A 114,143-nucleotide genomic window follows, 5' to 3' on the forward strand; every position below is an offset into this window, starting at 1 on the left:
CGCCCCCCCCGCCGCACCCGCGCCCGACGTACTCGGCCTCGCCCACCTCCGGACCCCCGCTCCCGGCCCGGCCGCCGGCCCGCCCCCCGAGCCCCCGCCTCAGCCGCCCGAGCCGCCCCCGGCCTCGCCCCCGCCGCCCGGACCGGTGGCTGCCGCCGCGCCGTCCGGGGTCTTCCGGCCCGGCCTGACCGGCACCTTCCGGCAGCCGACCAGCATCCGCCCGCTGGCCGCGCGCACCGCCGTCCGCATCGGCCGCGCCCCCGGCAACGACCTCGTCATCGACGACCTCGTCGTCTCCCGGCGGCACGCCGAGCTGCGCGCCCTCGCCGACGGCACCTACGAGATCGTCGACCTCGGCAGCCACAACGGCACCTACCTCAACGGAGCCCCCGTCGAGCGCACCGCAGCCCTCACCGAGGGCGACATCGTCGGCATCGGCCACTCCGTCTTCTGCCTCGTGGGCGACCAGCTCCAGGAGTACGTGGACACCGGCGAGGTCTCCCTCGACGTCCAGGACCTGACCGTCGCCGTCGACCACGGCCGCAAGACCCTCCTCGACCGCGTCTCCTTCCCCGTCGGCGCCAAATGCCTGCTCGCCGTCGTAGGGCCCAGCGGAGCGGGCAAGTCCACCCTCCTCGGCGCCCTCACAGGACTGCGGCCCGCCGACCACGGCACCGTCCTCTACGACGGCCGCGACCTGTACCGCGACTACGCCGAACTGCGCAGCCGCATCGGGCTCGTCCCGCAGGACGACATCCTGCACGCCCAGCTCACCGTCCGCCGCGCCCTCACCTACGCGGCCGAACTGCGCTTCCCGCAGGACACCGCCCCGGCCGAACGCCGGGCCAGGGTGGACGAGGTGATCGGGGAACTCGGCCTCCAGCAGCGCGCCGACCAGCCCATCCACAGCCTCTCCGGCGGCCAGCGCAAACGCGTCTCGGTCGCCCTGGAGCTGCTGACCAAGCCCTCCCTGCTGTTCCTCGACGAGCCCACCTCCGGCCTCGACCCCGGTATGGACCGCTCGGTGATGCACATGCTGCGCGGCCTCGCGGACGACGGCCGCACCGTCATCGTGGTCACCCATAGCGTGCTCAGCCTGGACGTCTGCGACCGGCTGCTGGTCCTCGCCCCGGGCGGGCGCATCGCCTGGTTCGGGCCGCCCGGCGAAACCCTCGACTACTTCGGCTTCGACCAGTGGCCCGAAGCGTTCGAGGCCTTCGAGAACCAGCAGGACCGCGACTGGGCGGGGGAGTACGCCGCCTCGCCGCAGCACCGCAAGTACGCCGACAGCTCCGGACGCCGGCCGGGCGCCGACGGCGACCGCGCCCAGCCGGCCGGCTTCGCCGAAGCGCCGCCCAAGGCCCAGAGCTGGGGCTCCCAGCTGTCCACCCTGGTCCGCCGGTACGCGGCCGCGCTCAGCGCCGACAGGACCTTCCTCGTCATCATGATCGCGCTGCCGTTCGTCATGGGAGCCATGGCCCGCGCCCTGGCCGGCAGCGCCCTCACCCAGGAGACGGCCATCAACGCCCTGCTCATCCTGTGCGTCGGCGGAGTGCTGACCGGGGCGGCCAACGCCGTGCGCGAGCTGGTCAAGGAGAGAACGATCTACCAGCGCGAACGCGCCGTCGGTCTGTCGCGCTCTGCCTACCTGATGTCCAAGGTGGTGGTCCTCGGCGCCGTCACCGTCGCCCAGGCCGTGGTGCTGACCCTCGTCGGCCTGTTCGGCGTGAAACTCGGCGCCCCCGGCGGCCAGGGGGTCTTCCTGCCGCCCCTGGCCGAGATCACCCTCGTCGTCGCCCTGCTCTCCTTCACCGCGATGATGCTCGGCCTGTTGGTGTCCGCACTGGTCACCAAGGAGGAGGTCACCATGCCGCTGCTGGTCCTCCTCGCCATCGTTCAGGTGGTCTTCTGCGGGGCCCTCCTCCAGCTGGACGGGGTCCCGGTGGTCGAACAGCTCGCCTGGCTCGTCCCCTCGCGGTGGGCGCTCGGCGCCATGGCCGGCACCATCGACCTGGGCGCCCTGGTGCCGGGCACCCTCACCGACGACCCGCTCTTCGCGCACAGCGCCGGGGTGTGGCTGCTGAACGTGGGGATGCTGGTGGCGCTGGCCGTGCTGTTCGGGGTGCTGGTCGCCCGACTGCTGCGCCGGCACGAGCCCGCGATCATGCGGAAGTAGGCCCGATGAGCAGCAGCCCGGTGGCACCCGGCGGCGCGGCGGCGGACTTCCGCCCCACCCATGTCGTCCCCCAGGAGGGCCTGCCCGCCTGGGAGGGCCCCGACGTCTCCCGGCCGACCGCACCCCTGGACCCCTTCCTGCCGGTCCAGCTGCTGTCCCGGCGCGGGGAGTGGGCGCAGATCCTGTGCTCCAACGGCTGGTCGGCCTGGGTGGACGGGCGGCTGCTGGTCGCCGTTCCGCAGCCGCCTCCCACGGCCCAGGGGCGGCCCCCCGCACGGACCGAGGACCCCGGGCCGCTGCTCGCGCGCAGCGCCGACGCACTGGAACGCTACCGGCGGGCCGCCGCCGAACACGCCGCGGGCCGCACCGACGCCGAGGCCTTCCGGCGTTCCGTACGGGGGCTGCGGGCCGGGATCGTGCTCGACGGGGAGTCCGTCTGGCTGTACGACGACACCGGCGGGCGCTGGCTGTACGGCGACGGGACCCGCCTGACGACCTACGCGGTCGCCACCGGCCCAGGCGCCGGCACCGGCCCCGGCTCCGCACCGGCGGCGGCTCCGCGGCCCGAGGCAGCCGAGGACCCCGTGGAGGTCCAGCTCGACGTGCTGCCCGAGGCGGCCACCGGACACGCCCCCACCCGGATCGCGGACGGGCCCGGATCCGGGCCCGGGGAGCGGTGATGGCCGCCCAGCCCGCCGGGGGCCGCCCCTCCGCCCTGCTCGGGCAGAAGATCGCCGGGTACCTGGTGGAGGCCGAGATCGGACGCGGCGGCATGGCCGTCGTCTACCGGGCCCGGGACCTGCGCCTCGACCGGACGGTGGCGCTGAAGCTGCTGGCACCCGAACTCGCCCGGAACGACACCTTCAGGAAGCGGTTCGCCCACGAGTCGAAGGTGGCCGCGGCCATCGACCACCCGCACATCGTCCCCGTCTTCGAGGCGGGCGAGACCGAAGACCTGCTGTACATCGCCATGCGGTACGTCGCGGGGCAGGACCTGCGGGCGATGCTGGACCGGACCGGTCCCCTCCCGGTGGCGACCGCCGCCCGGATCGCGGGCCAGGTGGCCTCCGCGCTCGACGCGGCGCACGACCACGACCTCGTCCACCGGGACGTGAAACCGGGCAACATCCTCGTCGCACAGGGCACGGACAGCGAACACCCCGAGCACGTCTACCTCACGGACTTCGGACTGACGAAGAAATCGCTGTCCCTCACCGGTTTCACGAGCGTCGGACAGTTCGTGGGCACCCTGGACTACGTGGCCCCGGAGCAGATCTCCGGGAAGCCGGTGGACGGCCGGTGCGACGTGTACAGCCTGGGATGCGTCGTCTACGAGATGCTCGCGGGCGGCCCGCCGTTCCAGCGGGACGACGACATGGCCCTGCTCTGGGCCCATCAGTACGATCCGCCCGCCCCGCCGAGCAGCCGCCGGCCCGGTCTGCCGCCGGAGGTGGACGAGGTGCTCGCGAAGGCGCTGGCCAAGTCCCCGGAGGAGCGGTGGGACAACTGCCTGGCCTTCACCGGGGCGCTGCGCCGGGCGGGGGCGGGGGTGGCGGACCGCGGCGGCGTCGCACATCCGCCGACGCGGATCGCACAACTCCCGGCCGACTTCGCACCGCCTCCTCCGCCGCCGCGCTGGGCGATGCCGGTGTTCCGCAGGTAGCGCCGCGGCTCCGCTGCGCCGGGCTCCGTCCCGGACCCGCACCTCGGGAGGGGCCGGGTTCGGCCCTGGCGGGACCCGGCTTCGGTGGGGTCGGGGAGCGGGGCCCCTCCGGGGTGTCTCCTCGGCTCGCGCACCGAGCCCCGTCGGACACGTTCGGCCCAGGTTGCGCGCTCGTCCTGCGGGGACACCCCGCAGCGTCCCCACTCCCCTCCGCCCAGGCCCTGCCCTCCAGGGCCTGGGCGGAGGCGCGGGGTCCGGGGCACCGTCCAATGGCGCCGCAGACGGCCACGGCCGCACCGCCGGGTCCCGCAGGGGTCAGCGGGGAGGCGGTCCGGTCGGTTCGTCGACGCGGCCCCCGCGGTGCACCGGGCGGGCCAGGAGCGCGCCGAGGAAGCCCGCCACGGCGCCCCAGAGCAGCGCGAGGCCCACGGTGCGCCACAGGACCGGGCTGAGCTCGACCGTTGCGCCGAGCCCGTCCACGGCCCCGATGCCCAGCAGCGAGAGCCCGAACCGTGCCTGGACCTGCGCCAGCAGGCACACCGCCAGGGTGCCGAGGCCCATCGCCAGGCCCAGGTGGAGCGCGTGCTGCACGGCCCGTACGTGGGCGGGGGAGCGTACGGCGGCCAGTACGCCCGCGCCCAGCAGCAGGACCGCGGCCACCGGCACCAGCCACCACGCCCGGGCGTCCCGTTCCGCGAGCGAGGCCACGTCGACCGTGGAGAGGTCGGCGCCGCGCAGCACCTGGTCCAGCAACTGCGGCATCGGCAGCCCGAACGGCCCCTCCACCTTGCCCTCCCAGGCGCCGCCGAAGCCGAGCGTGAGCGCGAGCCAGGCGAGGTTGGGCAGCCCGAGCAGCAGCACGGCCAGCGTCCGCGCGCCGTGGCCCTGGGTCGCCGCCACCACCAGGCCGACGCCGAGCCCGAGGACGACGTACGCGAGCAGCAGCGCCACCGTGGCGAAGGCGGCGGGGCGCAGCGCGGCGTGGAAGCGGACGAGGCGGGCCGGGAGCGGTGCCCGGCGGGAGACGAGCAGGGCGATCAGCAACAGACCGAGGATCCACAGCAGTCCGAACAGGAGCGTGGCGGGCAGTGCGGTCTTGAAGCCCACGGTCGGGGCGGAGTCGAGCAGCTCGCCGATCTCCCCGACGGGCGAGTCGCCGGTGTCGATGCCGAAGTCCTGGCGGGCGAAGAGCCCCACGGCGGTGAGCGCGATGAGCCACAGCAGGACCAGGGGGACGGTCCGGGAGAGGAGTTCACCCGGACGGGTCACCGCCCGGTTGTGGAGGGGGTGCAGGAAGCAGAGGCCGGCCACGAGGGCCCCGGCCAGGCTCACCGAGAGGGGTATGGCCGACAGGCTCGCATCGGCTTCCGCCAGGAAGCCGGCCCCGCCCGTCACCTCCACCGAGCCGCCGGCGGCCATCACCACCACGGCGGCCACCACGTGCGGGAACGCGCCGTCGGGCAGGTCGCCCGCACCGGCACAGGCCAGCCCGGCCGCCGCGACCGCCGTCATCACCGCGAAGGCCGCGACGACGGTCAGGAGGGCGTCACGCCAGGCCTTCCGGGATCCCCCGGGCGAGGGTGCTGTCGGCGTTCGGCTCACCCTGCAACGGTAGGCACCCCCGGCTTGCGGGCACCACCCGGACGGCGCACACAATGGTCCGCAGGAGTGCAAGAAATCCGGATATTTCCGTGCACCAGCGGCGGAAGGTCGGAACGTCCACAGGGGACCGGAACTCCTCCGTCTGGGAAGAAGAGCCCGTGACCACGCACCCCGAGCAGCAGCAGCCGCCGCCGTCCGAACGCCCCACGAGCCCGCCTTCCGGTCCGCCGTCCGGCCTTCCCCCCGGCCCTCCCCCCAGTTCTCCTTCCGGCCCTCCCTCGGGGCCGCTTTCGGGCGGGCAGGACGGGCCACCGGCCGCACCGCCGCCACCGGCCCCGCCAGGCGGTCCCGGCGGACCTCCCGGAGGGGACGCGGCGGGCCGGGGGCCCTGGTGGCGGTCCGTGCCCCGGCTGGCCACCGCACTGGTCGCGCTGGCCGCGGTGGTGGCCCTGGCCGTGGTGCTGACCCGGCCCAGCGGCACCTCCGACAAGGCCCGCGGGGAGGTGTTCCTCCAGCCCGCCGCCGATGCCGGGCCCGACCCGTTCACCGTGTCCACCGCATCGGACAGGGCCACCCCGCCACCACCCCCGTCACCGCCGCCCACCGCGAGCGCCACGACGGGCCCGACGCCCGCCCCCACGGCCACCCGCAGCGTGAGCGGCGCCTCGCCGGGCCTGTACGGGGGCACCAAGTCCCTCGGGAGCTGCGACGTCGAGAAGCAGATCAAGGTGCTGTCCGCGCAGCCCGTCAAGAACGAGGCCTTCGCCTCCGCCCTGGACATCCGGCCCGCCGCAGTGCCCGGTTACCTCCGCTCGCTGACCCCGGTGCAGCTGCGCTGGGACACCCGGGTCACGAACCACGGCTTCCGCGACGGCCGGGCCACCCCGTACCAGGCGGTGCTCCAGTCCGGTACCGCCGTACTGGTGGACGACCGCGGCGTACCGCGGGTGCGCTGCGCGTGCGGGAACCCGCTCCGGGTGGCAGTGCCGCTGAAGGCCGACCCGAAGCGGACCGGGCAGCCGTGGAGCTCGTACCAGCCGTCGCGGGTCGTGGTCATCGCGCCCTCGGTGACCATCGTCAACAAGTTCGTCATCTACGACCACCAGGACCGGCGCTGGTACCAGCGCGACCGCGGGGACCACCACGGCGACCACGACAAGCCGGTGCCGCCGCCGGTCGTCCCGCCCCTGCCGCCCAGCCCGCCGCCGGACACCAGCACCGGGCCCTCCGGTGAGGACCCCGGTACCGACACCTCCCCGGGCACGCCCACGGACGGCGGAACCGACACCGACACCGGTACGCCCACCGAGACGGACCGCCGGCGGGACCTGGACTCGGGCACCCCCAGTGACCCGGGCACGCCCACCGACACGACAACACCCCAGGACCGGGACCGGGACCCGGACTCGGGCACGCCGTCCGACCCGGGTACGCCGTCCGACGCGGACAAGTCCTCCGGCACGCCCACGGACACCGCCACGGCCACGGTCACGGCGACCGTCTCGGGCAGCGGCACCGGTACGGCCACCGGTTCGGCCGGAACGCGGTGATGCCGCTCGGCGCCCTGCGGGGCGGAGCGGCACCACGGTGTCGGCGTACGGGACACGAGCGGTTCAGCGGTTGCCGCCGCCGGTGCGGCAGAACTTGTTGAAGGCGCTGGTGGAGCCTGCGAGGAAGGCCCTGTCGAAGGCGTCCTGCACGGCTTGGTCCTGCTGTGCGGTCAGGCCGGGGTGTTCGTTGAAGTCCTTGTGGGGCTTCTTGTGGGTGTTGGACCTGCAGTTCTCCTGAGCGGCGGCCTTGCCCGCCTTGACGCCCTCGTTGAAGCCCTGGATGCGGGCCTCCCGCAGGGCCTTCACGGTCGCGTCCTTGTCGGAACCGACCGCGGTGCACCTGATCAGCGGGCCCTTCTGCGACTCGACGAGGTACTCGCCGGGGGGCAGGCCGGACTGGGTGAAGACCCCGTTCAGCCCGTCCAGATTCCCCAGGCCCACGGCGTTCCCGCTGCTGCCGCGCAGAGCGGCTCCGCCGGTGCCGATGAAGGCGGTCCCGGTCACGGTCACCGTCTTGCCGTCGTCCGAGGGTTTGACGGTGCACGTGCCGGCCGTCACGGCCGACGGGGCGGTGGCCTGGGCGAAGGAGGCCGAACCCAGCGCGAGGGCCGCGGCGAGCGCCGGGCACAGGACGGCCAGTCGGGTACGGGTGTTCATGAGCGACACCGGCTTCCGTGTTTCAGTTGCCCCCGCCGCCGGTGCGGCAGAACTTCTCGAAGGCGCTGGTGGATCCGGCGAGGAAGGCCTTGTCGAAGGCGTCCTCGACGGCCTGGTCCTGTGCGGTCAGGCTGGGGTGCTTGTTGGGCTTCTTGTGGGTGTTGCTCTGGCAGTTCTCCTGGGCGGCGGCCTTGCCCGCCTTGACACCGGCGTTGAAGCCCTCGACACGCGCCTTCTTGATCGCGTCCGAGTTCGCTTCCTTGTCGGCCTTGACCACCGTGCAGTTCTTGAATCCGCCCTTCGCGGGCAGGATCGTGAAGTCGGTGCTCTTCTGGAACCGCTTGACGGAGAAGGACCCGTCGGGCTGGACGCCCTCCAGCGCGCTGACGCCCTCACCGCCGTCGATCTTCAGGGGCATGTCGTCGGGCGCCCATCCGGAGCCGCTGATGGTGATGCTGAGGCCGTTGTCGGCCGGCTTCACGGTGCAGGTGCCGATGCCCGGGGCGGCGGACGCCGCCGGAGCCAGGGCCGCCAGGCTCCCGGCCACGAACGTGCAGGTGATCAGAGAAGTGACTGTGGTGCGACGACTGCGCCGGTTCATGGTGGTGTTCCTCCCTCATGTGGGTGCGGAGGGAGAGGACGAGGAGAGACGGCCGTGGGCGGACGCGCAGAGGCGCGACATCGTCACGGGCGCATCGCGGCGCCGGGAGCGAACGGGCCGGCGTGCGGAACCGCGTCCCGGGACTCTCCCTCCGGCCGCCGAACGGGCGGCGGTCTGGGCTGATCCTTGAGCTGATCGGAAGGCGCCCGTCTTTTTCATCCTCCCCCGTCCCGGCCGGGGTGTCGACCGGGACGGAACACCGTCACGATCCGGGCGGAACCGCCATCACGTTATGCGTGTTGGCGTTGTTGACCGTGTTCGTGTCGCCCGTCGCGGTGATGGTGGCGTGGATGGCCCCGGGGCCGTTCCTGGCGACCGTGGCGAGAACGGGGATCTGGTTCTTGGCGCCCTTCGCCAGCGTGCCGCCGGTGCAGCGGTAGCCGGTGGTACCCGTGGCGGCGCACTGGAAGCCGTTGAAGGTGCCGGACTCCGGGGGGCGCCGTACGGCGAGCGAGCCCGAGGTCTGGACCTGGATGACGACGCCCTTGGCTTCGCCGCCGGCGTTCGAGTAACTGACCCAGTAATTGCGGTTCGTGCCCGTGGGCGGGTTGGCCTCGCCGGTGATGCCGCCGATGGAGACGTCGACCGGGGCATTGGCGGACCCGGCCCCTTCGGAGCATATTTCGTTGGAGTCGGTGGTCGTGCCGAACGGGGTCCCGAGGATGTCTCCTTTTTCTTCGTCCCCCCTGATCGAGGTCTCGATCACGGCGCAGTAGGCGACGCCCGCTTTGATACCCGCGTTCACCGTCTTGACGACCGTCCTGTTCACGCTCGGTACCTCGCCGGCCACGACGACCCGCCGGACCTCACCGGCGCCGCCCTGCGGACGCAGGACGAGCGTGTGTTTCGAGTCCAGCGTGTCGGTGTCCCGGAAGGAGACGGTCACGTCGGGTGCGTCCAACTGCAGGCTGCCCAGCGTCGCGGCCGAGGCCGGTGTTGCGAGACCGATCGCCAGTCCGCACGCCATCCCGGTGCCGATCGACGCCCGGTACATCCACCGGAGGCGCGTCTTGCCTGTCATGGGGATCCCCCATCTCAGTCGAAGTGGGATGATCCAATTGTCCGCTCGTGTCCGGGCCCCGGCAATCGCTGGCGGGCCGGGGACCGCCTACGTACGCCGTATCCCGCGCTCCGCGAGCGCATCGCCCGCCAGGCCCACCGCGATCCCGAGCGCGACCATGACGCCGTAGCCGTAGAGCTCGTAGCCGTCGGGGACGAGGAAGCGGACGAAGCCCATGAAGTGGATCCAGTCGACCCACTCGTGCAGCAGGCCGCTCACGCCACCCACGACGAGGACGAAGGCGAGCAGCTCGGACAGGGTCTGGAGCCCGGATTTCGGACGGCTGGAGGTCATGCTCCGACCGTAGGCGGGCGGGGCGGGGCGCCGGATCGGCCTTTGGGTGGCCGGGGGCGGTACTTAAGTATCCGGTTCGACGCGCAAGGACCGCTCGCGGCCGGGGCCCGCGTAGATTTGCGGGACATGCGCCACATCCACCGCACCCGCCGGGACTGGGCGGCAGACCTGGGCCTGCTCCTCTTCGCCGCCTGTTTCGCGGCCGTCAGTTCGCAGTCCATCCCGGTGCCCGACACCCTCGGCCCCGCCTGGCGGGCCGCCGACCAGGCGGCCGGCGGGCTGGCCTGCGCGGCGGTGCTGCTGCGCAGGCGCTGGCCCGTGCAACTGGCCGTGGTGCTGCTGCTGGCGGGCAGCCAGGCGCACTACCTGACCGGCCCGGCCCTGGTGGCGGTGTTCACGGTGGCCGCGAGCAGGCCGTGGCGGGTCACGGCCTGGGTGGCGGCGCTGGCCTTCGCCCCGCTGCCCGTCTTCCTGTGGCAGCTCCCGGAAACGTCCGAGGACCGTGCGGGCGCGGCGCTGACCTACTTCGCCCTGATGGCCGGAGCCATCGGCTGGGGGCTGTTCCGCAGGTCCCGGCAGCAGCTCATCGCCTCCCTGCGCGAACGGGCCGAACTGGCCGAGGCGGACGCCGAGTCGCGCGCCGGACGGGCCCGGCTGGAGGTCCGCGAGGAGATCGCCCGCGAGATGCACGACGTGCTCGGGCACCGGCTCTCGCTGCTGAGCGTGCACGCGGGCGCCCTGGAGTACAACCCCGGTGCTCCGCAGGAGGAGATCGCCCGGGCCGCCGGGGTGATCCGGGAGAGCGCCCACCTCGCCCTCCACGACCTGCGCGAGGTTGTCGGCGTGCTGCGGGCGGACACGGCGGCCGGGCAGGACCACGACCGGCCGCAGCCCGAACTGGCCGACCTGGAAAGGCTGGTGGCCGAGGCCCGGGCGGCCGGCGGGAGGATCGAGCTGACGGTGCCGACCGGCGGTTCCGTGCCCCCGGCCCTGACCGGGCGCACGGCGTACCGGATCGTGCAGGAGGCGCTGACGAACGTACGCAAGCACGCGCCCGGCTCCGCCGTCACCGTACGGGTGGCCGGGGCGCCGGGGGAGCGGCTGACCCTGGAGGTCACCAACACCCGCCCGCCCGGACCCGGTCCGGCCGGGGGAGAGGGCGAGGGCAAGGGCGAGGGCGAGGGCGGCGGGCAGGGGCTGATCGGCCTGGCCGAACGGGCTCGGCTCGCGGGCGGCGAACTGACCTCCGGCCCGGCCGACGGCGGGTTCCGGGTGCACGCCTGGCTACCCTGGCAGAGCTGAGGAGGGAGGCTCCGGTGATCCGTGTCCTGCTGGTCGACGACGACGCGATCGTCCGGGCCGGTCTGCGCCTGATGCTGGGCGGCGCCCCGGACATCGAGCTCGTCGCCGAGGCCGCAGACGGGGCCGAGGTGCCGGCCCTGGTGGCCGCGCACGGACCCGACCTGGTGCTGATGGACATCCGGATGCCGGGCGTCGACGGACTGGCGGCCACCGAGGCCCTGCGGGGACGGCCCGCCGCGCCCGAGGTCCTGGTCCTGACCACCTTCCACACCGACGCACACGTCCTGCGGGCCCTGCGCGCGGGCGCCGCCGGGTTCCTCCTCAAGGACACCCCGCCGCAGGAGATCGTGACGGCGATCCGCACGGTCGCGGCGGGGGACCCGGTGCTGTCCCCCGCGGTCACCCGCCGGCTCATCGACCAGGTGGCGGGCAGTACCGGACAGGACACCCGCGAGGCCGCCGCCCGCGCGCGGCTGGCGGCGCTGGCCGGGCGCGAACGGGAGGTGGCCCTGGCGGTCGGGCGCGGCCTGTCCAATGCGGAGATCGCCAAGGAGCTGCACCTGGCGCTGCCGACGGTGAAGACCCACGTGTCCCGGATCCTCACCCGCCTCGACCTCAACAACCGGGTCCAGATCGCCCTGCTCGTCCACGACGCGAACCCGCCGCGCACCTTCTAGCACCGTGACCCGAAGGGTCCACCGGGCCGTGACGCCCGGCACGGCACCCCGCGGCGTCGGCGGACCGGGACCATGCCGGTACGGTCCGGTCCGGTCCGGTGCGAGCCGCGGTCCGCCGCGTTGCCATACAGCGCACCGGACGCCACGGCCCGGCAGCCCCCTCCGGCCACGGCACCGGGCGCGCCGTTCGTGGACCGGCCGGCGTCGTCCCCGTACGGCGCACCGCACGGAGGCGGCCCGCGGCTCGTACGCCGCCCGCCGGACTCGCGCGGTCCGACCACGCCGGGAGGCGCCGCCCGGGCGGCGCGGCCCCCGCGGAGACAGGCCCGCCCGGGGCGCGCGCCCGTGAAGACCGCCCCGGACCGGGCCCGGCTCCGGCCGCGGGCCAGGCAGGGGCGCGGGCCCGGAGGCCGTCCCCCGGGGCGCGGGCCCGCCCGTGGGGACACCGGCGGGCGGGAGTGAGACCCTGGCTGCATGGCCCAGAGGGGATCGGACCCCGCGGTCGACTGGCCCGCGCGCCCGGACACGAGCCTCGCGCTCAATCGCATGGGCACCTTCGACTGGGACCTCGACAGCGGCCGGATGCACCTGGATCCCACCGCCCTCGAGGTCCTCGACCTGCGCCCCGGCGAGTTCGACGGAACCCTCGCCGGACTGCGGGCGCGCCTGGGGCCCGCCGAGGAGGCCCGGCTCGACGCCCGGGTCGCGCAGGCCCTCAAGTCCGGCCAGAGCCACTACGGGGCCTACGTCAGGACCCTGGCGCGCACGCGCCCCCCGTCCTGGCTGCACGTCCAGGGCCACGTCCTGCGGGACCCGCACGGACGCCCGTACCGCATCATCGGGATCATCCGGGACGCCGCCCACGACCCGGGCGATCCCGGAGCCGACGGGAACCAGGAGGACGACCGCCGCCGCATGACCGGCGTCGTCGAGCGGACCACCGCCATCCTCGCCCACGCCCGCACCGTCAACGACGTCACCGACGTCCTCAAGGACCCCGAGGCCCTCGGGCACCTCGGCGCCGTCAGCGTGATGCTGGGCATCGTCGACGGCGGCCGCATCCACCTCGTCGCGGAAGGACAGCTGGGCTCGTACGTCCCCGAGATCGAGTACACGCGGATCGACGCCCGGTTCCCGATGAGCGTGGCCGTACGCACCATGCAGCCGGTCTTCCTCGGCTCGCGGGAGGAGTTCCAGTTCGGCTACCCGCAACTGTGGCCGTACATCGAGCCGCTGTCCGTCCGCAGCGGGGTCTACCTGCCGCTGATCGCCCAGGGCCGGCCCATCGGCGCGCTCGGGCTGCTCTACCGGCGCGACGGGGACTTCACCGCCGAGGAGCGCAACCTGCTCATGGCCCTCGGCAGCGGCATCGCGCAGAGCCTCCAGCGGGCCATGCTCTTCGAGCAGGAGCACGATCTGGCGGAGGGGCTCCAGCGGGCGATGCTGCCGCGCCGGATCCCGGCCGTGCCGGGCGCGCTGATCGCCGTACGGTACCGGTCCGCCCGGGTCGGGCGGGACATCGGCGGCGACTGGTACGACGTGGTCCCGCTCGGCGACGGACGGGTCGGGGTGATGATCGGCGACGTCGAGGGCCACGACACGGACGCGGCGGCCGTCATGGGCCAGTTGCGGATCGTGCTGCGCGCGTACGTCCTCGAAGGGCACACGCCCGGTACGGCGATGGAACGGGCCTCGGCCTTCCTGCGCGAGCTGGAGACGGAACGCTTCGCCACCTGCACGTACGCCGAGGTGGACCTCACCACCGGGATGCTCCGCATGGTCCGCGCCGGCCACCTCGACCCCGTCGTACGGCGCGGCGACGGATCCTGCCACCGGATCCAGGTGGCGGGCGGACTGCCGTTGGGGCTGTCCCCGCGGGACCGGCCGGGGACCGGCTCCGGCTACCCCGTCACCAGCCTCGAACTGCACCCCGGCGACACCCTCCTGCTGTGCACGGACGGCTTGATCGAACGGCCGGGCGCCGACAGCGACACGGGCATGGGGGAGTTCATGGACGCGGTCCGCGCGGGCCCCGTCGACGTCGAGGAACTCGCCGACGTGCTGTGCGACCTCGTCGGGGACTCGGGCGGCGGGGACGACATGGCCCTGCTCCTGCTGCGCCGCCGGGGCACGCCGACCGCCCGCGGCGGCGGCCCGCTGCACCACCGGCTGGACCCCGGCGACCCGGACGCCCCGGCCGCGGCCCGTCACCTGATCCGCGCGGCCGTCGCCGCCTGGGGTGCGGCGGACCGGGTCGACGAGATCGAGCTGGCCGCCGACGAACTGATGACCAACGCCCTGGTGCACACCGAAGGCGGAGGCGCGGTCAGCCTGAGGCTGACCGCGGAGGGCCGGATCCGCATCGAGGTCGAGGACACCAGCAGCGCGCTGCCGCAACGGCGCGAGGCGGGCGACTGGGCGGTGTCGGGGCGCGGGCTGCTGCTGGTGGACCAGCTCGCGGACGACTGGGGCGTGGAACCCCGGGGCGGCGGGAAGCGCGTGTGGTGCGAATTCGCCGCCCCCGCCCCCGCCCCCGCTCCGGCGTCCGCTGCCACGACCGCCACCGGGCTCCACCCGGACACGGCGCAACCGGCCGGAGCCCACTGACCCGCCGTTTGCTCGGCCCTGACGGCACGTCACGGCCCCGGTACCGGCCACGCGGACGGCGCGCGGGAAAACCCTGTGCGGCGGCGGCCCCGGTCGCGCTAGCGTGACCTGCATGAACGTCACCGGCTCACACACCACCGCGACCGCGCGAGCGACCAGCTCGCCGGTTGCCGCCGCCTGACCTTCCCCACCACCGGCGACCGGAAACGGTCCGTCGGTGGTGCCGTGGCGTAACCGTCCCCGGCCGGACGACTGAACGGGCCGTTCTCCGGTGCCTCCCCCGCTTCACGCGAAGGAGTCATCCCATGCAGACGGAACACCTGGCCAGGACGTTCGTCGAGTACTTCGAGGAGCGCGGCCACCGCCGGATCCCCGGCTCGACGCTGCTGCCGCCGCCCGGCGACCCCGTGCTCTTCACCACCTCCGGCATGCACCCGCTCACGCCCCACCTCCAGGGCCGCCCCCATCCGCTGGGCAGGCGGCTGGTCAACGTACAGCGCTGTCTGCGCACCACGGACCTGGAGGAGGTCGGCGACGCCACGCACCTCACGGTCTTCGAGATGCTCGGCACCTGGTCGCTGGGCGACTACGAAGGCCCGCTCAGCCTCGACTGGGCCTACGGGCTGCTCACCGAGGGGCTCGGCATCGATCCCGGCCTGCTGCACGCCACCGCCTACGCCGGCGACGGCCGGACCGGTCCGGACACCGCTTCCCTTCGGGTCTGGGAGGACCACGGCGTCCCCGTCGAACTCACCGTGGAGGACAACTGGTGGTCCAACGGGCCCGTCGGACCGTGCGGTCCCGACTCGGAGGTGTTCCTGTGGAGCGGTGACGGCCCGCCCGAGTCGACACCCACGCGCGACGACCGCTGGGTGGAGGTGTGGAACCACGTGACGATGAGCCACCGCCGGCTCGACGACGGCTCCCTCGTGCCCCTTCCCCAGCGCAACGTCGACACCGGACTCGGCCTTGAGCGGCTGGCCTCACTGCTCCAGGGCGAGCCGTCCGTCTTCGACTGCGACGTCTTCGACCCCTGGCGCCGTCTCGTACCGGCCCTGTGGCCCCTGGAGGAAAGGCCGTTGCGCCTGGTCTGCGACCACCTGCGCTCGGCCGTCGTGGTGCTCGGTGACGGCGTCCGGCCGGCCAGTACCGGACGCGGCTACGTGCTGCGCCGCCTGGTGCGACGGGTGCTCACCGTGCTGTGGCGGGACGACCCCTCGCGCGGCCTCGGGGACCTGCCGGACGAACTGTTCCGGCACACCCTGGACCACTTCCGGCAGGACATGAGCCCGGCCGGCGTGCTCCAGGTGCTGATCGAGGAGGAACGCCGGTTCCGCAGGCTCCTGGAGCGCGGCCGGCAGGTGCTCGCCCGGCCGCGCTTCCGGGGCCCGCTGACCGAGGAGGACTTCCACCACCTCCACGACACCCACGGTCTGCCGCGCGAGCTGGTCACGACCCTGCGTCAGGAGTGAGGAAGGACGGGGCGCCCGGACGGGACCGGGGCCGGGCCTGCGGCCGCGGCGTACGGTCCCTGTGCGGCCCTGGTGTTCTGCAGGGCCGTCAGCTTGCGCACGAAGACCACGGCGAACACGGCCGCGACGATCGTGGCCAGGTCGGAGACGATCCCGAAGGCGTAGGCGTTCAGCACCTCCTCGGTGCTCTTCGACGTCAGGTACAGCCTGCCGGCGATCCGGTCGAGGATCGCCGAAGCCACCCACACCAGCCACCACGTCGTGACCGGAGCGGCCGAGAGGGTGCGGTGGGAGCCGTCGGGACCCAACGGGGTGCTGGCCCACCAGGTCTGCTTCGCCGTGCGGTAGGGCAGGACGAAGTTCGCCAGGGGGATGAACCAGCCGCCGATGGCCCAGCCGCGGCTCTGCGTGAAGATGTCGGGGCGGAATATATCCCCGTTGCAGCGCACGCGGTGGAACCAGATGATGAAGACGACCGCGGTGGCGAGCAGGGACATGACCTGCACCGCGCCGATGAGGCCGTTGAGCATGTCCACCGAGGCGAGCGCGCTGTCCGGTTCCGACCAGGGATCCTCACTGAGGTCCTGCAGCGCCGAGTAGCTGTACGCACTGCCGGCGACCGAGACGAGGTTGACGACGGCCCCGACGGACAGCAGGACGGTCGCCGCGGCCGCCAGGCCCTGGGGTGAGCGCAGGATGCCGCGGGGCTGCGGCGGGCCGGGCTGCGGCGCTGCGGTCCAGTCCGGCCGTCCCGGCAGCACCGGCTGCCCGGGCGAGGGCGCGTACGGCCCCGGCTGGACGGCGTCCGGCCCGGGGCCGGGGTGCTGGGGCGGCGGGGCGGCTGGGCCGGGGTGGTCGAAGGACATGACGAAGTTCCCCCCACGGGACGTGTGACCTGCACTTGAGGCCCGCTGGTACGCGCGGGCCCGGCCGAACATATGCCAGTCAGGTGGCCGAATCCAAGCAGTTCTCCGAGCGGCCGCGGCCGGCTGAACGCACGGTCGCGAGCGGGCCGACGTCCCTGCGACCGCGGCCCGTGCCCGATCCCGCCCGGGTGGTGCCCCTCCGTCCGCCCGCCCTTCGGGCGGCCGACGCTCCCAGAGACGACCTAGAGACGGACGAGGGTGACCTCGGTGGCCTTCACGCTGGTCCACACCTCGGCGCCGTCGACGATGCCCAGTTCGGCGGCGGCCTCCGGGGTGATCTCCGCGACGAGGTCGGGGGCCCGGCCGGAGGCGACCAGGACGCGCAGCCTGCTGCCGACCGCGGTGATCTCCCGCACGGTGCCCGGCCACACGTTGCGCGGGCTGCCGCCCGGGCGCGTGCGGTGGAGGGACACCGCCTCCGGGGCGATGATCGCGAGCGCCTCGGCCCCCTCGGGCAGGGCCTCGGCGACCACCAGGCGGCCCCCTTCCGCGAGGGCGAGGCCGTCGGCCGATGCGGTGCCCGGCCAGGCGTTGCGTCCCAGCATCCGGGCCACCCACGGTGAGCGGGGATGGCGGGTCACCTCGGCGGGCGGCGCGTCCTGCAGGGTGCGCCCGTCGGCGAGTACGAGGACCCGGTCGGCCAGCGACACCGCCTCGACGGGATCGTGGGTGACGATGAGGCAGACCCCGCCGAAGTCGGCCAGGTGCGTGCGCAGGGTGTGCCGGACGCGTGCCCGGGTGGTCTGGTCGAGGGCGGCGAGAGGTTCATCGAGCAGGAGCAGCCGGGGGCGGGCGGCCAGGGCCCGGGCCAGGGCCACGCGCTGGGCCTGGCCGCCGGACAGCTGGGCGGGCTTGCGGTGGGCGAGGTGACCGACGCCGAGCCGGTCCAGCCATGCGCGGGCCTCGCGACGGGCCTCGGCGCGCGGCACCCGGCGGGCGCGCAGCCCGTACGCGGTGTTGGCCTCGGCGGTCAGGTGCGGGAACAGGGCCCCGTCCTGGGGGACCCAGGCGACCTGGCGCCGGTGCGGGGGCAGCGCGGTGACCTCGGTGTCGCCGAGCCGCAGTTCGGCGTGGGCGCGCGGGGTCAGGCCGAGCAGGGCGCGCAGCAGGGTGGTCTTGCCCGCGCCGTTCTCGCCGACGACGGCGATGGTGGTGCCCGGTTCGGCGTCGAGGGTGAGCTCGTTGAAGCCGGTGACGGTGGCGTGCAGGGGCCAGGAGCCGCCGTCGGTCACGGAGGCCGGGGCCGGGGCGGCATCCGTGACCGCGCTCGCCGCGGCAGCGGAGACGTCCGGGTCGGGGTCGGGCGCGAGCCCGTCCGAGGGGGCCGGGCCCCGGTCCTCGCGGGTCGCCGGGGTGCCCGTCCAGCGGCCGCGCAGGGCGATGAGCACACCCATGGCGATCGCGAGGAGCAGCAGGGAGACGGAGGTGGCGGCTTCGGGCTGGTCCTGGAGCAGCAGGTACACCTGGAGCGGCAGGGTCTGGGTGGTGCCGGGGAGGTTGCCGGCGAAGGTGATGGTCGCGCCGAACTCGCCGAGTGCGCGGGCCCAGGTGAGCGCGGCGCCGGCGATCAGCCCCGGGGCCACCATGGGCAGGGTGACGGTGAAGAAGACCCGTACCGGGGAGGCACCGAGCGAGGCCGCCGTCTCCTCGTAGCTCTGCTTGAGGCCGCCCAGGGCGCCCTCCAGGCTGATGACGAGGAACGGCATGGCGACGAAGGTGGCCGCGACGACGGCGCCCGAGGTGTGGAAGGGCAGGGTGATCCCGAAGGTGCCCTCCAGCCAGGGCCCGAGCAGCCCGCGCCGCCCGAAGCCGAGCAGCAGGGCCACACCACCCACGGTCGGCGGCAGCACCATCGGGAGCAGCACGAGCGAGCGGACCAGTGCCTTGCCCCGGAACTCGACGCGGGCCAGCAGCCAGGCGAGCGGGACGCCGAGGAGGAGGGAGAGGCCGAGGGCCCACAGGGACACCAGCAGCGAGAGCCGCAGGGCCTCGACCACGCCGGGGCTGGTCAGGTGGGTGCCGAGCTCGCTCCACTGGGTGCGGACGAGGATGCCGATCAGCGGCAGCAGCAGGAACGCGACGGCGAGCAGCGCGGGCAGTGCCAGGGTCAGGGGAGGCCGGGTGCGGGTGCGGTGTCTGCTCATGAGGAGTTCCTGGCGGGGGAGGTGACGGCGGCGGTGGCAGCGTACGGCGGTCGGTGGCCGGGGACGGCGGCCGACCCGGCCCGGAGCCGATTGCCGTGCGGAAAAGCCGAGGGGGGGGCTGCCCGTCCCCCCGGACCGGGCAGCCCCCCTCGGGACCTCAGGCCTGCTGGAAGCCCGCGTCCTGGAGGATCTTCTGCGCCTCCGGGGTGCTCAGCCAGGCCACGAACGCGGCGGCGGCGTCGGCGTTCTTGGACTGCTTCAGCGTGGCGGCCGGGTAGGAGGCCACGGCGTTCTGCTCGTCCGGGATCTCGACGGGGACGACCTTGTCGCCGGACTTGGCGGAGTCGGTCTTGTAGACGAGACCGGCGTCGGCCTCGCCCAGCTCGACCTTGCTCAGCACGGCGCGGACGTTGGGCTCCTGGGAGACGGGCTTCACGGTGACGCCTTGCTTGTCCAGGATCTCCTTGCTGTACCGGCCGACGGGGACCTCGGGCGCGGCGAGCACGACCTTGATCTTGGTGTCGGCGAGGTCCTTCAGCTCGTCGATCTTGAAGGGGTTGCCCTTGGCGGTTGCGATGACCAGCCGGTTCTTGGCGATGACCTCGGGGTCACCGGTCTCGGTCTTGAGGCCGTCCATCGTCTTGGTGTCGGCGGTGACCAGAGCGTCGGCCGGGGCGCCCTGCTTGACCTGTGCGGCGAGCTCCTGCGAACCGGCGAAGGAGAAGGTGATCTTCGTGCCCGGGTGGGCCTTCTCGTACGCGGCCCCGGCGGTCTTGAAGACGTCGGTGAGGGAAGACGCGGCGAGGACGGTCAGGTTCGCGGCCTTGGCCTCGGCGGGGGCCGGGTTCGAGGCGCTCGCGGAGGCGTCCGCGGCGGGCTTCTCGTCGGCCTTGCCGCCGCACGCGGTCAGCGGCAGGAGCAGGGCCGTGGTCAGGGCGGCGGCAGCGGCGGTACGGCGGCGGTTCAGGATCGCGGACATGAGCGGAGTGCTCCTCGGTCGGGTCGGCGGCCGGTCGGGTGCCGGTTCCGCGTGGTGGTGACCCGCGCCGGTGACGGGCGGAGCGGGTGGGGACGTTCGGTGGTGCTGAGCGGGTGGCGCGGGGACCGGCCTCAGGCGCGGTCGATGTGCACGCTGGTGGACTTCACGCGGGCGACGGCCTGCATGCCGACCTCCAGCCCGAGCTCCTCGACGGCCTCACGGGTGAGCAGGGAGACCAGCCGGTGGGGACCCGCCTGGATCTCGACCTGAGCGGCCACGTCGCCGAGCGTGACGGCCGTGACGATGCCGGGGAAGGCGTTGCGCGCCGAGGTGTACGGTTCGCCGTCCTCGCTGTGGGCGCCCTGGCCCACCTCGATGGAGAACGCGGCCAGATCGCGGCCGTTGATCAGGCGACGGCCGGCCTCGTCGCGATGGGTCACGACCCGGCCGGCGTCGGCCCAGCGGCGCGCGGTGTCCGGGCTGACGCCCAGCAGGCGGGCCGCCTGTCCGATGGTGTAGGACTGCATGTGCCACAAGGTAGGGGTAGGTATCCCGCATTTGCAATTCTCTTGGGATGATCTGCATGGCAGGTGCGAACCGTGTTGTCGCATCCGCCAAAAGTCGTTCCGCTCCTGCCTGTCCCCCTCGCTAGAGTCAGGGCATGGCTGATGAGGTATCGGGAACGGGTGCGGCGACGGACGGCGGTACGGTCCGGGTGGACGCGTGGCTCTGGTCCGTGCGCCTGACGAAGACCCGTTCGACCGCGGCGACCGCCTGCCGGGCGGGCCATGTGAAGGTCAACGGTGAACGCGCCAAACCGGCGCAGGCCGTGCGCGCGGGCGACGAGGTGAGGCTCTTCCATGCGGGGCGCGAGCGGATCGTGGTGGTCCGGCGGCCCGTGTCCAAGCGCGTGGGCGCCCCGGTCGCCGCGGAGTGCCTGATCGACAAGAGCCCGCCGCCCCCGACCCCGGTCGAGGCCGCCGTGGTCGGCATCCGCGACCGCGGTGCGGGCCGCCCGACCAAGCGCGAACGCCGGGAGATCCAGAACCTCCGCGGCGGCCGCTGATCCCGCCGTTGCGCAATGCGGTGGCCGCCGGCCGAGGGCGGCCGTAGCATCCGCCCGTGAAATCGAACGATACGGACAACGGGTGCACGGTCGCGGTCGCCGACGTGGTCACCGAAGCGGACACGGGCCCGGACACGGACACGGACCCGGACTCTGCGACGGTCAGGGTGCCGTGCTGGCGTGGCAGGACGGTGACCTTCGCGGCGCTCGATGCCGACAGCGACGCCGAGTTGATGCACGGCTGGCGGTCCGACCCGGTCGCCGCGCACGAGATCGGCTTCTGGCCGCGTTCGCTCCCCGCGCTGCGGGAGCGGCTGGAGCGGGACCGGGACGACCACGACCGGGACGACTTCCTGGTCCTGCTGCCCGACGGCACGCCGATCGGCCATATCGCGCTCACGGACCAGGACATGGTCGACGGGACCGCCGAAGTCCAGCTGATGATGGACCCGCAGTACCGGGGGCAGAGCCACGGCACCGACGCGGTCGACGCGTTGACCGACCTCGCCTTCGGTGAACTGCCCATGCAGCGCCTCCAGGCGGTCACCCACACCACCAACGTCCCCGCGCTCGCCGTCCTCGCCAGGGCGGGCTTCGTCCGGGAAGGGACGCGGCGTTCCGCCTGTCTGCACCGCGGACGGCGCCACGACGTGGCCGTCCTGTCCTTGCTCCGCCGTGAGTGGGAGGTCCTCGCGCGCCCGAGGTCCTGGGACGCGTGACCGGGCGTGGCCCTCACCTCGGCCAGTGCCGGTGGTGCCGGTCGATGACGTAGTGGTGGCCGTGCCGCCAGCCGGCCGCCGCCGCGCGGGCGTCCACGAGGTGGGGGTGCCCCTGCGGCAGGTCCGGGTGGACGTGTTCCAGGTGGGACGGGTCCCGGGCGGGCCAGAGCGCGGCGGCGGCCGTGGCGGCGGCCAGGGCGATGACGCCGAGGACGGCGGCGGTCACCGGCAGGCCCGCGCCCGAGGCCAGCCACCCGGCCAGGGGGTACGTCAGCAGCCAGCAGCAGTGGGAGAGGGAGAACCGGGCGGCGAACGCCGCGGGCAGGTCCGCGTCGCCGGACGAGCGCCGCACCACGCTGCCGCCGGGGGTCAGCACGGCGGAGCAGGCGGCGCCGATCGCTGCCCAGGCGGCCAGCGCCGCGGGCCAGGACCAGGGCCGGGATCCGGGGGCGGCAGCGGTGAGCGCGGCGACGCAGGCCAGGACGAGCGGCAGGGCGAAGGCGGCGGGCAGCATCACCGCGCGCTCGGAGAACCGGCCCAGCAGGCGCGGCAGGCACAGGGCGGTCAGCACGGACCCCGCGCCGTACGCGCCCAGCGCGAGGGAGACGGCGCCGGCGGACCGCCCGTAGTGCTCGCGGACCAGGACGACCGTGGTGACGAGGACGAGCGCACCGGCGGCGGCGACCGCGAGGTCGAGCGCGAGGAGGGCCCGTAGCCGCGGGGTGGCCAGGAACAGCCGGGCGCCCGCGGCGGCCCCGGTGCGCAAGCGGTCGGTGTGCGCGGGCGGGGCGGGCCGGGGGAGGGCGGCCGACAGGACGAGCACCGCGGAGGCCGCGAAGCCCACGGTCGTACCGGCGAACAGCCACCGGTAGGAGACCAGGGCCAGCAGGGCCGCGGCGAGGGCCGGGCTGAACAGGCTCTCCAGGTCGTAGGCGAGGCGGCTCAGCGACAGGGCCCGCGTGTAGTCGCGTTCGTCGGGCAGGATCTCGGGGACGGTCGCCTGGAAGGCCGGTGTGAAGGCGGCCGACGCCGCCTGGAGCAGGAAGATCAGGACGTAGACCTGCCCCACCCGGTCGACGAACGGCAGGGCCAGCGCGACCGCCGCACGGACGAGGTCCGCGGTCACCAGCAGGGCGCGGCGGGGCACCCGGTCCGCCACGGCGGCGATCACCGGGGCGAGCGCGACGTAAGCGGTCATCTTGATCGCCAGCGCGGTACCGAGGACCGCGGCGGCACCGGAGCCCGCGAGGTCGTGGGCGAGCAGGCTCAGGGCGACCGTGGCCAGTCCGGTGCCCACCAGGGCGACGACCTGGGCCGTGAACAGCCTGCGGTAGGCGGTGTTGCGCAGCACGGACAGCATGGACCCGGCCCCGTCCTGGTCGGGGGAGTGCGGGGACCGCTCCATCGTACTCAACATGTGCGTACCTGAGCACGCTTTTGCGCAGCCCCCGCCGGCTCAGTCGTGGGGCGGGAGCGAGCCGAGCTGGTGGTCCGCGACGTTCAGCGCCTCGTCCACCAGCCGCCTCAGGTGTCCATGGCCCAGGGAGTAGACGACGCGGCGCCCGTCCTTGCGGGTGGTGACCAGCCCCGCCAGCCGGAGCTTCGCAAGGTGCTGGCTGACGGAAGGGCGGGCCGCGCCGCAGGCCTCGGTGAGCGTGGTGACATCGGCCTCGCCGCGCCCGAGCCGCTCCATCAGCGCCAGGCGCGTCCGGTCCGCCAGCAGGGCCAGCACCGAAGCGGCGGCCTCCAGCCGGTCGCCCCGCTCCTGCACATCCTGTGCACCTGCCCGGTGCGCGCCCGATCCCATGGGGCACAGCCTAGGTCCACAGGTGCATCCGTGCGTTCCCTTGCACGGGACCCCTCGCGGATGCCCCGGCCGCTCGCCCCGGCCGCCCCGCCGTCTACCGTGGGCCCCCGGACGCAGGGAGGGAGAAGCGCATGGGCGCTGTCAGGATCGCGGTCGTGACGAGCAAGGCCGGTCTCGACCGGGACGCCGACCTCCCGCTCGTCGTGGACGCACTGCGCGCCGACGGGTGGGAGACCCGCGCCGTGGCATGGGACGCCGAGCCCGAGCCGTGGGACGGCTTCGGTCTCGCGGTCATCAGGTCGACCTGGGACTACGCGGAACGCCTCGACGACTTCCTGGCCTGGGCCTCTGCGGCGGCCCGCGCCACCCGGCTGCTCAACCCCGAGCCCGTGGTGCGCTGGAACAGCGACAAGCGCTACCTGCTCGACCTGGCGGAGCGTCATGTCTGCGTGGTGCCCACGCAGTTCATCGTCCCGGGCGGGAACTACCGCGAGGCGGACTTCGATCTGCCCGAAGGCGTGGTGGTCAAACCGGCGGTTTCCGCGGGTTCCCTGGACACCGCGCGCTACGAGCCGGGCCACCACGCGGACGCGGTGCGCCACGCCCGGATGCTGCTGGACCAGGGCCGCACGGTGATGGTCCAGCCGTACCAGCGGCTCGTCGAAGAGGGGGAGCGCGCCCTGGTCTTCTTCGCCGGAGTGTTCAGCCACGCGATCCGGAAGGGGCCCGTGCTGACCGAGCCCGGCGTCATCGACAACCTCCGCGCGCCGCACCCCGGGGTCGTCCCGTACGCCCCGACCGCCGCGGAACTCCGTACCGCCCAGGACGCCCTCGCAGCGGTCCCGGCCGCGCAGGCCCCGCTGTTCGCCCGGGTCGACCTGACGCTCGCCGAGAGCAGGGAACCGGTGGTCATGGAGCTGGAGCTCATCGAGCCGAACCTGTTCCTGGACGGCAACCCGCAGGCGCTGGCGCGCTTCGTCGGGGCCGTGGCCGCGCAGGCCCGCGCCGTCACCCCCTGACGCAGGTCCCGGGCCGGGCGGCTCCTTCGCCGCGCGGCGGGGGAATCCGCGTGCTTAGTCTGTTCGTGTCGTCCCGTCCTCGCCTTGATCCTCGTACGACAGGTCAGGAGGCGTGCTGTGAGGAATGCGCACATCCAGGTGCCCGGCCGCTGGCGCAGGGCCTGCGCCGCGGCCGTCGCCGCCGGCCTGCTGGCCGCGCCCGCCCTTGCGGCGTCCGCTTCCGCCGCGCCGGTGGCCACGGCCGCCGTCCCGGCCGCCGCCCCCTCCCCGGACGGCGAGGGGGAGTTCGCCGAGCTGACCCCGGCCGTCGCGGCGCGGCTGGACGCCGCCGTCCAGAAGACCCTGCGCGAGGCCCGGGTGCCGGGCGTGGTCGTGGGCCTGTGGGCGCCCGGCAAGGGCAGCTACGTCAGGACCTTCGGCGTCGCCGACAAGATCACGCGCGCTCCGATGCAGACCGATTTCCACACGAGGATCGGCAGCGAGACCAAGACGTTCACGGTCACGGCCCTCCTGCGGCTGGTCGACCAGGGCAAGGTCGCCCTCGACGACCCCATCGGCAAGTACATCAGCGGCGTCCCCAACGGGGAGCGCATCACCCTGCGTCAGCTCGCCGGGATGCGGAGCGGGCTGTTCAACTACAGCGAGGACCCGGAGTTCGGCAAGTTGCTCTTCGCCGACCCCGACCGGCGGTTCACGCCCCAGCAGTTGCTCGACTTCTCCTTCAAGCACCCGGTGCAGTTCGCGCCGGGGGCGGAGTTCGAGTACTCCAACACCAACCTGATCCTGCTCGGCCTCCTGCTGGAGAAGGTCACCGGCCGGCCGGTCCAGGACGTCATCCGGGAGCAGGTGCTGGAGCCGGCCGGGCTGCGGCGGACGCTCTTCCCCACCGACGCGTACTTCCCCGACCCGCACGCGCAGGGCTACACGCAGCAGACGGCCTCCGGCAAGATCGAGGACGCCACCGACTGGGACCCGTCCTGGGCCTGGGCCGCGGGTGCGATGATCTCCGACCTCCAGGACCTGCGCAGCTGGGCGCGGACCCTCGCGACCGGCAAGCTGCTGACGCCCGCGACCCAGGCGCAGCGGCTGAAGACCACCTCGGTCGGCATCCCGGGTGCGGGGTACGGGCTGGGCATCTTCGACGTCCAGGGCTGGATCGGCCACAACGGCTCGCTGCCCGGGTACGAATCCCTGACCGTCTACCTGCCCGAGGCCCAGGCGACCATGGTCGTCCTGCTGAACACCGACGTGACGCACGAAGGCCAGGAGCCCAGCACCCTCTTCGGCGAGGCGATCACCAGCATCGTGACCCCCGACCACGTCTATCCCGGCCACAAGCCGGTCCAGCCGAAGGCCGAGCAGGGGCAGCCGACGACGACGCGCTGACCGGTCCTGCCTCGGCCCGGCCCGTCACAGCGCTCGGATTCGCGCAGATGTTCGAGTCCGGGGTTACGCTGGATCCATGCACGCGCTCCACGGCCTCCAGGCCTCCCTCTTCGACCAGGGCGACGAGATCCGGCCCGGCCCGCTCGCCGGCCTGCGGCGCACCGAGCTCGGGGACGGGGCCTGGGTGGACCGGCTGCCCGGCTGGCTCCTCGGCGCCGACGCGCTGTTCGAACGGCTCGCCGCCGACGTCCCCTGGCGCGCCGAACGCAGGCAGATGTACGAGCGCGAGGTGGACGTCCCGCGCCTGCTCGCCTTCTACGGCGAGGGCGAGGAGCTCCCGCACCCCTCCCTCGTCGAGGCGCGCGAGGCACTGAGCCGCCACTACGCCGCCGAACTCGGCGAACCCTTCGTCACCGCCGGTCTCTGCCTCTACCGCGACGGCCGCGACAGCGTGGCCTGGCACGGGGACCGCACCGGCCGGTCCTCCACCGAGGACACCATGGTCGCGATCCTCTCGGTCGGCGACCCGCGCGACCTCGCCTTCCGCCCCCGCGCGGGCGGCCCCACCCTGCTGCGCCTGCCCCTGGGGCACGGGGACCTCGTCGTCATGGGCGGCTCCTGCCAGCGGACCATGGAGCACGCCGTACCGAAGTCGGCGCGGGCGGCCGGCCCGCGGATCAGCGTGCAGTTCCGTCCGCGCGGAGTGCTCTGAGGCGTCCGAGGTTGCGGCCCCGGCGGGGCGCGTCCAGGCTGGAGCGCATGGACCTGGGTGCCTTCTCCGTGAGCCTGGCCGTGCGCGACATCAAGGCCTCGCGGGCCTTCTACGAGAAGCTCGGATTCACCCCGCTCGGCGCGGGCTCGGGCCCCGGGAGCTTCCTCGTGCTCGACCCCGACGGGAACCCGGTCCTCGTCGACCAGCACCGTTGACCTGCCGGGGCGGTACGGCCCCTACAGGGCGCCCGGCTCCTTCGAGGGCCGGACCGCCGCAGCGGCCGCGTGCAGCGACTTCAGCGCCAGCAGCAGCACGCCGATGTCGTCCAGGTACACCGGGTCCGGGATCAGGTCCACCGGCGAGACCGTGTAGATCACCGCGGCCCAGAAGAGCGCCTTGTCCCGCAGCGGGATGCCCGAGTCGAGCAGCAGCCGCCGCGCCTTGAAGACCCGTACGAGCAGCACGGCGGCGGCGACCGCCAGGGCGGCCGCCGCGAGCACGGCCAGCGTGAGCCAGACCTTTCCGTCCATGGCGGCCGTATACCCCGATTCCAGTCTCCGGTACCGCCGGCGCGGCGGTCGTGCGCTTTCAGTGTCCCTGTTCGCGCAGGCGGCGGCTGACCTCGCCCAGCCCGGCCGCGATCGCGTCGAGCTGCTCGGGGGTCAGGACGTCCACCAGGACCTCCCGGACCGTCGCCACGTGCCCGGGCGCGGCCTCGGCCAGCCGGGCGCTGCCCGCGTCGGTGAGGACGGCGAAGACCCCGCGCACGTCGGAGGGGCAGCTGCGGCGGCGGACCAGCCCGGCCTTCTCCATCTGCGTGACCTGGTAGGTCAGCCCGCTCTTGGAGTTGATCAGCCCGTTGGCGAGTTCGGTCATGCGCAGTTCGCGCCCCGGGGCCGCGGCCAGGCGCACGAGGATCTCGTACTGCGGGTGCGAGAGGCCGGAGTCGTCCTTGAGCTGCTGGTCGAGGCGGCGGTTCACAAGCGCCGACGCGGCCAGGAAGCCGCTCCAGGCCCGCATCTCGCGGTCGTCCAGCCATCTCGTCTCAGCCATGGCCCCAGCCTACACGGGTTGTTCCAATTTGAATCAATGGCTAGGGTCGGCATCGGCGGTTCGAATTTGAACGACCTCTGTGACGGCCGACAGCCGCACCGACAGCCCTGCCGACCACGGGCCGCCCCACCGGAAGGATTCCCCCCATGACCAGCCCCTCCGTCACCCCGACGAAGCCGCAGGCCGCCGCTCAGGCCGTACCCTCCCGCGCGTCCGCCGTCCTTCCCGCCGGCCACGACGCCGGCCTGCTGCTCCTGCGCCTCGTCCTCGGCCTGACCATGGCCGCCCACGGCTCCCAGAAGCTCTTCGGCTGGTTCGGCGGCGGCGGCATCAGCGAAACCGGCCAGTTCTTCACCGCCAGCGGCTACCCCGCGGGCGACGCCATGGCCGTCCTCGCCGGGCTGACCGAGACCCTGGGCGGCCTCGCCCTCGCCCTCGGCCTGCTCACCCCGCTCGCCGCCGCGGCCCTCGTCGGCACCCTCGTCAACGCGATCGCCGTCCACGGCGCCGGGTCCTTCTTCGCACCCGAGGGCATCGAGTACGAACTGCTCCTGACCGCGGGGGCCGCCGTCCTCGCCCTCACCGGCCCCGGCCGGTACGCCGCCGACCGCTTCCTGCCGCCCGTGCTGCGCGGTGACCGCCCGGCCCACGGCGCCCTCGCCGTGCTCCTCGGCCTGGTCCTGGGAGGCGTCCTCCTCCTCGTCAGGAACTAGGAGCTGGTGCTGCGGCCGGAAAGCTCCACCGGCCGAGCACTAGCGCGCACGAGGGTGCCCGGGGCCCGCGCTGATTGGCCCCGGGTATTCGGGGGAAGAGCGCACAAATGACACAACCCATCGAAGACTACGCACTCATCGGCGACCTGATGACCAGCGGACTCGTCGGCCGTGACGGGTCCATCGACTGGCTGTGCCTGCCGCGCTTCGACTCGGGGGCATGCTTCGCCAAGCTCCTCGGCGAAGAGGAGAACGGCCACTGGCGCATCGCACCCCTCGGCGCCGCCGACGGTGAACAGTGCACCCGCCGGTCCTACATCGACGGCTCGCTGGTCCTGGAATCCTTCTGGGAGACCGACACCGGCACCGTCAAGGTCACCGACTTCATGCCGCAGCGCGACGTCGCCCCCGACGTCATCCGCATCGTCGAAGGCATCAGCGGCAGGGTCAGGATGCGCAGCACCCTGCGCCTGCGCTTCGACTACGGCCACGTCGTGCCCTGGGTCCGCCGCAGCGAGGACGACCGGGTCGCCGTCGCCGGACCCGACTCCGCCTGGTTCCGCAGCGAACCGCCCGTCCGCACCTGGGGCGAGGCCAACAGCACCCGCTCCCAGTTCCCGATCGCCGCCGGACAGAAGGTGGCCTTCGTCCTCACCTGGCACCCCTCGCACGAGCCCCGCCCCGAGCCCATCGACCCGTACCAAGCCCTGGAGCAGACCCTCGCCGACTGGGGGGAGTGGACCGCCCAGTGCTGCTACGACGGCCCCTACCGGGAAGCGGTCACCCGCTCCCTGATCACCCTCAAGGCCCTCACGTACGCCCCGACCGGCGGGATCGTCGCCGCGGCCACCACCTCCCTTCCCGAGGAGCTCGGCGGGGTCCGCAACTGGGACTACCGCTACTGCTGGCTGCGCGACTCCACCCTCACCCTCGGCTCCCTCGTGGCCACCGGCTTCCTCGACGAGGCCCGCGCCTGGCGGGCCTGGCTGCTGCGCGCCGTCGCCGGTGACCCGGCCGACCTCCAGATCATGTACGGCATCGCCGGTGAGCGGCGGATCCCCGAGGCCGAGCTGCCCTGGCTGCGCGGCTACGCCTCCTCCGCCCCCGTCCGGGTCGGCAACGCCGCCGTCGACCAGCTCCAGCTGGACGTGTACGGCGAGGTCCTGGACTCCCTGCACGTGGCCAGGTCCGCCGGGCTCGCCTCCGAACGCCACTCCTGGCAGATCCAGCTCGCCCTCCTCGACTTCCTGGAGCAGAACTGGCGCCGCCCCGACGAGGGCCTGTGGGAGGTGCGCGGCCCGCGCCGCCACTTCGTGCACTCCAAGGTCATGGCCTGGGTGGCGGCCGACCGGGCCGTGCAGGCCCTCGAACGCGACCCCTCCATCCCCGGCGACGTGGCCCGCTGGCGGGTCATGCGCGACGAGGTGCACCAGGACGTGTGCGAGAAGGGCTTCGACCCGGAGCGCAACACCTTCACCCAGTACTACGGCTCCCGCGAGCTGGACGCCGCGACCCTGCTGATCCCCCGCGTCGGCTTCCTGCCGCCGGACGACCCCCGCGTCATCGGGACGGTCGACGCCGTACGCGAGGAGCTCGGCCGCAGCGGGCTGGTCCGCCGCTACACCACCGAAGGCCCCTCGGTCGACGGACTGCCCGGCGACGAAGGAGCCTTCCTGGCCTGCTCGTTCTGGCTGGCCGACGCCCTGCACCTGACCGGCCGGGGCAAGGAGGCGCGGGACCTCTTCGAGCGCCTGCTGGCCGTGCGCAACGACGTGGGCCTGCTCGCCGAGGAGTACGACCCCATCGCCGGGCGCCAGCTCGGCAACTTCCCCCAGGCGTTCAGCCACGTCGGCCTGGTGAACACCGCCCTCACCCTGAGCCAGGGCGAGGCGGCCGACCGCCCGTAGGGCCGTGCCGGTGGGCCCCGACCGCCGACCCCCGGCCCCCGGACCGCCGACCCCTGCCCGGCAGGCCCCCGCCCGCCCCTACGGCTGCCGCACCGCCTCGGTCAGGCGGCCCCGGAGGCGGGCGAACTCGGCCGAGGAGCGCAGCCCCGGGACGTCCGTGTCCGGACCCCGGCCGAGCCCGACCGGCAGCTGCGCCACCACCCGGCCCGGACCCGCCGCCATCACCAGGACCCGGGAACCCAGCAGCACCGCCTCCTCCGCCGAGTGCGTCACGAACAGCACCGTCGTGCCGAGCCGCCCGGCCAGGGTGCGGACCTCCTCCTGGAGCCGCTCCCGTGTCAGCGCGTCGAGCGCCGCGAAGGGCTCGTCCATCAGCAGCAGTTCCGGCTCTCCGGCCAGCGCCCGGGCGAGCGCGACCCGCTGCTGCTGGCCGCCCGACAGCTCCCAGGTGCGCCGGCCCGCCGTGCCCGCCAGCCCCACCTGCTCCAGGAGCTCCGCGATCCGCCCGGCCCGCTCGGCGCGCGGCACCCCGTGGCGGGCCAGCGCGAAGCCGAGGTTCCCGCCCACCGTGCGCCACGGGAACAGGCGCGGCTGCTGGAACACCACCCCCGTGCCGCCGCCCGGCCGCGGGGCCGAGCCCCGCACCAGCGCGGTGCCCGAGGAGGGCCGCTCGAAGCCCGCGACCACCCGCAGCAGGCTGGTCTTGCCGCAGCCCGACGGCCCGACCAGGACCACGAACTCGCCTGCGCGGATCCGTAGGTCCACGCCCTCCAGGGCGGTGACCGGCTGCCGGGCCGACCCGTACCGGACGGCGACCCCGGCCAGGTCCACGACCGCAACGGGCCTGCCCTCCACGTCAGTTCGCGGCACGGGCCAGCTCCTCCACCGCGAGCGCCCGCCCGAACGCCGCCTCGTCCGGCACCGCGTCGACCGCCTTCTGCCCCTTCAGGAACACCGCCGCGTCGTGCAGGTTCGCGGCCAGCTTCCCGGGCGCCCCGGGCGTGCCCAGGTACTCGGGCCCCGTCTGCTCCTTCGCGCTCAGCAGCACCAGCTCCGACAGCTGCCGCTTCGCCTCCTCCACCGGCAGCCCGAGCTCGGCGCCGATGGACTTCGCCGCCTGGTCGGGAGCCGTGCGCGCCTGGGCGACGGCCTGGTCCTGCGCCTTGATCCAGGCGGTGACCACCTCGGGGTGCTTCGCGGCGAACGCGTCGGTCACCACTCCCAGGTCGGCGGTCGGCTTGCCCTGCTGGGCGAGCTGCCGGCTGCTGATGAGCACCTTGCCGTCCTTGGTCAGCTCGCTCAGCGTCGGCGTCCACACGTACGCCGCGTCGATGTCCCCCCGCTTCCACGCGGCGAGCGCGTCCTGCGGCTGGAGGTCGATGATCTGCACGGCGGAGGGCTCGACCCCGGCCGCGGCGAGGGCGGCGAGCAGGGAGTAGTGGGCGGTCGACCCGAACGGGGTGGCCACCTTCTTCCCGGCCAGCTCCTGCACCGAGCCGATCCCGGACCTGGCCACGAGGGCCTCGTTGTCGCCGATGAGGTCGTGGATCCACACCACCTTGTACGGGATGTTCAGCGGCGCGGAAAGCCCCTTGGTCACCGGGCTCGAACCCGCCAGGCCCAGGTCCACCGCCCCGGCGACCACGGCCGTGTTGACGTCGCCGCCGGACTCGAACTTGACCCATTTGACGTCGACTTCGGGCAGCGCCCGTTCCAGGAGCTGCTGGTTCTTCACGACCAGATCGGCATTGGGTATGGCCTGGTACGCGATCCGTACGGTGGTCCGGCCGCCCGTGGCGCCGCCGTCCCCGCACGCGGCGGTGGTGGAGGCGGTCAGCGCGACCGCGGCGACGAGCAGGACGGTACGGCGGGAGAGGAATGCGGGCATGGCTGCGCTCCGGTGTGAGGTTCAGGGAGGGAACGGGGGAGTGGAACGGGGGAACGGACAGGGAGGGGCGGGCTCGGCCCGGGCCGCAGGGGGCTCAGGCCCGGCCGCGCCAGGGCACGGAGACCCGCTCGACGAGCCGCAGCAGGGCGTCCAGCACGATCCCGGACAGGCCGATGGCCAGGATTCCGGTGATCACCAACGCCGTCTGGTTGTAGCGCTGCGCGTCGCGGATCATTCCGCCGATGCCCGGCACGCCGTTGATGGTCTCCGCCGCCACGACGGAGGTGTACGCGACACCGACGGCGATCCGGACACCGGTGAGGATCTCGGGCAGCGCCGACGGCAGCCGCACGGACAGCAGCAGGGCCACGGGACCCGAACCCAGCGCACGCGCCGCTTCGACGAGCTGGTCCGGGACCGTGCGCACGGCCGCCGCCGTGGCCGCGGCGATCGGCGGCAGCGCCGCGATCACCAGCAGCCAGATCTTCGGGGCCTCGTCGATGCCGAACCAGATGACGAGCAGCGAGAGGTACGCCAGCGGCGGCAGGGTCCGCAGGAAGGTCACGGCCGGCTCCAGTACGACAGCCAGCGGCCGGACCGTGCCGATCAGCAGGCCCAGCGGGACCCCGGCGAGCACCGCGTACCCGGAGCCGGTACCGATCCGCCCCAGGCTCACCCCCAGGTGCTCCACCAGCAGGTGCCCGCCGACGCCCCGCACCCCGTCGTGCACCGTGGACGCCAGCACGAACTGCCGCCACACCTCCCCGGGGGAGGGCACCAGCACCCGGGGCCACACGCCCGCGGACACCACCGCCTGCCAGGACGCGAGGAGCACCGCCAGGGCCACGATCCGCAGCGCACCCCAGCGCAGGGCCTCGCGCAGCCGCCGGTGGCGTGCGTCCGCCTCCTTGCCGGGCAGGGGCGCGGCCTGCGCATGCAGGTCCGGACCGGCCCCGGTCGTCAGCGTCGTCATGCCCCGGCCGCCGAACCCGCTGCCGAACCAGCCGCCGACGCCGACGCCGACGCGGTCAGTGCGCGCAGCCGCGGGGCCACTTCCTCGCCCACCCGGTACGCCTCCTCCAGGTGCGGGTAACCGGACAGGACGAACTCGTCGATGCCCAGCGCCCGGTACTCGGCCAGCCGCGCGGCCACCTCGTCGTGCGAGCCGACCAGCGCCGTCCCGGCGCCCTCGCGGACCAGGCCGATGCCCGCCCACAGGTTCGGCGCCACCGTCAGCCGGGCGGCGTCCGCGACCCCGCCGTGCAGGGCCGTCATCCGGGCCTGGCCGGTGGAGTCCATCGCGGCGAACCGCTCCTGGCTGGCCCGTACGGCCTCCGGGTCCAGCCCGGCCAGGATGCGGTCCGCCTCCGCCCAGGCCTCGGCAGCGCTGTCCCGGCTGATGACGTGCAGCCGCAGGCCGAACCGGACGGTGCGCCCGGCCGCCCGGGCCCGCTCGCGCAGCCGGGCCAGGCGCTCGGCGACGGCGGACGGCGGCTCGCCCCACAGCAGTTGTACGTCGGCCTGCCGGGCGGCGACCTCCTCCGCGGCCGACGAGGCGCCGCCGAAGTAGAGCGGCACCGGATGCCGCAGCTCGGGATCGGTCAGCCGGGCCCCCTCGATCCGCAGGTGCGCACCTTCGTGGTCCACCTGCTTGCCGTCCAGCAGGGCCCGGAGCACCGCCATCACCTCGTCGGTGCGGGCGTAGCGGGCATCGTGCTCCAACTGGTCCCCGTAGGCGCGCTGCTCGGCCGGATCGCCGCCCGTGACCACGTTCAGGGCGATCCGTCCGCCCGCGAACCGGCGGAAGGCGTCGGCCTGTTGGGCGATCAGTGTCGGGCTGGCGAAACCGGCGCGGAAGGCCACGAGGAAGCCGATGCGCGTGGTGTGCTGCGCCAGGGCGGCGGTCAGGATCCACGGGTCCACGCAGCCGAGGCCCACCGGCGTGAGCAGCGAGTGGAAGCCGGCATGCTCGGCGGCCCGGGCCACCTGGGCCAGGTACGGGATGTCGGCGGGCCGCCGCGTGGCGGCGCCGGTGCGGCCCTGGACGGCGGTGACGCCGCCGGGGTCGCGGCCGTCCCCGCCGGTGGGCAGGAACCAGTGGAGCAGGAGCGGGTTTTCCGGCATGGAGGACCTCGTCGGAGCAGCGCCGCGCCGCGCGCCGGGGCCGCGGAAGGAGGCGGTGGCACGTGTACACGGGCAGGAAGGAAGGCGGAATCCGGCGCGGGAAGAGCGCGCGGGGACAGCGCGGGGCAGGGGTGGGGAGAGGCGCGCGCGACGGGGCGCGCGGGCGGCGTCCGTACGGTGTCAGACGCGGCGGATCAGCAGATCAACAGCCGCGGGTACGGGAGGAGTCGGCCCGACAGAGCATGGTCGAGACACGCAGCAGATCCACGTGACGACGCGATACGAGTACGGGGGCCATGGCCGCATCCTGTCGGTGTCGGGCGGGCGGGGACAAGCGGAGTCCGGATGCTGGATGCAACCGTCTCGGATTCCGGTACCAGAGGGGTCAGCGGCGCCGGTTGAACGGCAGCAGGCCGAGGACCAGGGCCATGCCGCAGGTGTCGGTGAGCGCCGAGAACACGAACCCGGCGCCGATGCCCGCGGCGAGCAGCTGGAACGCCGGGTGCACCAGCAGGCCGAGGGTGAGCCCGATGAGGACCAACGAGCCCGCGGTGAGCCGGACCTGGCGTTCCATGGCCCAGACCGACCGGCGGCCCTCCGCGGGGTAGTCGAGCCCGTACCCGCGGGCCGACCAGGAGCTGGTGCCGCCGGTCAGACTGGTGGCGGTGACGCCGTGCGAGGCGAGGGTGCGGGCCGCACGCTGCGACCGGGCACCCGAGGCGCACACCAGCAGCAGCGTCCTGTCCTCAGCGGACTGTCGTAGTTCGGGCAGGGACTGCGCGATCCGGTCCAGGGGGACGTTCACCGCGCCGGGGAGGTGCCCGGAGGCGTATTCGCCGGGGGTGCGGACGTCGACGACGGTGAAGTCCTCGGGGCGGTCGTGGACCTGGCCGGCGTCGAGCACGGCGGGGGTGGAGGGATTGCTCATGGCGGACGGACTCCTTGTGGAGAGGTGCGGGGAGCGCGCGAGCGAGGTACGTGCCCGCGGGGGAGGACGCCGGGAAGGGGGGACCCCGGGGGCCGGATGCAGGCCCGGTGCGGGCCGGAGCGTGTGCCCGGAGACCGTCCGGCGTACGAAGGTGTACGGCAGCGGGAGCCCGCGGGAGGGCGGGGACACGGAATCCGGAGAAGGGCAGGCGTCAGCGACGACAACAGGAGCGCGACAGGAGGCGCTGGGTGACGGCCATGCCGCGGATCATAGGCCGGACGGCGCGATCAGGCCAGCAGCCCGGCCGCCGGCGTACGGGCGAGGCTCGGGCGGACGCGTGGCCGTCCGCCGGGCATCGGGCCCAACGCCGCGCCGGCCGGGCGGTGTTCGCCCCGGCGGCCGTCTGCCCCGGCCTCGCGGTTCGGTAGGATCCGCAGGTCTTCATACCGGGGAGGGACGATGGCCGAGGGCCGCAGCGCCGAAGGTGTCGCCGACGGGGCCGGAACCTCTGACGGCGTCGTGAGCGAGCAGACCACGGTCGAGCTGGTGTACCGGCCCCGGTCCGCCGACGCACTGGCAGGCCTGAGGGTCCGCGAGCGGATCAAGAAGACCGGGCTCCTGCTGCGGGGCGCGTTCCTCGCCCTGTGGGTGGGGCACTTGGTGCTCTCCGCCGTGGGCCGCGGGAGCATCGACGCGGTCTCGACGGTTCTGTTCCTGTTCGTCGCCCTTCTGGTGTGGGCGTACCCGCGACTACAGGCCGCCCAGGTGCAGCGGATCACCGAATGGCAGGGCGATTACCGTGCCACCGTCTCCGCGGCCGGGATCACCTGCCGCAGCGACCACAGCACGCTGGTCCAGAAGTGGTCCGTCTTCCAGGGCTACCGGGAGACGGCGGACCACTTCGTCCTGCTCAGCCGGGACCCCAACATCATGTGCCTCGATGTCCTGCCCAAGCGGGGCGTGCAGGGCGCCGGGGGCCCCGACCGGCTACGGGCCCTCCTGGAGCGGCATACCCCTCGCGTGTGACGGGGGCGAGCCGTGCCGGGCGCGGGGCCGACGGGATTCGAACCCGTGGGACCGGCGGGCAGGTCCGCCCCTCCGGCCGCTACCCGACAGCGCCGGGAACCTCCGGCGCCGTCGGTTGCGATCGGCCACTCCGCCACGGACCCCGCACCCTGCGGGACCGCGCGGTCCCGGTACCGGGACCCTACGCGACGCCGTCCTGGCCGTCCTCCGGAATACTGACCAGCCAGCGCGTCCCGTGCCGCGGCCGTAGGTACAACGCCCAGTACAGGGTGGCGACGGCGGTGATCCCGCCCGTCCACAGCAGGTACTGGACCTCCTGCTGGGTCAGGACGTACGCGAGTACGGCGATCAGTACGACCGGGACGGCGGGCCACAGCGGCATCCGCCAGGCGGCCGCCTCCTTGTGAGCCCCGCGCCTGCTGTACAGCGAGGCCACCGCCACCAGCAGGTACATGCCGGTCACGGAGACGCCGGTGACCCCGTACAGGGTGTCGAGGTTGACGAAGCACAGTGCCGCGCCCGGGACGCCGACGACCAGGGTCGCCACCCAAGGGGAGCCGAAACGGCCGAGCTTGGCGAGCGCGTGGTTGACCGGCTCGGGCCAGGCCTTGTCGCGGGCGGAGGCGAACAGCACCCGGGAGTTCTGGATGACCATGACGATGCCCGCATTGACGATGGCGAGGGCCACGCACAGGCTGACGAAGGTGCCGACGGCCGAATTGGACCAGGCGGTCACCATCGCGCCCAGGTCACCGGAGGCCAGGGCGTCCAGGTCGGGGGAGCCCATCGTGATGGCGATGACCGGGACCAGGATGATCGCGGCGGACAGGGCGAGGGTGGTGAGGACGGTGCGGGCGACGTTGCGCCGAGGGTCCTCCAGCTCCTCCGAGAGGTAGACGGCGGTCGAGAACCCCTGGGTGACGAACAGGGCGATGGCCAGTCCGGAGACGACCATCATCGCGGTGACGGCGGAGGTGCCGCCGCCCTCGGCCGCGACCGTGCCGTGCACCAGCGCACCGGCGCCCCGCTCGCTGTGCGCGAAGCCGAGCACGGCCACGAGCGCCGCGGCGACCACTTCGAGCACCAGGAAGACGCCGGTGATCCAGGCGTTGGCCCGCAGGTCGAGGAGCCCGGCGAGGGTGGCGAGCAGCATCACGCCGGCGCCCGCGACCGGCGCCGGGATCTCGACCACCGGGGCGAGGTAGTCGGCCGTACCCATGGCGATCACCGGCGGCACGACCATGACGACCAGCAGGGACAGGACGAAGACCAGCCACCCGGCGAGGCGGCCGGCCAGGGTCGAGACCATGGCGTACTCGCCGCCCGCACTCGGTATCAGGGTGCCGAGTTCCGAGTAGCAGAACGCGACGCCGATGCAGAGCAGCGAACCGATCGCGATGGTGAGGGCGGTCCAGGTGCCCAGGCTCGCGAACAGGTCGGGCACGACCACGAAGAGGGTCGAGGCGGGCGTCACGCACGAGAGCGTGAGCAGGGTCCCGCCGACGACGCCGATGGAACGCTTGAGCTTTTGCGGGACGGGCCCGGTGGCGGGGGAGGCTGCCTGGGAGGCGCTGAGCGTGTCGGTCATCGGTGCGGGGTTCCGATCGGCAGGTGCGGTGTGCGAGCGCGGGAGCCCTATCGCCTCCGGGGCGGTGGTGAGCACGTGGTCCGTGGCTCCCGGGCCGACATGCAATCGCCGCGCGATCCGCCGGTCAAGAGCCGTACATGTACGGAATCCGTCGTCAGGACGGCTTCCACCAGGCCCCGTTCGCGTCGTCACCGCCTCCGGTCTGCGCGGCAGCCGGGTGCGGGAACCGTAGCCGCACCCCGGCAAATTTCCTTCCGCTTTGCCGAGCCGGAGCCCGGCCGAAGCCCGCCGAAGCCGGGCCGATGCACCGGCGGCGCACGGCCGGGCGCCGCCGGCCGGCGTAGGGACGGCGGCGCCGGGTAAGCGCGGCGACATGACTGTCGCGAAGACGAGCGTTCTCGTACTGGACTGCGCCGAGCCGGAATCACTGGCACTCTTCTACGCCGGCCTGCTCGGCGCCGACGTGCGGGCCGGGGAGGGCGCCGACATGGTGGAGGTCGTCGGCGGAGCCGGCGTCCACCTCGCCGTCCGCCGTGACCACGGCTACGCGCCGCCGAGCTGGCCCCGTCCGGAGGACTCCCAGCAGGCACACCTGAGGATCCTGGTCGCCCCCGACGACCTGGACGAGGTCGAGCGGGAAGCCGTCTCCCTCGGCGCCCTCCCGGTGTCGGCCGACGCGGAGGAAGGCCCGCGCGAGGCCCGGCTCTTCAGCGACCCCGCCGGGCACACCTTCACCCTCGCGGCCTCCACGGTGCTGCAACGGTGACCGGCCCGCCCGGTCCGTGGCGGCGCGTTGTTCAGCGCTTGCGGTAGTGGCGGGCGTCCTCGGCGGCCGACAGGACGGCATCGAGGTCGCCGCCGAGCGCGGAGGTCAGCGTCACGGCCACCGCGCCCTCCAGGAACGGGGCGTCCACGATCCGGGTCCCGGCGGGCAGCGGCGCCTGCTCGTCGGCGAGCAGGGACTTCATGGTCAGCACCGCGCTGCCCATGTCGCACAGCACCGCCACTCCCTGACCCTCGTCGACCTGGTGGACGGCGGCCAGGATGAGCGCCGCACTGGTGCCGGTGCCCCCGTCCTGGGTGCCGCCCGCGACGGCGAGGGGGCCGGCCTCCAGCGAACCCAGCAGTGCGCCGCTCAGGTCGGCCACGGCTGCCGCGACGGCGGCGCTGTGGGACACCAGGACCACGCCGACCCGGCCGGTCCGCGTGCTCCGGCCGGCCGCGGGCCCGGATGCGGCCCCCGTACCTGCCTCGGCGACGGCTGCCGTTGCCGCTTCCGGCTCGGCCTGCGCCTCCCGCCGGGCCTCTGTCGGCGCCGGGGTCTCCGGCCCCGCCTCCGCCTCCGCCTCCGTCTCCGCACGGATGTCCGCGTCGGCCGTTTCCACCGCCGTGCGCAGCGCCTCCATCAGCAGCGCCACCGAGTGGGCCCCTGCGTCCTGGTGGCCGATGCTCCGCTCGCCGAGGTAACTGGCCCTGCCCTTGCGGGCCTGGAGCCCGGCCGTGGCCTCGGCGCCCTCGCGCGCAGCCCGGCAGGCCTCGTCCAGCGCCTCGCGCAGCGGCCGTCCCGCCCCGGTGGCCTCGGCCAGCGCGGCCACCCCCGGAGCCAGCGCGTCCACCAGCGTCGCGTCCCCGACCTCGGCGCCGCCCAGCTTCTGGACCGAACGCAGTCCGACGTCGAGGGCGCCGGCCAGCTCGATGCCCGTCGGGGCGGGACGATCGCCGAGGACCTTGCCCGTACGGCGCAGCGCCGTGCCGAACAGCGGCCCGGAGGCCCCGCCGACGGTATTGGTGAGGGTGGTCCCCGCCAGGGCCAGCAGGGCGCCGGGCGTCGCGGGCCGGGCCTCGGCAACGGCGGTCCCGACGGCGCCGAAGCCCCGTACGAGATTGGCCCCGTGGTCCCCGTCGCCGATCACGGCGTCGAGCTCGGTCAGCCGGGCGCTGTCACGGCGTACGAGGCGGGTGGTCTCGGTGAGCCAGCGGCGGAAACAGGCGGTGTCCAGCACGGGTGCGGGAGCGGTGGTCGTACGGGGTGGGGTCGTCACGGTGGGCGTCTCCTCGGACAGATGGGGGAAGGCCGTCGGGTGGAAGCCGTCGGGCGGAAGGCCGTCGGGCGGAAGGTCAGCAGCCCCAGCGCAGGGCCGGGGTGTGCACCGGGGCGTCCCACAGGCGCAGCAGTTCCTCGTCGGCCCGGCACAGGGTGAAGGTGCAGCCGGCCATGTCGAGGCTGGTGACGTAACTGCCCACCAGGGACCGGGCCACGGTGATCCCACGCTCGGCGAGCACCCGCCCGGCCTCCGCGCGCATCCCGTACAGCTCGACCGGCGGCGTCGAACCCAGCCCGTTGACCAGCAGGATCACCGGGGCGCCGGCCGCCTCCGGCAGGTCGTCGAGGATCGCGTCGAGCATGACCGCGGCCGTCTCGGCGGCCGTCATCAGGGTGCGCCGCTCACGGCCGGGCTCGCCGTGGATGCCGATGCCGAGCTCGATCTCGTCCTCGCCCAGGGCGAAGTTGGGGCTGCCCTTGGCCGGTGTCGTGCACGAGCTCAGCGCCACCCCGTAACTGCGCGCGTTCGCATTGACCTTGCGGGCCACCGCGGCGACCTCGGCGAGGGACGCGCCCTCCTCGGCCAGGGCCCCGGCGATCTTCTCCACGAACAGGGTGGCGCCCGTGCCCCGGCGTCCGGGCCCGCCCGCCACCGGGGTCACGGCGACGTCGTCGTCCACGACGACCTGCTCGACCTGGACCCCCTCGTCCGCGCAGTCCTCCGCAGCCATCGTGAAGTTGAGGACGTCCCCGGTGTAGTTCTTCACGACGTGCAGCACGCCCGCGCCCGAGTCGACCGCGGCGGATGCGCGTGCGATGGCGTCCGGCACGGGGGAGGTGAACACCGGACCGGCCACCGCGCCGGCCAGCATCCCCCGCCCGACGAAACCGGCGTGCAGGGGCTCGTGCCCGCTGCCGCCGCCGGACAGCACCGCCACCTTCCCGGGAGCCGGACCGGCGGCCCGCGTGACGATGCCCGTCCCCACCTCCACCGCGAGCTCCGGATGGGTTTCGGCCATTCCGCGCAGAGCGTCTGCGACGACATTCTCCGGGGAATTGATGAGCTTCTTCACTGGGCCTCTCTTCGTCATGGTGAAACGCAAGCCAGAAATCGGACAAAGGAATTTTCGGGATTCCTTCCGCGGCTTCCGGTCGCCGGTCCACGGCCGTCTCCGGGTCGCTCGCCAGGAACGATACTGCGGCCCGTGCCCACGTCAGGCGGGGTCTTTGGTCCCTGATCGGACCGCGAAAGGGCCTGTTTCCGCAGGAGCGAAGGATATTTCTTCGCGTGCCCCGGGCTGTGGTATTGGTAATTACGGAAGCCGGAAATAAAAGAAACTGTGGAGGATTGTGCCGTGAAGACCGCCGGAACGCGCATGCTGATCAGCCCGCCCACCTACGTCCAGGGCGCGCATGCGATGCACGACCTGGGCGAACACACCGCACGCCTCGGAGGGAACGCCGTCGTACTCGCCGACCGGGGTGTCTGGGGCCTCGTCGACAAGGCCGTGACCGACTCCCTGGCGGCCGCCGGGGTCCGCCTGACCAAGGAGGTCTTCGGCGGGCTGTGCACCCAGAAGGAGATCGACCGGGTCGCCGCCGTGGCCGAGGCCGCCGGCGCGGACGTGGTCATCGGGATCGGCGGCGGCACCGCCATCGACACCGCCAAGGCCGTCGGGCACGCCCGCGGCGGCATCGCGGTCGTCAGTGCCCCCACGGTGGCCTCCACCGACGCCCCGACCAGCGCGCTCGCCGTCATCTACACCGAGGACGGGGCCTTCGAGCGCTACTCCTTCTTCCGGCGCAACCCGAACCTCGTCCTCGTCGACACCGCGCTCGTCGCGGGCGCCCCCAGCCGCTTCATCGTCTCCGGGATGGGCGACGCGCTGGCCACCTGGTACGAGGCGCGCGTCTGCGTCGCCGCGCACCGCACCGCTATGGCCGGCGGCCTCGCCACCGAGGCGGCCCTCAGCCTGGCCCGGCTGTGCTGGGAGACCCTCATGGAATACGGCCCGCAGGCCCGCCTCGCCGCCGAACAGCACGTGGTCACCCCGGCCCTGGAGAAGGTCACCGAGGCCAACACCCTGCTCTCCGGCCTCGGTTTCGAGTCCTGCGGCCTCGCCGCCGCCCACGGGATCCACAACGGCCTGACGGTCTCGCACCGCACGCACGGCATGATGCACGGGGAGAAGGTCAACATCGGCACCCTCGCCCAGCTCGTCCTGGAGGGCGCGCCCGCCGAAGAGCTCGACACCTACCTGAAGTTCAGCCGCGCCGTCGGCCTGCCGACCACCCTCGCCGAGGTGGGCCTCGGCGATCCCGACCGCGACGAACTCCTGGCCATCGGGCGCGCGGCCACCGCAGCGGGCGAGACCACGCACAACATGCCCTTCCCGGTCACGGCCGGCATGGTGGCGGACGCGCTGATCGCCGGTGACGCCTACGCCCGCGCCACCGCGGGCGGCTGAGGCCCGGGGCCGTCCGGCCCGTCCGTCAGGGAGGCCAGGAGCAGGGCGATGTCGTCCGGCCGGTCGTCGTCGCCCGTCTCGCCGATCAGCCGGTCGGCCGTCTCGGTCAGCGGGGCCGGCCGGGCCGCGGCCAGTGCCGCCCGTAGCCGTTCGACCCCCGCATCGATGTCCGTGCCCGGCTTCTCCACCAGCCCGTCCGTGTACAGGGCCAGCACCGAGCCGCGCGTCAGCCGCAGTTCGGTGACGGGATACGTGGCCTCGGGGTCGATGCCGAGCACCACCCCGCCCGGCAGGTCCAGCACCTCCGTCCGCCCGCCGCGGTGGCGCAGCAGCGGCTGGGGGTGCCCCGCCCGGACGGCCGCGGCCGAGCCCGACGCCGGATCGAGGAGCACGTAGCAGCAGCTCGCGAACTGGCCCGGGTCCAGGTCGATGAGCAGCTGGTTGGTGCCGCTCACGACCTGCTGCGGGGTGCTGCCGCTGAGGGCGAAGGCCCGTACCGCGCTGCGCAGTTGGCCCATCGTCGCCGCGGCCGCCACTCCGTGTCCCTGGACGTCGCCGATGATCAGGGCCAGCAGTCCGGAGTGCGTCTCGATGACGTCGTACCAGTCGCCTCCGACGTCCATCCCCTGCGTGCCGGGGAGGTAGCGGCCGACGGTCTCCACGTGCTCGCACACGGGCAGCCGGTGCGGCAGCAGGGCCGACTGGAGACCGCGGGCGAGCGCCGCCTCGCTGTCGTAGCGCCGGGCCCGTTCCAGGGCCTGCGCGATCAGGCCGGCCAGCGCGGTCAGCACCGTGCGTTCCTCCGGGCTGAAGCCGCGGGGCACGTCGAAACCGAGGATGCACGATCCCACGGGCCGCCCGGAGGCGATCAGCGGCAGGAAGGCGCGGGCCCCCACGTGGGCGTCCAGCGGAATGCCCGGATAGGCCGCCGCCAGGCGCTCCATCGACTCGAAGAACAGGGGCCGCCCCGAGGTCAGGCACTCCACCCCGGGCAGCCGCACGTCCAGAGCGACCCCGTCGAACCGGTCCAGGAAGCCCTGGGGGAAGCCGGTCTCCCAGGCGAGGTGCAGATGCCGCTCGTCGAGCATGTAGATCGCCAGCTGGCGGCCGCCGAAGGCGGGCAGCAGTTCCTCGGTGACCACCGCCGACACCTGACGGGCGGTGACCGCCTCGGTCAGCGCGATGGCCAGGGCCACCGGCCGGTAGAGCGCCGAGGCCCGGTCGGCGGGGGAGCCCAGCCCCGCACCCGGATGGGTGGCCGACGCGGGCGCGTAGGCGGGCTTGTCCGCCGCCCCGATCGTCAGCGTCACCCCGGTGTGCCCGGGGTACAGGCCCACCGACAGCCAGGTCCCGGACGGACCCTCGCCGCGCCGGGCCGAGAAGTGCACCGGCTGGGTGGACAGGAACACGGCCCGGAAGTGGTCCTCGTACGCGGGATGCCCGAGCCAGGGCAGCGCCTCCCAGACCACCCGTCCGCGCAGCGGCGGGTCGCCGGGGCCGAGGAGGGCCGAGGCGGCGGCGTTGCCGAAGCGGATCCGGCCCTGCCGGTCCACGGACAGCACGGCCTGCGCGAACCGGTCCACGGCCTCGGCGGCGCCGGTCCCGGCGCCGGTGCCGGCGTCGATGCCGGCATCCGCCGCCTCGGTGCCGGCGGCCGGTTCCACCACCACTGGTTCGCCCTCCCACACCACCGGTTCCCCGGCATCTGCCAGCGCGGCGAGTTCGCGGCCCAGCCGGTCCGCGGCCGCGCGCAGCCGCTGCCGGTCGTCGGCGCTCACCGGGACGCCGGGGGTGGCCGCGCGCAGCGCCAGCAGGACGCCGAACCGCTGCTTCCCGGCCGTCACCGGCTCGTACAGCGACCCGAAGGGGTAGGGCAGTCCGGCCATGAGCTGCGGGAACCGGCGCATCGAGGACTCCGCGTCGGCCAGGTGCACGGACTGGCCCGAGCGGTAGGCCTCGGCCACCGGGTACGGGCGGTTCACGTGCATCCGCCACCAGGGCCGGAACAGCGGCCCCGGCAGGCCCGAAAGCAGGGCCATCAGGAGCAGCCCCTCCGTGCGCGAGCGCAGATATACCCCGCCCCCGTACCCTCCGACCGCCGCCACCGCTTCGGCCGTCGCCCGCGCGAGCACCGAGGTTACGGCCGTGGCCCCGGCCGCGGCTGTGGGCGGGGCTGTGGTGTCAGGGGCGGGGCCGCTGCCGTCCGGTCTCGCCGTCACACCGCCAGGATGCGCCCTCGGCGGTGGTGAGCGCACCCGGGACCGGCCGGAGCACTCGGCCCGTTAGGACTGGGCGCACGCCGTCATCGCACGCGCCGCACCGCCCGGGGCTGCCGGCCGCCCGGCCCGGCCCACCCTCACCGACCGCGCGGACCGGCTGCTGCTCTCCCGCTGCTTCGGCATCCCCTTCTTCCTCGCCGTGATGTGGGGCGTCTTCCAGGCGACCACCACTCTGGCCAAACCCCTCCAGGACGGCCTCGGAGCCCTCGTCGGCGGACCCGTGAGCGGCGGCGCCGGTGCTTCTTCGCCGCCCGGGGGTGTGCGAGCTCCTGCCCGGCCCCGGGCGGCCCGTCCCGCCCGGTCCTGGTCGCACTGAGCCCCGTACGCCCCGTACACCCCGTACGTCACGAGCGACCCGTACGCCGCCCGGCTGACGCAATGCACTGCGGGCCGCGCCCGGGTGCGCAGTAGCATCCCCGGATGTCCGACATCGAGACCCTGACGCCCGAAGCAGGCCGGGCCGACGCCGCCGGCCTGCGCGCCCACGACGCAGACCGGCTCGCGCGGTGCGCCGCCGACCGGGCCCAGCCCTGGTGGCGCCGCACGGCCTGCGTGGAGGCGCTGACCGGCCGGGTGCCGCAGGCACGGGTCGGCGAACTGCTCGCGTGCGTCCGCGACACCCAAGACTCCGGTACGGTCCGCAGGGCCCTGCTCGGCCTCCTGGACGACCGCACCGAGCTCCTTCCCTGGCTGCGCCACGAGGAGCGGCGCCACGAGAGTGCCTACGGCATGCCGGACGCGGTCCTCCGGGCCCGCGGGGCCCTCGGGGACCTCACGGCCGCGCCCGGACTGGCCACCCTCGCGTTCAGCCACTGGCCGACCAGGCGGGCGACCGGAGAGGCCGGACTGGACGCGCTCGTGGACCGGTACGGGGTGGAGTCGGTGCTCGGCGAGCTCGGCGCCGGACGGCCCGAGGACCGGGCCGTCGCGCTACGCGTGCGCCACCGTGCCGGTGAGGACGTCACCGACGCGCTCGCCGACCCCGACCCGCAGGTGGCCCACCTCGCACAGTCGTTCCTGACCTGCCCGGACGGGGTCCGCGCCTACCTCGCCGAGGCGCCGACCGCCGACGCGAAGCTGTGGGCCGCGTACGCACTGCACCGGCTGACCGGCGACCGGGGGCCGACCCTGGCCGCGTACGAGGCACTGGGCAGCCCGCGGGTGGAGGTCGACGGCCTGGACGAGGAGATCCGGCGGGCGGTCGTGCACGAGTACGGGCACGCATGCGAGAAGCAGAGCGACCCGCGCTGGCGGCTGGAGGCCCTGTGCACCGAGCCGCCGCCCGCGCCGGACGAGCAGCAGCAGCTCGCCGCGGCCACGGCGGCGCTGGCGGCCGCCGGTCTGGCTCCCCGGCCCGCCGTCTCCTGCGGAGACGCCCACCGCCAGGGCGGCGGCACGTACCACGTGATCGGGTACGGGGCGAAGGGCCGCGAGGTGCTGATCAGCACTCTGGGGCCGTTCGCCGGGAACCACGAGGACGATCCCGCCGCCCGCGCCGCCCTCGAAGCCGCCGGCTTCCGCTGGATCGACGCGGCCACCGGTTCGGTCCGCGTCACCGGGCTCGGCGTCTACTACTTCGGCGGCCGCGACCCGCTGGACGTCCAGACGCTGCTCTTCTACTGGCAGGACTAGGAGAGCGGCGGAGCGGGGGACGACGGCTCCTGCTCCCCGCCCGGGACCTCCTGGAGACGGCCCGTCACCACCAGATCGCCCTCCGGGGTGCGCCGCGCCAGGTCGCCGGTGCGGAAGTAGCCGTCGGGGGTGAAGGAGCGAGCGGTGCGTTCGGGCTCCCGGTAGTAGCCGCGCACGGTGTACGGACCGCGGGCGAGGAGCGCGCCGGACTCCCCGTCGGGCACGTCCTTGCCGTCGGCGTCGACGATGCGGATCTCGTCGTCGGGCGACAGCGGGCGGCCCTGCGTGGCGAGCACGGTCTCGACCGGATCGGAGGGCCGGGTGAGCGTGAGCGGCCCCTCGGCGCGGGCGAAGACCTGCTGTACGCCGCAGCCCAGCCCTTCGGCCGCCCGCTCCGCGGTCGCCCGGTCCAGGGGAGCGCCGCCGATCTGCAGGAGGCGCAGACTGCTCAGGTCGGCCCGGACCGCGGGGAGGGCGTCCAGCCAGAGCCGGGCCACGGAGGGCACCACCGAGGTGACGGTGACCCGCTCCCGTTCGATGACCGGAAGGCAGACGGCGGGCGCCGGGTCCTCCACCAGGACGGCCGTGCCGCCCACGGAGAGGATGCCGACGATGCCCGGGCTGCCGAAGGCGAAGGTGGACTCCGCGGGCAGCGCGGCGAGGTACACGTCGTCCTCGGTGAGCGACACCAGCTCGGCGGCGGCCCGCGCCTGGTAGGCGTAGTCGTCGTGGGTGCGCGGAACGAGGACGGGCGCCCCCGTCGTGCGGTCGGAGAGCAGGAAGAACGCCACCTGGCCGGCGCTCAGCGCGAGCGCCGGCTCGGGCGGCGCGTCGATGGCGTCCAGCGAGCTGTACTGGCAGCCCGCGGGGTCGGTCGTCAGGCCCCCGTACGGGGAGGCGGTGCCCGGCTCCTCGCGGGTGAACACCCGGCGCAGGAAGGGTCCTGCGGCCGCGATGTCCGCGGTCATGGCGGTGTGGTCGAAGCCCCGGTACGTCGAGGGGCCGACGTAGCCGACGGCCTGGGTGACCTGTACGAGGTGGGACACCTCGGCCGCGCGGTGCGTGACCGGGCAGAGCACCGGCACCAGGCCGACGCGCATCAGAGCGAACACGCTGGTGACGAACTCGGGGACGTTCGGCAGCTGGACGACGACCCGTTGCCCGGGCCGCAGGCCCCGCAGCCGGAACCCGGCGGCCATGCGGTCCACGCGCCGGTTCAGGGCCGCGTACGTGATGCGGGTGGCGCCGTGCACGAGCGCGGTCCGCGGCCCGTACTGCAGGGCCCAGCCGCGCAGCAGGTTGTCCAGTGTGCAGCCACGCCAGTGCCCGGCCCCCCAGTAGCGGTCGACGAACTCATCGGGCCAGGGCGTGCAGCCGCCGAGCATGGGTGTCATGCGTTTCCTTCCCGCCTTCTTGCCTTCCTGCCTTCTTGATCTTGGCAATCCAAGCCGTGGGCACCCCCCTCCCCGCAATGCGCTGTCCCGACCAAGGACGCCGGACCCCCTCAGCGGAACGCCCAACGAGCGCCGCTGACCAGGGCGAACGGGCGGGGGCCGGGCCCTGCCCCGCCTCCCGCGAGGATCGCTCAGGCCCCCGCGATAGGCCGACCGCTTCCCTCATCCGGGGGACGGACGGGCGTACGGGCCGTAGCCCGGACGCGCAGCGGGGCACGATACGCACGCATCCCCGCCCCACCCCCACCCCCGCCGGCAGGCCACCGGAAGGCAGAGCATGCGGTTCCAGTACGACATCCTCGGCGAGAGCGACGCCGAGTCCAGCTTCACGGCGGCCTTCTCGGCGGCCGACACCTACACGCTGCACGGAGCCCTCGACGCGCTCGGCGGGGTCCGCGGGCTCGACGCCCTCGACCTGGCCTGCGGCTACGGGCACCACACCCGGCTGCTGGCCCGGGGCGGCGCCCGCCGGACCGTCGGAGTGGACGCCTCCGCGGAGATGATCAAGCTCGCCCGCGAGCACGCGGCGGCGCAGGACCTGCCGGCCGCCGGGAACATCGAATACCACGTCAGCGACGTCGCCGGCCTCCCCGGCCTCGGGCCCTTCGACCTGGCCACCGCCGTCTACCCCTTCAACCACACCCCCGACCGCACCTCGCTGCACGCGATGTTCCGGTCCGTCCGTGCCAGCCTGCGCGCGGGAGGCCGGATGCTGGCCATCGTGCCCAACGCCGGGGCGTTCCCCCGCGTCGACTGGTCCCCGTACGGGGTCCGCATCCTCGACCGGGTCCACGCCGGGGACGCGCCGCTGCTCAAGGCGCACTTCCTCATCGACCCGCCGCTGCCCTTCGAGTTCCACGAGTGGGCCCACACCGACCTGGCCGAAGCCGCCGTCGAGGCGGGCTTCAGCACGGTGGGCTGGCAGCCGAACCGCACCCCGCCCGCCGACCACGTACGCGACGAGGAGTACTGGACGGGCTACCGGGCCTGGCCGATCAGCTCGCTGATGACCTGCGTGGCGTAGCGGGGCCGGTCACAGCACCAGCACCGGCCCCGGGGGCGGGCCCTGCGGACCCGGACTCACCCCTGCGCCGCGGACCGGGTCAGCTCCACGATCCGCTCCCGCGCCGCCCGCCCCTCCGGCACCGGCAGCAGCGGGTACGCGTGGGGCAGTCCCGCCTCCTCGTGGAACTCCACCTCGGCGCCCTCCGCGCGGGCCCGGCGCAGCAGTTCCCTGCTGTCCGTGGTCAGGATGTCCCGGGTCCCTGTGAACACCGTCAGCGGCGCCAGCCCCGCGAACGAACCGTGCAGCGGGCTCACCCGGGGATCGTCACAGGCCAGGTTCCCCGCGTACAGCCGCCCGGCCTCCCGCAGTCCCGGCCGGGCCAGCATCGGATCGGCGGCTTCGAGCGCCGCCTGCTCGGGATGGCTCATCGTCACGTCCAGCCACGGCGAGATCAGCACGATCCGGGAGGGCTGCGCCCCGGTACGGTCCCGCAGCCGCTGGGCCGCCGCCAGCGCCAGCCCGGCCCCGGCGGAATCCCCGATGAGCACCGTCCCGCCCGCGCCGCCGCCCGCGATCAGGCCGCTCAGCAGATCGGCGGCGACCGGAACCGTCCGGTCGGCTGTGCCGCGCGGGGCGAGCACGTACGCCGGTACGACCACGCGCGCCCCGGCCTCGGTCACCAGGGTCCGGACCATCGCCCAGTGCGGGCGGACCAGCTCGTTGACGTAGCCGCCGCCGTGGAGGTACAGCACCTGCACCACCGGCTCGGCCGCCCGCGGGGCGACGTCGTACACGGGCCAGGCCCCGACGAAGGTGCGCGCTATCTCCGCCACCCGCCCCAGCGACCGCGGCGGCAGGTGGGAGGCGGGGCGCCGGGCCGATTCGGCCACCCGGGTCCGTACCGCCTCCGCGCTGGCGAACCGTCTTCGCCGTCCCGTCGCGATCAGCGCCGCCGACAGCGCCCTGCTGCGCAGACTCGGCACGCCCCCCACCTCCCCTTTTCCCCGCGCCGTCACCGGCCCGTGCCCCACCCCGTCCTTGAGGAGCATAGGTGTGAAGCTGGGCTGTCGACCCGTTTAAGAAAGTCTCGATGGACTGATCACCCGGAAGATCGGCAGATTGTTCATGTCACCGACGCCACCCGCGCCCCGCGCGTCACGGCGCCCCCTTCCGCATGCCTGGAGCCACCCCATGAAGGCACTCGTCAAGCACAAGGCCGAACCCGGGCTGTGGCTCATGGACGTTCCCGAGCCCGAGTACGGCCCCGGCGACGTGCTGATCAAGGTGCTGCGCACCGGCATCTGCGGGACCGACCTGCACATCCGTGCCTGGGACGGCTGGGCGCAGGGCGCGGTCAAGACCCCCCTGGTCCTCGGCCACGAGTTCGTCGGCGAGGTCGCGGCGCTCGGCGCGGACGTCCGTGACATCGAGGTCGGCGCGCTCGTCAGCGGCGAGGGCCACCTGGTGTGCGGGAAGTGCCGCAACTGCCTGGCCGGCCGCCGCCACCTGTGCCGCAGCACCATCGGGCTCGGCGTCGGCCGCGACGGCGCCTTCGCCGAGTACGTCGTGCTGCCCGCGCAGAACGTGTGGGTGCACCGCACCGCGGTCGACCTGGACGTGGCGGCGATCTTCGACCCGTTCGGCAACGCCGTGCACACCGCGCTGTCCTTCCCGCTGGTGGGCGAGGACGTGCTGATCACCGGCGCAGGCCCGATCGGGATCATGGCCGCGGCCGTGGCCCGCCACGCGGGTGCCCGCAGCGTGGTCATCACCGACGTCAGCCCCGAGCGCCTGGACATCGCCCGCAAGGCCGGCGCCACCCTCGCCGTGAACGTCGCCGAGTCCTCCATCGCCGAGGCCCAGGCGCAGCTCGGCCTGCGCGAGGGCTTCGACATCGGCCTGGAGATGTCCGGCCGCGCCGAGGCCATGCGCGACATGATCGACAACATGACGCACGGCGGCCGCATCGCCATGCTGGGCCTGCCCGCGCAGGAGTTCCCGGTGGACTGGGCCAAGGTCGTCACCTCGATGATCACCATCAAGGGCATCTACGGCCGCGAGATGTTCGAGACCTGGTACGCGATGACGGTGCTGCTCGAAGGCGGCCTGGACCTCAGCCCGGTCATCACCGGCCGCTACTCGCACCGCGACTTCGAAGCCGCCTTCGACGAGGCCTCCACCGCCCGCAGCGGCAAGATCATCCTGGACTGGACGGCGTAACGCCGGACCGTCCCGCAGACCATCTCCCTACGGCCGGGCCCCGCACACCCTCCCCCCTCCGCGGGGCCCGGCCCCACCTTCCGCAGCGGCCGTCCGCCGCCAGCCGCCCTCCGCCGCACAAGGAGAACCCGTACATGTTCGAGTCCGTCCGCGAGGACCTGCGCACCACCCTCGACGAGATCCGCGCCGCCGGCCTGCACAAGCCCGAGCGCGTCATCGGCACCCCGCAGAACGCGGCCGTGGCCGTCACCGCGGGCGGCGCCCCCGGGGAGGTCCTCAACTTCTGCGCCAACAACTACCTGGGGCTGGCCGACCACCCCGAGGTCGTCGCCGCGGCGAAGGACGCGCTGGACCGCTGGGGCTACGGGATGGCCTCGGTCCGCTTCATCTGCGGCACGCAGGAGGTGCACAAGGAGCTGGAGGCGCGGCTGTCGGCCTTCCTCGGCCAGGAGGACACCATCCTCTACTCCTCCTGCTTCGACGCCAACGGCGGCGTCTTCGAAACCCTCCTCGGCGCCGAGGACGCGGTCATCTCCGACGCCCTCAACCACGCCTCGATCATCGACGGCATCCGGCTGTCGAAGGCCCGCCGCTACCGGTACGCCAACCGCGACCTCGCCGAGCTGGAGACCCGCCTCAAGGAGGCGCAGGACGCCCGCCGCCGCCTGATCGTCACCGACGGCGTCTTCTCCATGGACGGGTACGTCGCCCCGCTCGCCGAAATCTGCGACCTGGCAGACCGCTACGACGCCATGGTCATGGTCGACGACTCGCACGCCGTCGGCTTCGTCGGCCCCGGCGGCCGCGGCACCCCGGAGCTGCACGGGGTCATGGACCGCGTCGACATCATCACCGGCACCCTCGGCAAGGCCCTCGGCGGAGCCTCCGGCGGCTACGTCGCGGCGCGCACCGAGATCGTGGAACTGCTGCGCCAGCGCTCGCGCCCGTACCTCTTCTCCAACTCCCTCGCCCCGGTCATCGCCGCGGCCTCCCTCAAGGTCCTGGACCTGCTGGAGTCCGCCGGTGACCTGCGCGAGCACCTCGCCGCCAACACCGCGCTCTTCCGCTCGAAGATGACCGAGGCCGGCTTCGAGGTCCTCCCCGGCGACCACGCCATCGCCCCGGTGATGATCGGCGACGCGGCGGAGGCCGCCAAGATGGCGGAACTGCTGCTGGAGCGCGGGGTCTACGTGATCGGCTTCTCCTACCCGGTGGTGCCGCTCGGCGCGGCCCGCATCCGCGTGCAGCTCTCCGCCGCCCACTCCACCCAGGACGTGGAACGCGCGGTGGCGGCGTTCGTCGACGCCCGCGCGGCGCTGGAAGCCACCAAGGTCTGAGGCCCGAGGGGCCGGAGGGGCCGCGCGTGATCAGCGGGGCCGGGGAGGTCCGCACGGCCTGAGACAATGGCAGGGTGATCGACCCCCGCCGGCTGCGCATCCTGCGTGCCGTGGCGGACCACCGTACGGTGACCGCCGCGGCCGCAGCCCTGTACCTCACCCCCTCCGCCGTTTCCCAGCAGCTCGCGGCGCTGGAGCAGGAGACCGGCCACGCCCTGCTCACCCGCAGCGGACGGGGCGTACGGCTCACCGCGGCCGGGGAGATCCTGGTCGGGCACGCCAACGAGGTACTGGCCCAGCTGGAGCGGGCCGAGGCCGAACTCGCCGCGTACGCGGGCGGCTCGGCGGGCGAGGTCACGGTGGCCGCCTTCGCCACGGGCATCGCCGAGGTGCTGGCCCCGGCGATCGCCGGCCTCGCCCTGGAGCACCCGGGCATCCGGCTGCGGGTCCGCGACGCCGAGGGCGACCAGAGCCTGCCGATGCTGCTGGACGGCGAGGCGGACCTGGCGCTGGCGGTGGAGTACCGGGGCGGCCCGGGCGCGGAAGACGCCCGGCTCTCGGTCCTCCCGCTGTACGCGGAGCCCTTCGACGCCGTCCTGCCCTCCGGGCACCCGCTGGCCGACCTGCCCGCGGTGTCCCTGGCGGACCTGTCCGACTCGGAGTGGGTGGGGCAGTACCCCGGCAACCCCTGTCACGACGTGACGCTGCTGGCCTGCGAACTGGCGGGGTTCCAGCCCCGGTTCCGACACTCCTCGGACGATTTCCGCGCCGTGACGGCCCTGGTGGGGGCGGGGGCCGGGGTGGCGCTCGTACCGCGCTCGGCGCTGCGCGGAATGGACCTCAAGGAGGTCCAGGTCCGCCCGGTCACCGGCGCCTCCGCCACCCGCCGCGTCTTCGCGGCCACCCGCCGCGGCGCCGAGTCCCACCCCCTGATCGCGCCGGTCCTGGCCGCCCTGGTGCGCGCGTCGGAACGGCTGCCCACGCACTGAGGCCGCCCGGCCCGGTGGTGCGGGCCGGTGCGGGGGCCGGGGCTCAGCGGCGGTTGCAGATCGCGTCGAAGGCGCGGTTGGCCGCGCGGGTCCAGCTCTGCCAGTAGACGTCGCTGTGCTCGGCGCTGCGGTCGGCCTCCGGCCGGGTGCTGCAGCTCAAGGCGGCCGCGGCGCGGCCTGCCTCGCCGCCGGCCAGGCGGCCCTGTTCGCGGTCGTTCCCGGTGCCCGGCGGGGTCGGCTTCTGCTGTGGGTCCTGGGGGTTCGGGGCCTTGACCACACGGCAGTTGACGAAGACGTCGGCCTGGTCCTCCGCGACGGCGAGGACCGTGTAGTCGACGTTCTTCTGGAAGCGCTTGAGCAGGAAGTTCCCGTTCGCGTCCACGTTCAGCCTCTGGGTCGTCTCCCCGTCGTTGAGGTTGCGGGGAGCCGTGAACCCCTCACCGGAGATGGTGACCGAGGTCCCGTCCGCCGAAGGCGTGACCGTACAGCTGGCGGCCGGGGCCGCCGCCGCGCCGGCGGTGGGCGCGAGGGCGAACGCGCCGCCGCACGCCACCGAGGAGACGAGCAGGGAGGCGATCAGGGCGCGCCGGGTGCGTCCGTACATGCTGGTGCCCCCGTTCGGGGGAGACGAAGGCGGGCGCTGCCCACCCCTTCCCCTCCATGCTCCGCCGCCCGCCGCGGGGTGTCGACCGGGGCCTCGCAACCCCGCAGGGCCCCTCACCCCCGCAGGACCCCTCACACCCGAAGGACCTCCACGCCCGCCGCGGTGAACGCCTGCGCGACGTCGTCGGCCAGACCCGTGTCCGTGACCAGGACGTCCACCGCCGACGTCGCGCAGATGCGGGCGAAGGCCCGTACGCCGAGCTTGCTGGAGTCCGCCGCGACGACCACCCGGCGGGCCCGTTCGCACAGCAGGCGGTTGACCGAGGCCTCGTCCTCGTGGCGGGTAGCCGCGCCGTCCACCGGGTCGAACCCGTCCACGCCGAGCACCGCGGTGTCCACGCTGAGCTGCCCGAGGACGGCCTCGGCGAGCGGGCCCGTGAGCTCGTACGACTGGGGGCGGGCCACGCCACCCGTCAGGACGATCTTGAACTGCGGGCGGATCACCAGCTCGCCCGCGATGTTGAGGGCGTTGGTGACCACGGTCAGCGCCGGTGTGCCCGTGGCGAGGTCCGGGCGTCCGGCCAGGGCGCGGGCCACCTCGGTGGTCGTGGTGCCGCCGGTCAGGCCGATCACCTCGCCCGGGGTGATCAGGGCGGCCACCGCCCCGCTGATCCGCTGCTTCTCGGCAGCGCGGCGCGAGGTGCGGTAGCGCAGCGGGAGTTCGTACGAGACCCCGTGCAGCACCGCCCCGCCGCGGGTGCGCACCAGGAGTTGCTGCTCGGCGAGCTGGTCGAGGTCGCGGCGGATGGTCGCGGCGGACACGCCGAGGGTCTCGGCCGCCGGCTCCACCTCCAGCTCGCCCCGGTCCACGAGCAGGTCCAGCAGTGCCTGCCAGCGCTCCTTGCGGGTCATCGGCCGCCCCCTTCGGTGTTCTCCATCGGCCTACGTGCCGACACTAACTCAGGGGATCATTTCCGTTGATGCTTGAAGTTGCGCGAAAGTGCCAGCTATCTTGCAGGAAAACGCATACTCCGTCGTGCTGCACCACCGCATGAACGCACCAAGCGCCATTCAGACCCACCCGCCGTATCAGGGAGCCTGCATGAGTCACGTCGCGTACGAGTCGGGCACGCAGCCCGAATGCTGGGAGCGGGCCGCCGAACTGGCCCCGGCGCGGCGGGCGGTGCTCCCGCAGAGGGGGGAGCGTACCGCGATCGTCGGGTGCGGGACCTCGTACTACATGGCCCAGGCGGCCGCGGCGCTGCGCGAGGAGGCGGGGCAGGGGGAGACCGACGCCTTCGCCGCCTCCGAGTTCCCCCGCCACCGGCGCTACGACCGCGTCGTCGCCCTCACCCGCTCGGGGACCACCACCGAGGTGCTGGACCTGCTGTCCGGGCTGCGGGACGCGGGCGTGCCCACGACCGCCGTCATCGGCGATCCGGCGACGCCGGTGATGAGCGTCGCGGACGAGCTCGTCGTCCTCGACTTCGCCGACGAACAGTCCGTCGTGCAGACCCGCTTCGCGACCACCGCCCTGACCCTGCTGCGCGCCCACCTCGGGCTGCACGACGACGGCGTGGTCGCCGACGCCCGCACGGCGCTGGCCGAACCGCTGCCCGCCGAGGCCGAGAGCCGGGGGCAGTTCACCTTCCTCGGCCGCGGCTGGAGCGTCGGCCTCGCGCACGAGGCGGCGCTGAAGATGCGCGAGGCCTCGCTGTCCTGGGCCGAGTCCTATCCGGCGATGGAGTACCGGCACGGCCCGATCAGCGTCTCCGGGCCCGGTACCGTCACCTGGTCGCTCGGCGAGGCCCCCGAAGGGCTCGCCGAACAGGTCCGCGGCACCGGCGCCCAGTGGGTGGCCGGCCGGCTCGACCCGCTGGCCGAGCTGGTCCGGGTGCACCGGCTGGCGCTCGCCGTCGCGGCCCGCCAGGGCCTCGACCCGGACGCGCCGCGCCACCTGACCCGCTCGGTCGTCCTCACCACGGGCGAGGAGGCGGTCCGATGAGCCTCGTCCCCGCCGGACCGCTCGTCCTGGACGCTGCCGCCGCGGGCCGCGCCGTCGCCGCGTTCAACATCATCACGCTGGAGCACGCCGAGGCCGTCGTGGCCGGCGCGGAGGCTGCCGGGCTGCCGGTCATCCTCCAGCTGAGCGAGAACGCCGTGAAGTTCCGCGCCGGACAGCTGCTGCCCATCTCCCGCGCGGCCGCCGCCTGCGCGGCCGCGGCCTCGGTCCCGGTCGGACTCCACCTGGACCACGTCAAGAGCCCCGACCTCCTCCAGCAGGCCTGCGACGCCGGATACAGCTCCGTCATGTACGACGCCGCCCACCTGCCGTACGGCGAGAACCTGGAGGCCACCCGCTCGGCCGCCGACTGGGCCCACGCCAACGGGCTGTGGATCGAGGCGGAGCTGGGGGAGGTGGGCGGCAAGAACGGGGCCGCGCCCCTGGACCCGCACGCGCCGGGCGCGCGTACGGACCCCGACGAGGCGCGGCGGTTCGTCGCCGACTCCGGGGTCGACGCACTGGCCGTCGCCATCGGCAGCAGCCACGCGATGACCAGCCGCACCGCCGCCCTGGACCACGCGCTGCTGGCACGGCTGGCCAAGACGGTCGACGTGCCGCTGGTCCTGCACGGCTCCTCCGGGCTGCCGGACGCGGAGCTCGCGGCGGCCGTCGCGGGAGGCATCCGCAAGGTCAACATCGGCACCGCGCTGAACGTGGCCATGACCGAGGCCATCCGCACCCACCTGACCCCGGCGGACCCCCGCCCTTACCTCACGGCCGCCCGTACGGCGATGGCCGCCACGGCCGAGGCCATGATCTGCGCCCTGAACTGACGGCGAGCGGCGGGCCGGCGCAAACCCCCGGCCCGCCGACCCTTCCGGATTCTTGGAACAAGTTCTAGTCTGCCCCCGCCGCCACAGCGACCGGCTGGACCGCGAGACTCCCGGAGGGGCCGTGCACCTCGAATACACGCCAGAGCAGCAGCAGTTGCGCACCGAGCTGCGCGCCTACTTCGCCGAGTTGGTGCCCGAGGACGTCTACGCCCGCTACGAGGACCCGGCCGCCCAGAAGCGGTTCTACCGGGAGACCATCCGCCGGCTCGGCGCGGACGGCTGGCTCGGGGTCGGCTGGCCCAAGGAGTACGGCGGCCGGGGCATGTCCGCGATGGACCAGTTCATCTTCTTCGACGAGGCCGCGCAGGCCGTCGTACCGCTGCCCCTGATGGCCCTGAACACCGTCGGGCCGACCATCATGCAGTTCGGCACCGACGAGCAGAAGGCGTACTTCCTGCCGAAGATCCTCTCGGGCGAGATCGACTTCGCGATCGGCTACAGCGAGCCCGACGCGGGCACCGACCTCGCCGCGCTCAAGTGCAAGGCGGTGCGCGAGGGCGACGAGGCGAGCGGCACCTACGTCGTCAACGGCCAGAAGATCTGGACCACCAACGGGGACACCGCCGACTGGGTCTGGCTGGCCGTCCGCACGGACCCGGACGCGCCCGCGCACAAGGGCATCACCATGCTCCTCGTGCCGACCTCGGACCCAGGCTACTCCTGCACCCTCATCAACACCCTGGCCTCGCACGACACCACGGCCAGCTACTACGAGGACATCCGCGTCCCCGCGAGCCACCGCGTCGGCCAGGAGAACAAGGGCTGGCGCCTGATCACCAACCAGCTCAACCACGAACGCGTCACCCTGGCCGCGCACGGCACCATGGCCATCCGCGCCCTGCACGACGTCCAGCGCTGGGCCGCCGGGACGAAGCTCGCCGACGGCCGCCGCGTCATCGACCTCTCCTGGGTCCGCGGCCGCCTGGCCCGCACCCACGCCCGGCTCGACGCGATGAAGCTGCTCAACTGGCAGATGGTCAACGCGGTCCAGGACGGCACCCTCACCCCGCAGGACGCCTCCGCAGTGAAGGTGTACGGCTCCGAGGCCCGCCGGGACGCGTACGCCTGGCTGATGGAGGTCGTCGGCGCGGCCGGTTCCCTCAAGGACGGCTCCGCCGGAGCGGTCCTGCACGGCGAACTCGAACGCGGCTACCGCAGCGCGGTCATCTTCACCTTCGGCGGCGGCAACAACGAGGTCCAGCGCGAGATCATCTCCTGGATCGGCCTGGGCATGCCCCGCGTCCGCCGCTGACCTCCCGCCCTACGCGTGCTCCTCGACCCGGTCCTTGGCCCACCACAGGAACGCGGCGGAGTGCTGCTGGTGCGCGAAGCCGTCGCCCACCAGGGTGTGCAGGAGGTCGTTGCTCCAGAGGATGAGGCGGCCCCGGGTCCAGTTCACCGACTCGGGTGCCGGCAGCTCCAGCCCGTACACCTTGCGCGCGATCTCCCGCTTGCCGCCCGCCTCCGTCGTGTACTTGAGGATCGTCAGGAACCGGTCGGGATGCACCACGCAGAGCACCCTCGTCAGGAGGGCCTCCTTGAAACCGGTCATCGCGAACGGCTTCGCGCCGTCCAGCAGTTGCTGGAACCGGTCCTCCAGCGGCACGTCTGCGGGTCCGTACAGGAGGTACTCGACCGTCGCACGGGTCGCCTCGCCCGCCAGTGCGTCGCCCATGTCGTTCCAGGCGGAGTTGAAGGTGGCCTGGTTCCCGGGCCGGGCCCCGATCTCGGAGTTGGCGAAGTCCTTCAGGAGCCGCGGGCTGCCGGTGCGCAGGCCCTCGGGGGAGAAGACCCGCTGGTACTTCGCCCAGTACGCGGCCACTTCGGGAGCGGAGCCCGGCCTGACGGCCAGGTACTGCTCCTTCAGCCGGTCCACCCGCTCCCGCCGCGCGGGATCGACATCCTCCGGTTTCGGGAACCGGGCCTTGAGGTCGCCGAAGGCGCGGGGCGGATTCTTCTGCACGGGCGCGGCTTCCCGGTGCTCCCACTCGTAGCCGCACCGGTGCCTGACCATCCGGCGTCCACCGTCGAGCGTGCGGGCCTCGACGTCCTCGTCGTCACTGCACAGCGGACACATGGGCACGGCCACGGCTACCCCCCGTTCGGAGGCCACCCGGCCCCGCACGCGGGAGCGTACTCCGCAGCCGCTCACCCGGTCAGCCGGACCGGCGCACCCGTCCGCCGTGGTCCGGCACCTTGCAGCGGTCACCCGCGAGCACCCCTCCGGAGCCCCGGCCCGCCCGCGGCCCGCCGCGTGCCGAGGAGTGGATCACCGGTGTCCTGGGAAACGTGATGGAGTGGACGCGAGGACACCGGTACGCCCGCCGACAGCGACCCGGGTCCGCGCGCGAGCGCTCCCGGCAACCCGCCCAGGAGGTGTGAGATGCGGCCACGTACCGACGAGCAAGCGGACCCCGTCCGCGGGCCCGACCCCGGGCTCTACGGGCCGGCGTCCGTCACCTGGCAGTGCCACGGGGACCCGGTCATGTGGATCGCCGGGGTACGCGCCCTGTACCTGCAGGCCCTGCACCCGCGGGCCGTGCGCGGGGTCAGGGCGAACTCCTCCTTCGAGCAGGACGGCTGGGGGCGGCTGATGCGCACCGCCGACTTCGTCGGCACCCTCACCTACGGCACCACCGAGGAGGCCGAACGGGCCGGGGCGCGGGTCCGCGGGATCCACCGCAAGCTGTCCGCGACCGACCCGGACAGCGGCCGCACGTTCCGCGTCGACGACCCCGAGCTGCTGCTGTGGATCCACTGCGCCCAGATCGACAGCTTCCTGCACGTCCTGCGCCGCTCCGGCGTCCCCCTCACCCCCGCCCAGGCCGACCGCTACGTCGACGAGAACCGCGTCAACGCCCGGCTCGTCGGCCTCGACCCCGCCGGGGTCCCCCGGGACACGGAGGAGCTGGCCGCGTACTTCGGGCAGGTCCGCCCCGCGCTCGCCGCAGGCGCCGACGCCCTCGCCGTGGACGCCTTCCTGCGCAGCCCGCCCGTCCCCGCACTCCTGGTCCCTGGCCGAAACCTGCTGTGGCGCCCGCTGGCGGGCCTCGCGTACGGTTCCCTCCCCGGCTGGGCACACCAGCTGTACGGGCGGCCCGCACCGGCCCCACGGGTCGTCACCCGCCGCATGCGCCTCACAGGTCGCGTGCTGCGCAGCATTCCCGCAGGTCTACGCTGGCAGCTGCCTCCAGGTCACATCTTGAAAGCGATGCGTCGCATGGGCCCCGGGAGCCGCCCCTCGACGTACACACTGCGTACATCAGCGGCCATACTGGACGGGCCGGGGAGGGCGCAGCACGACGACGGGGGCGGCTTTAAGACATGGCGGAGTCCAGACTGATCCAGGGCCGGTACCGTTCCCTCGACCTCATCGGGCGCGGCGGCATGGGCGAGGTGTGGCGGGCCAGGGACGAATCGCTGGGCCGGCAGGTCGCCGTGAAGTGCCTCAAGCCGATAGGGGTGGAGCAGGACGCCCACTTCACCCAGGTGCTGCGCGAGCGGTTCCGCCGCGAGGCACGCGTCGCGGCGTCCCTCCAGCACCGCGGAGTCACCGTCGTCCACGACTTCGGCGACGACAGCGCCGCGGGCGGCCCCCTCTACCTCGTCATGGAACTGCTGGAGGGACGCAACCTCAGCCAGCTCCTGGAGGACAACGAGACGCGCCCGCTCCCCGTCGACATGGTCGTCGACATCGCGGAGCAGATGGCCGCGGCCCTGGGCTACACGCACGACCAGGGCGTGGTCCACCGCGACCTGAAGCCGGCCAACATCATGCGCCTCACCGACGGCACCGTGAAGATCTGCGACTTCGGCATCGCCCGGCTCGCCCACGACATCGGCTTCACCGCCAAGCTCACCGGCGGCGGGATGGCCATGGGCACCCCGCACTACATGTCGCCCGAGCAGATCGCGGGCGGCGAGGTGGACCACCGCAGCGACCTCTACTCCCTGGGCTGCGTCCTCTACGAGATCGCCACCGGCGCCCCGCCGTTCGACCTCGGCGACTCCTGGTCGGTCCTGGTCGGCCACCGCGACAACGTGCCCGTGCCGCTGCGCGAGCACCGCCCGGAGCTGCCCGGCTACTTCGAACGGGTGGTCCTCGACCTGCTCGGCAAGCGCCCCGAGGACCGGCCGGGCGACGCCCGCCACCTGCACCGCCGCCTCGTCGAGGAACGCCTCGGCCCGGGCGGCCCGCTCGGCGCCCGGGGCCCGCTCCCGGCCTGGGCCCGGGGGATGACCGCCGGGCGCAAGGCCGGGCTCGACGCCCGTCCCGCGAGCGGCGAATGGGCCGTGCTCACCGGATCCTGGACGGCCGCCCGCACCACGGCCGCACAGCGCATCGTCCGCCCCGAGCCCGCGCAGGACCCCCGGCTCACCGTCGCCTACGGGGTCCCGCGCCGCCCCGCCCCGGACGCGAACGGCCCCGCAGCGGGCGGCCCCGCCGGGAACGGCCACGAGGACACCGGAGCCTTTGCCCTCGCGGCCGGGCACACCCGCGCCTTCGCCCTCAGCCGCGCCGGCCGGCCCGAGGCGGCCCTGGCCGTGTACGTGACCGTGGCCGAGGGACGCGCCCGGGTCCTCGGCCCGGACCACGCCGACACCCTCGCCGCGCGCCAGGAGGCGGCGTACGAACTGGGCCGGCTCGGCCGCCACCAGGAGGCGTACGAGATCTACCGCGCGGTGCTCGTCGCCCGCGAGCGCACCGCGGGCCCGCACCACCCCGACACCCTGCGCTGCCGCCACAACCTGGCCTGCGCCCTGGGCGCGCTGGGCCGGTTCGCGGACGCCCACACCGCAGCGCAGGAGGTCGCCGCCGCGCGCACCGCCGTGCTGGGCGCCGAGCACGCCGACACCCTGCTGACCCGCTACGAGGTGGCGTACGCGCTCGGCCGGCTGGAGCGCTGGGAGGAGGCCCTGGGCGGCTTCCGCCACGTCGCCGCCGTACGGGAGCGGGTGCTGGGCCGCGACCACCCCGACACCCTGGCCGCGCGCTACGAGGTCGGCATCGCCCTCGGCCGTACCGGCCGCTCCGCTCAGGCCCTCGACCTGTTCCGGGCCCTGGTCGGCGACCGCACCCGGGCGTACGGGGCCGCCGACCCCGAGACGCTCCGCGCCCGCCACGTCCTCGGCGTGAACCTGGGCCGGCTGGAGCGCTGGGACGAGGCCGTCGCCGAGGCCCGGCAGGTCGCCGCCGTACGGGCCGAGGCCCTCGGCGCGGAGCATCCCGACACCCTGGTCAGCCGTCGGGAACTGGCCGTCGGCCTCGGCCGGCTCGGCCGCTGGGAGGAGGCCCTGCCGATCTACCGCGACCTCTCCGGCATCCGGGAGCGGAGCCTCGGCGACGAGCACCCCGACACGGCGCTGGCCCACGCCGACGAGGCCCACTGTCTGGAGCGGCTCGGCCAGGTGTGCTACCAAGAGCCATGACTGTCACGTGGGGCTCCCAGGGTGCATCCGATGACTCCCGGCACGCCGAGGGTCCCCGGCACACCCCGTTCGGCCAGGCCGTCTACGACGCGGTGATCGTGGGCGGCGGACACAACGGCCTGGTGGCGGCCGCCTACCTGGCCCGGGCGGGACGCTCCGTGCTGGTGCTGGAGCGCCTCGGGCACACCGGGGGCGCCGCGGTCTCCACCCGCCCCTTCGCCGGGGTGGACGCCCGGCTGTCGCGCTACTCCTACCTGGTCTCCCTGCTCCCGGCGAAGATCGTGCGCGATCTCGGCCTGCGGTTCGAGGTGCGCAGGCGCACCGTCTCCTCGTACACCCCCGTGGAACGCGGCGGCCGACCCGGCGGGCTGCTCGTCGGCGGCGGGGAGCAGCGCACCCGGGAGTCCTTCGCGCGCCTGACCGGCTCGGACCGCGAGTACGACAGCTGGCGGGCCTTCTACGCGACCACCGGGCAGCTCGCGAAGAAGGTCTTCCCGACGCTGACCGAGCCGCTGCCCACCCGGGAGGAGCTGCGGGCCCGGATCGACGACGAGGCCGCCTGGCGGATGCTCTTCGAGGAACCGCTGGGACGGGCGGTGGAACGGCACTTCGCCGACGACCTGGTCCGGGGCGTCGTCCTCACGGACGGTCTGATCGGCACCTTCGCCGACGCGCACGACCCCTCGCTCGCGCAGAACCGCTGCTTCCTCTACCACGTCATCGGCGGCGGGACGGGCGACTGGGACGTCCCGGTCGGCGGCATGGGCGCGCTGACGGACGCCCTGGCGGCCTCCGCACGGCAGGCCGGGGCGGAGATCGTCACCGGGCACGAGGTGCTGCGGATCGACACGGACGGCACCGCACCGGCCGAGGTGACCTTCCGGACGGCAACGGGGGAGGGCAGCGTCGCCGGACGCACGGTGCTGGTGAACGCCTCGCCGCGGGCCCTGGCCGAACTCCTCGGCGAGAAACCCGCCGAGCCGGCGCCCGAGGGGGCCCAGCTCAAGGTCAACATGCTGCTGCGGCGGCTGCCGCGGCTGCGGGACACCGCCGTGGACCCCCACGAGGCCTTCGGCGGCACCTTCCACATCGCCGAGGGGTACGCCGAGCTGGCCCGGGCCCACGCGGAGGCGGCCGCCGGGGAACTGCCCTCCGTACCGCCCTCGGAGATCTACTGCCACTCGCTGACCGACCCGACGATCCTCGGACCGGAGCTGGCCGGGCAGGGCTACCAGACCCTCACCCTCTTCGGCCTGCACACTCCGGCCCGGCTCTTCGGACACGACAACCGGCAGGCGCGCGAGGTACTGCTCACCGCCACCCTCGCGCAGCTCGACTCCCACCTGGCCGAGCCGCTCACCGACTGCCTGGCCTTCGACGCCGACGGCCGCCCCTGCATCGAGGCGAAGACCCCGCTGGACCTGGAACGCGAACTGCGCCTTCCCGGCGGGCACATCTTCCACCGGGACCTGTCCTGGCCGTACGCGGAGCCGGGGGGCGCCGGACGCTGGGGCGTGGAGACCGCCCACCGCAACGTGCTGCTGTGCGGGGCGGGAGCGGTCCGCGGCGGCGGGGTCAGCGGGGTCCCGGGCCACAACGCGGCGATGGCCGTGCTCGGGCACTGAACACGGGTCTCAGCGGACGGGTTCGATGACCACGATCGGGATCTCGCGGTCCGTCTTGGCCTGGTACTCGTCGTACGCCGGCCAGTGCCCGACCATCACCGGCCAGTACGCGGCGCGTTCCCCGGCCGTCGCCGTGCGGGCCGTGCCCTGCATGATCTCGGGGCCGACCTGGATGCGCACCTCGGGGTGTTCGCTCAGGTTCCGGTACCAGAGCGGGTGGGCCGCGTCGCCGCCCTTGGACGCGACGATCAGGTAGGAGCCGTCGGCCTCGCCGTAGATGAGCGGGGTGCGCACGGGCTTCCCGGACACCCGGCCCAGGGTGGTGAGCAGGAGGGTCTGGGTGCCGTTCCAGTACTGGCCCTCGGCGCCGTTCGAGGCCACGTACTGCTTGATGTGGTCCAGGGTCCAGCCGGGCTTGGGGTCGGTCGGGTGTTCCCAGTCGATGACGTCGGTCATGGGGATCTGCCTTCCTTCGTGTTGAACGGTCAACGAACCTCACCAACGAGTACCAACGCACGGGGTCACGTCGGTTATGCCGCACGGGGCGCGAGCCCGGCCCCGGGGCCAGGTCAGTCCGCCGACCTGGTCCAGCCCTCCGCCTCGACGCGGGCCGCGTCGGCCGGACGGTCCTCCGAGAAGAGCAGGCCCGAAGGCTCCGCCACCCGGACGGCATCCACGTAGACCCCGCGGCCGACGTAACGCCCCGTCGCGGTGTGCCGGAAGCGCAGCCGCAGTTCGCGGCCCGCCCGGGCGGCGGTGAGCGGGGCCTCCAGGCGGTGCCAGACGCGGCCGGACCAGCCTCCGGCCGTGCCCCGCGGCCACTGTTCGGCGGCGCCGCCGGTGGAGCGCACCGTGCTGAACGGCAGCGGCTCCCAGGTCCCGCCGTCGGGGCGGACTTCGAGGTGGAAGGCGCCCTCGCCGGGAACGGTGTCCCACCACACGGCGCAGCGCAGCCGGGCGGCGCCGGTCGCCGGGGTCACCGGCGGCAGGGTGAGGGTGCCCGAGCTGCCGGGCGTGATCCCGGAGAACCAGGCCGGGCCGCCGTGCCGGGTGCGGACCGGGACGGCGCGGGCGAACCGGTTGCCCACGGCGACGCGCGGCGCGCTGCCGGCCCGCCAGGTGCGTACGGGGTGGACGGAGTTGCCGAGGAGGACGAGGAAGGAGTCGGTGGAGGGGTCCAGGACCAGGGAGGTGCCCGTGAACCCGGTGTGCCCGGCGGAGTGCGGGGTGGCCATGGCCCCCATGTACCAGTGCTGGTAGAGCTCGAAGCCGAGACCGTGGTCGTCGCCGGGGAAGGAGGTGTTGTAGTCGGTGAAGAGGAGTTCCACGGAGGCCGGGCGCAGGATGCGCCGGCCGGCGTAGACACCGCCGTCGAGGAGGGTGCGGGCGAGGACGGCCAGGTCCCAGGCGGTGCCGAAGACCCCGGCGTGGCCTGCGACCCCGCCGAGGGCGTACGCGTTCTCGTCGTGGACCTCGCCCCACACCAGCCCGCGGTCCAGGCCGGACCAGGGCGGGCGCTGCACTTCGGTGGCGGCGGTGACCCGGCGCCAGGAGAGCGGTGGGTTGTAACGAGTGCGGTGCATCCCGAGCGGAGCGGTGATCTCGTCGTGGAGCAGCGCGTCCAGAGTGCGGCCGGTGATCCGTTCCAAGAGCAGTTGCAGCGAGATGAGGTTGAGGTCGGAATACCGGTACACGGTCCCAGGAGTCTCCTGAGGCCGCACCGACCACAGCAGCCTCAGCTGCCCCTCGCGGGTGGACTCCTGGTAGAAGGGCGCCCAGGAGCGGAGTCCGGAGGTGTGCGTGAGGAGCTGGCGGACCGTGACCACCTCCTTGCCGCCGCCCGTGAACTCCGGCAGGTAGCGGCGTACCGGGGCCTCCAGCTCCAGGCGGCCCCGTTCCATCTGCTGCACGGCCAGGATCGAGGTGAACAGCTTCGTGAGCGAGGCCAGGTCGAAGACGGTGTCCTCGGCCATCGCGATCCGCTCGGCCGCCGGGAACTCCCGTACGCGGTCGGTCCGTCCGTCGTAGTCCGCGTACCGGACGGCGTCGCCCATGGCACGGTGCAGGGCGACGGTGCGGCCGCGGCCCGCGAGGACCACGGCCCCCGCGTAGTAGGGGTGTTCGGGGGAGGGGCCCAGGAACCGCCGCGCCTCGTCCGCCACCCCCTCCAGATGCCGCTCCAGCAGCCCCGCCTGACGCGCGGAGCCGTACCGCAGCCGTAGCCCCTGCAGGGCCCGCCGCTCGGCCGGGCTGCCGGCGGCGCCCGCCGCGCCTGCTGATCCGGGCAGCGCGGCGTGCAGGACGAGCACCCCGCCGAGGGCGAGCAGGCGCGCTCCCAGCCGCCGCCGGCTCAGCCCGCCGCCGACCCGGCCCCCCGGCCGTGCGTCCGCCGCGTACCCGTCGGCCGCGCGGTTGCCGCCCGGGCCCTCGCTGTCCGGCCCTGGCCCGTCCGGGGTGCCGTCCGGCGTGCTTCCGTCCGCCGTGGTCCCGGCCGGTGCCCCCGTGTGCTGCTGACTGCCCATGTGCGGCCCTCCTGTCCCTGCCTGCGCACGCTAGTGGGTATGTGCCCGCCCGCCGCCCGCGCCCGCACCGCCCGGGCCGCAAAGAATCTGACACTGCATCAGAAAATCTCTTCCCTCGGCCGCCGGGCTGCGGCATCCTGCGGGCCATGGAGACGGAGCTGAGCAAGAAACTGGGAGTCGAGCACGCCATCTTCGGCTTCACGCCCTTCCCGGCGGTCGCCGCCGCGATCACCCGTGCAGGCGGCTTCGGCGTACTCGGTGCGGTCCGCTACACGGCCCCCGACGACCTCAAACGCGACCTCGACTGGATGCAGGAGCACACCGACGGCAAGCCCTACGGACTCGACGTCGTCATGCCCGCGAAGAAGGCCGTCGACGGCATCAGCGAGGCCGACATCGAGGCGATGATCCCGGCCGGGCACCGCGAGTTCGTCCGCGACACCCTCGCCAAGCACCACGTGCCGGAACTCGCCGAGGGAGAGGCGTCCGGCTGGCGGATCACGGGCTGGATGGAACAGGTCGCCCGCAACCAGCTGGACGTCGCCTTCGACTACCCCATCAAACTCCTGGCGAACGCGCTGGGTTCCCCGCCCGCCGACGTCATCCGGCGCGCCCACGACCACGACGTGCTCGTCGCCGCCCTCGCCGGCAGCGCCAAGCACGCCCTCCGCCACGCCGAGGCGGGCATCGACATCGTCGTCGCCCAGGGCTACGAGGCCGGCGGTCACACCGGCGACATCGCCACCATGGTCCTGGTCCCCGAGATCGTCGAGGCGGTCGCCCCCCTCCCGGTGCTCGCGGCCGGCGGCATCGGCAGCGGCGAACAGATCGCCGCCGGACTCGCCCTCGGCGCCCAGGGCGCCTGGCTCGGCTCCCTGTGGCTCACCACCACCGAGGCCGACCTCCACTCCCGCGCCCTGACCGAGAAGCTGCTCGCCGCGGGATCCGGCGACACCGTCCGCTCCCGCGCCCTCACCGGCAAGCCCGCGCGCCAGCTGCGCACCGAGTGGACCGACGCCTGGGACGACCCGGAGGGCCCCGGGGCACTCCCCATGCCGCTCCAGGGGCTGCTGGTCGCCGAGGCCGTCTCCCGGATCCAGAAGTACGAGGTCCAGCCGCTGCTCGGCACCCCCGTCGGCCAGATCGTCGGCCGGATGAACACCGAACGTTCCGTCCAGGCGGTCTTCGACGACCTGACCCGCGGCTTCGAGAAGGCCGTCGACCGCATCAACCGCATCGCCGGACGAGCCTGAGGAGGCCGGGAGATGACCGAGAGCACGCCCCAGCAGCAGCCGCCCAACGGGTTCTGGGCCCAGGCGGGCGCCGACCCCGGCCGCACCGTCCTGATCACACCCGAGGGCGAGGCGTGGAGCGCCGGCCGGCTGCACGCCGACGTCAACCGGCTCGTCCACGGACTGCGCGCCGCGGGCCTGGAACGCGGCGAGGTCTTCGCCGTCGTCCTCCCCAACGGCGTCGAGTTCCTCACCGCCTACCTCGCCGCCTCCCAGGCCGGCTTCTACCTCGTCCCCGTCAACCACCACCTCGTCGGCCCCGAGATCGCCTGGATCGTCTCCGACTCGGGGGCCAAGGTCCTCATCGCCCACGAGCGGTTCGCCGACGCCGCGACCGCCGCGGCCGACGAGGCCGCGCTGCCCGCCGGCGCCCGCTACGCCGTCGGAACGGTCCCGGGCTTCCGCCCGTACGGGGACCTCCTCGACGGCCGGCCCGGGACCGTCCCCGCGGACCGCACCCTCGGCTGGGTCATGAACTACACCTCCGGAACCACCGGGCGACCCCGCGGCATCCGCCGCCCGCTGCCCGGCAAGCTCCCGGAGGAGACGTACCTCGGCGGCTTCCTCGGGATCTTCGGCATCCGCCCCTTCGACGGGAACGTCCACCTGGTCTGCTCGCCGCTCTACCACACGGCCGTCCTCCAGTTCGCGGGCGCCGCACTGCACATCGGGCACCCCCTGGTGCTGATGGACAAGTGGGCACCCGAGGAGATGCTGCGCCTGATCGACGAACACGCCTGCACGCACACGCACATGGTGCCCACCCAGTTCCACCGGCTGCTGGCGCTCCCGCAGGAGACGAAGGACGCCTACGACGTCTCGTCCATGCGGCACGCCATCCACGGAGCCGCGCCCTGCCCCGAGCACGTCAAACGGGCGATGATCGACTGGTGGGGCCGGTGCGTGGAGGAGTACTACGCGGCGAGCGAGGGCGGCGGGGCCTTCGCGACCGCCGAGGACTGGCTGAAGAAGCCGGGAACGGTCGGCAAGGCCTGGCCGATCAGCGAACTGGCCGTCTTCGACGACGACGGCAACCGGCTGCCCCCGGGCGAACTCGGCACGGTCTACCTGAAGATGAACACCGGCGGCTTCAGCTACCACAAGGACGAGGGCAAGACGAAGAAGAACCGCATCGGCGACTTCTTCACCGTCGGCGACCTGGGGCTGCTGGACGAGGAGGGCTACCTCTTCCTCCGCGACCGCAAGATCGACATGATCATCTCGGGCGGGGTCAACATCTACCCGGCGGAGATCGAGTCGGCCCTGCTCACCCACCCGGCGGTCGCCGACGCCGCGGCCTTCGGCATCCCGCACGACACCTGGGGCGAGGCGGTCAAGGCGGTCATCGAACCCGCGGAGGGCTTCGAGGCCGGGGACGCCCTGGCCGCGGAGATCCTCCACCACTGCGAACGCCGGCTGGCCGGCTACAAGCGCCCCAAGACGGTCGACTTCGTGGAAACGATGCCCCGCGACCCCAACGGCAAGCTCTACAAGCGCCGCCTGCGCGACCCGTACTGGGAGGGCCACGAACGCCCGATGTGACGGCACATACGGACGCCCCGACTCGGGAGCGTCCGTATGCAGCGCGCCGTACGCAGGATGCAGGCGCCGGGCGCCGGGTGCCGGGTCAGCCCGTGGAGATCCAGCCCAGTTGGCCGCCGGAGGTCTGGCCTTCGCAGTTCGTGTTGTTGGACTCGAAGAACTCGCGCTGCTTGCCGACCATGCAGCGCATCAGCGGCTGGGTGCCCACGCCCGCGGGCTGGCCCGGGTAGAACCAGCCGAGCCGGGAGACGTAGGTCTGGCCCTCGCAGTTGACGTCCCCCGAGAGGAAGTTGTCCTTGCGGACGACGCAGTGGTACAGCGGGACCGTGCCCTCGCGCGGGCTCGTGTACAGCTGGCCGAGGCTGCCCTCGACGGAGTAGCCCGGCGGGACGTTCCAGACGGTGCTGATGTGCTCCCCGGTCGGGCCGATGAGCCGGTTGAGGCTGCGGGTGGGGGCGGTCACCGCCGGTTCGCCGCTGCACGTGGCCTTGATCATGGCCTGCCAGTAGTTCGCGGCCACGTAGTGGTAGAGCGGGCCCTCGGTCACCCGGCACTGGGAGCCGCTGAAGCCGGCGTCGGCCGCCTGACGGTTGAGGGAGTCGTAGGCCGCGGCCGCGGCGATGTTCTGCGGGCCGCCCCCGATGCCGGTGAGGTAGACGTTCACGGGGCCCACGGCAGCGGCCGCCGCGGGCGCTGCGGCGGACGGGCCGGCGGCAGGCGCGGCGCCGGCCGGTGCTGCGGCGGCCACGGTCGCGGTCGCGGCCAGTGCGGCGGTCGCGGAGAGGAGGGCGGTGCGTAAGCGGGATGTGCGGCGCAAAGCAGGTCTCCTGGTCGTCGGCCCCGGCGCCGGTGGGCGGCCGGGGGGTGAGCGACAGCGCATACCGCCCGATCGGCGGCAACACCGGCATTCCATCTGCTACCGGCCGCCCGGGGCCAGCCGTTCTTCGGCCGATCCTGACGACGCGCCTCGGCCGACCCGACGCGCACGGGGCCCGTCAGGGGGTCGGCGCGCCCGGGAGTTCGTGAGAAGGGCCACGTCAGGGCCGCTGGGGCGCGCCTTGCGCCGCACCGGGGGGACAGTTCTGGCAACTTGGCTCATATGAGTACGGCAACGCATAGATCGCCCCTGACCGACTGGACCGTCGTGGTCCCCGTGGTGGCCCTCGCCGCGCTCGCCTTCAGCTGGGGACGCGACCTGCCCTCATGGGCGGTGGCCGTCGTCTCGCTGTGCCTCGCGGGCGCGGTGCTGGCGGCCGTCCACCACGCCGAGGTCGTCGCCCTCCGGGTCGGCGAACCCTTCGGGTCCCTGGTCCTCGCCGTCGCCGTCACCGTCATCGAAGTGGCCCTCATCGTCACCCTGATGGCCGACGGCGGGGACAAGACCGCCTCGCTCGCCCGGGACACCGTCTTCGCCGCCGTCATGATCACCTGCAACGGCATCGTCGGCCTGTCCCTGTTCGTCGGTGCCCTGCGCAACCGGGTGGCTGTCTTCAACGCCGAGGGCTCCGGTGCCGCCCTCGCCACCGTCGCCACCCTCGCCGTCCTCAGCCTCGTCCTGCCGACCTTCACCACGTCCAAGCCCGGCCCCGAGTTCTCGACCGCCCAGCTGACCTTCGCCGCCGTCGCCTCGCTCGCCCTCTACGGACTGTTCATCGCCGTGCAGACGGTCCGTCACCGGGACTACTTCCTGCCCGTGGACACCAAGAGCCACCGCGAGGAGACCGTCCCCGCGACCGCCTCCGCCTTCGCCGCGCCCTCCGCCGCCGGCGAGGACGAGGACCACGCCGAACCGCCCACCTCGCGCGCCGCGCTGATCAGCCTCGGCCTGCTGTTCGTCGCGCTCGTCGCCGTCGTCGGCGATGCCAAGGCCGTCTCCCCGACCATCGAGGCGGGCGTCGCCCGTGCGGGTCTGCCCAACGCCGTCGTCGGCGTGATCATCGCCCTGCTGGTCCTGCTGCCCGAGACCCTGGCCGCCGTACGCGCCGCGCGCCGCGACCGCGTCCAGACCAGCCTCAACCTGGGCTACGGCTCCGCCATCGCCAGCATCGGCCTGACCATCCCCGCCATCGCCCTGGCCTCGGTCTGGCTCTCCGGCCCGCTCACCCTCGGCCTCGGCCCGGTCCACATGGTGCTGCTCGCCCTCACGGTCGTCGTCGGAGCCCTGACCATCGCGCCCGGCCGCGCCACGCTGCTCCAGGGCGGCGTCCACCTCGTCGTGTTCGCGGCCTTCATCTTCCTCGCCATCAGCCCGTGACCGCCGCCGGACCGGCGGGACCCCGCGAGGCCCCGCCGGTCCGGCCGCCGGTCAGCGGCGTTCGCGCGCCCACACCACCTTCAGGCGCGGCGAAGCGAGGATGTCCCGCTCGCAGAACCTCGACGTCACCCAGCGTTCCTGCGAGAACAGCCCGGTCTGGTCCGCGTGGAACGGCGAGTTCGGGTTGGACGACTGGCTGAACGTCAGCAGGGTGCGCGCCACCGGGCAGCGGCTGCCGTCCCAGCCGACCGCCTGGACGTGACTGGAGCCGTGCACGACCTCCGCGTAGCCGCCGGCCGCCGCGTTCCACTGCGCCTCGATCTTGTTCCATACGCCGAGGGCCTCGGTGCCGCCGCCCACCGGCAGCTTCTGCCCGCCACGGACGACGAACTGGTGCTCGCCCAGCGGGGCGTCCAGGGCGATCCCGGCCGCCCTCAGCTCGGCGACCGTGTCCGCGAGGGCCCGCGCGACACCGGGCGCCGCCCGGTTGAGCGTACGGGGAGTGCCGACGGGATCGGCCGCCGAGAACGGCACCAGCCACAGGTCCTTGGCCGGTGTCGACGCCGTCAGCTTGCGCCAGAACCGGTCGAAGAGCAGCGCACCGCGGCTGTCGGCGTCGGCCGTACGGTCCCAGCCCGCCAGCACCGGGCAGGCCGCCGACACGTCCACCGCAGAGCCGTCCCCGGCCGTCGCGGTCCCCCCGGGCAGGGCCGCGCAGGCGGCGGCCGCGTCGGCCGCCGCCAGGTCACCGGCCGGAGCCCGGTCGGCGAACTGCTGGGCCTGGAGGTCGGCCACGGTCAGCCGTCCCTTCGCGGCCATCGCCGCCACGTCCTCCACCGCGCCGCGCGTGCGCAGCGAGCGCGGGGTGCCCTCGTTGCCCCAGACCCGTTCGTAGCCGGTCAGCGGCTGCTGTGCGTTGGCCAGCCAGGCGCTGTCGTTGGAGTTCTCGGCGTACGGTGCGTCGCGCAGCGTGGGCGCCTTGCCCGGGCCGAACACCCCCGGCTGGACCGCGTCCGGGTCCGAGCCGAGCGCGCAGTCGCTGCGGGAGCCGTCCAGGACCGCGAGGCCCGAGGCGGGGTAGGTGGCCCGGCCGAGCGGGGTGGAGCAGCGGGCGGCGAGCTCGTCGGTGATCCGGGGCAGGACCTGGGACTGGGTGAAGAGCGTGCCGCCCGCTGAGTCCGCCGCCACCGTGTTGACCCAGGGCAGCCCCTGGGTGCGCCGCAGGGCCTCCTGGATCCCGGCCACCGACCGGGACCGGCTCATGGCGAGCGCGGTGTCGGAGCCGCGCAGGTTCGCGGCGTTGGGGTCGTTCAGCGCGTAGGCCGTACCGGCGGTCCACGGCAGGGGCAGGCCCGCGCCGAGGCCGGTGACGACCGGGCCGTAGCGGGTCCACCACTGGGTACGGGTGACCGGATCGCCGCCCGGCACCGGGACGGTGACGGTGCGCGGGGTCATCTTCTCCGGCTTCCCGTCGACCAGGTAGGCGGTGGGGTCGGCCGGGTCGAGGGCGAGCTGGTGCAGGTTGAGCGGGGTGCCGGTGGACACGGTGTGGCTCCAGGCCACCTTCTCGTTGAAACCGATGTTGACCACGGTGGTGCCGAGCAGGGAGCCGCCCGAGACGTTCAGTTCGCCCGGGATCGTCTGCTGCGACTGCCAGAAGCGGCGTCCGCCGTGCCAGGGGTAGTGCGGGTTGCCGAGCAGCAGGCCGCTGCCGGACTTCGTGGTCGACCCGGCGAAGGCCACCGCGTTGGAGCCCCTGTCGTAGCGGGTGGTGTCGAAGAACTCCCGGGCGGCCTCCGCGGCGGCGGCCGGGTCGATATCCGGCTGCGGGGCGGTGGGGGCGCCGGGGGCGGCGGCGGGGCCCGGCGGCCGGGCGGCCGTGATGCCGTCGATGCCGCGCCCCTGGCCGCCGAGGACCGACACCGCGAAGCCGCGGGCGGCCACGTCGGCGGCGGTGACCGGGCGGACCCAGCCCGTGCCCTTGCAGGCCGGATCGGTGACCGGGTTCTGTGCGAGCCACGCGTTGTAACCTGCGGCCCAGCCGCGCATCAGCTCCTTCACCTTCCCGCTGGGTCCGGCGGGGGCGGGGGCGGCCAGCAGCTTCTCGACGGTGCCCGCTTCGCGTACGCCCTTGAAGTACAGGTCGCTGGAGAGGTTCTTCGTGGCGGAGGACAGCGAGCCGTCGGGAGCCGCGTCGGGGCCGAACCAGCGGGAGCGTTCGCCCGCCACGGTCACGAAGCCGTCGGCGAGGATGCAGACCTGGTCGGCGGCCTGGGCCCAGCCGGTGCCGAAGCCGAGGTCCGCGTAGTCCTTGGCGAGGATGTGCGGAATCCCGTGCTCGGTGTAGCGGACGACCGCCGAGAGCCTGCCGGCGGACGCGGCCTCGGCGTCGTCGGTGGCGGCCGCGGCCTGCGGCACGGCAGCGGTGGCGGCGAGCAGGGCGGCGCCCAGCAGGGCGACGCGGCGGCGTAGGGGGCGTAGGGGTCGGTGTGCATCTAATGGGCGCAACGTGTCTCCCAAGTGGCCTGCGGTCGGGCGTGGTTGCCCGTGAAACCGGTGGTGCTGGGGTCGCTCGTCCCACACTCACGCAGGTCACCCGACGATCTGTCAACATCCCGTTTGGTATCCACCGCCCGGTGGTCGGCGGGGTGGAGTTGGGCTAGGTTGCGGCCGGAGTCGGGCGCCAGGGCTCCGCTCACGATGCAGTCCCCGAACTGACAGGCGGTGACCCGGGTGATGACGGAAGTGCGGCACAACACGGTCGACGGACTGGTGCGGGACAGCGCGCGACGGACCCCGGACCGGACGGCGGTGCGCTACCGGGACCGGAGCTGGAGCTACGCCCGCCTCGACGCCGCGGTGTCCACCGCCGCGGCCCAGCTCAGGACGGACCACGGGCTGGCCCCCGGCGACCGGGTCGCCACCTTCGCGCACAACAGCGACGCCTACCTGATCGCCTTCCTCGCCTGCGCCCGCGCGGGACTCGTCCACGTCCCGGTGAACCAGAACCTGACCGGCGAGGACCTCCGGCACGTCCTGCGGCATTCGGGGAGCTCGCTGGTCCTCACCGACCCCGAGCTGGCCGACCGCGTGCCCGAGGGGTACGGGGTCCGGCCCCTACGGGCGCTGGCGGACCCGCAGGCGCAGCAGAGGCCGTACGAACGCAGCAGCGACCCGCAGGCCGTGGTCCAGCTGCTGTACACCTCGGGGACCACCGCCCTGCCCAAGGGCGCGATGATGACGCACCGGGCACTGGCCCACGAGTACGAGAGCGCCATCGAGGCACTGGACCTGGCCGAGGGGGACCGGCCGGTGCACTCGCTGCCGCTCTACCACTCGGCGCAGATGCACGTCTTCCTGCTGCCGTACCTGGCGGTGGGGGCGCAGAACACGATCCTCGACGCGCCCGTCGCGGAGCAGGTCTTCGACCTGGTGGAGGCGGGGCGTGCGGACAGCCTCTTCGCGCCGCCCACGGTGTGGATCGCCCTGGCCGGCCATCCGGAGTTCGGGCGGCGCGACCTGGGCGCCCTGCGCAAGGCGTACTACGGGGCCTCGATCATGCCGGTCCCGGTCCTGGAGCGGCTGCGGGCCCGGCTGCCGGGGCTCGGTTTCTACAACTGCTTCGGGCAGAGCGAGATCGGGCCGCTGGCCACGGTCCTGGGGCCCGGGGAACACGAGGGGCGGCTGGAGTCCTGCGGGCGTCCGGTGCGCCACGTGGAGGCGAAGGTCGTCGACGAGCGGGGCGAGGAGGTCCCGGCGGGGACGGCCGGCGAGGTGGTCTACCGCTCGCCGCAGCTGTGCCTGGGCTACTGGAACGATCCGGAGGCGACGCGGGAGGCCTTCCGGGACGGCTGGTTCCGCTCGGGCGACCTCGCGGTACGGGACGCCGAGGGGTACTTCACGGTCGTCGACCGGCTGAAGGACGTCATCAACTCGGGCGGGGTGCTGGTCGCCTCCCGGCAGGTGGAGGACGTGCTGTACGGCCACCCCGGGGTGGCCGAGGCTGCGGTGATCGGGCTGCCGGACGAACGGTGGATCGAGGCCGTCACGGCGGTGGTGGTGGCCCGCGGGGAGGTCACGGAGGCGGACCTGCTGGCCCATGCCCGCAAGGAGCTGGCCCACTTCAGGGCTCCGAAGCGGGTGCTGTTCGTGGAGGCCCTGCCGCGCAACGCCAGCGGCAAGATCCTCAAGCGCGAGCTGCGCGAACGGTTCGCCGGCGCCCCGGGCGCACTCGGCTGACGGCCGGGCCTGCGCCGGGGCCGGTGGGTCAGGGGCGATGCGATCCGGGGCCGTGGGAATCGGGGCCGTGGGGGGCGGGGTCATCGGCGGGAAGGATTCCGCTGGTGCGCAGACGCTTGAGGGTGAGGTGTTCGTGCACCAGACGGCCCACCAGGGCCCCGCCGTAGACCACGAAGCCGACGCCGACCAGCCAGGACTGGACGACGAGGAGGGTGCCGAAGGGGCCGTAGGTCACGGCATTCGAGGCGATCAGCGGGGAGAACACCAGCTGGGAGAAGATCCGCAGCCCCAGCAGCCCGAGGCTGGTCGCCACCGCTCCGGGGACCAGGGCCCGCCAGCGGACCCGGCCGCCGAGCAGCAGCCGCTGCGAGCCCCAGAAGAACACGCAGGTGCCGAGCAGGTCGCCCAGGGTGCCGAGGACGGTGCCGACGGCTTCGTCGGACGGCGCGGGGATCGCGACGAGCAGGGCGAGGTAGCAGACCAGCAGCGCGAGCCAGACGACGTGCCGCCACATGGTGTGCCAGCGGGCGGTCGGAAGGTCCCACACCTTCTCGTAGCCGGTCTGCACGGCCGAACCGAAGGTCAGGCCGAATACGGCGAGGGCGGCCAGACCGAAGGCGGTCGTCCGCTCCAGGGCCAGGTCGGCCGCGCCGAACACCATCTCCACCCGGGCGCGCGAGGACTCCGTGACCCCGAGGGCCTGGCCCAGCCACCGGCCGAAGCCGGAACCGCTGCCGGGTGCAGCGGCCGCGACGACCACCAGCAGGGGCACCAGGGTGAGGAACCCGAGGGCGGCGAAGCCCATCGCCCGGTGCATCAGCTCCATCTCCCGGCCACGGCTCCAGGCCAGCCCGGCAGGGGAGCCCTGGAGCCGGTCGTGGAGCCGCCGGAAGATCGAGGTCACGCCTCATGCACTACCCGCAGGGCCGTCCCGGCTCCCGGGAGCGGCCTCGAAGTAGGCCCGAAGGGGTGGTTTCAGTGGTCCGTGGGCGGCCGGAAGAGGCCCGGTGCGTGTCTCAGGGCTTCCCTCCGTCACGGAGGTCCACCAGCCGTCTGATCTTCCCCACCGAACGCTCCAGCGTCTCGGGGTCGACCACCTCCACCGCCACGGAGATCCCGATGCCTTCCTTGACCGCCCGGACCACCTGGGCCGCCGCGGTCTCCCGCTCGGCGGACCCGGTCTCCCGCCGGGCCTCCACCCGGACGGTCAGGGCGTCCATCCGGCCCTCCCGGGTCAGCCGTAGCTGGAAGTGCGGTGCCAGCCCGGGCGTGCGCAGGAGGACCTCCTCGATCTGGGTCGGGTACAGGTTCACCCCGCGCAGGATGATCATGTCGTCGGTGCGGCCGGTGACCTTCTCCATCCGGCGGAAGGACGGCCGCGCGGTGCCGGGCAGCAGCCGCGTCAGGTCCCGGGTGCGGTAGCGCACGATCGGCATGGCCTCCTTGGTGAGGGAGGTGAACACCAGCTCGCCGGGCTCTCCCTCCGGCAGCACCGCGCCCGTCAGCGGGTCGATCACCTCCGGGTAGAAGTGGTCCTCCCAGATGTGCAGCCCGTCCTTCGTCTCGACGCATTCCTGCGCCACGCCCGGTCCGATGACCTCGGACAGTCCGTAGATGTCCACCGCGTCGATGCCGAGCCGTTCCTCGATCTCCCGGCGCATCTCCTGCGTCCAGGGCTCGGCGCCGAATATGCCGGTCCGCAGCGAGGTGGCGCGCGGATCGATGCCCTGGCGCTCCATCTCGTCCAGCAGGGTCAGCATGTACGAGGGGGTCACCATGATCACCTCCGGCCGGAAGTCCTGGATGAGCCGGACCTGCCGGTCGGTCATCCCGCCGGAAGCGGGGACGACCGTACAGCCGAGGCGCTCGGCGCCGTAGTGGGCGCCGAGGCCGCCGGTGAACAGTCCGTAGCCGTAGGAGATGTGGACGAGCTGGCCCGGTCTCGCGCCCGCGGCCCGCAGGGACCGGGCCACCACGTCGGCCCAGGTGGAGAGGTCCCCGTCGGTGTACCCGACGACGGTGGGACGTCCGGTGGTGCCGCTGGAGGCGTGGATGCGGCGGACCTCGGGGCGCGGGACGGCGAACATGCCGAAGGGGTACTGCTCGCGCAGGTCCGCCTTGGTGGTGAAGGGGAAGAGGGCGAGATCGGCGAGGGAGCGGCAGTCGTCGGGGTGCACCCCGGCCTTGTCGAAGGCCTGCCGGTAGTGGGGCACCCGGTCGTAGACGCGGTGCAGGGTCGCGCGCAGCCGCGTCAGCTGGAGCGCGGCCAGCTCGTCGGGGCCCAGCCGCTCGCCCTGGTCCTGGAGATCCGCGTACGCCGTCATGCCGTCACCTCATCATGAGCCACCCGACCGATCATTCGGTAGATTGCCGGACCCTGACGGGGAAATCAATGACTCGAACGAGTGATCGCCTGAATTGGTGGCCGCAGGCGCACCTCGCGCGCCCGGGCCAGGACCCGGCGGGGCGGGGTCCTGGCCCGGGTCGGGGGCCGGCCGGTCGGGGGCCGGGGTACTGCGGGTCGGGGACTAGTGGGCGGAGTCCGCCTCCGTCGCCACCGTCTTCGCCCAGCGGTAGTCCGCCTTGCCGCTGGGCGAACGCTGGATGGCGGGCGCGATGACCAGCTGCCGCGGGATCTTGTACCCCGCCAGCCTGGTCCGGCAGTGCGTCTGGATCTCGTCCAGCGAAGGCGTCCGGGCGCCCTCGCGGACCTGTACCACCGCGGCCACGTGACTGCCCCACGTCGGGTCCGGGACACCGGCCACCAGGGCGTCGTACACGTCCGGATGGGACTTCAGTGCCTGCTCGACCTCCTCCGGGTAGACCTTCTCGCCGCCCGTGTTGATGCACTGCGAGCCGCGGCCGAGGACGGTGACGATGCCCGCCTCGTCGACGGTCGCCATGTCCCCGAGCAGGACCCAGCGCTCCGTGCCCTTCTGGAAGAAGGTCTCCGCGGTCTTGGCCGGGTCGTTGTAGTAGCCCAGCGGGACGTGGCCGCGCTGCGCCAGCCGTCCCGGCTCGCCCACCGGGACGGGCTCGTGCGTCACCGGGTCGACCACCTGCGTGCGGTCGTTGACCTCGAGGCGGAAGCCCTTCTCCGGGCCGGAGTCGTCCGTCGCCCTGCCGTTCGAGCCGGACTCCGACGAGCCGAAGTTGTTCAGGAGCAGCACGTTCGGGACGAGCCGCTGGAACTCGGCCCGCACCGTCTCCGACATGATCGCGCCCGAGGAGGAGACGCTGAACAGCGAGGACAGGTCCGTCCCCGCGAGCGGGCCGTTCAGGGCGTCGATGAGCGGCCTGAGCATCGCGTCGCCCACCAGGGACACGCTCGACACCTTCTCCTTCTCGATGGTGCGGAGCACCTCCTCGGGCGCGTACTTGCGGTGGATGACCACCCGCTGGCCGTAGTTGAAGGCGATGAACGAGGTCAGCGTCGACGTGCCGTGCATCAGCGGGGGAGCCGGGAAGAAGGTGAGGCCGTCCCCGCGGGCCGCGACCCGTTCGGCCAGTTCCTCGGGCCGCTTCACCGGCTCGCCGGTGGGTTCGCCGCCGAAGAGCCCGGCGAAGAAGAGGTCCTCGGCCCGCCACATGACGCCCTTGGGCATCCCCGTCGTACCGCCGGTGTAGATGATGAACAGGTCGTCGGCGCTGCGGGCCGGGAAACCGCGCCCGGGCGAACCGGCCGCCTCGGCGTCCTCGAAGGCGACGGGCGCCAGTCGCGGCTCGGGTGCGCCCGGCGGGACCGTGCCGACCCGGACCAGGTGCCGCAGCCGGGGGGTCTGCGGCAGCGCGGCGGCGACCCGCGCGGTGAACTCGCCCTCGAAGACCAGCGCGGCGAGGTCGGCGTCGTTGTAGAGGTAGACCAGCTCCTCCTCGACGTACCGGTAGTTGACGTTCACCGGGACCAGCCGGGCCTTCAGGCAGGCCAGCACGGTCTGGAGGTACTCGATCCCGTTGTACAGGTGCAGGCCCAGGTGCTCGCCGGGCTCCAGCCCGCTGTCCAGCAGGTGGTGGGCGATCCGGTTCGCCGCGGCGTCCAGTTCCGCGTACGTCAGGCGGCGCTCGGCGCCGGTCCCGGGGTGGTCCACGTACACGAGGGCCTCGCGGTCAGGGACCACGTCCACGACCGACTCGAACAGGTCGGCAAGGTTGTACTCCACCGTTCCTCCTGACCGCGGGAGTTCCCATGGCTGGCCCCATGGGTGGTCTGCTCGGCGGTCATTAGAGCGCCGCCGGACCCAACTGGGAAGGGAGCAGCCCAAGAAATCTGACTGAGTGTCAGAAAACTATTGAACTGCACCCGCCCCTACTGCAACCTGTTCTAGGTCTTGAGACGGGAGGACGGCAATGGGTGGGACAGAACACCTGACCGTGGAACGGCACGGCGCCACGCTGGTGCTCACCATGAACAGGCCCGAGGCGAAGAACGCGCTCTCGCTGCCGCTGCTGGTGGGCCTGTACGACGGGTGGCTGGAGGCGGACGCCGACGACACGGTCCGCTCCGTCGTCCTGACCGGCGCGGGAGGGGACTTCTGCGCCGGCATGGACCTCAAGGCCCTGGCCGGGAAGGGGATGGCGGGCGACCAGTACCGGGACCGCCTGCGGGCCGACCCCGACCTGCACTGGAAGGCGATGCTCCGCCATCACCGGCCGCGCAAGCCGGTGATCGCGGCCGTGGAGGGCTACTGCGTGGCGGGCGGCACCGAGATCCTCCAGGGCACCGACATCCGGGTCGCGGGTGCGGGCGCCACCTTCGGGCTGTTCGAGGTCAAGCGCGGCCTCTTCCCGATCGGCGGCTCCACGGTGCGGCTGCCGCGCCAGATCCCGCGCACGCACGCCCTGGAGATGCTGCTGACCGGCCGCCCGTACTCCGCGGACGAGGCAGCCCGGATCGGCCTGGTCGGGCAGGTGGTGCCCGACGGCACCGCACTGGAGAAGGCCCTGGAGATCGCCGAACAGGTCAACGCGTGCGGGCCGCTCGCCGTGGAGGCCGTCAAGGCGTCCGTGTACGCGACCGCCGAGATGACGGAGACGGAGGGGCTGGCCGCGGAACTCATCCGGGGGTGGCCGGTCTTCGACACGGCGGACGCGAAGGAGGGCGCGCGCGCCTTCGCCGAGAAGAGGCCGCCGGTGTACCGGCGGGAGTAGCCCGGCACGGTCCCTGCGGGGCCTTGCGGAGGGACGGCGGGCAGGTACGGGCGCCCGCGGGGCCCGCCGGGGCTCCCGCCCCGCGCGCTGCCGGGGCCCCGGGGCCCGGGGCGGCCCGTCCCGCTCCCGCGGCTCCGGCCCCGCCTCGGACCGGGACTCCGACTCCGGCCCCGACCCCGTTCCCCGGGCCCGCCCGGGACCAGGGGCTCCGCCTCCAGCCTGCCGCTCCGGATCCGGGCCCACCCCGTACCCGGTGACCAAGGGCCGCCCCGGAGCCCGTGCCGAGGCTCGGGACCGTACCCGGGGCCACCGGGTACGGGCCTCGCTCTCGGGGCCGCCTCCGAGCGGGGACGCCGCCCCCGCCTCCGCGCTCCGGTCCCGTCCGGGTCCGGGGTCCCGCTTCCGACCCGCTGCTCCGGCCCCCGCCAGGGGTCCGGGTCCCCGCCTCCGCCCCGACCCCGTCCTCCGGCCGACCCGCCCCGCCCCGCCCGGGGCGCAGGGCTCCGCCCCGACCCCCTGCCCGCCAGGGCCCGGGCTCCGTCCCCGCAACCGCGTTCTCGTCCCGTGCTCCGTACCCGTCCTGAACATCGGAGAGCCGCCCATGACAGCCGCCGCGACACCACCCGAGGTGCTCCGTGCGCCCCTCGTCGTCGAGTTCCCCTTCACCCGGTCCCTCGGGCCCGTCCAGAGCGCCTTCCTGACCGGGCTGCGCGAGTGCGTCGTGCTCGGGGTGCGGACCTCCGACGGCAAGGTGATGGTCCCGCCCGCCGAGTACGACCCCGTCACCGCCGAAGAGATCCGCGACCTCGTCGAGGTCGGCGCCACCGGCACCGTCACCACCTGGGCCTGGAACGGCCGCCCCCGACCCCACCAGCCCCTGGGCACCCCCTTCGCCTGGGTGCTGGTCAAGCTCGACGGCGCCGACACCGCCCTGCTGCACGCCCTCGACGTCCCCGGCCCCGAATCCGTCCGCACCGGCATGCGCGTACGGGTGCGCTGGGCCGCCGAACGGTCCGGCGCCATCACCGACATCGCCTGCTTCGAGCCCTACGAGGGTCCGGCCGCCGGCGGGGCCACCCCCCACGACGGAGCCTTCGACGACGCCGTCACCGGCATCGTCGCCGAGGCCCGCCTGGACTACACGTACAGCCCCGGCCGCGCACAGACGGCCTACATCGACGGCCTCTCCCGGCAGAAGACCGTGGGCGAACGCTGCCCCTCCTGCCACAAGGTGTACGTCCCGCCGCGCGGCGCATGCCCCACCTGCGGCGTCGCCACCACCGACCAGGTCGAGGTCGGCCCGGCCGGCACCGTCACCACCTACTGCATCGTCAACATCAAGGCCAAGAACCTCGACATCGAAGTCCCTTACGTCTACGCACACATCGCCCTCGACGGCGCCGGGCTCGCCCTGCACGGCCGGATCGGCGGCATCCCCTACGACCAGGTCCGCATGGGCCTGCGCGTCGAGCCCGTCTGGACCGAAGGCGGCCGCTACCCCGACCACTACCAACCCACCGGCGAACCGGACGCGGACTACGACGCGTACAAGGAGCTCATCTGATGCCGCCGACGCCGAGGTACGCACGCGACGTGGCCGTCGTCGCCTTCGCGCAGAGCGACCACCTGCGCCGCACCGACGAACTCAGCGAAGTCGAAATGGTCATGCCGGTCCTGCACCAGGTCCTCGCCCGGACCGGCCTGAAGGCCAAGGAGATCGGCTTCACCTGCTCCGGCTCCAGCGACTACCTCGCCGGCCGCGCCTTCTCCTTCACCATGACCCTCGACGGCGTCGGGGCCTGGCCGCCGATCTCCGAGTCGCACGTCGAGATGGACGGAGCCTGGGCCCTCTACGAGGCCTGGGTCAAGATCCAGACCGGCGAGGCCGACACCGCGCTCGTCTACTCGTACGGGAAGTCCTCCCCGGGTTCGGTGCGCGACGTCCTGACGCGCCAGCTCGACCCCTACTACCTCGCCCCGCTCTGGCCCGACTCGGTGGCCCTGGCCGCCCTCCAGGCCCAGGCCCTGATCGACGCGGGCGAGACCGACGAGAACGCCCTGGCGGCCATCGGCGCCCGCAGCCGCAGCTCCGCCGAGGCCAACCCGCACGCCCAGCTCGCCGGCCCCGTACCGCAGGGCGACTACCAGGTGGCACCGCTGCGCACCGGGGACTGCCCGCCCATCGGCGACGGCGCCGCCGCGGTCGTCCTGGCCGCGGGCGACACCGCACGGCGGCTGTGCGAGCGGCCCGCCTGGATCACCGGGATCGACCACCGCATCGAGGCCCACGGACTGGGCCTGCGCGACCTCACCGACTCCCCGTCCACCCGCACCGCCGCCGAGCACGCCGGATTCTTCGAGCGGCCCGTCGACACGGCCGAACTGCACGCGCCGTTCTCCTCCCAGGAGGTCGTGCTCCGCAAAGCCCTCGGCCTCGGCGACGACGTGCTGGTCAACCCCTCCGGCGGGCCGCTCGCCGCCAATCCGATGATGGCCGCGGGCCTGATCCGGATCGGCGAGGCCGCCGCCCGGATCCACCGCGGCGAGTCGGACCGGGCCGTCGCCCACGCCACCTCAGGCCCCTGCCTCCAGCAGAACCTGGTCGCCGTCCTGGAAGGGGACCCGCGTTGAGCGCGACAAACAAAGAGCCCGTAGCCGTCGTCGGGATCGGCCAGACCAAGCACGTCGCCGCCCGCCACGACGTCTCCATCGCCGGACTGGTCCGGGAGGCGGCGGCGCGCGCCCTCGCGGACGCCGAGCTGACCTGGGCGGACATCGACGCGGTCGTCATAGGCAAGGCCCCCGACTTCTTCGAGGGCGTGATGATGCCGGAGCTGTACCTGGCGGACGCGCTGGGCGCCGTCGGCAAGCCGATGCTGCGCGTGCACACGGCCGGATCGGTCGGCGGATCCACCGCCCTGGTCGCCTCCAACCTGGTGGCGGCGCGGGTCCACCGCACCGTCCTCACCCTCGCCTTCGAGAAGCAGTCCGAGTCCAACGCCATGTGGGGCCTCTCGCTCCCCGTCCCCTTCCAGCAGCCGCTGCTCGCCGGCGCCGGCGGCTTCTTCGCCCCACACGTGCGCGCGTACATGCGGCGCACCGGTGCGCCCGACACGGTGGGCTCGCTGGTGGCGTACAAGGACCGGCGCAACGCGCTGAAGAACCCCTACGCGCACCTGCACGAGCACGACATCACCCTGGAGAAGGTCCAGGCCTCGCCGATGCTGTGGGACCCGATCCGGTACTCCGAGACCTGCCCGTCCTCCGACGGGGCCTGCGCCATGATCCTCACCGACCGGGCGGGCGCGGCCCGTTCGCCCAGGCCCCCGGCCTGGGTGCACGGCGGGGCGATGCGCAGCGAGCCCACCCTCTTCGCGGGCAAGGACTTCGTGTCCCCGCAGGCGGGCAAGGACTGCGCCGCCGACGTCTACCGGCAGGCCGGGGTCACCGACCCGCGGCGGGAGATCGACGCGGTGGAGATGTACGTGCCGTTCTCCTGGTACGAGCCGATGTGGCTGGAGAACCTCGGTTTCGCGGAGGAGGGGGAGGGCTGGAAGCTCACGGAGGCCGGGGTCACCGAACTCGACGGGGACCTGCCGGTGAACCCCTCCGGCGGGGTCCTGTCCACCAACCCGATCGGCGCCTCCGGCATGATCCGCTTCGCGGAGGCGGCGCTCCAGGTCCGCGGCCAGGCAGGCGAACACCAAGTTCCCGACGCGCGCCGGGCCTTGGGCCACGCGTACGGCGGCGGTGCGCAGTTCTTCGCGATGTGGCTGGTGGGAGCCGAGCCGCCGGCCTCCTGAGCGCGGCGGCGCCCGCGGGCGGAGTGCCGGACCGGTCACGGGTGACTCACAGTGGCCTGTGCGGCACCCGCTGCGGTGGTTAACCTGGCCCCCGGACGACGTACCGGGAGGAGCACGCACGTGGCCGAGAGCATGACTTCACAGCCCCTGGCCGGCTGGGGCAAGCCGGAGCTCGATCTCACCGAGGCGGACTGGCGGTCGAGCAGCCGGGGAGCGGGTGACGTCCAGATCGCCTTCGTCGAGGGTTTCGTCGCGATGCGCAACAGCGAGCGCCCCGAGAGTCCCTCGCTCATCTTCGCGCCGGACGAGTGGAACAAGTTCGTGCTGGACGCCCGGGGCGGAGAGTTCGACCTGACGTAGCGCCGGCCAGGGGCCGGGTCCGGGCCGGGTCCGGGCCGGACCCGGCCGCCGCGGTGCCGAACCGGTCAAAGCGGGATGATCGGTATGGTGTCCGTATGAGTGGAGAGAGCGACCTGCGGAAACTGCTGAGCGGTATGAGGCCCGAGCTGAACGAGGGGCTCTACGTGTTCTGCACCGTCCCCGGCCCGACGGCCCCCGCCGGAACCGCCCCCGTCGCCACCGTCCTGGAGCCCGAGGGGCTCACCCTGGTCCTGCGCCAGGAGGACGCCGACGCGGCAGGCCTCGCCTACGACTACACCGCCGGCTGGATCACCCTGCGGATCCACTCCGCCCTCGACGCCGTCGGCCTCACCGCCGCCTTCGCCACCGAACTCGGTGCACACGGCCTGAGCTGCAACGTCATCGCCGGCTACCACCACGACCACCTCTTCGTCGCCGCCGACCGGGCCGCCGAGGCCGTCGCCGTCCTGGAGGGCCTCGCCGCCCGTTCCGCACAGGACTGAAAACCCTTCCCGGACCCCTGCCCGACCCCTGTCGCACCGGCGCCCCTACACCCCCCGGACGGGCTCCGCACAGAAGATCGGATTCTTTCCCCGCACCGGCACCCCTCGCGGTGTGCGCGGGCGTACGCTGATCCTCTGAACAGGCCTGGGGGGTACCAGCCATGACGGAAAACCGTGCCCGCAGACACCGCACGATGGTCGAACGCGAGGCCGAACTCGCCACTGTGGACGAGGCCCTGGACCAGCTCACCGGCCCCGGGCCCGATTCCGGCGGCGCACTGCTCGCCTTCTCCGGCCCCGCAGGACTCGGCAAGACCACCCCTGCTGGCCGAAGTGCGCCGCCGCGCCCACGCCCGTACCTGCACCGTCCTCGCCGCACGCGGCGGCGAACAGGAGCAGGGCCAGCCCTTCCACGTCGCCCGCCAGCTCATCCAGCCCCAGCTCGCCGGCTCCTCCGAGGCGGAGCTGCACGCCGCACTCGGCAGCTGGTACTCCATCGTCGGCCCGGCCCTCGGACTCTGCGCCCCCGAACAGGGCGCCCCGCCCGACCCCCAGGGCCTGCGCGACGGACTCGACTGGGTGCTGACCCACCTCGTCGTCAAGAAGGCCCCCGTCGCCCTCGTCCTCGACGACGCCCACTGGGCCGACCCCGAATCCCTCGGCTGGCTCGCCGCCTTCGCCCCGCGCGCCGAGCACCTCCCGCTGCTCCTCGTCGTCGCCTACCGCCCCGACGAACTGCCCGCGCACGCCGAGGCCTTCCGGACCCTGCCGGGCCGGGCCGGACAGCGCCCGCTGTCCCTGGCCCCGCTCACCGCCCCCGCCGTCACGGCCCTGGTCCGCGAGACGCTCAACGCCCACGCCGAGGACGAGTTCTGCCGCGAACTGTGGGCCGTCACCACCGGCAACCCCTTCGAAGCCGTCGAACTCACCGCCAAGGTGCGGGAGAAGGGCCTGGCCCCGGTCGGGGCGAGCGCTCCGCTCCTGCGCGACCTCGCCGCGGCCCAGCGCGGCAGCGGCCTCGTCGCCCGCCTCGACCGCCTCGGCCCCTCCACCGTCCGCTTCGCCTGGGCCTGCGCCGTCCTCGGCACCGCCATCCCGCGGGAACTCGCCGCCCGGGTCGCCGCCCTCGGCACCGAAGAGGCCGCGGACGCCACCGGGCGGCTGCGGGACGCCCGCATCCTGGCCGCCGCCGCGCCCGCCGAACCGGCCGCCGCGGGCTTCGGCACCGCGGAAGAACCCGAGGCCGGGCTGGAGTTCGTCCACCCCCTCATCGCCACCGCCCTCTACCGCTCCATCCCCGACGCCCTCCGCGTGGCCCTGCACGGCAAGGCCGCCGCAGCCGTCGTCGACGCCGGCCTCGGCTCCTCCGCCGCAGCCCGCCACCTGCTGGAGACCCACCCCGAGAACGACCCTTGGGTGGTGCGCACCCTGCGCGAGGCCGCCGCCGAGAACCTCCGGGCCGGCGCCCCCGAGGCCGCCCGGCGCCAGCTCGCCCGGGCCCTGCGCGAACCCCCGGACTTCGACGAACGCGCCGCCGTCCTCTACGAACTCGGCTGCGCCTCCCTGCTCACCGAGCCCGCCAACACGGTCAACCACCTGCAGGCCGCCCTCGCCGAACCGGTCGAGGACCCGGCCCTGCGCCAGGGCATCGTCATCCGGCTCGCCCAGGTCCTCGCGCACAGCGACCACCTCGCCGAGGCCTCGCAGGCCCTCGCCCGGGAGATCCCGCACACCGCGGACGTCCGGGCCCGGCTGCGGCTGCAGTCCGAGCAGTTCATGTGGGACGCCTTCAACGCCGCCGAAACCGACTCCCCGGCCCGCTCCCGCCGTCTGGCCAAGCTCGCCGACCGGCTGACCGGCCGCGACCTCACCGAGCGGTACATCATCGGGCTGCGCACCTGGGACGCCTGCCTGCGCGGCGAACCGGTGGACGTGGTCCTGCACCACGCCGAGCGGGCCCTGCAACAGCACTTCAGCTGGGCCTACGAGGACCGCGGCTTCGAGGTCCCGGTGCTCACCGCCATGGTCCACATGTACGCCGACCGGCCGTGGCGGGCGGAGCAGCTGTTCGACGCGGGCACCGCCGAATTCGAGCGGCACGGCTGGCGCGGCGCCCACCTCTCCTTCGCGTACAGCCTGCGCGCGTACATCCGCTACCGGCGCGGACGGCTCCTGGAGGCCGAGGAACTGGCCCGCGCCGGGCTGCGGCTCGCCGAACGGGTGGGCCGCCGCACGCCCGTGCACTGGTACGCCATAGCGATCCTCGTCACGACCCTGTTGGCGCGGGGACGGACCGACGAGGCCTGGGAACTGGCGCAGGAGCACGAGTACCGCGAGCCCTTCCCCGCGGCCGTGGTCTTCCCCGACTCCCAGACCGTGTACGCCGAACTGCTGCTGGCCCGCGGCGACCTCAAGGGCGCCACCGCCGAACTGGAGGCGGTGGACCGGCGGCTGACCCCGCGCGGCATCCAGAACCCGGCCTGGTGCCCCTGGCAGCTGCACCTGGCCCGCGCCGTGGCGGCGCAGGACCCCGGGCGCGCCCGGGACCTGGCCGCCGACGCGGTCCGCCGGGCCCGGGCCTTCGGCGCGGCCTCGGGCATCGGCCAGGCCCTGCGGGTCGCGGCGGAGGTCGCCGCCCCCGCTGACCGGGCGGGGCTGCTGCGGGAAGCGGTGACCCTGCTGGCCGCTTCCCCCGCCGGGTACGAACTGGCCCGCGCGCAAGCCGCGCTGGGCAGCGAGCTGCGGGACGCGGACCTGCTGGAGCGGGCCGTGCTGACGGCCCGCGAATGCGGCGCCGACGCACTGGAGGCGGAGGCCACCGACGCCCTGCTCGCGCTGGGCGGCGTCCTGCCGTGCGGTTCCGCCGCAGCCGCGCAGGGGCTGACGGCGGACGGGCTCACGGCCGAGGAGCTGCGCGCGGCGCAGCGGGCGGACGCCCGGGACGCCGCCGCCGCGAGCGCCGGCCGGCCCGCCGCCACCTGCACGGCCGCCACCCACCCGGCGGCGCCCCGTCCGGACCCGAACCGTCCGGCCCCCGCCGATCCCGACGCCGCAGGTCCCGACCCCGCAGGTCCCGACGCCGCCGGTCCGCACCAGGCCGGCCCGGACGCCGCACCACCGGGCCCCGCCCGTCCGGACCCGGCTGATCCGGACCCGGCCGGTCCGGACCCCGCGCAGCCGGGCCCGCCTCCCGCGGACCCGGCCGATGCCGCCCGGCAGGAGGCCGCCCCCGGCGTCACCGAACCGGACTGGCACCTGTCCGCGGCCTGCCGCAAGCTCGGCACGGACCGCTCGGGGCTGCCCACCGCACTGGCCGGAACCGTCCGCGGCTGAGGGGAGGACGGCCCGCTCCCCGGGCACAGTGACCCCATGGACCACATCACCCTGATCTCACACTTCAGGAGCGAGACGGCCGCGTTCGAGAAGGCCGTGCGCAGCGCGCTCGGCCCCGGTGGCGCGCCGCCCATGGTCCCCGCGTGCCCCGGATGGTCGGTGTCCGACCTGATCGGGCACCTCGGGGGAGTCCAGCGCTACGTCTCCCACATCCTGCGCGAACGCCTGACCGGGCCCCCGGACCCGGGCGACCTCTCCCTCTACGGGCTCCCGGCCGACCCGGCGGTGCTCGCGGCCTGGCCCCGGCCCGAGCGGTCGCCCAACCGGGAGCCGGTCCCCGAGGCGCTGACGGCCTGGTTCGCCGAGGGCGCCCGGGAGCTCGCGCGGCTCTTCGCCGAGCTCGGACCCGAGGCGCAGGTGTGGACCTGGGCCCCGGAACAGAGCTCCGGCTTCTGGCTGCGGATGCAGACCATCGAGGCCGCCCTGCACCGCTGGGACGCCGAAGCCGTGACGGGCACACCGGCCCCGCTGGACCCCGCACTCGCGGCCGACGCCGTGGACCAGACCTTCGAGGTGATGGTCCCGGCCCGGCGGCTACGGGGGGCGGCCCCGCCGGGTACGGGGGAGCGGTACCGCTTCCGGCGTACGGACGGCCCGCAGTCCTGGACGGCCGCCTTCACCGGGGACACGGTCCTGCCGCTGCCCGCTCCCGCCGCCCCGGTGGACGTCGAGGCCGCGGGGACCGCCTCGGACCTGGCACTCTTCCTCTGGCACCGGCTGCCGCCCACGGCCCTGAAGGTCTCGGGCGACGCCGCGCTCCTCCCGCACTACTTCACCCTGGTCCCCCCGGCCTGACCCCCGCACCCCGGCCCGGCCCCCGACGGGGCCCCGGTCCGGACGGCGGCCGGATGAGGGGCCCCGGGCCGGAAAACTTCGCCCGGCCACGTACCATGGCGGCATGTCCTTCCTCCGCCGCCACCGCGCCGCCACACCCGCCGGCCCGGACTTCGACGTCCTGGCCATGGACCCGGGGGACTGGCCGGGCAATCTCGGGGCCGGGCTGCTGCCCGCGCCCGACGGCAGCTGCCAGGGTGTCTTCCTCCGCTACGACCTGTTCGGCGGACGCGGCCCCGCGATGATCATCGGGAACCTCCCCGAGGGCTCCCCCGCCCGGGACCTCTCCGACGGGCAGATCCCCTTCGAGGTGGCCCAGCTCCTCGACGCGCTGGAGAACGACGAGGACGTCGAGGTCACCGGCGCCGAGGACTGCCCCGTCATGCAGGGCGACAACCTCCTCATCGTCCGCAAGATCAAGCTGTCGGAGTCCCGCATCTCCTGCGTCCAGTTCGACCGCAGCGACAACGTGCTGGTGACCATCGCCAGCTGGGACCGCCCGATCACCGATGACCTCTACGCCCTCCTGAAGCCGCTCCCCGCCGAGCTCTTCCAGCAGGGCTGACCGCTCCCCGACGTCACGCGTCCGCGATGGCGTTCGCCGCCACGTAGCCGAACGTCATCGCGGGACCGATCGTCGATCCGGCCCCCGCGTAGCTGTGGCCCATCACCGCCGCGCTCGCGTTGCCCGCCGCGTACAGGCCGGGGATCACCGAACCGTCAGGCCGCAGCGCCCGGGCCCGCGCGTCCGTGACGATGCCGCCCTTCGTGCCCAGGTCACCCGGCACGATCTTGAACGCGTAGAACGGCGGCGCCCAGATCGGCGCCAGGCACGAGTTCGGGTGCACGTTCGGGTCGGTGTAGTAGTGGTCGTACGCGGTGGCGCCCCGCCGGAAGTCGGTGTCGGTGCCGTTCCACGCCTGGGCGTTGAACCGGTTGAGCGTCGCGCGCAGCGCCGCCGCCGGCACCCCGATCTGCCCGGCCAGCGCGTCCCAGGTCCACGCCTTCTTCGCCGCGCCCGCCTCGTACCAGGCGTCCGGGAAGACGAGCGTCGGCAGGATGTCCTTGAACAGGTACTTGTTGCGGTAGTTCTGGTCCACGATCAGCCAGGCCGGGATGTGCGAGCCCGCCGCGCCCCGGTCCTTCTCGTACATCACGTGCACCACGTCGCTGTACGGGGCCGCCTCGTTGACGAACCGCGCCCCGGCCCGGTTCACGATCAGGCCACCCGGCAGGGTCCGTTCGGCGAGGCAGAAGTACGGCTCGCCGGGCAGCGGGATCGACGGACCCCACCACGCGTCCTCCATCAGGTCCAGCGCCGCCCCGGCCCGCTGTCCCGCCCGGATCCCGTCCCCGGTGTTCTCCTTCGCGCCCACCGACCACTGGGTACCGATCGGCTGCTGCTGGTACTGCGCCCGCATCTGCGCGTTGTGCTCGAAGCCGCCCGAGCCGATGATCACGCCGCGGCGGGCCCGTACGGTGCCCCGTACGCCCTCCTTCTCCACGACCACGCCCGTCACGGGCCCGCCCGCGCCGCCCTCCTGGACCAGCTCCACCAGCGGGCTGTTCAGCCAGAGGGGCACCCCCGCCCGCAGCAGCCCCGCCCGCAGTCCGGCCGCCAGGGCCTGGCCCATGGTCAGGGGCTTCTCCCCGTGCAGGGCGGCCTTCGTACCGCGGGCCAGGCATTCGGTGGACACGGCCAGCCCCTTGGCGTTGACCGCCGCCAGGTTCAGCCACTTGTAATCCTGGCTGAACACCACCATCCCGGCCGGGACCGGCATGTACGCCGGGTTCAGGCGGGCCAGTTCGGCCCCCAGGATCCGGCCGTCGATCTGGTCGGGCTCGATGGAGCGGCCGTTCGGCAGCCCGCCGGGCAGGTCGGGGTAGTAGTCGCTGTACCCCTCCATGAAGCGGAACCGGAGCGGACTGCTGGCCATCACGAAGTCGAGCATCCGCGGGCCGTTCGCCAGGAATGCGGCCTGCCGGTCGGCCGGCACCTCGGGGCCGACCACGGCCGCGAGGTACTGCGCCGCCTTCTGGGGTGTGTCGGGCACCCCCGCGCCGAGGATCACCGAGTTGTTGGGGAGCCAGATCCCCGCCCCGGAACGCGCGGCCGAACCGCCGAAGGTGGGGGCCTTCTCGACCACCAGGACGCTCAGCCCGCGCCCGGCGGCGGTGAGCGCGGCGGTCATCCCGGCGGCCCCGGACCCGACCACGACCACGTCGTACTCACCGAGCGGTGGCCCGTCGTCGGCCCGGGCGGAGCCGCCCGGCAGCACGGTGGCGGCGAGCACCCCGGCACCGGTCCCGGCCAGGACGCTGCGGCGGGAGGGGAGGGAGGACGTCATGGGCGGTCTCCAGGCGGTAGGGGGGAAGAGAGAGGGGGCGGAGCGCGAGGAACGGGCGGACCGGCACGGCACTCTGATGCCGCGTCAGAAGAGGAAAGGTGTTCGGGGGATCATGTGATGTCAAGGCATACGCGCCACCCGGCGGCCGGCCGCACGCCACGACCTAGGATCGGGGCATGGCGAAGACAGAGCACGCGGTGTGGGACGGCGTCACCACCCGCGACGGCTACCCCGACGACCTCGTGGCCCGGCGGGACCTGCTGGCGGACGCGGCCCGCGACGCGGACTGGCCGCGCGTGTTCGACCTGCTGGCGCAGCACCCGGACTGGGTCAACGCGACGCGCGTGGGCGGCCCCAGCGGATTCGCCCTGCTGCACCAGGCGGCCTGGCACGGCGCGCAGGACGCCGCCGCGGTGCTCGTCGGCTGCGGCGCGTGGCGCACCCTGCCGACCGCGGCCGGGGAGCGGGCCGTCGACATCGCCCTGGCCCGCGGCCACAAGGGAGTGTCGGCGCTGCTGCGGCCCCTGGTGCGCCACCCGCTGCCGGCCGGGACGCTGACCGCGCTGGAAGGACGGCTGCACGCGCTGATCCGGGCCGACAGTCACGGCCTCGCCGACCGGCACCGCCTGAAGCTGCCGGCGCTGGCCGTCCTCACCGAACTCGACGAGCCCCGCATGTACTTCCCCGTACCCGGCATGTACGGCGGCTTCGGCTACCGGCTGGAGGGCGACAGCCTCGTCACCGAGAGCTCCAGCCGCGTCGTCGGCGGCTCCGGCCGGCGCCACCGCATCACCGTCGGCGCCACCGAGCTGGTGGCTCAAGGCTTCGTCTGAGCAGGGCGCGTCCCGCCCGCGCTCGTACGCGGACACTGCCGAGCCCCGGGCGGGTGACCCGGGGCTCGGCAACCATGGGGGTCAGGAGGACCCGGCGGAGGTCAGCGGGTGCCGACCGCCGCGCGGACCGCTCGGCGGGCCAGTCCGGCGTCGTCGTGCAGGCGGCGCAGCAGCAGCCGCTGCTCCTCGCCCGAGGACAGGGCGCCCGCGGGCACGGGCTGGGCCGGGGCGGTCGCGAGCATCGAGCGCTGCACCGCCGTCTCGGACATCCGGATCTCCCGGGTCAGCACCAGCATCAGGTTGACCAGGAAGGCGTCCCGGGCGGCCGGGCCGGCCGACTGGGCGAGGCGGCTGATCTGGCTGCGGGCTGCCGGGGCGTCGCCCAGGACCGTCCACAGCGTGGCCAGGTCGTAGCCCGGCAGGTACCAGCCCGCGTGTTCCCAGTCGAGCAGGACCGGTCCCGCCGGGGACAGGAGCAGGTTCGAGAGCAGCGCGTCACCGTGGTTGAACTGCAGGCCCGTGCCCGACATCTTCACGCCGTGCAGCAGCTTCTGCAGGTCACCCAGGTCCCGGTCGGTCAGCAGACCCAGTTCGTAGTCGCGCAGGATCCGGCGCGAGTAGTTCATCGGGGTCCCGAACAGCTCGCCCGGCGGACGCCACTGGTTGACCCGGCAGACAGCGCCGAGGGCCGCCCGCAGGTCGACCCGCGGCGGGGCCTCGACCGGGTGCCGCTGCAGTGCCGCCACCCGGCCGGCCATCCGCTCGACCACCAGCGTGCAGTTCTCGGGGTCGGCGGCGATCAGCCGCGGGACCCGGACCGGCGGACGGTGCCGGACGAACGCCCGGTACGCCGCTATTTCGTGCCGGTACCGCTCGCGCCACTCGGGCGAGTGATCCAGTAAAACCTTCGCGACGGCGGTCATCCGTCCGGTGGTCCCCACGAGGAGGACCGAGCGGCCGCTGCGCCGCAGCACCTGGACCGGGGCGAACTCCGGACAGATCCGCTGGACCGACGCGAGCGCGGTGCGCAGCTGCGCACCCTGCGGCCCGGAGAGGTCGATTCTGCCGCTGAGCGGCTGCGATCCGGTGCCCGGCATCCGCCGCGCCCTGACGGCGCCCTGCGCCGGGGCCGCCGGGCGGCCGGGGTCGAGGTAGGGGCTGCCGCCCGCCTGGAGCGTGCGGTGCGGGCGGACCGGGGCGGACACGGAGGACGTTGATGCGTACATGGCGTTACGGATCCCTTCGTGCGCCGACGAGTTCGTACGCCGCCCCGCCGGATCCCGTACTTCACCCTGGGGAGTTCCGCCGGTGACCGGGTCGGGGAGGCGCATTCCTACCTGACACCCAGCCGCGGGTGGCGGACCATCGAGCGTGCCCTGGCGAAGCCTGGCGAATAGTCGCTCGGCATCTGACGGGGGGCTACTGTCAAGTCAGCCGAGAACCTGGGGGCTTGACGTGAGCAAAGGTCCAAACACCCGCTTGAACGACCTGTTCGGCCTGGCCGGCTGGTCGAAGGGCGAACTGGCGAGGATGGTCAACAGGCAGGCGGCGGCCATGGGTCACCACCAGCTGGCCACCGACACCTCGCGGGTGAGGCGCTGGATCGACATGGGGGAGACCCCGCGCGAACCGGTGCCCACGGTACTGGCAGCACTGTTCACCGAGCGGCTCGGTCGTGTCGTGACCATCGAGGACCTCGGGTTCGTACGGCAGCGGCGCACCTCCAAACGGCAGCCGGACGGGGTGAAGGAGAACCCCGACGGAGTGCCCTGGGCGCCCGAACGCACGGCCGCGGTCCTCACCGAATTCACGGGAATGGACCTCATGCTCAACCGTCGCGGTCTGATGGGCGCGGGTGCCGCGCTCACCGCCGGCTCAGTTCTCAGCAACGCCATGTACGACTGGCTCCACACCGACCCCGCCCGGGACGCGCAGGGCGCGGGCGACGCCTTCCAGGCCGATCCGGCGGGTTACGACCGCTACGAGGCAGCCCCGATCGGCTCGCAGGAGATCGAGGCCCTGGAGCGTTCCGTGGAGGTCTTCCGGGCCTGGGACGCCTCCAGAGGCGGCGGGCTCCAGCGCAAGGCCGTCGTCGGCCAGCTCAACGAGGTGGGCGGCATGCTCGCCTACCACCACCCGGACCACCTCCAGCGGCGGTTGTGGGGGGTGGCGGCCAACCTGGCGGTGCTGGCGGGCTGGATGTCCCACGACGTGGGCCTCGAACCGACGGCCCAGAAGTACTTCGTCATCGCCGCGCACGCGGCCCGCGAGGGCGGCGACCGGCCGCGCGCGGGCGAGGCACTGTCCCGCGCCGCCCGGCAGATGGTCCACCTCGGCAAGCCGCACGAGGCCCTCGACCTGATGAAGCTGGCCCAGTCCGGCTCGGGGGAGCAGACCCTGCCGCGCACCCGCGCCATGCTGCACACCATCGAGGCCTGGGCGCAGGCCGCGATGGGCAAGGGGCAGGCCATGCGCCGCACCCTGGGCGAGGCGGAGGAGCTGTTCGTCTCCGACAAGGGCGACGTACCGCCGCCGAGCTGGATGCAGCACTTCGACGAGGCCGACCTGCACGGCATGCAGGCCCTGGCGTACCGGACGCTCGCCGACCACGACGCCACGGCCGCCCCCGTCGCCGCACGCCACGCCAGGGAGGCGCTGCGGCTGCGCGGTGACGGCTACCAGCGTTCGCAGATCTTCGACTACATCTCGATGGCCTCCGCCTGCTTCATCGCCGACGACCCGGAGCAGGCCGACCGCTACGCCCGCCTCGCGCTGGTCTCAATGAACGAGACCTCCTCGCACCGGACTTGGGACCGGCTGCGCGAGATGTACCGGCTCACCGGCCAGTACGCCGGGTACGCGCGCATCGAGGACCTGCGCGAGGAGATCGAGCTGGCCCTCCCGGACAGCCCTGCGCCGCGCAGCCCGCGCGGCAGCCAGGTGTAGCTACGCCCCAGCTCACCGGCAGTCCGTCACCGATAGGCCGTCACCGGCCGCCCGCCGCATCCGCCAGGCGGCTCCTGCCCGGCCGCATCCGCCGGGCCGTACCTGTCAGGACGTACCCGCCAGGTCGTCCACGCACCTTGCCCGGCCCCACCCGATCGGTCCGGTCCCACCCGGACCCGTACGCCGGCCCGCACCGAGACGAGAAAGGCCGCGCCTGACGGCGCGGCCCCGAAGCTCCCACCGCGGGCAGCTCCCGACGTCGGTTTCTCCGTACGGCGTACCTACCTGCTACCTGCTACCTGCTACCCGCCCACCCGGGCGACGAGCACGCAGGCGTCGTCCTCGCGCTCGCTCTCGCCGAACTCCTCCAGGACCAGTCGTACGCAGTCGTGCGCCGACCGCGCCGCCGAGAACCGCGGCGCGAGCGCCAGCAGCCGCTCGGTGCCGTCCGTCCGGCTGAACTCGATGCTGCGCGGGGTCAGTCCGTCCGTGCTCAGCACGAGTACGTCGCCCGCCTCAAGCCGTTCCTCGGCCTGTCCGTACGTCGCGCCGGAGGTGGCGCCGAGGAGCACGCCCTCGGGGGGCGCCAGGGAGCGGCCCGACCCGCGGCGGAACAGGAGTGGTGCCGGGTGGCCCGCCTGGGCCCAGGTCAGGGCGCGGCGGGCGGGGTCGTAGCGGCAGCACACGGCGGAGCCGAGCGCGGGCTGGACGGAGGTCTCCAGCAGCTGGTTGAGCCAGCCCATCAGCGGACCCGGTTCGATCCCCGCCATGGCCATGCCGCGCAGCGCGCCCAGCATCATCGCCATGCCGGAGGTGGCGGTCACCCCGTGCCCGGTCAGGTCACCGACCGTCAGAAGGGAGCGTCCGTCGGGGAGTTCGAGGGCGTCGTACCAGTCGCCGCCGATCAGCGCGCTGGTCGCGGAGGGCAGGTAGTGTGCGGCCACGTCCAGGCTGCCGGAGGTGGCGTTCGGGAACCGCAGGGAGCCGCGCCACGGGGGGAGCACGGCTTCCTGCAGTTCGACCGCCAGCCGGTGTTCGGTCTGTGCGATCTCCCGTCGGCGCTGCAACGAGTCACGGGACTCGCGCACCGCACGCTGGCTCCGGCGCAGCTCGCTCACGTCGCGCAGGACGGCCCACATGGACGCCGTGCAGCCGTCGGAGTCGATGACCGGCTCGCCCCTCATGTGCAGCGTCCGGACCCGGCCGTCGGCCCGGACGATGCGGAACTCCCCGTCTATGGGCCGTCCGTCCACCAGACAGGCGGTCACCCAGGCGGTGAGCAGGGGCTGGTCCTCCGAGAAGAGGGTCGAGCCCAGCTCGTCGAGGGGCAGCGCGCCGGCTTCGGGGGAGCGGCCGAAGATCTGGAAGAGTTCGTCGGACCAGGTGACCTCGTCGGTCAGCAGGTTCCACTCGGCGCTGCCCACCCGGGTCTGGCGGTCCTCGGGGGCGAGTTCCGGTGCGGCCTGGGGGGCTTCGATCCGCTCGGGGGCCGGCGGGAGGCCCTCCTTGAGCTGGCCGAGGTGCTGGCCGAGGTCGTCGAGGTGGTGGACGGCCAGGTCGCAGAGGGCGCGCTGCCAGCGGCCCTGGGCGTCGTCGTCGTCCACGACGGTGTCCCGGCGGACGGCATCCACTTCTCCCCGCAGCCGCCGGGTCTGCGAGATCAGCGCGTCCACCGACCCTGGCTCGGGCGGCTGCGCGGGACGGTCCGCGAACAGGTGGGACGGCATGAGAACTCCGATACAGGCGCGGCACGGCCAAGTCTGAAGGAAGGACCGGTAATGACTGTTGCACAGGCGGCGACGGCGTGTAAGACGTTTGGCAACATCCGCAACGGCCTTGCTCCAGGCATATGCCGCAGGCCTTCCGGTCCCCTTCCGCCCGTGCGAACGTTTCCGGTCACCACCCGCCCGCCCCTGCCGGGCGTCGTCCGCGGCCGCGCGGCGGATGCCCCTCCCCGGACCGGCCGGAATGCGTCCCCGCTGCCGGTGGCGCTCGATCGTACGGACGAGGTGTACGAGAGCCCGGCGCCACCGCGGCGCCGCCCCGGCCCCGTCAGGGCGTCCGGCGGGGTACCCCCCGAACGAAGGAACCCATCCCCGGCGGGACAGGGGAACCCCGGGCTTCCCCCGGCACCCGGCGATCGCTACCCTACGTGTCGGTAATGACCGGGGAAGGGCCTGCGATCGCGGGTTCGTGCAGGTGGGGACGTTGACATGACCGGGCAGAGCCGCCGCTCCTTCCTCACCTACCTGGTCGCCGCGCCCACGCTCGCCCTCGTCACCCGGGCCGGTGCCGACGCGGTGTTCCCCCAGCCCGCCCGCGCAGTGGTGCCCTCGCTGCCCGCCATCGCCGATGTCATCGACCTCGGTGACCTGTTCATCCTGGCCGGTGCGCCCACCTCGGCCCTGCTGGCCCTCGCCGTCGAGGCGGACGGGACCGTCCGCTTCCGGCTGCCGCGCGAGGAGGTCGGCCAGGGGCTCACCACCGCCGTGGCGATGCTGGTGGCGGAGGAGCTCGACGCACCCCTGAGCGCCGTACGAGTGGAACTGGACGACGCACGGCCCGAGTTGCTCTTCAACCAGCTCACCGGCTCCTCCAACTCGATCCGCTCGCTCTACGGGCCGGTCCGGCAGTGCGCCGCCACCGCGCGGGCCCGCCTCGTCGCGGCCGCCGCCCGCAACTGGAACCTCTCCCCGGCCAAGCTGACCACCGCGGACGGCGTCGTCCGGGCCCCCGACGGCCGCACCGCCGCCTACGGCAGCCTCGCGGCGGCGGCCGCCGATCCCGGCCTGGTCGTGCTCGGCGCCACCCCCAAGAAGGCGGCGAAGCACACGCTGGTGGGCAAGCCCACCGGCCGCATCGACGCCCGCGCCATGGTCACCGGAGCCCAGCAGTACACCCTCGACCTCCAGGTGCCCGGCGCCAAGCCCTGCGTGGTGCGCCGCCCGCCCACGCTCGGCGGTACCGTCCGCAGCGTCTCCAACCTCCCCGCCGTCAAGGCCATGCCCGGCGTCCTGCACGTGGTCACCGTCCCGACCGGGGTCGCCGTCGTCGCCGAGACCTTCGGGCAGGCGCTCGACGCCAAGGCCGCCCTCCAGGTCAGCTGGGGGCCCGGCCCCGCCGACCACCTCTCGGACGCGCAGGTCCGCTCCCAGCTGCGCGCCGCGACCCCGCCCCTGCTGGTGCCGCCGCTGCTGACCCCGTACGTGGACGCCGAGTTCGACTTCGCCTTCGTCAGCCACGCCCCGATGGAGACCAACTCCGCGATCGCCGACGTGCGGGAGGACCGCGCCGAGATCTGGTCCGGGCTCAAGTCCCCGATCGTGGCCCGCCAGACCATCGCCGCCGACCTCGGCCTGCCGCTCGACAAGGTGACCGTGCACGTCGTCCAGGCCGGCGGCTCCTTCGGCCGAAGGCTGTTCTTCGACGCGGCCCTGGAGGCCGCCAGGATCTCCAAGGCCTGCCGCCGACCGGTGCGCCTGATGTGGACCCGCGTCGACGACACCCGGCACGGCCGGATGCGACCCGCCACCCACCACAAGATCCGCGCCACCCACCTGCTGGGCGAAGTGCTCAGCTTCGAGCACCGCGTCGCCGCAGCCGAGACCGACTTCCGGCACGGGCTCGGCGAGATCATCACCGCCACCGCCGCGAGCCTGCCGCTGGGCATCGGCAACGCCACCCTCGCGCAGACCCTGTTCCACACCACGGTGAAGTCCCCCTACCACTTCGGGCTCACCACCCAGGCGCTGACCGAGGTGCCGACCGGCATCCCCACCGGATCCTGGCGTTCGGTCTACTCCGCCAACACGCGCGGCGCGGAGGAGATCGTGGTGGACGAACTCGCCGCGCGGACGGGCCGGGACCCGTACCAGTTCCGCCGGACCTTCCTGAAGACCGCAGCCCAGCGGGCCGTCCTCGACAAGGCGGCCGCCGAGGGCCAGTGGGGGCGGCCGATGGAACCGGGCTGCGCCCAGGGCATCGCCTTCCACGAGGAGTACAAGTCACGCACCGCCTGCCTCGTCGAGATCGACACCCGCGACCCGCAGCGCGTCCGCGTCACCAAGGCCGTCATCGCCGTGGACGTGGGCCTGCCCGTCAACCCGCGGGGCCTGGAGGCGCAGATGATCGGCGGGCTCACCGACGCCCTCTCGACCACCCTGCGCGCCGGACTCCACCTGGACAAGGGGCTCCCGATGGAAGGCAGCTACAGCCAGTTCCACTGGGCGCAGCAGCGCGACACCCCGCGGGACGTACGCGTCTTCGTCCTGCCCGCCACCGGCGAGGAGCCGGGCGGCGCGGGCGAGCTGGGCGTCCCGGCGGCGGTCGGTGCGATCGCCAACGCCTGGGCCCGGGCCACCGGTTCGAAGCCGCGCAGTTTCCCCCTCGACTTCGACGTCGACTTCACCCCCTACCCGCGATAGCCCCGGATCCAGGAGTACGCCGTGCCCTCGCACACCTTCACCGTCAACGGGCAGAGCGTCACCGTGGACGCCCCCGACGACCTGCCCCTGCTGTGGGTGCTCCGCGACATGCTGGGCGTCACCGGTCCCAAGTACGGCTGCGGAGTCGACGTCTGCAAGGCCTGCACCAGCCACCTCGACGGCAAGGACGTCCGGCCGTGCGTGGTGCCCGTCTCCGCGTGTGCGGGGAAGACGGTGACCACCATCGAGGGGCTGGCCGACGGGGACGAGCTGCACCCCGTGCAGGAGGCCTGGCTCGAACAGGACGTCTCCCAGTGCGGTTTCTGCCAGCCCGGCCAGATCATGGCGGCCGTCGCCCTGCTGAAGCGGACCAGCCGGCCCACCGACGAGGACATCGACGCGATCGCCAACATCTGCCGCTGCGGCACCTACTTCCGCATCAGGGAGGCCATCCGCAGCGCGGCCGCCAAGATGTAGGCGGCGCGGGGCAGCCGGCCTCGCGCGGCCGGCGGGTACACGGAAGGAGCGGCCCGACCCCGGTGCCTCCCCCGTGAACACCGGGGCCCGGCCGCTTGCGGCCAAACCTAGGCGGCCACCGGCCCGTTCGCAGGATTCGGTGTGCCCAGTGTCCGGGAGAGACGGGTTTCACAGCGCACAGTGTGCGGCGGATGATTGAATCGGCGACCCTGGCCCGGACCGGAGGGAGCGTCCCATGCAGCACCGCCACGCCCTGCCGGCGCCCGTGCTCTGGTCGCGCTCCGACGACGTCCTGAGGCTGCACCGGCTCGCCCACAGCGGCGGGTCGGCGGCGCTCCTGGAGTGGCTCGCCGCACGCCTGGGCGGCTGGACCGGGGTGGTGGACACGGTGGAGGCCCGCGGCCCCGGGCTCGCGGTACGGGCCGCGGCCGAGATGAACGCCCGGGGCGTGCGCTCGGCCGTCCTGCACGGCGGCGGCTCGGTGGCGCTGCTGTTCGCGCTGGAGGGCGGCCGCGCGCTGGCCGCCGTACTGGAGCAGCAGCACCATCCGGGCGCCCCGGCGCTCCTCGCGGACGCCGCCGTACCGCTGGCCCTGGTCCTGCGCGCCGAGGAGGCGGGGCGGCGCGAGGAGCGGGCCGCGCTGGCCGAGGCCCGGGCCCGGGAGGCGGTGCTGCACCTGCTGATGAACGGCAGGCTGTCCACGGCCCATCAGATCGCCGAGGCGCTCGGCCCCTCGCTGCCCGAGCCGATGCGCATGTACGTCGTCGAATGCCGCACCGGGAGCCGCGCCGAGGTGACACGGCTCTGCGAGGAGCTGACGGGCGGCCAGGCCTGGATCGTGCGCTGCCCGGTGTACGTGCGCCACCTCATCGTGTTCGTCCCGGCGGGCCTGGCCGCGGCCGCCGCCGACCACGACCCGCTGGCCACGGCCCTGGTGGGCGCGGCCCGGGACTGCGCGGTGGGCGTCAGCGGCGAGCTGTTCCTGCGCGAGGCCCCGGCCGCGTACGGACAGGCCTTCCACGCCCTGGCCGTGGCCCGCGGCCGGGAGGAGCGGCACGCCCGGTTCGGGCCGGGGCCCGAGCTGGCGCTGGCCGCCCACGGCGCGGGGGCGGGCTGGGCCGAGGCCCTCCTCGCGCCCCTGCACGCGTACGAGCCCCGCCGTCCCCAGGACCCGGGCGCGCAGGAGCTGCGCGCCACCGCCCACGCCTGGCTGAACTTCACCTCGCACGCGACCCGGCTGCTGAAGATCCACCGCAACACGCTGGCCGGCCGGCTGCGCCTGATCGAGGCGGTGCTGGGGCTGGAGCTGGCGCGCCTCGCGGACCAGGCGGCGCTGTCGCTGGCGCTGCGGCTGACGCCGGGCGGGGTGCGGCGGGGCGGGGGAGCGGACCCGGGGAGGGGCCCGGCCGCAGTGCCGCAGGGGTCGGAGGCGGCGGACCCGCCGAAGGCGCCGGAGCCGAGGGCGGCCCTCGACGAGGTGCTGCGCGACCCGCGGCTGACCGCCTGGGCGCGGGCGCACCTGGGCCCGCTCTCCGGGGCGGGGGCCCCGCCGGGTGCCCGCGCCACGGTGCGCACCTGGCTGGACCACGACGGTCAACTCGTGCCCACCGCCGCCGCACTGGGCATCTCGGTGCCCGGCGCCCGCAAACGGCTGACCCGTATCGAGGCGGTCCTGGAGCGGTCCCTGCTGCAGTGTCCGAGTACCCGCCACGACCTGTGGCTGGCGCACAGGGCGGAGGAACTCGCCGGGTGACACAGGCGCCCGAAAGGCGCAAGGACCGCAAATCGTGCGCATTCATGCCCGATCATGCCTCAATGAGGCGTATCAATGCGAAACGCGTGCTGGTCGGTGAACCCCTCGACACCGCGCGCCTGGGCGAGACCCTGCTGCCGAAACGGCTCGCACTGCCGATCTTCTGCAGCGACCCCCTCTCCTCGGTGGCCTACGCCACCGAGGAGATCCTGCTGATCCTCGCCCTCGGCGGCGTCGCACTGCTCCACCTCACCTGGTATGCGGCCGCCGCCATCGTCTTCCTGCTGGTGGTGGTCATCGCCTCGTACCGGCAGACCTGCCACGCCTACCCCGGCGGGGGCGGTGCGTACGTCGTCAGCGCCGAGAACCTCGGTCCCACCGCCGCCCTCACCGCGGCCAGCGCCCTCCTCGTCGACTACGTGATGACCGTCGCGGTCTCCGTGGTCTCCGGAGTCTCCGCGATCACCTCCGCCATCCCCTCGCTCAGCCACCACGAAGTGGCCCTGTCCGTCGGCTTCGTGGTGCTGCTGACCCTGATGAACCTGCGCGGGGTGCGCGAGTCGGGGCGGGTCTTCGCGATCCCCACCTACGGGTTCGTCCTCGTCATCTACATCATGTTCGCCTGCGCCGCCGTACGCCTGGCGACCGGTGACACCATCCGCGCCGAATCGGCCCACCTGCCCATCACCGCCGAGAGCACCTACACCGGCCTGGCCCTCGTGCTCCTCGCGATGCGCGCCTTCGCCTCCGGCTGCACCGCCCTGACCGGTGTCGAGGCGATCAGCAACGGCGTCCCGGCCTTCCAGAAGCCCAAGGCCAAGAACGCGGCCAACACCCTGGCCGCGATGGGCGTGCTGTCGGTGACCATGTTCGTGGGCATCACCGCCCTCGCCATGTCGTACCAGGTGCACGTCGCCGAGGACCCCACCGAACTGGGCCTGCCCCCCGGCACCCCGATGTCCACCGCCCTGGCGCAGATCGGCCGCGCCACCTTCGGGAGCTGGCACTTCCTCTTCTACCTGCTCCAGGCCGTCACGGCCGGTGTGCTGATCCTCGCCGCGAACACCGCCTTCAACGGGTTCCCGATGCTGGCCTCGATCCTCGCCAAGGACCGCTACGCACCCCGCCAGCTGTACAACCGCGGTGACCGGCTCGTCTACTCCAACGGCGTCGTGCTCCTCGCGCTCGCCGCGATCGCCCTGATCATCGCCTTCGACGCCGAGCTCACCCGCCTCATCCAGCTGTACATCATCGGGGTCTTCGTCTCCTTCACCCTCTCCCAGTCGGGCATGGTCCGTCACTGGCGCAAGGAGCTCGCCTCGCCCGCCACCGCGCGCGAGGAGCGGGTGCACATCCACCGCCGCCTCGCCATCAACGCGGTCGGCGCCAGCCTGACCGCCCTGGTCCTGGTCATCGTCCTGATCACCAAGTTCACCCACGGGGCCTGGCTGGTCGTCATCGCCATGCCGCTGCTCTTCCTCGGGATGAAGGGCGTACGCCGCCACTACGACCAGGTCGCCCGGCAGGTCGCCGTCGCCCCCGGCACCAGACCGCGCAAGCCCGCCCGCCACCACGTCCTGGTCCTGGTCGCCTCCGTGCACGCCCCGACCCTCAAGGCCCTCGGCTACGCGCAGGCCCTGCGGGCCGACACCCTCACGGCGGTCACCGTCGCGGCGGACGAGGCGGACGCGGCCCGGCTCCGCGAGGACTGGGCCGAGCACGACCCCGGTCTGCCGCTGAAGATCCTGCACTCGCCCTACCGCGAGGTGGTGGGCCCGATCCTGGCCTACGTACAGGAACTGGCCGCGGACCCCTCGACGGACATGCTGTCCGTGGTGATCCCCGAGTACGTCGTGGGCAACTGGTGGGAGCAGCCCCTGCACAACCAGAACGCGCTGCGGCTGAAGGCGCGGCTGCTGTTCATGCCCGGGGTCGCGGTGATCGACGTCCCCTACCGCCTGGAATCGGCGAAGGCCGCGGAGCGGGAGCGCCGGGACGCGGCGCAGCAGTAGCCCGGTCCGCCGGGTCCGGCCCCTGCCCCGGGCGCTTCGCCGCGCCCGCGTCCGCGGCGGCCCGCTGGACCACCGCCGCGTGCGCCAGCGTCAGCTCCACCACGTGCGCGGGGTCGGACAGGGAGCGGCCGGTGAGCTGCTCCATGCGGCGCAGCCGGTTGGAGACGGTGTTGCGGTGGCAGTACAGCCGCTCGGCCGCCCTGGTCGTCGAACCCTGGCAGTCCAGCCAGGTCCCCAGGGTGGTCAGCAGCACCCGGCAGTCCTCCGGCGCCAGCGCCAGCACCGGCCCCAGTACCACCCGGCGCAGCCGGCCCGCGAGTTCGGCCTGGGCCGCGACCAGCGCTGCGGGCAGCCGTTCGTCGAGGAGCACCGTCCGCGGGCCGCCGGCCGGCGGCGCGGTGCGCAGGGCGAGGGCGGCCAGCCGGCGGGCCCCGGCCAGTTCGGCGGGCGCCCGGACCACCGGGCTGATCCCGGCGCGGACCCCGGCCGGGGCGAGGAGTTCCCGTACGGACTCCAGCGGCAGGTGGCCGAGCTCCACCAGGCCGGTCTCCCCGTCGGCGCGGATCCGCCACAGCACGCGCGGGGAGGGGCCGTAGCCGCCCTGGCCGGTGCCCGGACCCGGCCCGGGCGGCAGCGGCGGGCCGTCGCAGGCCACGACGACCACCGCGAAGCGGCCCCGCTCCGGCAGCCCCAGCTGCGCCGCGGCCTCGGGGGCCGCGGGCCCGTCGGCGCCGGACGTCCCGTCGAGTAGGACGTCCAGCAGGGCCGCGCGGCGCTCCCGGTCGCGCTCGCCGCGCCGGGCCTCCGTACGCCGGTACGACTCGGTCACGGCGTCGGTCATCTGGTCCAGCACGTCCCACAGGGCGGTCGCGCCCGGCAGCAGCCGCGGCAGCGCCTCGCGGTCGTGCGCGGCGACGGCCTCGGTCAGCGTCTGCCACAGCAGCCGCCCGCCCCGCCGGTAGGTGCGCAGTAGCGAGGCGAGCGGCAGCCCCTGTTCGGCCCGCAGGGTACCGGTGGCCCGGGCGTCGGAGAGGTCCACCGCGAGCCCGCCCAGGCTGCGGACCAGGCCCTCGACGGCCTGGCGGAGGTTGTGATGGATCCGCTCGCGCAGCTCGGCCCGGCCGAGCAGGGCGGCGTACGAGGGGTCCTCGGCCAGCGTCCGGTCGGCGAGCCGCTCCGCCGCGACGGCCATCCGGCGGTCCAGGTCCTCGCGTATCTCCTCGATGATCCGCTCCATGACGGGCAGCCTGACACGGGGGAGGCGGCACTGGGGAGGGGCCGGACCGCCCGCATCCGCTACCGTGACCTGAGCACTGCACTTGCAGTGCTCACCGTGCCGTACGCACCCATCCCGGGGACCCGACCATGCGCCAGAATCCGCAGCGCCGCGCCGCGCTGCTCGACGCCGCCATCGAAGTGCTCGCGCGCGAGGGCTCCCGGGGCCTGACGCTGCGCGCCGTGGACGCCGAGGCGGGCGTACCCACCGGCACCGCCTCGAACTACTTCGCCAACCGGGCCCAGTTGCTCGTCCAGATCCTGCACCGCACCCGCGAACGGCTCACCCCGGACCCCGCGGACCTGACCGGTCCGCTGGACACCGAGGTGCTCCTCGGACGGCTCCTGGAACGCATGAGGCGCGAGCGCAGCGTGCACATCGCGATGCTGGAGCTCCGCCTGGAGGGCACCCGGCGCCCCGAACTCCAGGCGGAACTCACCGGGTTCCAGGCGGCCGAGCTGGAGGACAACGTCTCCTGGCACCTGAAGGCGGGCCTGCCCGGCGACCGGCAGGGAGTGGTGCTGCTCTACCTCGCCATGCTCGGCCTCGTCGTCGACGACCTGACCGCGCCCGGGCTCCTCGGATCCCAGACGACGGAAGGACTCATTCAGGTGATGGTCGAGCGACTCCTCCCGGAGCGCCCCGCGGACTGACTATCGTGCCGGTGGGGGGAGCACCGACGTCGCGGGGGGAACCGTGGGGGACACGCGGATGGTGGACAGCGCAGGGGACGCGGGCGGCGGCATCCAGTGGCTGGCCGACTGGGACGCGTGGTTCGTGGGCCTGACCTTCGCCCGGGGCATCGGCCCCCGCGAACTCGCCGCGCGGCTCGGCGCGGTACCCGGCTTCGACCCCGGACCGCTGGGCGCCATGGACGCCTGGAGCATGGTCACGGAGACGACGGAGGGCGACGGGGTCGCCCGCGTCGGCAGCTGGGGCGGCTGGTCCTTCGCCGTCGAGCACGGCCTGCCGGCCGGGGCGCAGCGGCTGGCCGAGGTCTCCCGGGCCGGGGCGGAAGCCGTCCACCTCGACCCGCAGCCGGACCATCCGCCCAAGCAGTTCGCGTACGCCAGGGACGGCGAGCTCGTGTGCTGCTTCGGCCTCGGCGAGGAGTGCTGGCGCGGCGGCCACCAGCCGGACTTCCTGCTGCCGGACCTCGTGGCCGCCAAGATCCTCACCCCGGACGGCGCCTGCGCCCGGCCCGAGGACGAACCGTACGACCACCGCGACCGCGACACCCTCGCCGTCCTGGAGCACCGCTTCGGACTGTCCCTGCCGCGGCGCCTGATCCAGGACGCGGCCCTGCCCGCGTACGTCACGTGCACCGGGTAGGCCGCGGGCCGGGCTCAGCCGAACTCGCGGACCACCCGGCGCGCCAGGAGGCCGCGGGCCGGCGCCAGTTCCGCGGCCACGGCCCCCTCCAGGTCCTCGTCGCATACGACACCGGCCGCAAGCGGTCCGCCGGCGGACACGCACAGGCGGCGCAGATGGGTCGGCGGGTGCGTGTCGTCCACGGCGTGCCCGCGCAGGGCGGAGACCCGGCGCAGCCGCTCGTACTCCCGCTCCGGCACGGCCCCGATGTGACCGGCCAGCCGCTCCCACAGTCCCTCCTCGGCCCGGTCGAGGGCCTCTCGGCCGCCCGGGCCGCCCCGCATCCGGGCGGCCGCCGACGCCCGGCGCAGCTCCGAGTGGACGGAGCCGGTGACCAGCAGCCGGTCCATCAGCCCGACGGCGGCCTCGGTGGAACCCGCGCGGGCCGCACTGGCGTCGGCGAGGTACTCCGACCGCTGCGCGTCCCGCAGGGTCAGCCGGTCGAGCAGGAGCAGCAGCCCGTACACGGCCGTCCGCGGCAGGAGGGTCAGGGCGTTCACGAACCGGTCCGTCAGCTGCCGGGGCTCGGTTCGGCCGAGCATGTAGTGCCAGACCGCGAGGGAGTGCAGCGCCCCACTCGTGACCTTCATGTGCCGGACGTCGCCGTGGGCGAAGTGCCCCAGCTCGTGCCCCAGCAGCGCCACCCGTTCCTGCGGCCCCAGCACCTCCCACAGGCCCAGCCCGAGGTCCAGCACCCGGTGCCGCCGGTAGCCGTAGGAGGTCACCGAGGCGTTGGCGTCCCAGGACACCACCACGGCGTTCACCCCGGAGGTCCCGCAGAGCGCCGCGACCTCGTCGATCAGGCCGAACAGCCGTGGCGCGTCCGCCCGGTACAGCACCGGAGCGCCCTCGGGCAGCCTGCCGGGGCGCGGCCGCAGCACCGCCGCGATCCCCAGGAGCAGCACGCCCAGCAGGGGCAGGGCCCCGGCACCCCACCCGAGCACGATCAGCAGGACCCCGGCCGTGATCAGCGCCGCGGTCACCCCGTGGACCAGCAGCGCCACCGCAAGGGCCAGCACCCCCGCCGTGTCCCACCGCCGGTGGGACGCGCCGCCCGCGCCCTGCTGCAGTTCGGCCGCCAGCTGTTCCCCGTACCGGCGCGCGAGGCGCCGCCGGACGGCCGCGAGACGGCCGGGATGCGGATCGGGCGCGCCCGGGTCCACGTTCCAGTCGCACCGCGCGCACCACTCGACGTACCCCTCCTGTGCAGGCACCCCGTTGCCGCACTCCGGGCACGGCCGCGTCGGTGCCGCCACTCCACCGATGGTCTCCATGTTCTCCCTCCCCCCACCGCACCCGGATGCGCCCGGTGGACCGGGCGGCGGGAGCGGTGTCCGGTGATCTTAGGGCGCGGTCCGGCAGCGGCGGCCGGGGGGCCGTCCGGAGCGCCTCCGGCCTGCTGCGCGTGCTCGGTCACGCGTGCGGACACCGGCGCGGAGCGGAGGGTTCCGGACCGCGGACGATCTTCTGCGCCCTTCTTGATCAAAAGTCGTCGTGTTCCGGCCAAGGTGTCACGTGCTTCCGCGCATGTTCCAGCGGAAAATGCCAGAACGCCCTTTCGCAGTGTGGAACTTGAGTAAGTTCCCTCCTGTCGCGCCGTACGACCGTGCACCCCGCACGGTCCGGCCGGGAGGGGAGCCCGAGTGCCCGGGATCGACGAATGTCTGCTCGAAGCCATGGCCCTGCCTGGTGCGCGGGGGGCCGCGCTGGTCGACTGGAGCAGCGGACTGGCCCTCGGCACCGCAGGGGACTCGCCCGTGGGCGACCACGAGACGACCGCCGCCGAGACCGCCGAACTGGCCCGGGCGGCCGCCGAGTACGAGTCCTTCGCCCCGGCCGAGGAGGGCACGGCATCCGGCGGCGGAGCGGGCCAGGGCCTGGGCGGTCCGCCCGTGGAGGACCTGATCGTCACCACCCGCACCGGCTACCACGTGCTCCGATTCGTCGAGACGAGCTTCGACAGCAGCGTCTTCCTGCACCTGTGGCTCGACCGCGCCGAGGGCAACCTCGCCATGGCCCGCCACAGACTCCGCGCACTGGCCGAAGGGCTGGTGCTCAGATGACCGTCCCCACCACCGCTCCGGCCCCCACCGCCGCGATAGCCGTCTCCCCGCTCCTCACCCGGCTCGCCGCCGAGCGCGCCACCGGCGCCCTGCTCCGCGACCGCGGCACCCTCTTCCTCGAAGACGGCCGCATCGTGCACGCCGAGAGCCCGGCCACCCCCGGCCTCGACGTGCTCCTCACCACCGGTGGGGGCCTCGCCCCCGAACGCTGGCGCGAGGCGGTGAACCAGGCCGGCGCCCGCCGCCAGGTCGCCCGGTTCCTCGTCGACAGCGGCGGTCTCGCGGGCGGCGAACTGGAGATATGTCACCTCGCCGCCATCTTCGACGCAGCGTTCTTCGCCCTGTCCCCGGGCAGCGGGCCCTCCCGGTTCCGCCGCGGGGCCACCCACTGGATCGGCTCCGTCCGCTCCGTCCCCGCCGACGCCGTCGAACGTGAGACCCGGCGCCGCCGCGAGCTCCTCGACGCCGTGTGGCCCTACCCGCTCCTGGACACCGCACCCGTGGTGCCCCGGGCCGCCGCACCCGGCCAGACCGTCACCCCCCGCCAGCGGATGCTGCTGGCCCACGCAGACGGCGTGCGCACCCCGGCGGACCTCGCCTGGCTCATGGGCAGACCCGCCTTCCACACGCTGCTCGACGTACGGCGCCTCGCGGCAGCCGGACTCGTGGACACCCCGCACGCGCCGGCCCCCGAGCCGGCCGTGACCCCCCTGCCCGACTGGATGACCCAGGCCCAACCCCCGGACGTGGCGCTGCTCCGCCGGTTACGCGACGCACTGGAGGCAAGCCTGTGAGGCTCCCGCTGCGACCGGTCCTGCGAGCCGACCGCTCCGAGCGGAGACAGCCCGAGAGGAGAAAGGCCGACATGAGTGCGGTGCCCGCCGAAGCGGAGACCGAGATACTCGCCGAGCTCCGCAGGCTGCGGGCCCGGGTACCGCAGCTCACCGGCGCCCTCGCCGCCAGCAGCGACGGCCTGGTGCTCGCCCAGGACAGCGCCGCCACCGAGTCCGAGTCCGTGGCCGCGCTCACCGCGGCCGCCCTCGCCGTGGCCCAGCGGCTCAGCGACAGCACGGGCCAGGGCGCGTTCCGCGAACTGCTCGTGCGCGGAGAGCACGGATACGTCGCCACCTACGCGGCCGGTGACGCGGCCGTCCTCACCCTGATCGCGGAACCGCGCCTGAACGTGGGACGCCTCCACCTGGAGGCCCGCCGCTCCAGCCTGCGCATAGCCGAGCTCATCGACCACACCCTGGGGCGGCGCGGTCCCGAGGCGCCCCCCGGCTGAGCCGGCCACAGACCACCACCCCGGTCCGACCGGACCGGGCACCACCACAGCCCACAGAGAAAGAGGTACCTCCCATGGCCAACGTCGAGACCGCACTCAAGGAAGCCACCACGACCATCGACGGTGCGATCGGCGCCGCCCTGGTCGACTACGGCAGCGGCATGGCCCTCGGCACCATCGGGGGCGGCAAGGACCTCGACCTCGCGGTCGCGGCCGCCGGCAACACCGACGTGGTGCGCGCCAAGGTGCGCACCATGGAGATGCTCGGCCTGAAGGACGAGATCGAGGACATCCTGATCACCCTCGGTGGCCAGTACCACCTCATCCGGCTGCTGAAGGGCCGGGGAGCTGCCGGTTTCTTCCTCTACCTGGCCCTCGACAAGGGCCGCGCGAACCTTGCGATGGCACGGCACCAGCTGAAGAAGATCGAGAACGAGCTGGAGGTCTGACCAGCCATTCCCCCTCGCCGGACCACGTCCGACCGCATCGTCCGGGTGGCGGGCGGCTGAATTCTTTGCCGTCCGCCCCGGCGATCAGCTCCGGTATGACCGGGATAGGGGGATTTTATGAATCCGTTACCGAGTAGGATGCTCTCATCAACTGATCATCGATAAAGCATAAAACGCTGGAGAATCCGCCACCCATGCCCCCGCGCCTGAGCATCGTCGTCCCCGTCTACAACGTCGAGCTCTACCTCGACGAGTGCCTGGAATCCATTGCCGCTCAGACCTTCGAAGACTTCGAGGTCATCCTCGTGGACGACGGGTCCACGGACACCAGCGCCGTCATGGCCAAGGCGTTCGCCGCCAGGGACAAGCGTTTCCGCGTGGTCATGCAGGAGAACGCCGGCCTCGGCGCGGCCCGCAACGTGGGGGCCCGCCACGCCCACAAGGACAGCGAGTACCTGGCCTTCGTCGACAGCGACGACACCATGCCGACGTACGCCTACCAGCGGCTGATCGACGCCCTCGACGAGACGGGCTCGGACTTCGCGGGCGGCAACGTGAAGCGCTTCCGCTCCGTCGGCATGCAGCAGTCCTGGGGCCACCGGGCGGCCTTCGCCAAGACCCAGCTGAAGACCCACATCTCCAAGTTCCCGGCGCTGGTCACCGACCGCACCGCGTGGAACAAGGTCTACCGCCGCACCTTCTGGGACGAGCACGGCTTCCAGTACCCCGAGGGCATCCTCTACGAGGACGCCCCCGTCAGCATCCCGGCGCACTACTTCGCCTCCAGCGTCGACATCATCAGCGACTGCGTCTACCACTGGCGCGTCCGCGAGACCGGCGAGCGCTCCATCACCCAGCGCTCCACCGACCCCGTCTCCCTCATCGACCGCGTGCAGTCGGTACGCCTGGTCCGCGAGTCCCTCAAGGCCAAGCAGGGCGCCAAGTATGAGCGCTACCTCCGCGAATACGACTACAACGTGCTGAGCGAGGAGCTCCCGCTCATCTACAAGTACGTCGGCGAAGGCGGCCCCGACTTCCGCGCCGCCTTCGTCAAGGAGGTCGGCGGCCTCGTCCGCGAGATCGGCACCGGCCCCTGGTCCGACCTGACCGTCGCCGACCGCCTCAAGGCGTACCTGGCCCGCGAAGGCCGTGTCGAGGACTTCATCGCCCTCCAGAACCACCAGCGCGACTACCACTACAGCGTGCCGGTCAAGGGCCTCGCCCGCCCCCAGGCGGACTACCCCTTCCTGCACGGCCGCCCGCCGGTCCCCGCCAAGATCCTCACCCTCGGCCCCCGCGAGCGCCGCGTCGTCAGCCGCCTGGAGCAGGCGGCCTGGGCCGACGGCAAGCTCCTGCTGCGCGGCTACGCCCTGCCCGGCCACCTCGGTGCGGAGAGCCGCATCGGCTCGCGCAAGATGCTGGTCTTCCGCGAGGGAGGCAAGCGCCGCCGCTCCGTCGTCAGCGCCCGCACGGTCGCTTCCCCGATGGCCACCGTGAACGCCCCGCACCTCGCCCTCCGCCATGCCGACTGGGCCGGCTTCACCGCCGTCGTCGACCCCTCGATCTTCCAGTCGGGCGGCACCTGGAACGAGGGCATATGGACCACGTCCATCGCCGTCACCGGCGCCGGCGGCCTGCACCGCGCCCGGCTCAAGGGCGGCGAGCACGACACCGGCCAGAACCCGCCCCCGCACTGGGTAGCCCCGGACGTCCGCATCGTCCCCAGCGTCTCCGGAGCCCTCACCATCCAGGTGGAGAAGGTCCGCGCCCGCGCCCTGGACGTCCGCAAGGCCGGCGACGACGCCCTTGAGATCGCCGGTGAACTCGCCGCCGGGGTCGGCTCCGGAGCCACCCTGCAGGCCGTCCACGTCAGCACCACCGCGGCGCTCACCTTCCCGGTGGAGACCGGCCCGGCCGTCGCAGGCCGGACCCCCTTCACCGTCCGCGTCCCGCTGGCCGAGCTGGCCGCCGTACCGGACGCCGCCTGCGAGCCCGGCGAGTGGACCCCAGAGCCCTGGAGCCTGTCCGTGCTCGCCGCCGACGGCACCGAGCACCGCCTGGTCCACGACGAGCGCGGCGGCTTCACCGGCCTGGTCATGGCCCTGCCCGGCGCCGACGCCGGCCGTTCGCTCTTCGCCAAGCGCGGGAACACCGGACACCTGACCCTCTCCGTCCAGCCCTCGCCCCCGCTGGTCGACGCCGTCGAGGCCAAGGACGGCGCCGTGACCCTGCGGGGCCGCTTCCTCGCCCCCACCGACGAGCCCTACGAGCTCGTCCTGCACAACGTGCACGGCGTCGAGTTCAGCTACCCGGTCACCCGTGACGCAGACACCTTCACGACCACCTTCGAGCCGGTGCTCCCCGAGGCCTACGCGGGCCGCACGACCCTTCCCGAGGGCCGCTGGTGGCCCACGCTGCGCCCCGTCGCCGAGGGCGGCACCACCGCCGGCCTGCTCGGCGTCGACCGCGGCGCCCCCGTGCAGATGGGCCCCGGCATGCTCTTCGCCGGCCCGCACCCCTTCACCACGCACGGCCGCCGGATGCGGGTCGAGGCACGCTTCTACGACCGCATGGTCCTCGTCTCCGACCCGCTGCTGAGCCCGCACGACCGCTCGAACTACGCCCAGCGCACGGCCCGTTTCGAGACCTACCCGGCGCAGCGTGCCCTGCCGGTCAAGGACGTCGTCGTCTACGACGCCTTCCAGGGCACCGGCGCCGGCGACTCCCCGCGCGCCATCCACGAGGAGCTGCTGCGCCGCGGGGAGAAGCTGGAACACGTCTGGCTGGTCCGCGACGGCCGCGCCGAGGTGCCCGCGACCGCCCGCGCGGTGCAGTACGACAGCGTGGAGTCCTGGGAGCTGCTGGCCCGGGCCCGCTACTACGTGGTCAACTCCAACGTGCCGCGGAACTTCCTGCGCCGTCCCGGCCAGACCGTCGTCCAGACCTGGCACGGCACGCCGATCAAGCAGATCGGCCACGACTTCGTCCACGACTACTACACGAGCCCCGAGGTCCTGGAGGGCCTGGAGCACGACAGCGCCCAGTGGACGCTGCTCGCCTCTCCGAGCTCGTACGCCACGCCCGTGCTCAAGCGCGCCCTCGGCTACCAGGGCGAGGTCATCGAGTCCGGCGCCCCCCGCACGGACGCGCTCGTCCGGCCCGACGCGGAGCGGATCGCGGAGGTCAAGCGCCGGCTCGGCCTGCCCGAGGGCAAGAAGGTCGTCCTCTACATGCCCACGTGGCGTGAGAACTGCGAGGGCTGGTCCGGCGGCTACAAGCTCGACCTGCGGATCGACCTGGACGCGGCCCGCCGCGAGCTCGGCGA

General features: G+C 73.7%; 95 protein-coding genes and 1 pseudogene (1 of these 96 running past the window's edge). 56 read left to right on the forward strand and 40 right to left on the reverse strand.

Annotated elements, in window-relative coordinates:
- The 3 genes from IO30_RS0137925 to IO30_RS0137935 form a co-directional block, all read left to right on the forward strand.
- The coding region (locus IO30_RS0137925) for an ABC transporter ATP-binding protein/permease (protein WP_051902841.1) at positions 1-2,176 on the forward strand (2,176 nt) is incomplete at its 5' end.
- A 5-nt stretch (positions 2,177-2,181) separates the two neighbouring features.
- Entirely contained in the window at positions 2,182-2,856 is a 675-nt protein-coding gene (locus IO30_RS41505) for an SH3 domain-containing protein (protein ID WP_063768494.1), read from the forward strand.
- Positions 2,856-3,839 carry a serine/threonine-protein kinase gene (locus IO30_RS0137935; protein ID WP_031150944.1) on the forward strand — a complete coding sequence of 328 codons (984 nt, stop codon included), beginning with the start codon at positions 2,856-2,858 and terminating at the stop codon, positions 3,837-3,839. The genes IO30_RS41505 and IO30_RS0137935 overlap by 1 nt, the downstream gene beginning before the upstream one ends.
- 315 nt (positions 3,840-4,154) lie before the next feature.
- On the opposite strand, the gene IO30_RS0137940 is transcribed toward IO30_RS0137935, so the two are convergent.
- Positions 4,155-5,441, reverse strand: a complete 1,287-nt coding sequence (locus IO30_RS0137940) for a streptophobe family protein (protein ID WP_031150945.1) — start codon at positions 5,439-5,441, stop codon at positions 4,155-4,157.
- A gap of 158 nt (positions 5,442-5,599) precedes the next feature.
- Here IO30_RS0137940 and IO30_RS0137945 point away from each other — a divergent pair, with 158 nt between their 5' ends.
- The gene (locus IO30_RS0137945; protein ID WP_031150946.1) at positions 5,600-6,991 is read left to right on the forward strand and encodes a DUF6777 domain-containing protein; all 1,392 of its coding nucleotides are present in this window, start codon (positions 5,600-5,602) and stop codon (positions 6,989-6,991) included.
- Positions 6,992-7,054: 63 nt separating this feature from the next.
- On the opposite strand, the gene IO30_RS0137950 is transcribed toward IO30_RS0137945, so the two are convergent.
- The 4 genes from IO30_RS0137950 to IO30_RS0137965 all read right to left on the reverse strand — a co-directional run bounded on the left by IO30_RS0137950 (position 7,055) and on the right by IO30_RS0137965 (position 9,663).
- On the reverse strand, positions 7,055-7,648 hold the full coding sequence (locus tag IO30_RS0137950) for a hypothetical protein (protein WP_031150947.1): 594 nt from the start codon (positions 7,646-7,648) through the stop codon (positions 7,055-7,057).
- Positions 7,649-7,670: 22 nt separating this feature from the next.
- Positions 7,671-8,249, reverse strand: a complete 579-nt coding sequence (locus IO30_RS0137955; RefSeq protein ID WP_031150948.1) for a hypothetical protein — start codon at positions 8,247-8,249, stop codon at positions 7,671-7,673.
- A gap of 262 nt (positions 8,250-8,511) precedes the next feature.
- Entirely contained in the window at positions 8,512-9,330 is an 819-nt protein-coding gene (locus tag IO30_RS0137960) for a DUF11 domain-containing protein (RefSeq protein ID WP_031153313.1), read from the reverse strand.
- Positions 9,331-9,417: 87 nt separating this feature from the next.
- The gene (locus IO30_RS0137965) at positions 9,418-9,663 is read right to left on the reverse strand and encodes a hypothetical protein (RefSeq protein WP_037896379.1); all 246 of its coding nucleotides are present in this window, start codon (positions 9,661-9,663) and stop codon (positions 9,418-9,420) included.
- Positions 9,664-9,789: 126 nt separating this feature from the next.
- Here IO30_RS0137965 and IO30_RS0137970 point away from each other — a divergent pair, with 126 nt between their 5' ends.
- The 4 genes from IO30_RS0137970 to IO30_RS0137985 all read left to right on the forward strand — a co-directional run bounded on the left by IO30_RS0137970 (position 9,790) and on the right by IO30_RS0137985 (position 15,721).
- Positions 9,790-10,965, forward strand: coding sequence for a sensor histidine kinase (locus tag IO30_RS0137970; protein ID WP_031150951.1), 1,176 nt, complete (start codon positions 9,790-9,792; stop codon positions 10,963-10,965).
- 14 nt (positions 10,966-10,979) lie between these two features.
- Positions 10,980-11,642, forward strand: a complete 663-nt coding sequence (locus IO30_RS0137975) for a response regulator transcription factor (protein ID WP_031150952.1) — start codon at positions 10,980-10,982, stop codon at positions 11,640-11,642.
- Between the two features lie 474 nt (positions 11,643-12,116).
- The gene (locus tag IO30_RS0137980) at positions 12,117-14,249 is read left to right on the forward strand and encodes a SpoIIE family protein phosphatase (protein ID WP_078903864.1); all 2,133 of its coding nucleotides are present in this window, start codon (positions 12,117-12,119) and stop codon (positions 14,247-14,249) included.
- Positions 14,250-14,554: 305 nt separating this feature from the next.
- Positions 14,555-15,721 carry an alanine--tRNA ligase-related protein gene (locus tag IO30_RS0137985; RefSeq protein WP_031150954.1) on the forward strand — a complete coding sequence of 389 codons (1,167 nt, stop codon included), beginning with the start codon at positions 14,555-14,557 and terminating at the stop codon, positions 15,719-15,721.
- Here IO30_RS0137985 and IO30_RS0137990 read toward each other — a convergent pair.
- The 4 genes from IO30_RS0137990 to IO30_RS0138005 form a co-directional block, all read right to left on the reverse strand.
- On the reverse strand, positions 15,712-16,587 hold the full coding sequence (locus tag IO30_RS0137990; protein WP_051902842.1) for a DUF4328 domain-containing protein: 876 nt from the start codon (positions 16,585-16,587) through the stop codon (positions 15,712-15,714). The two genes, IO30_RS0137985 and IO30_RS0137990, sit on opposite strands and share 10 nt — an antisense overlap.
- A gap of 242 nt (positions 16,588-16,829) precedes the next feature.
- Positions 16,830-18,791, reverse strand: a complete 1,962-nt coding sequence (locus tag IO30_RS0137995; RefSeq protein WP_031150956.1) for an ABC transporter permease — start codon at positions 18,789-18,791, stop codon at positions 16,830-16,832.
- Between the two features lie 157 nt (positions 18,792-18,948).
- A complete protein-coding gene (modA, locus tag IO30_RS0138000) occupies positions 18,949-19,770 on the reverse strand; it encodes a molybdate ABC transporter substrate-binding protein (RefSeq protein WP_031150957.1) in 822 nt (273 codons plus the stop codon).
- Positions 19,771-19,901: 131 nt separating this feature from the next.
- The gene (locus IO30_RS0138005) at positions 19,902-20,297 is read right to left on the reverse strand and encodes a TOBE domain-containing protein (protein WP_031150958.1); all 396 of its coding nucleotides are present in this window, start codon (positions 20,295-20,297) and stop codon (positions 19,902-19,904) included.
- Between the two features lie 134 nt (positions 20,298-20,431).
- On the opposite strand from IO30_RS0138005, the gene IO30_RS0138010 reads away from it, so the two are divergent.
- On the forward strand, positions 20,432-20,836 hold the full coding sequence (locus tag IO30_RS0138010) for an RNA-binding S4 domain-containing protein (RefSeq protein WP_031150960.1): 405 nt from the start codon (positions 20,432-20,434) through the stop codon (positions 20,834-20,836).
- A gap of 56 nt (positions 20,837-20,892) precedes the next feature.
- Positions 20,893-21,555 carry a GNAT family N-acetyltransferase gene (locus IO30_RS0138015; protein WP_308443073.1) on the forward strand — a complete coding sequence of 221 codons (663 nt, stop codon included), beginning with the start codon at positions 20,893-20,895 and terminating at the stop codon, positions 21,553-21,555.
- 13 nt (positions 21,556-21,568) lie between these two features.
- Here the strand turns inward: IO30_RS0138015 and IO30_RS0138020 are convergent, their stop codons facing one another.
- Together IO30_RS0138020 and IO30_RS0138025 are read right to left on the reverse strand one after the other, a co-directional pair.
- The gene (locus IO30_RS0138020; protein ID WP_031150964.1) at positions 21,569-22,915 is read right to left on the reverse strand and encodes an MFS transporter; all 1,347 of its coding nucleotides are present in this window, start codon (positions 22,913-22,915) and stop codon (positions 21,569-21,571) included.
- Between the two features lie 96 nt (positions 22,916-23,011).
- The gene (locus IO30_RS0138025; RefSeq protein ID WP_031150966.1) at positions 23,012-23,362 is read right to left on the reverse strand and encodes an ArsR/SmtB family transcription factor; all 351 of its coding nucleotides are present in this window, start codon (positions 23,360-23,362) and stop codon (positions 23,012-23,014) included.
- A gap of 131 nt (positions 23,363-23,493) precedes the next feature.
- On the opposite strand from IO30_RS0138025, the gene IO30_RS0138030 reads away from it, so the two are divergent.
- The 4 genes from IO30_RS0138030 to IO30_RS46235 all read left to right on the forward strand — a co-directional run bounded on the left by IO30_RS0138030 (position 23,494) and on the right by IO30_RS46235 (position 26,694).
- Positions 23,494-24,381 carry an ATP-grasp domain-containing protein gene (locus IO30_RS0138030; RefSeq protein WP_031150968.1) on the forward strand — a complete coding sequence of 296 codons (888 nt, stop codon included), beginning with the start codon at positions 23,494-23,496 and terminating at the stop codon, positions 24,379-24,381.
- A 117-nt stretch (positions 24,382-24,498) separates the two neighbouring features.
- Positions 24,499-25,767, forward strand: coding sequence for a serine hydrolase domain-containing protein (locus IO30_RS0138035; protein WP_234321631.1), 1,269 nt, complete (start codon positions 24,499-24,501; stop codon positions 25,765-25,767).
- A 76-nt stretch (positions 25,768-25,843) separates the two neighbouring features.
- Entirely contained in the window at positions 25,844-26,479 is a 636-nt protein-coding gene (locus IO30_RS0138040; RefSeq protein ID WP_031150972.1) for an alpha-ketoglutarate-dependent dioxygenase AlkB, read from the forward strand.
- A 47-nt stretch (positions 26,480-26,526) separates the two neighbouring features.
- Positions 26,527-26,694, forward strand: coding sequence for a VOC family protein (locus tag IO30_RS46235; RefSeq protein ID WP_167347314.1), 168 nt, complete (start codon positions 26,527-26,529; stop codon positions 26,692-26,694).
- Positions 26,695-26,715: 21 nt separating this feature from the next.
- Here the strand turns inward: IO30_RS46235 and IO30_RS0138050 are convergent, their stop codons facing one another.
- Complete coding sequence (locus tag IO30_RS0138050) at positions 26,716-27,009, reverse strand: YkvA family protein (protein ID WP_031150974.1); 294 nt, start codon at positions 27,007-27,009, stop codon at positions 26,716-26,718.
- 58 nt (positions 27,010-27,067) lie between these two features.
- Positions 27,068-27,532: a MarR family winged helix-turn-helix transcriptional regulator gene (locus IO30_RS0138055; RefSeq protein ID WP_031150976.1), complete on the reverse strand. Its 465-nt coding sequence runs from the start codon at positions 27,530-27,532 to the stop codon at positions 27,068-27,070.
- 146 nt (positions 27,533-27,678) lie between these two features.
- On the opposite strand from IO30_RS0138055, the gene IO30_RS0138060 reads away from it, so the two are divergent.
- On the forward strand, positions 27,679-28,245 hold the full coding sequence (locus IO30_RS0138060) for a DoxX family protein (RefSeq protein WP_031150978.1): 567 nt from the start codon (positions 27,679-27,681) through the stop codon (positions 28,243-28,245).
- A gap of 107 nt (positions 28,246-28,352) precedes the next feature.
- Entirely contained in the window at positions 28,353-30,152 is a 1,800-nt protein-coding gene (locus IO30_RS0138065; protein WP_031150980.1) for a glycoside hydrolase family 15 protein, read from the forward strand.
- 78 nt (positions 30,153-30,230) lie between these two features.
- Here the strand turns inward: IO30_RS0138065 and IO30_RS0138070 are convergent, their stop codons facing one another.
- The 5 genes from IO30_RS0138070 to IO30_RS0138090 form a co-directional block, all read right to left on the reverse strand.
- Entirely contained in the window at positions 30,231-31,022 is a 792-nt protein-coding gene (locus tag IO30_RS0138070; RefSeq protein WP_031150982.1) for an ABC transporter ATP-binding protein, read from the reverse strand.
- Complete coding sequence (locus IO30_RS0138075; protein ID WP_031150984.1) at positions 31,009-32,040, reverse strand: taurine ABC transporter substrate-binding protein; 1,032 nt, start codon at positions 32,038-32,040, stop codon at positions 31,009-31,011. The genes IO30_RS0138070 and IO30_RS0138075 overlap by 14 nt, the downstream gene beginning before the upstream one ends.
- A 94-nt stretch (positions 32,041-32,134) precedes the next feature.
- Positions 32,135-33,013, reverse strand: coding sequence for an ABC transporter permease (locus IO30_RS0138080; protein ID WP_031150986.1), 879 nt, complete (start codon positions 33,011-33,013; stop codon positions 32,135-32,137).
- The gene (locus IO30_RS0138085; RefSeq protein WP_051902843.1) at positions 33,010-34,164 is read right to left on the reverse strand and encodes an LLM class flavin-dependent oxidoreductase; all 1,155 of its coding nucleotides are present in this window, start codon (positions 34,162-34,164) and stop codon (positions 33,010-33,012) included. Before IO30_RS0138085 ends, IO30_RS0138080 begins: the two co-directional genes overlap by 4 nt.
- 385 nt (positions 34,165-34,549) lie before the next feature.
- Positions 34,550-35,092 (reverse strand): rhodanese-like domain-containing protein, encoded by a 543-nt coding sequence (locus IO30_RS0138090; RefSeq protein WP_031150990.1) that lies wholly within the window; start codon positions 35,090-35,092, stop codon positions 34,550-34,552.
- Positions 35,093-35,551: 459 nt separating this feature from the next.
- On the opposite strand from IO30_RS0138090, the gene IO30_RS0138095 reads away from it, so the two are divergent.
- Positions 35,552-36,118: a YcxB family protein gene (locus IO30_RS0138095; RefSeq protein ID WP_157853460.1), complete on the forward strand. Its 567-nt coding sequence runs from the start codon at positions 35,552-35,554 to the stop codon at positions 36,116-36,118.
- A gap of 181 nt (positions 36,119-36,299) precedes the next feature.
- Here IO30_RS0138095 and IO30_RS0138100 read toward each other — a convergent pair whose 3' ends face one another.
- Positions 36,300-37,706 (reverse strand): APC family permease, encoded by a 1,407-nt coding sequence (locus IO30_RS0138100; RefSeq protein ID WP_031150994.1) that lies wholly within the window; start codon positions 37,704-37,706, stop codon positions 36,300-36,302.
- Positions 37,707-38,079: 373 nt separating this feature from the next.
- Between IO30_RS0138100 and IO30_RS0138105 the strand changes: the two genes are divergently transcribed.
- Complete coding sequence (locus IO30_RS0138105) at positions 38,080-38,472, forward strand: VOC family protein (protein WP_031150996.1); 393 nt, start codon at positions 38,080-38,082, stop codon at positions 38,470-38,472.
- 31 nt (positions 38,473-38,503) lie between these two features.
- On the opposite strand, the gene IO30_RS47465 is transcribed toward IO30_RS0138105, so the two are convergent.
- The 3 genes and pseudogenes from IO30_RS47465 to dhaK form a co-directional block, all read right to left on the reverse strand.
- Positions 38,504-39,091, reverse strand: coding sequence for a PTS-dependent dihydroxyacetone kinase phosphotransferase subunit DhaM (locus IO30_RS47465; protein ID WP_411572683.1), 588 nt, complete (start codon positions 39,089-39,091; stop codon positions 38,504-38,506).
- Positions 39,074-39,709 (reverse strand): annotated as a pseudogene (dhaL, locus tag IO30_RS47470) (dihydroxyacetone kinase subunit DhaL); the annotation flags it as partial. The pseudogene dhaL and the gene IO30_RS47465, both read right to left, overlap by 18 nt.
- A 115-nt stretch (positions 39,710-39,824) precedes the next feature.
- Positions 39,825-40,823, reverse strand: a complete 999-nt coding sequence (dhaK, locus tag IO30_RS0138115) for a dihydroxyacetone kinase subunit DhaK (RefSeq protein WP_031151000.1) — start codon at positions 40,821-40,823, stop codon at positions 39,825-39,827.
- A 282-nt stretch (positions 40,824-41,105) separates the two neighbouring features.
- Between dhaK and IO30_RS0138120 the strand changes: the two genes are divergently transcribed.
- Positions 41,106-42,218 carry a glycerol dehydrogenase gene (locus IO30_RS0138120; protein ID WP_199920999.1) on the forward strand — a complete coding sequence of 371 codons (1,113 nt, stop codon included), beginning with the start codon at positions 41,106-41,108 and terminating at the stop codon, positions 42,216-42,218.
- Here IO30_RS0138120 and IO30_RS0138125 read toward each other — a convergent pair.
- Positions 42,191-44,437 carry a SpoIIE family protein phosphatase gene (locus tag IO30_RS0138125; protein WP_373316412.1) on the reverse strand — a complete coding sequence of 749 codons (2,247 nt, stop codon included), beginning with the start codon at positions 44,435-44,437 and terminating at the stop codon, positions 42,191-42,193. The two genes, IO30_RS0138120 and IO30_RS0138125, sit on opposite strands and share 28 nt — an antisense overlap.
- Positions 44,438-44,917: 480 nt before the next feature.
- On the opposite strand from IO30_RS0138125, the gene IO30_RS0138135 reads away from it, so the two are divergent.
- Positions 44,918-46,129, forward strand: coding sequence for a hypothetical protein (locus IO30_RS0138135; RefSeq protein ID WP_031151006.1), 1,212 nt, complete (start codon positions 44,918-44,920; stop codon positions 46,127-46,129).
- Here the strand turns inward: IO30_RS0138135 and IO30_RS0138140 are convergent.
- The gene (locus tag IO30_RS0138140; RefSeq protein WP_051902845.1) at positions 46,126-47,523 is read right to left on the reverse strand and encodes an AMP-binding protein; all 1,398 of its coding nucleotides are present in this window, start codon (positions 47,521-47,523) and stop codon (positions 46,126-46,128) included. The two genes, IO30_RS0138135 and IO30_RS0138140, sit on opposite strands and share 4 nt — an antisense overlap.
- A 337-nt stretch (positions 47,524-47,860) precedes the next feature.
- Between IO30_RS0138140 and IO30_RS0138145 the strand changes: the two genes are divergently transcribed.
- Positions 47,861-48,607: a class I SAM-dependent methyltransferase gene (locus IO30_RS0138145; protein WP_031151009.1), complete on the forward strand. Its 747-nt coding sequence runs from the start codon at positions 47,861-47,863 to the stop codon at positions 48,605-48,607.
- 56 nt (positions 48,608-48,663) lie between these two features.
- Here IO30_RS0138145 and IO30_RS0138150 read toward each other — a convergent pair whose 3' ends face one another.
- Positions 48,664-49,572, reverse strand: coding sequence for an alpha/beta hydrolase fold domain-containing protein (locus IO30_RS0138150; protein WP_063768496.1), 909 nt, complete (start codon positions 49,570-49,572; stop codon positions 48,664-48,666).
- A gap of 208 nt (positions 49,573-49,780) precedes the next feature.
- On the opposite strand from IO30_RS0138150, the gene tdh reads away from it, so the two are divergent.
- The 3 genes from tdh (at position 49,781) to IO30_RS0138165 (ending at position 53,135) form a co-directional block, all read left to right on the forward strand.
- Positions 49,781-50,809 (forward strand): L-threonine 3-dehydrogenase, encoded by a 1,029-nt coding sequence (gene tdh / locus IO30_RS0138155; protein WP_031151013.1) that lies wholly within the window; start codon positions 49,781-49,783, stop codon positions 50,807-50,809.
- Positions 50,810-50,943: 134 nt separating this feature from the next.
- Positions 50,944-52,146 carry a glycine C-acetyltransferase gene (locus tag IO30_RS0138160; protein ID WP_031151015.1) on the forward strand — a complete coding sequence of 401 codons (1,203 nt, stop codon included), beginning with the start codon at positions 50,944-50,946 and terminating at the stop codon, positions 52,144-52,146.
- 74 nt (positions 52,147-52,220) lie between these two features.
- Entirely contained in the window at positions 52,221-53,135 is a 915-nt protein-coding gene (locus IO30_RS0138165; RefSeq protein ID WP_031151017.1) for a LysR family transcriptional regulator, read from the forward strand.
- Between the two features lie 43 nt (positions 53,136-53,178).
- Here the strand turns inward: IO30_RS0138165 and IO30_RS0138170 are convergent, their stop codons facing one another.
- Both IO30_RS0138170 and IO30_RS0138175 read right to left on the reverse strand, forming a co-directional pair.
- A complete protein-coding gene (locus IO30_RS0138170; protein ID WP_031151019.1) occupies positions 53,179-53,739 on the reverse strand; it encodes a hypothetical protein in 561 nt (186 codons plus the stop codon).
- A 131-nt stretch (positions 53,740-53,870) separates the two neighbouring features.
- Positions 53,871-54,650 carry a DeoR/GlpR family DNA-binding transcription regulator gene (locus tag IO30_RS0138175; RefSeq protein WP_031151021.1) on the reverse strand — a complete coding sequence of 260 codons (780 nt, stop codon included), beginning with the start codon at positions 54,648-54,650 and terminating at the stop codon, positions 53,871-53,873.
- Between the two features lie 190 nt (positions 54,651-54,840).
- Between IO30_RS0138175 and IO30_RS0138180 the strand changes: the two genes are divergently transcribed.
- The 3 genes from IO30_RS0138180 to IO30_RS0138190 all read left to right on the forward strand — a co-directional run bounded on the left by IO30_RS0138180 (position 54,841) and on the right by IO30_RS0138190 (position 57,888).
- Entirely contained in the window at positions 54,841-55,743 is a 903-nt protein-coding gene (locus IO30_RS0138180; RefSeq protein ID WP_031151023.1) for an SIS domain-containing protein, read from the forward strand.
- Positions 55,740-56,576, forward strand: coding sequence for a class II fructose-bisphosphate aldolase (locus IO30_RS0138185; RefSeq protein ID WP_031151025.1), 837 nt, complete (start codon positions 55,740-55,742; stop codon positions 56,574-56,576). Before IO30_RS0138180 ends, IO30_RS0138185 begins: the two co-directional genes overlap by 4 nt.
- Before the next feature lie 121 nt (positions 56,577-56,697).
- Positions 56,698-57,888 (forward strand): acyl-CoA dehydrogenase family protein, encoded by a 1,191-nt coding sequence (locus IO30_RS0138190; RefSeq protein WP_031151027.1) that lies wholly within the window; start codon positions 56,698-56,700, stop codon positions 57,886-57,888.
- Positions 57,889-57,897: 9 nt separating this feature from the next.
- On the opposite strand, the gene IO30_RS0138195 is transcribed toward IO30_RS0138190, so the two are convergent.
- On the reverse strand, positions 57,898-58,725 hold the full coding sequence (locus IO30_RS0138195) for a hypothetical protein (RefSeq protein ID WP_031151029.1): 828 nt from the start codon (positions 58,723-58,725) through the stop codon (positions 57,898-57,900).
- Between the two features lie 294 nt (positions 58,726-59,019).
- Between IO30_RS0138195 and IO30_RS0138200 the strand changes: the two genes are divergently transcribed.
- The 3 genes from IO30_RS0138200 to IO30_RS0138210 are packed head-to-tail and all read left to right on the forward strand — an operon-like array spanning position 59,020 to position 63,691.
- Positions 59,020-59,979: an oxygenase MpaB family protein gene (locus IO30_RS0138200; RefSeq protein WP_031151031.1), complete on the forward strand. Its 960-nt coding sequence runs from the start codon at positions 59,020-59,022 to the stop codon at positions 59,977-59,979.
- Positions 59,961-62,066: a serine/threonine-protein kinase gene (locus IO30_RS0138205; RefSeq protein WP_031151033.1), complete on the forward strand. Its 2,106-nt coding sequence runs from the start codon at positions 59,961-59,963 to the stop codon at positions 62,064-62,066. Before IO30_RS0138200 ends, IO30_RS0138205 begins: the two co-directional genes overlap by 19 nt.
- Positions 62,063-63,691 (forward strand): phytoene desaturase family protein, encoded by a 1,629-nt coding sequence (locus tag IO30_RS0138210; RefSeq protein ID WP_078903866.1) that lies wholly within the window; start codon positions 62,063-62,065, stop codon positions 63,689-63,691. Before IO30_RS0138205 ends, IO30_RS0138210 begins: the two co-directional genes overlap by 4 nt.
- Before the next feature lie 9 nt (positions 63,692-63,700).
- On the opposite strand, the gene IO30_RS0138215 is transcribed toward IO30_RS0138210, so the two are convergent.
- Entirely contained in the window at positions 63,701-64,147 is a 447-nt protein-coding gene (locus IO30_RS0138215; protein WP_051859087.1) for a nitroreductase family deazaflavin-dependent oxidoreductase, read from the reverse strand.
- Positions 64,148-64,260: 113 nt separating this feature from the next.
- Complete coding sequence (locus IO30_RS0138220; RefSeq protein WP_078904936.1) at positions 64,261-66,213, reverse strand: serine hydrolase domain-containing protein; 1,953 nt, start codon at positions 66,211-66,213, stop codon at positions 64,261-64,263.
- 146 nt (positions 66,214-66,359) lie between these two features.
- On the opposite strand from IO30_RS0138220, the gene IO30_RS0138225 reads away from it, so the two are divergent.
- Positions 66,360-67,466 (forward strand): NAD(P)H-dependent flavin oxidoreductase, encoded by a 1,107-nt coding sequence (locus IO30_RS0138225; protein WP_031151039.1) that lies wholly within the window; start codon positions 66,360-66,362, stop codon positions 67,464-67,466.
- A 12-nt stretch (positions 67,467-67,478) separates the two neighbouring features.
- On the forward strand, positions 67,479-69,047 hold the full coding sequence (locus IO30_RS0138230) for an acyl-CoA synthetase (protein ID WP_031151042.1): 1,569 nt from the start codon (positions 67,479-67,481) through the stop codon (positions 69,045-69,047).
- 85 nt (positions 69,048-69,132) lie between these two features.
- On the opposite strand, the gene IO30_RS46555 is transcribed toward IO30_RS0138230, so the two are convergent.
- Positions 69,133-69,864 carry a hypothetical protein gene (locus IO30_RS46555; RefSeq protein WP_051902847.1) on the reverse strand — a complete coding sequence of 244 codons (732 nt, stop codon included), beginning with the start codon at positions 69,862-69,864 and terminating at the stop codon, positions 69,133-69,135.
- Between the two features lie 282 nt (positions 69,865-70,146).
- On the opposite strand from IO30_RS46555, the gene IO30_RS0138240 reads away from it, so the two are divergent.
- Positions 70,147-71,301 (forward strand): calcium:cation antiporter, encoded by a 1,155-nt coding sequence (locus IO30_RS0138240; protein ID WP_031151046.1) that lies wholly within the window; start codon positions 70,147-70,149, stop codon positions 71,299-71,301.
- Between the two features lie 51 nt (positions 71,302-71,352).
- On the opposite strand, the gene IO30_RS0138245 is transcribed toward IO30_RS0138240, so the two are convergent.
- Positions 71,353-73,809 carry a penicillin acylase family protein gene (locus IO30_RS0138245; protein WP_202205033.1) on the reverse strand — a complete coding sequence of 819 codons (2,457 nt, stop codon included), beginning with the start codon at positions 73,807-73,809 and terminating at the stop codon, positions 71,353-71,355.
- 228 nt (positions 73,810-74,037) lie between these two features.
- On the opposite strand from IO30_RS0138245, the gene IO30_RS0138250 reads away from it, so the two are divergent.
- Positions 74,038-75,540, forward strand: a complete 1,503-nt coding sequence (locus IO30_RS0138250) for a fatty acyl-CoA synthetase (RefSeq protein WP_031151049.1) — start codon at positions 74,038-74,040, stop codon at positions 75,538-75,540.
- 28 nt (positions 75,541-75,568) lie between these two features.
- On the opposite strand, the gene IO30_RS0138255 is transcribed toward IO30_RS0138250, so the two are convergent.
- The 3 genes from IO30_RS0138255 to IO30_RS0138265 all read right to left on the reverse strand — a co-directional run bounded on the left by IO30_RS0138255 (position 75,569) and on the right by IO30_RS0138265 (position 79,700).
- Complete coding sequence (locus IO30_RS0138255) at positions 75,569-76,444, reverse strand: YhjD/YihY/BrkB family envelope integrity protein (protein WP_037896386.1); 876 nt, start codon at positions 76,442-76,444, stop codon at positions 75,569-75,571.
- 112 nt (positions 76,445-76,556) lie between these two features.
- A complete protein-coding gene (paaK, locus tag IO30_RS0138260; RefSeq protein WP_031151053.1) occupies positions 76,557-77,864 on the reverse strand; it encodes a phenylacetate--CoA ligase PaaK in 1,308 nt (435 codons plus the stop codon).
- Between the two features lie 204 nt (positions 77,865-78,068).
- A complete protein-coding gene (locus IO30_RS0138265; RefSeq protein ID WP_031151055.1) occupies positions 78,069-79,700 on the reverse strand; it encodes an acyl-CoA synthetase in 1,632 nt (543 codons plus the stop codon).
- A 187-nt stretch (positions 79,701-79,887) separates the two neighbouring features.
- Here IO30_RS0138265 and IO30_RS0138270 point away from each other — a divergent pair, with 187 nt between their 5' ends.
- The 9 genes from IO30_RS0138270 (at position 79,888) to IO30_RS0138310 (ending at position 90,146) form a co-directional block, all read left to right on the forward strand.
- Positions 79,888-80,688 carry a crotonase/enoyl-CoA hydratase family protein gene (locus IO30_RS0138270; RefSeq protein WP_031151057.1) on the forward strand — a complete coding sequence of 267 codons (801 nt, stop codon included), beginning with the start codon at positions 79,888-79,890 and terminating at the stop codon, positions 80,686-80,688.
- A 601-nt stretch (positions 80,689-81,289) separates the two neighbouring features.
- Positions 81,290-82,252 (forward strand): Zn-ribbon domain-containing OB-fold protein, encoded by a 963-nt coding sequence (locus IO30_RS0138275; RefSeq protein ID WP_031151059.1) that lies wholly within the window; start codon positions 81,290-81,292, stop codon positions 82,250-82,252.
- Positions 82,252-83,319, forward strand: a complete 1,068-nt coding sequence (locus IO30_RS0138280) for a thiolase domain-containing protein (RefSeq protein WP_031151061.1) — start codon at positions 82,252-82,254, stop codon at positions 83,317-83,319. Before IO30_RS0138275 ends, IO30_RS0138280 begins: the two co-directional genes overlap by 1 nt.
- Positions 83,316-84,491 (forward strand): thiolase domain-containing protein, encoded by a 1,176-nt coding sequence (locus tag IO30_RS0138285; RefSeq protein ID WP_031151063.1) that lies wholly within the window; start codon positions 83,316-83,318, stop codon positions 84,489-84,491. Before IO30_RS0138280 ends, IO30_RS0138285 begins: the two co-directional genes overlap by 4 nt.
- 132 nt (positions 84,492-84,623) lie before the next feature.
- The gene (locus IO30_RS0138290) at positions 84,624-84,851 is read left to right on the forward strand and encodes a DUF397 domain-containing protein (protein ID WP_107064989.1); all 228 of its coding nucleotides are present in this window, start codon (positions 84,624-84,626) and stop codon (positions 84,849-84,851) included.
- Positions 84,852-84,946: 95 nt separating this feature from the next.
- Positions 84,947-85,354 (forward strand): ACT domain-containing protein, encoded by a 408-nt coding sequence (locus IO30_RS0138295; protein WP_031151067.1) that lies wholly within the window; start codon positions 84,947-84,949, stop codon positions 85,352-85,354.
- Positions 85,355-85,687: 333 nt separating this feature from the next.
- Positions 85,688-88,687, forward strand: a complete 3,000-nt coding sequence (locus IO30_RS41510; protein WP_051902848.1) for an ATP-binding protein — start codon at positions 85,688-85,690, stop codon at positions 88,685-88,687.
- Between the two features lie 36 nt (positions 88,688-88,723).
- On the forward strand, positions 88,724-89,542 hold the full coding sequence (locus IO30_RS0138305; RefSeq protein WP_031151069.1) for a maleylpyruvate isomerase family mycothiol-dependent enzyme: 819 nt from the start codon (positions 88,724-88,726) through the stop codon (positions 89,540-89,542).
- A gap of 103 nt (positions 89,543-89,645) precedes the next feature.
- Positions 89,646-90,146, forward strand: coding sequence for a hypothetical protein (locus tag IO30_RS0138310; RefSeq protein ID WP_031151070.1), 501 nt, complete (start codon positions 89,646-89,648; stop codon positions 90,144-90,146).
- Between the two features lie 13 nt (positions 90,147-90,159).
- Here the strand turns inward: IO30_RS0138310 and kstD are convergent, their stop codons facing one another.
- Positions 90,160-91,929, reverse strand: a complete 1,770-nt coding sequence (gene kstD / locus IO30_RS0138315) for a 3-oxosteroid 1-dehydrogenase (RefSeq protein WP_031151072.1) — start codon at positions 91,927-91,929, stop codon at positions 90,160-90,162.
- A 176-nt stretch (positions 91,930-92,105) separates the two neighbouring features.
- Here kstD and IO30_RS0138325 point away from each other — a divergent pair, with 176 nt between their 5' ends.
- Positions 92,106-92,762, forward strand: a complete 657-nt coding sequence (locus IO30_RS0138325) for an ankyrin repeat domain-containing protein (RefSeq protein ID WP_031151074.1) — start codon at positions 92,106-92,108, stop codon at positions 92,760-92,762.
- A gap of 101 nt (positions 92,763-92,863) precedes the next feature.
- Here the strand turns inward: IO30_RS0138325 and IO30_RS0138330 are convergent, their stop codons facing one another.
- On the reverse strand, positions 92,864-93,988 hold the full coding sequence (locus IO30_RS0138330; RefSeq protein WP_031151076.1) for an aminoglycoside phosphotransferase family protein: 1,125 nt from the start codon (positions 93,986-93,988) through the stop codon (positions 92,864-92,866).
- A gap of 229 nt (positions 93,989-94,217) precedes the next feature.
- Between IO30_RS0138330 and IO30_RS0138335 the strand changes: the two genes are divergently transcribed.
- Positions 94,218-95,708, forward strand: coding sequence for a DNA-binding protein NsdB (locus IO30_RS0138335; protein WP_031151077.1), 1,491 nt, complete (start codon positions 94,218-94,220; stop codon positions 95,706-95,708).
- Between the two features lie 302 nt (positions 95,709-96,010).
- On the opposite strand, the gene IO30_RS0138340 is transcribed toward IO30_RS0138335, so the two are convergent.
- Entirely contained in the window at positions 96,011-97,435 is a 1,425-nt protein-coding gene (locus tag IO30_RS0138340) for a PP2C family protein-serine/threonine phosphatase (RefSeq protein WP_031151079.1), read from the reverse strand.
- Between the two features lie 486 nt (positions 97,436-97,921).
- On the opposite strand from IO30_RS0138340, the gene IO30_RS0138345 reads away from it, so the two are divergent.
- From IO30_RS0138345 to IO30_RS0138360, 4 genes are all read left to right on the forward strand, one after another.
- Positions 97,922-100,132 carry a xanthine dehydrogenase family protein molybdopterin-binding subunit gene (locus IO30_RS0138345; protein ID WP_031151081.1) on the forward strand — a complete coding sequence of 737 codons (2,211 nt, stop codon included), beginning with the start codon at positions 97,922-97,924 and terminating at the stop codon, positions 100,130-100,132.
- A gap of 21 nt (positions 100,133-100,153) precedes the next feature.
- Positions 100,154-100,609, forward strand: a complete 456-nt coding sequence (locus IO30_RS0138350; protein WP_031151083.1) for a (2Fe-2S)-binding protein — start codon at positions 100,154-100,156, stop codon at positions 100,607-100,609.
- A gap of 235 nt (positions 100,610-100,844) precedes the next feature.
- Complete coding sequence (locus tag IO30_RS0138355; protein ID WP_051902849.1) at positions 100,845-102,362, forward strand: helix-turn-helix domain-containing protein; 1,518 nt, start codon at positions 100,845-100,847, stop codon at positions 102,360-102,362.
- Positions 102,363-102,424: 62 nt separating this feature from the next.
- On the forward strand, positions 102,425-104,374 hold the full coding sequence (locus tag IO30_RS0138360; protein ID WP_031151087.1) for an APC family permease: 1,950 nt from the start codon (positions 102,425-102,427) through the stop codon (positions 104,372-104,374).
- Here the strand turns inward: IO30_RS0138360 and IO30_RS0138365 are convergent.
- Positions 104,283-105,611, reverse strand: coding sequence for a PucR family transcriptional regulator (locus IO30_RS0138365; RefSeq protein WP_051902850.1), 1,329 nt, complete (start codon positions 105,609-105,611; stop codon positions 104,283-104,285). The two genes, IO30_RS0138360 and IO30_RS0138365, sit on opposite strands and share 92 nt — an antisense overlap.
- A 128-nt stretch (positions 105,612-105,739) precedes the next feature.
- Here IO30_RS0138365 and IO30_RS0138370 point away from each other — a divergent pair, with 128 nt between their 5' ends.
- The gene (locus IO30_RS0138370; RefSeq protein ID WP_031151091.1) at positions 105,740-106,303 is read left to right on the forward strand and encodes a TetR/AcrR family transcriptional regulator; all 564 of its coding nucleotides are present in this window, start codon (positions 105,740-105,742) and stop codon (positions 106,301-106,303) included.
- Positions 106,304-106,361: 58 nt separating this feature from the next.
- Complete coding sequence (locus IO30_RS0138375; RefSeq protein ID WP_031151092.1) at positions 106,362-106,982, forward strand: DUF6461 domain-containing protein; 621 nt, start codon at positions 106,362-106,364, stop codon at positions 106,980-106,982.
- A gap of 14 nt (positions 106,983-106,996) precedes the next feature.
- Here IO30_RS0138375 and IO30_RS0138380 read toward each other — a convergent pair whose 3' ends face one another.
- A complete protein-coding gene (locus IO30_RS0138380) occupies positions 106,997-108,295 on the reverse strand; it encodes a M48 family metalloprotease (protein ID WP_031151094.1) in 1,299 nt (432 codons plus the stop codon).
- A 369-nt stretch (positions 108,296-108,664) separates the two neighbouring features.
- Here IO30_RS0138380 and IO30_RS0138385 point away from each other — a divergent pair, with 369 nt between their 5' ends.
- The 5 genes from IO30_RS0138385 to IO30_RS0138405 form a co-directional block, all read left to right on the forward strand.
- Positions 108,665-109,084, forward strand: a complete 420-nt coding sequence (locus IO30_RS0138385; protein ID WP_031151096.1) for a hypothetical protein — start codon at positions 108,665-108,667, stop codon at positions 109,082-109,084.
- A complete protein-coding gene (locus IO30_RS0138390; RefSeq protein WP_199920957.1) occupies positions 109,081-109,878 on the forward strand; it encodes a transcriptional regulator in 798 nt (265 codons plus the stop codon). The genes IO30_RS0138385 and IO30_RS0138390 overlap by 4 nt, the downstream gene beginning before the upstream one ends.
- A gap of 71 nt (positions 109,879-109,949) precedes the next feature.
- Entirely contained in the window at positions 109,950-110,369 is a 420-nt protein-coding gene (locus IO30_RS0138395; RefSeq protein ID WP_037896390.1) for a roadblock/LC7 domain-containing protein, read from the forward strand.
- Between the two features lie 74 nt (positions 110,370-110,443).
- Positions 110,444-110,818 (forward strand): hypothetical protein, encoded by a 375-nt coding sequence (locus IO30_RS0138400; RefSeq protein WP_031151102.1) that lies wholly within the window; start codon positions 110,444-110,446, stop codon positions 110,816-110,818.
- Positions 110,819-111,012: 194 nt separating this feature from the next.
- On the forward strand, positions 111,013-114,143 hold the 5' portion of the coding sequence (locus IO30_RS0138405; RefSeq protein WP_031151104.1) for a bifunctional glycosyltransferase/CDP-glycerol:glycerophosphate glycerophosphotransferase. It continues 448 nt past the right edge of the window; only the first 3,131 of its 3,579 coding nucleotides appear in the window; the start codon lies at positions 111,013-111,015; its stop codon lies off the right edge, out of view.

Origin of the sequence: Streptomyces xanthophaeus (assembly GCF_000725805.1) — a bacterium.
Classification (GTDB): domain Bacteria; phylum Actinomycetota; class Actinomycetes; order Streptomycetales; family Streptomycetaceae; genus Streptomyces; species Streptomyces xanthophaeus.

What these genes read in the sequence shown, in the direction of transcription:
- IO30_RS41505 (WP_063768494.1), top strand. Translation starts at nt 2,182, where the DNA reads ATGAGCAGCAGCCCGGTGGCACCCGGCGGCGCGGCGGCGGACTTCCGC.
- IO30_RS0137935 (WP_031150944.1), top strand. Translation starts at nt 2,856, where the DNA reads ATGGCCGCCCAGCCCGCCGGGGGCCGCCCCTCCGCCCTGCTCGGGCAG.
- IO30_RS0137950 (WP_031150947.1), bottom strand. Translation starts at nt 7,648, where the DNA reads ATGAACACCCGTACCCGACTGGCCGTCCTGTGCCCGGCGCTCGCCGCG.
- IO30_RS0137955 (WP_031150948.1), bottom strand. Translation starts at nt 8,249, where the DNA reads ATGAACCGGCGCAGTCGTCGCACCACAGTCACTTCTCTGATCACCTGC.
- IO30_RS0137960 (WP_031153313.1), bottom strand. Translation starts at nt 9,330, where the DNA reads ATGACAGGCAAGACGCGCCTCCGGTGGATGTACCGGGCGTCGATCGGC.
- IO30_RS0137965 (WP_037896379.1), bottom strand. Translation starts at nt 9,663, where the DNA reads ATGACCTCCAGCCGTCCGAAATCCGGGCTCCAGACCCTGTCCGAGCTG.
- IO30_RS0137970 (WP_031150951.1), top strand. Translation starts at nt 9,790, where the DNA reads ATGCGCCACATCCACCGCACCCGCCGGGACTGGGCGGCAGACCTGGGC.
- IO30_RS0137980 (WP_078903864.1), top strand. Translation starts at nt 12,117, where the DNA reads ATGGCCCAGAGGGGATCGGACCCCGCGGTCGACTGGCCCGCGCGCCCG.
- IO30_RS0137985 (WP_031150954.1), top strand. Translation starts at nt 14,555, where the DNA reads ATGCAGACGGAACACCTGGCCAGGACGTTCGTCGAGTACTTCGAGGAG.
- IO30_RS0137990 (WP_051902842.1), bottom strand. Translation starts at nt 16,587, where the DNA reads ATGTCCTTCGACCACCCCGGCCCAGCCGCCCCGCCGCCCCAGCACCCC.
- IO30_RS0137995 (WP_031150956.1), bottom strand. Translation starts at nt 18,791, where the DNA reads ATGAGCAGACACCGCACCCGCACCCGGCCTCCCCTGACCCTGGCACTG.
- modA (WP_031150957.1), bottom strand. Translation starts at nt 19,770, where the DNA reads ATGTCCGCGATCCTGAACCGCCGCCGTACCGCCGCTGCCGCCGCCCTG.
- IO30_RS0138005 (WP_031150958.1), bottom strand. Translation starts at nt 20,297, where the DNA reads ATGCAGTCCTACACCATCGGACAGGCGGCCCGCCTGCTGGGCGTCAGC.
- IO30_RS0138010 (WP_031150960.1), top strand. Translation starts at nt 20,432, where the DNA reads ATGGCTGATGAGGTATCGGGAACGGGTGCGGCGACGGACGGCGGTACG.
- IO30_RS0138020 (WP_031150964.1), bottom strand. Translation starts at nt 22,915, where the DNA reads ATGCTGTCCGTGCTGCGCAACACCGCCTACCGCAGGCTGTTCACGGCC.
- IO30_RS0138025 (WP_031150966.1), bottom strand. Translation starts at nt 23,362, where the DNA reads ATGGGATCGGGCGCGCACCGGGCAGGTGCACAGGATGTGCAGGAGCGG.
- IO30_RS0138030 (WP_031150968.1), top strand. Translation starts at nt 23,494, where the DNA reads ATGGGCGCTGTCAGGATCGCGGTCGTGACGAGCAAGGCCGGTCTCGAC.
- IO30_RS0138040 (WP_031150972.1), top strand. Translation starts at nt 25,844, where the DNA reads ATGCACGCGCTCCACGGCCTCCAGGCCTCCCTCTTCGACCAGGGCGAC.
- IO30_RS46235 (WP_167347314.1), top strand. Translation starts at nt 26,527, where the DNA reads ATGGACCTGGGTGCCTTCTCCGTGAGCCTGGCCGTGCGCGACATCAAG.
- IO30_RS0138050 (WP_031150974.1), bottom strand. Translation starts at nt 27,009, where the DNA reads ATGGACGGAAAGGTCTGGCTCACGCTGGCCGTGCTCGCGGCGGCCGCC.
- IO30_RS0138055 (WP_031150976.1), bottom strand. Translation starts at nt 27,532, where the DNA reads ATGGCTGAGACGAGATGGCTGGACGACCGCGAGATGCGGGCCTGGAGC.
- IO30_RS0138060 (WP_031150978.1), top strand. Translation starts at nt 27,679, where the DNA reads ATGACCAGCCCCTCCGTCACCCCGACGAAGCCGCAGGCCGCCGCTCAG.
- IO30_RS0138065 (WP_031150980.1), top strand. Translation starts at nt 28,353, where the DNA reads ATGACACAACCCATCGAAGACTACGCACTCATCGGCGACCTGATGACC.
- IO30_RS0138075 (WP_031150984.1), bottom strand. Translation starts at nt 32,040, where the DNA reads ATGCCCGCATTCCTCTCCCGCCGTACCGTCCTGCTCGTCGCCGCGGTC.
- IO30_RS0138080 (WP_031150986.1), bottom strand. Translation starts at nt 33,013, where the DNA reads ATGACGACGCTGACGACCGGGGCCGGTCCGGACCTGCATGCGCAGGCC.
- IO30_RS0138085 (WP_051902843.1), bottom strand. Translation starts at nt 34,164, where the DNA reads ATGCCGGAAAACCCGCTCCTGCTCCACTGGTTCCTGCCCACCGGCGGG.
- IO30_RS0138090 (WP_031150990.1), bottom strand. Translation starts at nt 35,092, where the DNA reads ATGAGCAATCCCTCCACCCCCGCCGTGCTCGACGCCGGCCAGGTCCAC.
- IO30_RS0138095 (WP_157853460.1), top strand. Translation starts at nt 35,552, where the DNA reads ATGGCCGAGGGCCGCAGCGCCGAAGGTGTCGCCGACGGGGCCGGAACC.
- IO30_RS0138100 (WP_031150994.1), bottom strand. Translation starts at nt 37,706, where the DNA reads ATGACCGACACGCTCAGCGCCTCCCAGGCAGCCTCCCCCGCCACCGGG.
- IO30_RS0138105 (WP_031150996.1), top strand. Translation starts at nt 38,080, where the DNA reads ATGACTGTCGCGAAGACGAGCGTTCTCGTACTGGACTGCGCCGAGCCG.
- IO30_RS0138135 (WP_031151006.1), top strand. Translation starts at nt 44,918, where the DNA reads ATGTCCGACATCGAGACCCTGACGCCCGAAGCAGGCCGGGCCGACGCC.
- IO30_RS0138140 (WP_051902845.1), bottom strand. Translation starts at nt 47,523, where the DNA reads ATGACACCCATGCTCGGCGGCTGCACGCCCTGGCCCGATGAGTTCGTC.
- IO30_RS0138145 (WP_031151009.1), top strand. Translation starts at nt 47,861, where the DNA reads ATGCGGTTCCAGTACGACATCCTCGGCGAGAGCGACGCCGAGTCCAGC.
- tdh (WP_031151013.1), top strand. Translation starts at nt 49,781, where the DNA reads ATGAAGGCACTCGTCAAGCACAAGGCCGAACCCGGGCTGTGGCTCATG.
- IO30_RS0138160 (WP_031151015.1), top strand. Translation starts at nt 50,944, where the DNA reads ATGTTCGAGTCCGTCCGCGAGGACCTGCGCACCACCCTCGACGAGATC.
- IO30_RS0138170 (WP_031151019.1), bottom strand. Translation starts at nt 53,739, where the DNA reads ATGTACGGACGCACCCGGCGCGCCCTGATCGCCTCCCTGCTCGTCTCC.
- IO30_RS0138175 (WP_031151021.1), bottom strand. Translation starts at nt 54,650, where the DNA reads ATGACCCGCAAGGAGCGCTGGCAGGCACTGCTGGACCTGCTCGTGGAC.
- IO30_RS0138180 (WP_031151023.1), top strand. Translation starts at nt 54,841, where the DNA reads ATGAGTCACGTCGCGTACGAGTCGGGCACGCAGCCCGAATGCTGGGAG.
- IO30_RS0138185 (WP_031151025.1), top strand. Translation starts at nt 55,740, where the DNA reads ATGAGCCTCGTCCCCGCCGGACCGCTCGTCCTGGACGCTGCCGCCGCG.
- IO30_RS0138200 (WP_031151031.1), top strand. Translation starts at nt 59,020, where the DNA reads ATGCGGCCACGTACCGACGAGCAAGCGGACCCCGTCCGCGGGCCCGAC.
- IO30_RS0138205 (WP_031151033.1), top strand. Translation starts at nt 59,961, where the DNA reads ATGGCGGAGTCCAGACTGATCCAGGGCCGGTACCGTTCCCTCGACCTC.
- IO30_RS0138210 (WP_078903866.1), top strand. Translation starts at nt 62,063, where the DNA reads ATGACTGTCACGTGGGGCTCCCAGGGTGCATCCGATGACTCCCGGCAC.
- IO30_RS0138215 (WP_051859087.1), bottom strand. Translation starts at nt 64,147, where the DNA reads ATGACCGACGTCATCGACTGGGAACACCCGACCGACCCCAAGCCCGGC.
- IO30_RS0138220 (WP_078904936.1), bottom strand. Translation starts at nt 66,213, where the DNA reads ATGGGCAGTCAGCAGCACACGGGGGCACCGGCCGGGACCACGGCGGAC.
- IO30_RS0138225 (WP_031151039.1), top strand. Translation starts at nt 66,360, where the DNA reads ATGGAGACGGAGCTGAGCAAGAAACTGGGAGTCGAGCACGCCATCTTC.
- IO30_RS0138230 (WP_031151042.1), top strand. Translation starts at nt 67,479, where the DNA reads ATGACCGAGAGCACGCCCCAGCAGCAGCCGCCCAACGGGTTCTGGGCC.
- IO30_RS0138240 (WP_031151046.1), top strand. Translation starts at nt 70,147, where the DNA reads ATGAGTACGGCAACGCATAGATCGCCCCTGACCGACTGGACCGTCGTG.
- IO30_RS0138250 (WP_031151049.1), top strand. Translation starts at nt 74,038, where the DNA reads ATGACGGAAGTGCGGCACAACACGGTCGACGGACTGGTGCGGGACAGC.
- paaK (WP_031151053.1), bottom strand. Translation starts at nt 77,864, where the DNA reads ATGACGGCGTACGCGGATCTCCAGGACCAGGGCGAGCGGCTGGGCCCC.
- IO30_RS0138270 (WP_031151057.1), top strand. Translation starts at nt 79,888, where the DNA reads ATGGGTGGGACAGAACACCTGACCGTGGAACGGCACGGCGCCACGCTG.
- IO30_RS0138275 (WP_031151059.1), top strand. Translation starts at nt 81,290, where the DNA reads ATGACAGCCGCCGCGACACCACCCGAGGTGCTCCGTGCGCCCCTCGTC.
- IO30_RS0138280 (WP_031151061.1), top strand. Translation starts at nt 82,252, where the DNA reads ATGCCGCCGACGCCGAGGTACGCACGCGACGTGGCCGTCGTCGCCTTC.
- IO30_RS0138290 (WP_107064989.1), top strand. Translation starts at nt 84,624, where the DNA reads ATGACTTCACAGCCCCTGGCCGGCTGGGGCAAGCCGGAGCTCGATCTC.
- IO30_RS0138295 (WP_031151067.1), top strand. Translation starts at nt 84,947, where the DNA reads ATGAGTGGAGAGAGCGACCTGCGGAAACTGCTGAGCGGTATGAGGCCC.
- IO30_RS0138305 (WP_031151069.1), top strand. Translation starts at nt 88,724, where the DNA reads ATGGACCACATCACCCTGATCTCACACTTCAGGAGCGAGACGGCCGCG.
- IO30_RS0138310 (WP_031151070.1), top strand. Translation starts at nt 89,646, where the DNA reads ATGTCCTTCCTCCGCCGCCACCGCGCCGCCACACCCGCCGGCCCGGAC.
- kstD (WP_031151072.1), bottom strand. Translation starts at nt 91,929, where the DNA reads ATGACGTCCTCCCTCCCCTCCCGCCGCAGCGTCCTGGCCGGGACCGGT.
- IO30_RS0138325 (WP_031151074.1), top strand. Translation starts at nt 92,106, where the DNA reads ATGGCGAAGACAGAGCACGCGGTGTGGGACGGCGTCACCACCCGCGAC.
- IO30_RS0138330 (WP_031151076.1), bottom strand. Translation starts at nt 93,988, where the DNA reads ATGTACGCATCAACGTCCTCCGTGTCCGCCCCGGTCCGCCCGCACCGC.
- IO30_RS0138340 (WP_031151079.1), bottom strand. Translation starts at nt 97,435, where the DNA reads ATGCCGTCCCACCTGTTCGCGGACCGTCCCGCGCAGCCGCCCGAGCCA.
- IO30_RS0138345 (WP_031151081.1), top strand. Translation starts at nt 97,922, where the DNA reads ATGACCGGGCAGAGCCGCCGCTCCTTCCTCACCTACCTGGTCGCCGCG.
- IO30_RS0138355 (WP_051902849.1), top strand. Translation starts at nt 100,845, where the DNA reads ATGCAGCACCGCCACGCCCTGCCGGCGCCCGTGCTCTGGTCGCGCTCC.
- IO30_RS0138360 (WP_031151087.1), top strand. Translation starts at nt 102,425, where the DNA reads ATGAGGCGTATCAATGCGAAACGCGTGCTGGTCGGTGAACCCCTCGAC.
- IO30_RS0138365 (WP_051902850.1), bottom strand. Translation starts at nt 105,611, where the DNA reads ATGGAGCGGATCATCGAGGAGATACGCGAGGACCTGGACCGCCGGATG.
- IO30_RS0138370 (WP_031151091.1), top strand. Translation starts at nt 105,740, where the DNA reads ATGCGCCAGAATCCGCAGCGCCGCGCCGCGCTGCTCGACGCCGCCATC.
- IO30_RS0138375 (WP_031151092.1), top strand. Translation starts at nt 106,362, where the DNA reads ATGGTGGACAGCGCAGGGGACGCGGGCGGCGGCATCCAGTGGCTGGCC.
- IO30_RS0138380 (WP_031151094.1), bottom strand. Translation starts at nt 108,295, where the DNA reads ATGGAGACCATCGGTGGAGTGGCGGCACCGACGCGGCCGTGCCCGGAG.
- IO30_RS0138390 (WP_199920957.1), top strand. Translation starts at nt 109,081, where the DNA reads ATGACCGTCCCCACCACCGCTCCGGCCCCCACCGCCGCGATAGCCGTC.
- IO30_RS0138395 (WP_037896390.1), top strand. Translation starts at nt 109,950, where the DNA reads ATGAGTGCGGTGCCCGCCGAAGCGGAGACCGAGATACTCGCCGAGCTC.
- IO30_RS0138400 (WP_031151102.1), top strand. Translation starts at nt 110,444, where the DNA reads ATGGCCAACGTCGAGACCGCACTCAAGGAAGCCACCACGACCATCGAC.